Source organism: Streptomyces sp. TAA486 (assembly GCF_000426165.1).
Window position 1 is genome coordinate 1 of record NZ_AUEV01000009.1, and the last position, 115343, is coordinate 115343.

The 115343-nt window shown below is 69.9% G+C and carries 92 protein-coding genes, 1 rRNA gene and 1 other RNA gene (1 of these 94 running past the window's edge); 67 read left to right on the plus strand and 27 right to left on the minus strand.

Going from position 1 to position 115343, the window contains the following annotated elements:
- Nucleotides 1-152 precede the first annotated feature (152 nt).
- Nucleotides 153-269 (plus strand): 5S ribosomal RNA (gene rrf, locus I004_RS0114555).
- Nucleotides 270-373: 104 nt separating this feature from the next.
- Here the strand turns inward: rrf and I004_RS0114560 are convergent.
- The 5 genes from I004_RS0114560 to I004_RS0114580 are packed head-to-tail and all read right to left on the minus strand — an operon-like array spanning nucleotide 374 to nucleotide 5975.
- Nucleotides 374-1684: a DUF58 domain-containing protein gene (locus I004_RS0114560; RefSeq protein WP_028436103.1), complete on the minus strand. Its 1311-nt coding sequence runs from the start codon at nucleotides 1682-1684 to the stop codon at nucleotides 374-376.
- 32 nt (nucleotides 1685-1716) lie between these two features.
- Complete coding sequence (locus I004_RS0114565; protein WP_028436104.1) at nucleotides 1717-2682, minus strand: AAA family ATPase; 966 nt, start codon at nucleotides 2680-2682, stop codon at nucleotides 1717-1719.
- The gene (locus I004_RS33970) at nucleotides 2682-3968 is read right to left on the minus strand and encodes a DUF4350 domain-containing protein (protein WP_051345040.1); all 1287 of its coding nucleotides are present in this window, start codon (nucleotides 3966-3968) and stop codon (nucleotides 2682-2684) included. Before I004_RS33970 ends, I004_RS0114565 begins: the two co-directional genes overlap by 1 nt.
- Nucleotides 3965-4741 carry a DUF4129 domain-containing protein gene (locus tag I004_RS33975; RefSeq protein WP_078511196.1) on the minus strand — a complete coding sequence of 259 codons (777 nt, stop codon included), beginning with the start codon at nucleotides 4739-4741 and terminating at the stop codon, nucleotides 3965-3967. The genes I004_RS33970 and I004_RS33975 overlap by 4 nt, the downstream gene beginning before the upstream one ends.
- 4 nt (nucleotides 4742-4745) lie before the next feature.
- Nucleotides 4746-5975, minus strand: coding sequence for a DUF7847 domain-containing protein (locus I004_RS0114580; RefSeq protein WP_028436105.1), 1230 nt, complete (start codon nucleotides 5973-5975; stop codon nucleotides 4746-4748).
- Between the two features lie 138 nt (nucleotides 5976-6113).
- Between I004_RS0114580 and mtnA the strand changes: the two genes are divergently transcribed.
- The 7 genes from mtnA to I004_RS0114615 all read left to right on the plus strand — a co-directional run bounded on the left by mtnA (nucleotide 6114) and on the right by I004_RS0114615 (nucleotide 14506).
- Nucleotides 6114-7262 carry an S-methyl-5-thioribose-1-phosphate isomerase gene (gene mtnA, locus I004_RS0114585; RefSeq protein ID WP_028436106.1) on the plus strand — a complete coding sequence of 383 codons (1149 nt, stop codon included), beginning with the start codon at nucleotides 6114-6116 and terminating at the stop codon, nucleotides 7260-7262.
- The gene (gene mtrA / locus I004_RS0114590; protein WP_028436107.1) at nucleotides 7259-7936 is read left to right on the plus strand and encodes a two-component system response regulator MtrA; all 678 of its coding nucleotides are present in this window, start codon (nucleotides 7259-7261) and stop codon (nucleotides 7934-7936) included. The genes mtnA and mtrA overlap by 4 nt, the downstream gene beginning before the upstream one ends.
- A gap of 67 nt (nucleotides 7937-8003) precedes the next feature.
- Complete coding sequence (mtrB, locus tag I004_RS33980) at nucleotides 8004-9977, plus strand: MtrAB system histidine kinase MtrB (RefSeq protein WP_199779395.1); 1974 nt, start codon at nucleotides 8004-8006, stop codon at nucleotides 9975-9977.
- A complete protein-coding gene (locus tag I004_RS0114600) occupies nucleotides 9977-11809 on the plus strand; it encodes an LpqB family beta-propeller domain-containing protein (RefSeq protein WP_028436108.1) in 1833 nt (610 codons plus the stop codon). Before mtrB ends, I004_RS0114600 begins: the two co-directional genes overlap by 1 nt.
- Nucleotides 11810-12259: 450 nt before the next feature.
- Entirely contained in the window at nucleotides 12260-12619 is a 360-nt protein-coding gene (locus I004_RS40310; RefSeq protein WP_486580000.1) for a ComF family protein, read from the plus strand.
- A 294-nt stretch (nucleotides 12620-12913) separates the two neighbouring features.
- Nucleotides 12914-13609 carry a ribosome hibernation-promoting factor, HPF/YfiA family gene (gene hpf / locus I004_RS0114610; protein WP_028436110.1) on the plus strand — a complete coding sequence of 232 codons (696 nt, stop codon included), beginning with the start codon at nucleotides 12914-12916 and terminating at the stop codon, nucleotides 13607-13609.
- 141 nt (nucleotides 13610-13750) lie between these two features.
- Complete coding sequence (locus tag I004_RS0114615; protein ID WP_028436111.1) at nucleotides 13751-14506, plus strand: response regulator transcription factor; 756 nt, start codon at nucleotides 13751-13753, stop codon at nucleotides 14504-14506.
- Nucleotides 14507-14605: 99 nt separating this feature from the next.
- Here I004_RS0114615 and I004_RS0114620 read toward each other — a convergent pair whose 3' ends face one another.
- Nucleotides 14606-15784, minus strand: a complete 1179-nt coding sequence (locus tag I004_RS0114620) for a DNA glycosylase AlkZ-like family protein (RefSeq protein WP_037976299.1) — start codon at nucleotides 15782-15784, stop codon at nucleotides 14606-14608.
- A gap of 124 nt (nucleotides 15785-15908) precedes the next feature.
- Nucleotides 15909-16511, minus strand: a complete 603-nt coding sequence (locus I004_RS0114625) for a GNAT family N-acetyltransferase (RefSeq protein WP_028436113.1) — start codon at nucleotides 16509-16511, stop codon at nucleotides 15909-15911.
- Nucleotides 16512-16710: 199 nt separating this feature from the next.
- On the opposite strand from I004_RS0114625, the gene secA reads away from it, so the two are divergent.
- Nucleotides 16711-19542 (plus strand): preprotein translocase subunit SecA, encoded by a 2832-nt coding sequence (gene secA, locus I004_RS0114630; protein ID WP_028436114.1) that lies wholly within the window; start codon nucleotides 16711-16713, stop codon nucleotides 19540-19542.
- A 118-nt stretch (nucleotides 19543-19660) separates the two neighbouring features.
- On the opposite strand, the gene I004_RS0114635 is transcribed toward secA, so the two are convergent.
- Nucleotides 19661-20182, minus strand: a complete 522-nt coding sequence (locus tag I004_RS0114635; RefSeq protein WP_486580001.1) for an Rv3235 family protein — start codon at nucleotides 20180-20182, stop codon at nucleotides 19661-19663.
- Nucleotides 20183-20514: 332 nt separating this feature from the next.
- Here I004_RS0114635 and I004_RS0114640 point away from each other — a divergent pair, with 332 nt between their 5' ends.
- The 4 genes from I004_RS0114640 to I004_RS33985 all read left to right on the plus strand — a co-directional run bounded on the left by I004_RS0114640 (nucleotide 20515) and on the right by I004_RS33985 (nucleotide 29764).
- Entirely contained in the window at nucleotides 20515-21027 is a 513-nt protein-coding gene (locus I004_RS0114640; RefSeq protein WP_028436116.1) for a DUF6912 family protein, read from the plus strand.
- A gap of 125 nt (nucleotides 21028-21152) precedes the next feature.
- Nucleotides 21153-21830: an HAD family hydrolase gene (locus I004_RS0114645; protein WP_028436117.1), complete on the plus strand. Its 678-nt coding sequence runs from the start codon at nucleotides 21153-21155 to the stop codon at nucleotides 21828-21830.
- Nucleotides 21831-22273: 443 nt separating this feature from the next.
- Nucleotides 22274-27271 (plus strand): NAD-glutamate dehydrogenase, encoded by a 4998-nt coding sequence (locus I004_RS0114650; protein ID WP_028436118.1) that lies wholly within the window; start codon nucleotides 22274-22276, stop codon nucleotides 27269-27271.
- 363 nt (nucleotides 27272-27634) lie between these two features.
- Nucleotides 27635-29764 (plus strand): hypothetical protein, encoded by a 2130-nt coding sequence (locus I004_RS33985; protein ID WP_199779396.1) that lies wholly within the window; start codon nucleotides 27635-27637, stop codon nucleotides 29762-29764.
- On the opposite strand, the gene I004_RS0114665 is transcribed toward I004_RS33985, so the two are convergent.
- Entirely contained in the window at nucleotides 29710-32289 is a 2580-nt protein-coding gene (locus tag I004_RS0114665) for a glycosyltransferase family 4 protein (RefSeq protein WP_028436119.1), read from the minus strand. The two genes, I004_RS33985 and I004_RS0114665, sit on opposite strands and share 55 nt — an antisense overlap.
- Before the next feature lie 346 nt (nucleotides 32290-32635).
- Here I004_RS0114665 and I004_RS0114670 point away from each other — a divergent pair, with 346 nt between their 5' ends.
- Nucleotides 32636-33607: a class I SAM-dependent methyltransferase gene (locus I004_RS0114670; RefSeq protein WP_028436120.1), complete on the plus strand. Its 972-nt coding sequence runs from the start codon at nucleotides 32636-32638 to the stop codon at nucleotides 33605-33607.
- Between the two features lie 77 nt (nucleotides 33608-33684).
- Here the strand turns inward: I004_RS0114670 and I004_RS0114675 are convergent, their stop codons facing one another.
- From I004_RS0114675 to I004_RS33990, 4 genes are all read right to left on the minus strand, one after another.
- Nucleotides 33685-34533, minus strand: coding sequence for a carbohydrate ABC transporter permease (locus I004_RS0114675; RefSeq protein WP_486580017.1), 849 nt, complete (start codon nucleotides 34531-34533; stop codon nucleotides 33685-33687).
- Between the two features lie 104 nt (nucleotides 34534-34637).
- Complete coding sequence (locus tag I004_RS0114680) at nucleotides 34638-35918, minus strand: carbohydrate ABC transporter permease (protein WP_028436122.1); 1281 nt, start codon at nucleotides 35916-35918, stop codon at nucleotides 34638-34640.
- A gap of 280 nt (nucleotides 35919-36198) precedes the next feature.
- The gene (locus I004_RS0114685; RefSeq protein WP_037976303.1) at nucleotides 36199-37626 is read right to left on the minus strand and encodes an extracellular solute-binding protein; all 1428 of its coding nucleotides are present in this window, start codon (nucleotides 37624-37626) and stop codon (nucleotides 36199-36201) included.
- Nucleotides 37627-37770: 144 nt separating this feature from the next.
- Nucleotides 37771-41166: an FHA domain-containing protein gene (locus tag I004_RS33990; RefSeq protein ID WP_078511197.1), complete on the minus strand. Its 3396-nt coding sequence runs from the start codon at nucleotides 41164-41166 to the stop codon at nucleotides 37771-37773.
- A gap of 509 nt (nucleotides 41167-41675) precedes the next feature.
- On the opposite strand from I004_RS33990, the gene I004_RS0114695 reads away from it, so the two are divergent.
- The 4 genes from I004_RS0114695 (at nucleotide 41676) to I004_RS0114710 (ending at nucleotide 47081) form a co-directional block, all read left to right on the plus strand.
- Nucleotides 41676-43409 (plus strand): serine/threonine-protein kinase, encoded by a 1734-nt coding sequence (locus I004_RS0114695; protein WP_028436124.1) that lies wholly within the window; start codon nucleotides 41676-41678, stop codon nucleotides 43407-43409.
- 120 nt (nucleotides 43410-43529) lie between these two features.
- Nucleotides 43530-44900 (plus strand): serine/threonine-protein kinase, encoded by a 1371-nt coding sequence (locus I004_RS0114700; RefSeq protein ID WP_028436125.1) that lies wholly within the window; start codon nucleotides 43530-43532, stop codon nucleotides 44898-44900.
- Between the two features lie 120 nt (nucleotides 44901-45020).
- Nucleotides 45021-46139 carry a peptide chain release factor 2 gene (gene prfB, locus I004_RS0114705; RefSeq protein ID WP_028436126.1) on the plus strand — a complete coding sequence of 373 codons (1119 nt, stop codon included), beginning with the start codon at nucleotides 45021-45023 and terminating at the stop codon, nucleotides 46137-46139.
- A 255-nt stretch (nucleotides 46140-46394) separates the two neighbouring features.
- Complete coding sequence (locus tag I004_RS0114710; RefSeq protein ID WP_028436127.1) at nucleotides 46395-47081, plus strand: LPXTG cell wall anchor domain-containing protein; 687 nt, start codon at nucleotides 46395-46397, stop codon at nucleotides 47079-47081.
- A 149-nt stretch (nucleotides 47082-47230) separates the two neighbouring features.
- Here the strand turns inward: I004_RS0114710 and I004_RS0114715 are convergent, their stop codons facing one another.
- Entirely contained in the window at nucleotides 47231-47425 is a 195-nt protein-coding gene (locus tag I004_RS0114715; protein WP_028436128.1) for a hypothetical protein, read from the minus strand.
- Nucleotides 47426-47850: 425 nt separating this feature from the next.
- Between I004_RS0114715 and ftsE the strand changes: the two genes are divergently transcribed.
- The 12 genes from ftsE to I004_RS0114770 all read left to right on the plus strand — a co-directional run bounded on the left by ftsE (nucleotide 47851) and on the right by I004_RS0114770 (nucleotide 58874).
- Nucleotides 47851-48540 (plus strand): cell division ATP-binding protein FtsE, encoded by a 690-nt coding sequence (gene ftsE, locus I004_RS0114720; RefSeq protein WP_028436129.1) that lies wholly within the window; start codon nucleotides 47851-47853, stop codon nucleotides 48538-48540.
- Nucleotides 48541-48644: 104 nt separating this feature from the next.
- Nucleotides 48645-49556 carry a permease-like cell division protein FtsX gene (gene ftsX, locus I004_RS0114725; protein WP_028436130.1) on the plus strand — a complete coding sequence of 304 codons (912 nt, stop codon included), beginning with the start codon at nucleotides 48645-48647 and terminating at the stop codon, nucleotides 49554-49556.
- 68 nt (nucleotides 49557-49624) lie between these two features.
- Nucleotides 49625-50923 carry a S41 family peptidase gene (locus I004_RS33995; protein ID WP_078511198.1) on the plus strand — a complete coding sequence of 433 codons (1299 nt, stop codon included), beginning with the start codon at nucleotides 49625-49627 and terminating at the stop codon, nucleotides 50921-50923.
- Nucleotides 50924-50941: 18 nt separating this feature from the next.
- Nucleotides 50942-51469 (plus strand): SsrA-binding protein SmpB, encoded by a 528-nt coding sequence (smpB, locus tag I004_RS0114735; protein ID WP_028436131.1) that lies wholly within the window; start codon nucleotides 50942-50944, stop codon nucleotides 51467-51469.
- 213 nt (nucleotides 51470-51682) lie between these two features.
- Nucleotides 51683-52053, plus strand: a transfer-messenger RNA (tmRNA) gene (ssrA, locus tag I004_RS38190).
- Between the two features lie 650 nt (nucleotides 52054-52703).
- The gene (locus tag I004_RS39025) at nucleotides 52704-53381 is read left to right on the plus strand and encodes a GOLPH3/VPS74 family protein (RefSeq protein ID WP_158677037.1); all 678 of its coding nucleotides are present in this window, start codon (nucleotides 52704-52706) and stop codon (nucleotides 53379-53381) included.
- Nucleotides 53382-53405: 24 nt separating this feature from the next.
- Nucleotides 53406-54371 carry an oxygenase MpaB family protein gene (locus I004_RS0114750; RefSeq protein WP_028436133.1) on the plus strand — a complete coding sequence of 322 codons (966 nt, stop codon included), beginning with the start codon at nucleotides 53406-53408 and terminating at the stop codon, nucleotides 54369-54371.
- 112 nt (nucleotides 54372-54483) lie between these two features.
- Nucleotides 54484-54558, plus strand: coding sequence for a putative leader peptide (locus tag I004_RS40315; RefSeq protein ID WP_425508175.1), 75 nt, complete (start codon nucleotides 54484-54486; stop codon nucleotides 54556-54558).
- A 173-nt stretch (nucleotides 54559-54731) separates the two neighbouring features.
- The gene (locus tag I004_RS34000) at nucleotides 54732-55868 is read left to right on the plus strand and encodes an ABC transporter substrate-binding protein (protein ID WP_078511201.1); all 1137 of its coding nucleotides are present in this window, start codon (nucleotides 54732-54734) and stop codon (nucleotides 55866-55868) included.
- Between the two features lie 5 nt (nucleotides 55869-55873).
- On the plus strand, nucleotides 55874-56713 hold the full coding sequence (locus I004_RS34005; RefSeq protein ID WP_037976372.1) for an ABC transporter permease: 840 nt from the start codon (nucleotides 55874-55876) through the stop codon (nucleotides 56711-56713).
- Nucleotides 56689-57498: an ABC transporter ATP-binding protein gene (locus I004_RS34010; RefSeq protein ID WP_051345043.1), complete on the plus strand. Its 810-nt coding sequence runs from the start codon at nucleotides 56689-56691 to the stop codon at nucleotides 57496-57498. The genes I004_RS34005 and I004_RS34010 overlap by 25 nt, the downstream gene beginning before the upstream one ends.
- Nucleotides 57495-58874: an LLM class flavin-dependent oxidoreductase gene (locus I004_RS0114770; RefSeq protein WP_051345044.1), complete on the plus strand. Its 1380-nt coding sequence runs from the start codon at nucleotides 57495-57497 to the stop codon at nucleotides 58872-58874. The genes I004_RS34010 and I004_RS0114770 overlap by 4 nt, the downstream gene beginning before the upstream one ends.
- 90 nt (nucleotides 58875-58964) lie before the next feature.
- Here I004_RS0114770 and putP read toward each other — a convergent pair whose 3' ends face one another.
- Together putP and I004_RS0114780 are read right to left on the minus strand one after the other, a co-directional pair.
- Nucleotides 58965-60539: a sodium/proline symporter PutP gene (gene putP / locus I004_RS34015; protein WP_078511206.1), complete on the minus strand. Its 1575-nt coding sequence runs from the start codon at nucleotides 60537-60539 to the stop codon at nucleotides 58965-58967.
- A 357-nt stretch (nucleotides 60540-60896) separates the two neighbouring features.
- A complete protein-coding gene (locus tag I004_RS0114780; protein WP_028436135.1) occupies nucleotides 60897-61568 on the minus strand; it encodes a maltokinase N-terminal cap-like domain-containing protein in 672 nt (223 codons plus the stop codon).
- Between the two features lie 640 nt (nucleotides 61569-62208).
- Here I004_RS0114780 and I004_RS0114785 point away from each other — a divergent pair.
- The 5 genes from I004_RS0114785 (at nucleotide 62209) to I004_RS34030 (ending at nucleotide 69160) form a co-directional block, all read left to right on the plus strand.
- On the plus strand, nucleotides 62209-62766 hold the full coding sequence (locus tag I004_RS0114785) for a hypothetical protein (protein WP_486580002.1): 558 nt from the start codon (nucleotides 62209-62211) through the stop codon (nucleotides 62764-62766).
- A gap of 38 nt (nucleotides 62767-62804) precedes the next feature.
- Nucleotides 62805-64979: a bifunctional polysaccharide deacetylase/glycosyltransferase family 2 protein gene (locus I004_RS34020; protein ID WP_078511273.1), complete on the plus strand. Its 2175-nt coding sequence runs from the start codon at nucleotides 62805-62807 to the stop codon at nucleotides 64977-64979.
- The gene (locus I004_RS34025) at nucleotides 64976-66241 is read left to right on the plus strand and encodes an acyltransferase family protein (protein WP_078511208.1); all 1266 of its coding nucleotides are present in this window, start codon (nucleotides 64976-64978) and stop codon (nucleotides 66239-66241) included. Before I004_RS34020 ends, I004_RS34025 begins: the two co-directional genes overlap by 4 nt.
- Nucleotides 66242-66381: 140 nt before the next feature.
- A complete protein-coding gene (locus I004_RS0114800) occupies nucleotides 66382-67803 on the plus strand; it encodes an MFS transporter (RefSeq protein ID WP_051345046.1) in 1422 nt (473 codons plus the stop codon).
- A 109-nt stretch (nucleotides 67804-67912) separates the two neighbouring features.
- A complete protein-coding gene (locus I004_RS34030; protein ID WP_078511211.1) occupies nucleotides 67913-69160 on the plus strand; it encodes a uroporphyrinogen-III synthase in 1248 nt (415 codons plus the stop codon).
- A gap of 22 nt (nucleotides 69161-69182) precedes the next feature.
- Here the strand turns inward: I004_RS34030 and I004_RS0114810 are convergent, their stop codons facing one another.
- Nucleotides 69183-69620 (minus strand): DUF4190 domain-containing protein, encoded by a 438-nt coding sequence (locus tag I004_RS0114810; RefSeq protein WP_028436138.1) that lies wholly within the window; start codon nucleotides 69618-69620, stop codon nucleotides 69183-69185.
- Between the two features lie 232 nt (nucleotides 69621-69852).
- Between I004_RS0114810 and I004_RS0114815 the strand changes: the two genes are divergently transcribed.
- Nucleotides 69853-72306, plus strand: a complete 2454-nt coding sequence (locus I004_RS0114815; RefSeq protein WP_028436139.1) for a UvrD-helicase domain-containing protein — start codon at nucleotides 69853-69855, stop codon at nucleotides 72304-72306.
- A 204-nt stretch (nucleotides 72307-72510) separates the two neighbouring features.
- On the opposite strand, the gene I004_RS0114820 is transcribed toward I004_RS0114815, so the two are convergent.
- Complete coding sequence (locus I004_RS0114820) at nucleotides 72511-72717, minus strand: cold-shock protein (RefSeq protein ID WP_028433118.1); 207 nt, start codon at nucleotides 72715-72717, stop codon at nucleotides 72511-72513.
- Between the two features lie 316 nt (nucleotides 72718-73033).
- Between I004_RS0114820 and I004_RS0114825 the strand changes: the two genes are divergently transcribed.
- Both I004_RS0114825 and I004_RS0114830 read left to right on the plus strand, forming a co-directional pair.
- Nucleotides 73034-74509 carry an NAD-dependent malic enzyme gene (locus I004_RS0114825; RefSeq protein WP_028436140.1) on the plus strand — a complete coding sequence of 492 codons (1476 nt, stop codon included), beginning with the start codon at nucleotides 73034-73036 and terminating at the stop codon, nucleotides 74507-74509.
- Nucleotides 74510-74958: 449 nt separating this feature from the next.
- Nucleotides 74959-75240: an HU family DNA-binding protein gene (locus I004_RS0114830; protein WP_028436141.1), complete on the plus strand. Its 282-nt coding sequence runs from the start codon at nucleotides 74959-74961 to the stop codon at nucleotides 75238-75240.
- A gap of 299 nt (nucleotides 75241-75539) precedes the next feature.
- On the opposite strand, the gene murA is transcribed toward I004_RS0114830, so the two are convergent.
- The gene (gene murA, locus I004_RS0114835; protein ID WP_028436142.1) at nucleotides 75540-76859 is read right to left on the minus strand and encodes a UDP-N-acetylglucosamine 1-carboxyvinyltransferase; all 1320 of its coding nucleotides are present in this window, start codon (nucleotides 76857-76859) and stop codon (nucleotides 75540-75542) included.
- Nucleotides 76860-77228: 369 nt separating this feature from the next.
- Between murA and I004_RS0114840 the strand changes: the two genes are divergently transcribed.
- The 19 genes from I004_RS0114840 to I004_RS0114925 all read left to right on the plus strand — a co-directional run bounded on the left by I004_RS0114840 (nucleotide 77229) and on the right by I004_RS0114925 (nucleotide 98745).
- Complete coding sequence (locus I004_RS0114840; protein WP_028436143.1) at nucleotides 77229-77876, plus strand: YqgE/AlgH family protein; 648 nt, start codon at nucleotides 77229-77231, stop codon at nucleotides 77874-77876.
- 11 nt (nucleotides 77877-77887) lie between these two features.
- A complete protein-coding gene (locus I004_RS0114845) occupies nucleotides 77888-78193 on the plus strand; it encodes a DUF3039 domain-containing protein (RefSeq protein ID WP_028436144.1) in 306 nt (101 codons plus the stop codon).
- Between the two features lie 313 nt (nucleotides 78194-78506).
- Nucleotides 78507-79808 carry an extracellular solute-binding protein gene (locus tag I004_RS0114850; protein ID WP_028436145.1) on the plus strand — a complete coding sequence of 434 codons (1302 nt, stop codon included), beginning with the start codon at nucleotides 78507-78509 and terminating at the stop codon, nucleotides 79806-79808.
- Between the two features lie 29 nt (nucleotides 79809-79837).
- The gene (locus I004_RS0114855) at nucleotides 79838-80764 is read left to right on the plus strand and encodes a carbohydrate ABC transporter permease (RefSeq protein WP_028436146.1); all 927 of its coding nucleotides are present in this window, start codon (nucleotides 79838-79840) and stop codon (nucleotides 80762-80764) included.
- Between the two features lie 17 nt (nucleotides 80765-80781).
- Nucleotides 80782-81612 (plus strand): carbohydrate ABC transporter permease, encoded by an 831-nt coding sequence (locus I004_RS0114860; RefSeq protein ID WP_028436147.1) that lies wholly within the window; start codon nucleotides 80782-80784, stop codon nucleotides 81610-81612.
- A 53-nt stretch (nucleotides 81613-81665) separates the two neighbouring features.
- Entirely contained in the window at nucleotides 81666-83417 is a 1752-nt protein-coding gene (locus I004_RS0114865; RefSeq protein ID WP_106965355.1) for a beta-N-acetylhexosaminidase, read from the plus strand.
- A 335-nt stretch (nucleotides 83418-83752) separates the two neighbouring features.
- The gene (locus I004_RS0114870; protein ID WP_051345047.1) at nucleotides 83753-84613 is read left to right on the plus strand and encodes an FAD binding domain-containing protein; all 861 of its coding nucleotides are present in this window, start codon (nucleotides 83753-83755) and stop codon (nucleotides 84611-84613) included.
- On the plus strand, nucleotides 84610-86559 hold the full coding sequence (locus tag I004_RS40320) for a 2Fe-2S iron-sulfur cluster-binding protein (RefSeq protein WP_051345048.1): 1950 nt from the start codon (nucleotides 84610-84612) through the stop codon (nucleotides 86557-86559). The genes I004_RS0114870 and I004_RS40320 overlap by 4 nt, the downstream gene beginning before the upstream one ends.
- A 172-nt stretch (nucleotides 86560-86731) precedes the next feature.
- Nucleotides 86732-89065: a molybdopterin cofactor-binding domain-containing protein gene (locus I004_RS0114880; protein WP_028436150.1), complete on the plus strand. Its 2334-nt coding sequence runs from the start codon at nucleotides 86732-86734 to the stop codon at nucleotides 89063-89065.
- A 420-nt stretch (nucleotides 89066-89485) separates the two neighbouring features.
- Nucleotides 89486-89821, plus strand: coding sequence for a hypothetical protein (locus I004_RS0114885; protein ID WP_028436151.1), 336 nt, complete (start codon nucleotides 89486-89488; stop codon nucleotides 89819-89821).
- A 20-nt stretch (nucleotides 89822-89841) separates the two neighbouring features.
- Entirely contained in the window at nucleotides 89842-91314 is a 1473-nt protein-coding gene (locus I004_RS0114890; RefSeq protein ID WP_158677038.1) for a hypothetical protein, read from the plus strand.
- Nucleotides 91315-91711: 397 nt separating this feature from the next.
- Complete coding sequence (locus I004_RS0114895; protein WP_028436153.1) at nucleotides 91712-92041, plus strand: hypothetical protein; 330 nt, start codon at nucleotides 91712-91714, stop codon at nucleotides 92039-92041.
- 21 nt (nucleotides 92042-92062) lie between these two features.
- The gene (locus tag I004_RS0114900; protein WP_028436154.1) at nucleotides 92063-93454 is read left to right on the plus strand and encodes a hypothetical protein; all 1392 of its coding nucleotides are present in this window, start codon (nucleotides 92063-92065) and stop codon (nucleotides 93452-93454) included.
- Between the two features lie 113 nt (nucleotides 93455-93567).
- On the plus strand, nucleotides 93568-94830 hold the full coding sequence (locus tag I004_RS34040; protein ID WP_486580003.1) for a S8 family serine peptidase: 1263 nt from the start codon (nucleotides 93568-93570) through the stop codon (nucleotides 94828-94830).
- Nucleotides 94831-95024: 194 nt separating this feature from the next.
- Complete coding sequence (locus tag I004_RS0114910; RefSeq protein WP_028436156.1) at nucleotides 95025-95315, plus strand: type VII secretion target; 291 nt, start codon at nucleotides 95025-95027, stop codon at nucleotides 95313-95315.
- A 28-nt stretch (nucleotides 95316-95343) separates the two neighbouring features.
- The gene (locus I004_RS0114915; RefSeq protein WP_486580004.1) at nucleotides 95344-96555 is read left to right on the plus strand and encodes a putative T7SS-secreted protein; all 1212 of its coding nucleotides are present in this window, start codon (nucleotides 95344-95346) and stop codon (nucleotides 96553-96555) included.
- A gap of 41 nt (nucleotides 96556-96596) precedes the next feature.
- Nucleotides 96597-97259 (plus strand): hypothetical protein, encoded by a 663-nt coding sequence (locus I004_RS39485; RefSeq protein ID WP_158677039.1) that lies wholly within the window; start codon nucleotides 96597-96599, stop codon nucleotides 97257-97259.
- Between the two features lie 19 nt (nucleotides 97260-97278).
- On the plus strand, nucleotides 97279-98403 hold the full coding sequence (locus I004_RS34045) for a hypothetical protein (RefSeq protein WP_051345051.1): 1125 nt from the start codon (nucleotides 97279-97281) through the stop codon (nucleotides 98401-98403).
- Between the two features lie 75 nt (nucleotides 98404-98478).
- Entirely contained in the window at nucleotides 98479-98745 is a 267-nt protein-coding gene (locus I004_RS0114925) for a hypothetical protein (protein WP_028436158.1), read from the plus strand.
- A 99-nt stretch (nucleotides 98746-98844) separates the two neighbouring features.
- Here I004_RS0114925 and I004_RS0114930 read toward each other — a convergent pair whose 3' ends face one another.
- The 4 genes from I004_RS0114930 to I004_RS0114945 form a co-directional block, all read right to left on the minus strand.
- Nucleotides 98845-99375, minus strand: coding sequence for a DUF1203 domain-containing protein (locus tag I004_RS0114930; protein WP_028436159.1), 531 nt, complete (start codon nucleotides 99373-99375; stop codon nucleotides 98845-98847).
- A gap of 117 nt (nucleotides 99376-99492) precedes the next feature.
- Complete coding sequence (locus I004_RS0114935) at nucleotides 99493-100068, minus strand: GNAT family N-acetyltransferase (RefSeq protein WP_028436160.1); 576 nt, start codon at nucleotides 100066-100068, stop codon at nucleotides 99493-99495.
- A gap of 122 nt (nucleotides 100069-100190) precedes the next feature.
- On the minus strand, nucleotides 100191-100646 hold the full coding sequence (locus I004_RS34050; RefSeq protein ID WP_051345053.1) for an NUDIX hydrolase: 456 nt from the start codon (nucleotides 100644-100646) through the stop codon (nucleotides 100191-100193).
- Nucleotides 100647-100748: 102 nt separating this feature from the next.
- Nucleotides 100749-101438, minus strand: a complete 690-nt coding sequence (locus tag I004_RS0114945) for an HAD family hydrolase (protein WP_028436161.1) — start codon at nucleotides 101436-101438, stop codon at nucleotides 100749-100751.
- Between the two features lie 220 nt (nucleotides 101439-101658).
- On the opposite strand from I004_RS0114945, the gene I004_RS0114950 reads away from it, so the two are divergent.
- From I004_RS0114950 to I004_RS0114960, 3 genes are all read left to right on the plus strand, one after another.
- Nucleotides 101659-102105 (plus strand): thioesterase family protein, encoded by a 447-nt coding sequence (locus tag I004_RS0114950; RefSeq protein WP_028436162.1) that lies wholly within the window; start codon nucleotides 101659-101661, stop codon nucleotides 102103-102105.
- A gap of 177 nt (nucleotides 102106-102282) precedes the next feature.
- Nucleotides 102283-103011 (plus strand): hypothetical protein, encoded by a 729-nt coding sequence (locus tag I004_RS37545; protein WP_051345054.1) that lies wholly within the window; start codon nucleotides 102283-102285, stop codon nucleotides 103009-103011.
- A gap of 2 nt (nucleotides 103012-103013) precedes the next feature.
- Nucleotides 103014-103256 carry a helix-turn-helix domain-containing protein gene (locus I004_RS0114960; RefSeq protein WP_037976310.1) on the plus strand — a complete coding sequence of 81 codons (243 nt, stop codon included), beginning with the start codon at nucleotides 103014-103016 and terminating at the stop codon, nucleotides 103254-103256.
- A 63-nt stretch (nucleotides 103257-103319) separates the two neighbouring features.
- Here I004_RS0114960 and I004_RS0114965 read toward each other — a convergent pair whose 3' ends face one another.
- On the minus strand, nucleotides 103320-104195 hold the full coding sequence (locus I004_RS0114965) for an alpha/beta fold hydrolase (protein WP_028436163.1): 876 nt from the start codon (nucleotides 104193-104195) through the stop codon (nucleotides 103320-103322).
- Nucleotides 104196-104435: 240 nt separating this feature from the next.
- Between I004_RS0114965 and I004_RS34060 the strand changes: the two genes are divergently transcribed.
- The 5 genes from I004_RS34060 (at nucleotide 104436) to I004_RS0114990 (ending at nucleotide 110904) form a co-directional block, all read left to right on the plus strand.
- On the plus strand, nucleotides 104436-106037 hold the full coding sequence (locus I004_RS34060; protein ID WP_078511220.1) for an MFS transporter: 1602 nt from the start codon (nucleotides 104436-104438) through the stop codon (nucleotides 106035-106037).
- 58 nt (nucleotides 106038-106095) lie between these two features.
- Nucleotides 106096-107001: a LysR family transcriptional regulator gene (locus I004_RS0114975; protein WP_028436164.1), complete on the plus strand. Its 906-nt coding sequence runs from the start codon at nucleotides 106096-106098 to the stop codon at nucleotides 106999-107001.
- Nucleotides 107002-107153: 152 nt separating this feature from the next.
- Complete coding sequence (locus I004_RS0114980; protein ID WP_028436165.1) at nucleotides 107154-107756, plus strand: cysteine dioxygenase; 603 nt, start codon at nucleotides 107154-107156, stop codon at nucleotides 107754-107756.
- Nucleotides 107756-108919: a putative sulfate exporter family transporter gene (locus I004_RS0114985; protein WP_028436166.1), complete on the plus strand. Its 1164-nt coding sequence runs from the start codon at nucleotides 107756-107758 to the stop codon at nucleotides 108917-108919. Before I004_RS0114980 ends, I004_RS0114985 begins: the two co-directional genes overlap by 1 nt.
- A 191-nt stretch (nucleotides 108920-109110) precedes the next feature.
- Nucleotides 109111-110904, plus strand: a complete 1794-nt coding sequence (locus tag I004_RS0114990) for a DEAD/DEAH box helicase (RefSeq protein WP_028436167.1) — start codon at nucleotides 109111-109113, stop codon at nucleotides 110902-110904.
- 51 nt (nucleotides 110905-110955) lie between these two features.
- Here the strand turns inward: I004_RS0114990 and I004_RS0114995 are convergent, their stop codons facing one another.
- Complete coding sequence (locus I004_RS0114995) at nucleotides 110956-112323, minus strand: MBL fold metallo-hydrolase (RefSeq protein WP_028436168.1); 1368 nt, start codon at nucleotides 112321-112323, stop codon at nucleotides 110956-110958.
- A gap of 411 nt (nucleotides 112324-112734) precedes the next feature.
- On the opposite strand from I004_RS0114995, the gene I004_RS0115000 reads away from it, so the two are divergent.
- Both I004_RS0115000 and I004_RS0115005 read left to right on the plus strand, forming a co-directional pair.
- Nucleotides 112735-113379: a helix-turn-helix domain-containing protein gene (locus tag I004_RS0115000; RefSeq protein WP_028436169.1), complete on the plus strand. Its 645-nt coding sequence runs from the start codon at nucleotides 112735-112737 to the stop codon at nucleotides 113377-113379.
- Nucleotides 113380-113481: 102 nt separating this feature from the next.
- Nucleotides 113482-114309, plus strand: a complete 828-nt coding sequence (locus I004_RS0115005) for a S16 family serine protease (RefSeq protein WP_028436170.1) — start codon at nucleotides 113482-113484, stop codon at nucleotides 114307-114309.
- A 25-nt stretch (nucleotides 114310-114334) separates the two neighbouring features.
- Here I004_RS0115005 and I004_RS0115010 read toward each other — a convergent pair whose 3' ends face one another.
- Nucleotides 114335-115342 (minus strand): glycine betaine ABC transporter substrate-binding protein, encoded by a 1008-nt coding sequence (locus I004_RS0115010; protein WP_051345055.1) that lies wholly within the window; start codon nucleotides 115340-115342, stop codon nucleotides 114335-114337.
- A protein-coding gene (locus I004_RS37550; protein WP_028436172.1) for an ABC transporter permease crosses the window boundary here: on the minus strand, nucleotides 115342-115343 show a 2-nt sliver of it. Its footprint extends 979 nt past the window's final position; just 2 of its 981 coding nucleotides fall inside the window; its start codon lies beyond the right edge, outside the window — the gene reads right to left on this strand; the stop codon is cut by the window's right edge — 2 of its three bases fall inside, at nucleotides 115342-115343. The genes I004_RS0115010 and I004_RS37550 overlap by 1 nt, the downstream gene beginning before the upstream one ends.

Consider the following 115343-nt stretch of genomic DNA (forward strand, 5'->3'; position numbering starts at 1 on the left):
TAATAAGCCGAGGGCTTGACCACAGATTCTTTTTGCTCGCGTCCACTGTGCGGTATCTGAAACAACAACCGTTGTGCGGATACAACTGAACAGCGTTCATCGCTGATACACATAAAGATTTCCCCGGACCGGTTCCGGTTTCCGGGGTGTGTTTCGGTGGTCATAGCGTGAGGGAAACGCCCGGTTACTTTCCGAACCCGGAAGCTAAGCCTTACTGCGCCGATGGTACTGCATGCGGGAGCGTGTGGGAGAGTAGGTCACCGCCGAACTCCTTGTAGGAGAAGCCCCGTTGGAGGGGTGGGAACAACAGCCCACACACACCAACGGGGCTTCTTCATGCCCACACACAATCGGCGCGCTTTCGAAGTGAGCCTCAGAGTCGGCCTGTTGATTTGAGACTGAGATAGGCGTCGGCGAGAGCGGGCGCGAGTTCGTCGGGCAGCGCATCGACAACGACTACGCCTTGCCTGCGGAGGCGGTCGGCGGTCTGCTTGCGCTCCAATTGCGTTCGCGCCGCCGCCGCGGCTTCGTAGACCGCGTCGACGTCGCCTCTCGCACCTGCCATCTCCGCGATGCGTGGGTCGGCGATCGAGGCGACAAGGACCGTGTGCCGTTCCGTGAGGAGAGGGAGCACGGGGAGTAGGCCGTTCTCGACCGGGGATGCCTCCAGGCCCGTGAGCAGAACCAGGAGCGACTGGTGCCGGGCCATGCGAAGGGCGGTCGATGCCAGAGCACGTGTGTCGGACTCGACCAGAGCGGGTTCGATCGGTGCCATCGCCGAGACGAAGGCGGGCAGAACCTCATGTGCCGCGCGTCCCTTGACTGTTGCCCGCGGCGAGCGGTCGTAGGCGAGGAGGTCGATCCGGTCGCCGGCGCGCGAGGCCAGGGTCGCAAGGAGAAGAGCCGCGTCCATCGCGGTGTCCAGCCGGGGGGCGTCGCCCACGCGGCCCGCTGACGTCCTGCCCGTGTCGAGCACGACGAGGATGTGGCGGTCGCGTTCGGGGCGCCATGTGCGGACGGCGACCGTCGACTGCCGGGCTGTCGCACGCCAGTCGATGGAGCGGGTGTCGTCTCCGGGGATGTAGTCGCGGAGGCTGTCGAACTCGGTGCCTTCGCCGCGGGTGAGGATGCTTGTGCGGCCGTCGAGTTCGCGGAGTCTGGCGAGCTTGGCGGGAAGGTGCTTGCGGCTGTTGAAGGCGGGGAGCACGCGCACGGTCCAGGGCACGGAGTGACTTCCTTGGCGGGCGGCCAGACCCAGTGGGCCGGACGAGCGGACCGTGATGCGTTCGGAGCGCCGGTCGCCGCGGCGGGAGGGGTGAAGCACCGTTGTCAGAAGGCGCTGTTCACCGGGGGTGATGCTCACCCGGTGGCGGCTTGCGGCCTCCGCTGTTCCTTCCCGCCAGCTGCTCGGGGGCCACGCGTCCCGGACCTGGAGACGGGACTTTCGTCGCGTCGGGTTGACCACGAGGACGTTCACGTAAGCGTGTTCGCCGAGCCGAACTGACGTATCACCGGAACGTGTGAAGCGGAGCTGATTCACTGGCGCCGCGAGGGCGAGGTCGTACAGGATCGCAAGCAGCAACGGGAGTTCGACGGCGAGCACGCCGGTCCAGCTGGGGAGCAGCAGCCCGACGAGGATGGCGCCGAGGGCGGCGCAGAGGGCTGTACGGCCGGTGAGTGCCATGAATCAGGGCTCGCCAATCAGCTCACTGAGATTCAACGGGGGACGGGGACATGGGCAAGGATCGAGTTGATCACGCTGTCCGCTGTGACGCCTTCCATCTCCGCTTCGGGGCGGAGTTGTACGCGGTGGCGAAGGGTGGGCAGGGCGAAGGACTTGACGTCATCGGGGATCACATAGTCGCGGCCCGTGAGCCAGGCCCAGGCGCGGGCGCTGGCGAGTAGAGCGGTGGCGCCACGGGGAGAGACGCCGAGCATGAACGAGGGGGAGTCACGAGTGGCACGGCAGATATCGACGACGTAGCCCATGACCTCGGGCGCGATCGAGGTCTCCGCGACGGCTTTCCGCGCCGCCTCGAGCTCGGCCGGTCCCGCGACGGCGCAGACGCCGGCCGTGTCGAGGTTCCTGGGGTCGAACCCTTCGGCGTGCCTGGTCAGGACGTTGAGCTCGTCCTCTCGTGAGGGCAGCGGCAGGTTCAGCTTGAGCAGGAAGCGGTCCAGCTGGGCTTCCGGAAGGGGGTAGGTGCCCTCGTACTCGATCGGGTTCTGGGTGGCCGCCACAAGGAACGGGTCCGGCAAGGCACGAGGGGTGCCGTCGACGGAGACCTGGCGTTCCTCCATGGCTTCGAGCAGGGACGCCTGGGTCTTGGGGGGCGTCCGGTTGATCTCGTCGGCGAGCAGGAGATTGGTGAAGACCGGGCCGGGCTGGAACGAGAACTCAGCGGTGCGGGCGTCGTAGATGAGTGAGCCGGTGACGTCGCTCGGCATCAGGTCGGGGGTGAACTGCAGGCGCTTGGTCTCGAGTTCGAGGGTCGCGGCGAGCGTCCGCACGAGCAGTGTCTTGGCGACGCCCGGCACGCCTTCGAGCAGCACATGGCCGCGGCAGAGCAGCGCTACGACCAGTCCGGTCACGGCGGCGTCCTGGCCGACGACCGCCTTCGAGATCTCAAGCCGCAGGGCTTCGAGGGCGCTGCGGGCGCTGTCTGACGAGGGGGCGCTCACTAGGTGCGTTCCTTCTCTGTCGGTAGACGGGTGACGGAAGCGGCGTCGCTGAGGCGCCGTTCGAGGTGGTCGAGTTCGTCGGCGAGCTGGACCAGTTCCGTGTCGGTGGCCGGGGCTGCGCCGAACAGAAGGGAGTGAAGGCGTGCGTTCCCACTGAAGTCCGCTCCGGCGGTGGCAGTCGCCTCGGAGTGGGCGCCGGGGTGGGCCTTCGTCGAGAGGACGGGGATCAGAGCATGTGGAGAGTCGGCCTCTGCAGGGCCGACGCCGACCAGCGAGGCGAGGCGCGTGCGGGTGGCGGAGCGCAGGGCATCCGCGGCGCGGTCGCGTGCGTTGGCTTGCCGGTACAGGCGAGCTCTGCCCTCGGTGGTCTCGGAAGCGCGTACGGAGACGGGGAGTTGTTCGGGCACGAGGGGCCCAAGACGGCGGACACGCCACAGGGCGGCGAATACGGCGGCGATCGACAGCTGGAGGGTGGCCCAGGTCCAGCCTTCGGGCGCGAGGTCGAGGAAGCTGCTCTGCCCGCCCTGGGTAGCGGAGGCGTCGGCGGAGGAGGGGAGGTACCAGACGAGATGCGGGCGGGAGCCGAGCAACTGGAGCATCAGGGAGGCGTTGCCGTAATTGTCGAGTCGCTGGTTGTAGAGCGGTTGGGGAGTTCCGAGCAGCACGGTGTCGCCCTGTGTACGGGCGCGCTTGCTGTCCCCGTCCGGCTTGTCCGGGATCCTGAGCAGCGAGGGCAGGCCCTGGTGCAGATAGCAGAGATCGGCCCGCTCGTTGGAGACCGCGTAGCGGAGGCCGCCGATTTCGGCATCGCCCGCCCGTTCGGCGGCGGGGAAGTCGCAGTCCGGCGGCGTGCGCTGAGTGTTCGCCGGCGCCGCTGCCTTCGCTCCGCGGACGAGGGCCTTGGTCGGGGAGGGGCCGGGAGCGATGAGGACGGTCCGGCCGCCTTGCCCCCATGCTCCTCGCAGATCCGCCTTCTGGCGCCGGCTGAGAGCCTCGGGGTCGCTGACGAGGACTGTCGTACCGGGGCCCGCGGCCTTCTCGGCTCCGGCAGCGGTCGTGACGATCTTGATGTCGACGCCCCGCTCCTTGAGGAGCTGTGCGAGGGCCTTGCTTCCGTTGGCGGCCGTGGAACGAGGATCCAGAAGTCCGTACTCGTCGCCGGAGCGCATTGCCGCGATGGCCACGCCGGTCACGGCGAGAATCGCCGCAGCGAGCAGGAGACCCCGGGCACGGGTCCACAGCTGCCGGGCGGTCGGGGAGACAGATGTGCCGGACGGTGCGCTCAACTGCTCCCTCCGTCCGGCGTGGAGGTGCCCGCGCCCCGTGCTCCCTGTGTCACGAGGGGACCCGCGGCCCGTTCTTGGCCGGTGCCCGGGAGAAGGGGTTCGGCACGCTCCAGGGCCGAGTCGAGTTCGCGCACGGCCTCGTACGCGGAGAAGTCCACGTCCCTGTTCGCGTACGTCACCTCGTCGAAGGCCCGGGCGGCGGAGCGCAGTTCGTCCGCATGCTCGGGAAGCGCCTTGCCGGCCTCGATGGCGGCCTCGTCTGCGGTGCGGCCAGGGCGGTGGTCGAGCAGGGCCCGTTCCTCGAGGGACCGGACTATGGCCCGCATCCGTTCCTGGAGCGCCTCGTTCCAGCGTCCGGCAGAGGCGTGTGTCTCTGCCGCTGTGCGGTGTTGGGCCGCACTGCGGGGGCCCTTGTCGAAGAGGGTTCCGCCGTCGGAAGCGGGTCCCGGCCGGAGTGCGCCCAGCCTCAGCCGCAGGGCGACGGCCAGCAGCACCAGCAGCAGGACGATCACGGTGAGGCCCACCCAGCCGCCGGGTGACGCCTGCGCCGCCGAGTTCAGCAGCGAACTGATGTGGTCCCACAGCCAGTCGAGGATGCGGTTGAGCAGACCGGGTTCGTTCCTGTGGTATTCGCCCTTCGACAGCTCTCGCTCGGCGGCTTCGCGTGCAGGGATGCGCGGGGTGGTCACGGGCGGGCCGCCGTCCTCGGTGAGGGCCGCGGGGTGCAGGCCGACTGCCATGGCCGGCGCCGCGGTCGCCACATCCCCCGGCATCAGCTCAGCTCCCGGCTGTCGGGCGGTCGGACTTCGGGTCGCCGTAGCCCGGGACGCCTGCGGCGCGGGCCAGTTCGAGGTCGAGCGCCTCGCGACGGATGCGCTGGTCGAGGTAGAGCAGGGCTGTGACGCCCGCCCGGATCGGGAAGGTGATGGTGGACGCGATGACGGCGCCGATGCCCACGGAGATGAGATACGACCAGCCCGTGGGCGGTGTTCCTTCAGCGAAGGCGGAGAGTCCCTGGCCGCTGGCGAACATCCCGATCAGCGTCGCCGGCATCTGGAGCACCGAGGCGACGATGACGACGAGGATCGTTGCGAGGATCTGTACGCCGAAGACACGCCACCAGCTGCCGCGAACGAGCTTCGCGGAGCGGCGCATCGCCGTGATGACACCTTGCTTCTCGAGCATCAGCGCCGGGGCCGCCAGACTGAACCGGACCCAGATCCACACCGCTGCGACCACGCCTGCCAGCAGGCCCACGATCAGCATGGAGATGCCCAGAGCACGGAAGCCCGCTGCCAGAAGCACGGCTCCCGGAGCGGCGCCGACGAACATGGCCAGGGCGACGAGAAGAGGCAGGAGGATCAACAGGCCGAGCAGGCGCAGCAGTTGGGGCCGCGAGTCCCGCCACGCCTCACCGGCGGAGACGGAACGGCCCAGCACCGCACGGCTGATCACGATCGTCAGCATGGCGGTGGCGAACACTGTGCCGAGGGTTTCGACGAGCGCGCGTACTCCGGTGAGCCGCAGCGACCCGCTGATGGCGCCCATGAACTCGTCGGTGCTCGGCTGCGGGTCCCTGGACAGTGCGCTGAGGTCGGCCGCGTCGGTCAGCCACAGACCGTTGACGACGGTGGCCACGAGCTGGACGACCACGGCGACGGCGAAGGAGATACCGAGGACGGTGCGCCAGTGCGCCCGCATCGTGCTGACGGCGCCGTCCAGTATCTCCCCGACGCCCAGCGGACGCAGAGGGATGATGCCGGGCTTCGCCACGGGCGGTTGATTCCAGTAGCCGCCCCAGTTGTCGCGGCCGGGACGGCCGGGCGGAGGAGCCCCCCAGCCCGGGCCCGTCTGGGCAGGCGGTTGCTGCGCGGACCAGTTCCGGGGCGGATCGTTCCCGGGCGCGGGGTCCGGTGTGCTCCCGGGCACCTGGGCGGGCTTCTCGCCCTCGGGCGAACGATCGGGGGAAGGAGATCCGGGCGAGGTCCAGCCCGGAGAGTCGTTCACTTGTCGTCACCTCGAGGTCTCGGTCGCTCCATCGCCTGGTTGACTGCCATCGTCCCACGCTTCCGAAGGGCGAAGGGCGGGCCCCGGCTTTCTTGGATCACCTTCAGAAGTCCCGGTCGGACGAGGCAGACTGTGCGGATGGCAGATCATGGTGTCCCGGTGGCGCGCTGGGCGGATACCCCTGAAGGGCCGGTACTTGCGCTTCTGGACCAGACGAGATTGCCCGCCGAGGAAACCGAGCTCATATGCGAGGACGCACAAGCCCTGGTGGCGGCGATCCGGGCGCTGTCCGTGAGGGGCGCGCCGCTGCTCGGTGTGGCCGGTGGCTACGGCGTCGCTCTCGCCGCCGCACGCGGCCATGACGTGGCCGACGCGGCCGACCGGCTGGCGTCCGCGCGGCCGACAGCTGTGAACCTCGCAGCCGGGGTGCGGAGGGTGGAGGGCGCCTACCGGGCGGCGTTCGACGACGGAGCGGGCGCCGGGCAGGCGTCCGCGGCCGCCCTCGCCGAGGCCAGAGCACTTCACGAGGAGGACGCCGAGGCAAGCGAGCAGATGGCGCAGCTCGGGTACGAGTTGCTCGGTGACCTGGTCCGCAGGACGCCGATGCGGCTGCTCACGCACTGCAACACCGGGATGCTGGTCTCCGGTGGCCGGGGCACGGCCTTCGCGGTGGTCTCACAGGCGCACGCCGCCGGCCAGCTGCACAAGCTGTGGGTCGACGAGACGCGGCCGCTGCTGCAGGGCGCACGGCTGACCGCGTACGAGGCCACCAGGGAGGGGATGCCCTTCAGCGTCCTCGCGGACGGCGCGGCGGGGTCGCTGTTCGCCGCCGGCGAGGTGGACGCGGTGCTGATCGGTGCGGACCGGATCGCAGCGGACGGCTCCGTGGCCAACAAGGTGGGCAGCTATCCGCTCTCGGTGCTGGCACGGCACCACGGTGTGCCCTTCGTGGTCGTGGCGCCGGTGACCACCGTCGACCTCGCGACGAAGCGGGGCGCGGACATTGTGGTCGAGCAGCGGCCTTCGGAGGAGGTGACGCATGTCTCTTCGCCGTACTCGCCGTACCATCCGGAGGCACGGGGGGAACGCGGCGTTGGCATTCCCGTGGCCCCGGTGGGGGCGAATGCCTACAACCCGGCCTTCGATGTGACCCCACCGGAACTGGTGACGGCCATCGTCACCGAGCGGGGTGTGATCTCGCCCGTCACCAGCGAAACTGTCGCGGGGCTGTGTTCCCCGTCACCAACGACAACGTCACGATGGGGTAATGGGATGATGAAGGCATGAAGGGACGCGTCCTCGTCGTCGACGACGACACCGCACTGGCAGAGATGCTCGGGATCGTGCTGCGCGGCGAAGGCTTTGAACCGTCGTTCGTGTCGGACGGGGACAAGGCACTCGCCGCGTTCCGCGAGACGAAACCGGACCTGGTTCTGCTCGATCTGATGCTCCCGGGCAGGGACGGCATCGAGGTCTGTCGCCTGATCCGGGCCGAATCCGGGGTGCCGGTGGTCATGCTGACCGCCAAGACCGACACGGTGGACGTGGTGGTGGGCCTGGAGTCCGGGGCCGACGACTACATCGTCAAGCCGTTCAAGCCGAAGGAGCTGGTGGCGAGGATCCGCGCGAGGCTGCGGCGGTCCGACGACCCGGCACCCGAGCAGCTGGCGATCGGTGATCTGGTGATCGACGTGGCCGGCCACTCCGTGAAGCGGGACGGAGTCTCCATAGCGCTCACGCCGCTCGAGTTCGATCTTCTGGTGGCGCTTGCCCGTAAACCGTGGCAGGTCTTCACGCGTGAGGTGCTGCTGGAGCAGGTGTGGGGTTACCGGCATGCCGCCGACACTCGCCTGGTCAACGTTCACGTGCAGCGGCTGCGCTCCAAGGTCGAGCGTGATCCGGAACGGCCCGAGATCGTCGTGACGGTGCGCGGAGTGGGTTACAAGGCCGGGCCTGGCTGAGATGACCCGGAACGGCTCCGTCCAGCAGCACGCCGGTGCGGACGAAGCCGTGACACAAGAGTCCGAAATGTCCACTTTCCGGCGGTTGTGGCGAAGCGGAGCACTCTTCTCCGAGGGGCTGCTCCTCGAGGGCACCACCGGGCCGCGTGCGCATCCCGCGGTCCGCTTCTTCATCCGATGGGTCCGCCGTCCGCTGCTGCCCGTACTGCGACTGTGGCGGCGGAACATCCAGCTGCGCGTCGTCGCCGCGACACTCCTGATGTCGCTCGGCGTGGTGCTGCTGCTCGGCATCGTCGTCATCGGACAGGTGCGCAACGGCCTGCTCGACGCCAAGGAGAAGACGGCCCAGAGCCAGGCTGCGGGCGGCTTCGCGGCCGCCCAGGAGATGGCCGACAGCGCCGGCAGCGGCCGCAGCGGCGAGGGGCAGGGCCGACCGGGCAGCGGAGGCCGCGGCACACAGAACACCGGCACCTGGCTGAACAACCTCGTGGAACAGCTCGCCAGCGGTGGCCAGGGTGTCTACTCCGTCGTCGCGCTCGGCTCGCAGAACGACGAGTCCCCGTTCCTTGGCAACGGGCGTTCCACGACCCGCGGCCCGCGCGCCTCCGGCGACATCCGTCCCGAGGAGAGCATCCCCGCCGACCTGCGCAGGGCCCTGGACAAGCAGCCAGGCACCCATCAGCGCTATGCGAAGGTCTACCGCCAGGACGGCAGCAGCACAGCCGGGCTCATCGTCGGCAAGCGGCTCAACGACGCCAGCGGGGCCCCGTACCAGATGTACTACGTCTTCCCCTTCACGCTCGAGGAGGAGTCGCTCAACCTCGTCAAGGGCACTCTGGCCACGGCCGGGGTGTTCGTCGTCGTGCTGCTGGGCGCCATCGCGTGGCTGGTGGTGCGGCAGGTCGTCACGCCTGTACGGATGGCCGCGGGGATCTCCGAACGTCTGGCGGCCGGGCGGCTCCAGGAGCGGATGAAGGTGACGGGCGAGGACGACATCGCCCGGCTGGGCGAGTCCTTCAACAAGATGGCGCAGAACCTCCAGGTGAAGATCCAGCAGCTGGAGGAGCTCTCCCGCATGCAGCGCCGCTTCGTCTCCGATGTCTCTCATGAGTTGCGCACACCGCTCACCACGGTCCGCATGGCCGCGGACGTGATCCATGAGGCGCGGGACGAGTTCGATCCCGCCACATCGCGTTCCGCGGAGCTTCTGCTCGGGCAGCTCGACCGGTTCGAGTCACTGCTCGGCGACCTGCTGGAGATCAGCCGCTTCGACGCGGGAGCGGCCAACCTCGAGGCCGACCCGATCGACCTGCGCGACATCGTCCGCCGCGTCGTCGACGGGTGCGAACCGCTCGCCGACCGCAAGGGCAGCCGCGTCCTGGTGCGCGGCGACGAGAATCCCGTGATCGCGGAGGCGGACGGACGCCGCATCGAACGGGTGCTGCGCAACCTCGTCGACAACGCCATAGAGCACGGCGAGGGCCACGACGTGGTGGTCAGGCTGGCTTCCGGAGGGGGAGCGGTCGCGGTCGCCGTACGGGACTACGGGGTCGGGCTCAGGAGCGGCGAGGCTGAGCGGGTCTTCAACCGCTTCTGGCGGGCGGACCCTGCGCGGGCCCGTACGACTGGTGGCTCCGGCCTCGGCCTGTCCATCGCGCTCGAGGACGCCCGGCTGCACGGCGGCTGGCTTCAGGTGTGGGGCGCTCCGGGAGGCGGCTCGCAGTTCCGTCTCACGCTGCCGTCCGCGGCGGGCGAGACGCTGCGTTCCTCGCCGATCCCGCTCCAGCCGGCGGATGCCCGCCGCAGGCGTGCGGCGGACGGGCAGCGGGCCCGTCAGGGCATGGTTCCGGCCCAGGGGCGGCCAGGGACGGCGTCCCGGGTGGACGCGGCGGACGCACCGGTGCCGGTGCCGGCCCCGAAGTCCGCCCCGGCGAACGGAGCGGCTGCCGGGCAGTCCGCGTCCGCATCCACGCTCGCCGCACCGCGCTCCACCGCTTCCGGTACCGACGACGAGCCGAAGGGCGAGGACGGAGAACGGTGATGGGTGCTGAGCGGCGAAGCCGCGGCTACCGGGCTGCCGCGATCCAGCTGACCGCGGTCGCCCTGCTGCTGTCGGGCTGCGCTTCCATGCCGGACGACGGCACCGTCGATCACGTCGACTCCTCGCACCGCGCCGACTCCGACTCGCAGGTGCGTGTCTTCGGCGTGAGCCCGCAGCAGGGCGAGAAGCCGCAGCAGATCGTCCGCGGCTTTCTCGAGGCGACGACGAGCGACGAGGCGGCCTTCTCGACGGCGAAGGAATATCTCACCGACGGGGCGGCCGGTCACTGGGATCCCTTCGCCAGTACGAGCGTCGTCTCGGGAGGACCCAGCCCCGGCAACGCACGGGAGGACACGAGTGGCGGCAAGGGCTTCACCGTCCAGGTGACCGGCACACGCGTCGCGGAAGTCGATGCCGGTCACGCGTACTCGCCCATCGCCGGTGACTACGCCGAGGGCTTCCACCTGTCCAAGGAGGACGGGGAGTGGCGGATCGACCGGCTCCCGGACGGGCTGGTGCTCGGCGAGTCCGACTTCCAGCGCATCTACCGCCCGATAAACAACTACTACTACGCGGAGCTGGGCAGCGACTCGGAGTCGATCACGGGCGGCAAGGACGTCCTGGTCGCCGATCCGGTGTTCCTGCGAAGGCGGATAGATCCCGTCACGGCGACGGTCGAGGCGCTTCTGGCAGGCCCGACCGGCTGGATCGACCCGGTGGTTCGCTCGTCCTTCCCCCAGGGGTCGCGGCTGGCTCGCGGTCAGCGTCTGTCGCTGGACGACGCCGGAGCCCTGACCGTACGGCTCAACTCGAAGGGCGCCAGGGTGCACGAGCGACGCTGCGTGCGCATGGCGGCCCAGGTGCTGCACTCGGTGCAGGACCAGGCGTCGGCGAAGGTCAGCAAGGTGACGCTCGCCGGTCCCGACGGCAGGACGCGGTGCGAGCGCACGCGCGAGCAGGCGGAGGACAACGAGCCGGGACGGCTCAACGGCCGTGCGTCGGCCCAGTACTTCGTCGACGGCGATCACCGTGTCTCCTCCTTCGACGAAGGCAGTGAGGACCCGAGGCCGGTCGAAGGAGCGCTCGGCAAGGGCGAGACGGAGATGGGCGCCGTGGCGGTCAACCGTGCCGAACAGGAAGGCGCGGCGGTCTCCCGCGCCCGCCGCTCTCTGTATGTCGCACGCCTCACGGAGGGCGCCGAGCTGGGCGAGCCCGTGCTGACGAGCAAGGCCAAGCGCGAGAACGAACGGCTGACAGCGCCCAGTTGGGACGGCCTCGGCGACCTGTGGGTCGCGGACCGCGACCCGGACGACCCGCGGCTGCTGCGTCTGGCCGGGGGCAAGGAGAAGCCCGACGAGGTCGATGTGCCGGGCCTGGGCAAGGGGGAGCGGATCGAGTCGCTCCGGATCGCGTCGGACGGTGTGCGCATCGCGCTGCACATACGGCAGAAGGACGGGTCGCGGACGCTGAAGCTGGGCCGCGTCGAGCGCGGGGGCACGGCTGATGATCCTCAGGTGAGGGTCACTGCCTTGCGGCCTCTCGCCCCGCAGTTCGAGGACGTCTCGGCGATGTCCTGGGCGGGCGGCAGCCGGCTGGTGGTCGTCGGGCGCGAGTCCGGCAGCGTGCAGCAGATGCAGTACATCGAGACCGACGGCTCGGCGTCGGACCAGCCGACGCTTCCCGGCATCAACGACGTGACGGGCGTGGCCGCTTCGGAGGACGAGAGCAAGCCTTTGCTGGCCGACTCGGAGGACGGCATCGTGCGGCTGCCCCCGGACGCCAACTGGAAGACGCTGACGGACAGCGGCACGAGCCCCGCCTACCCCGGCTAGACATCCGTTTCCGCTGGTCCGCGAGTTATCCACAGGGCTGGCGGAAGGGATGCCGCCGCTGGGAAAGTGGTCGTCGTGCGGGAGTTGGTGAAGGGGCTTCGGCAGGAACTCGCAGGGCTGGTGCTTCCGTCCTGCTGCGCCGCGTGCGGACTGCCCGGGGTGCGTGGGGACTTGTGCGCGCGGTGCGGTAGGGCGCTTGCGGGCGCTCGGCCGAGTCGGGTGTGCCCCTGGCCTGTTCCGTCCGGGCTTCCCCGTGTGTACGCGGCGGTGCCGTACGCCGGAGGGGCGCGGGCGGTGCTTCTCGCCCACAAGGAGCGCGGGGCGCTTCGGCTGGTCCGTCCGCTCGGGGGACTGCTGGCAGCGGCTGTGCGTGAAGCGCGCGTACATGTGCGGAGAACAGCCGGGAAGGGGGAGGGGGAAGAACAGAATGGGCCGCTGACACTCGTGCCGGTGCCGTCGGCGAGGCTCGCGGTGGCGGGCCGTGGCCATGACCCGGTGCGGCGCGTCGCCTTGGCGGCCGCCCGTGAGCTGCGAAGGGAAGGACTGCCCACCCGCGTGCTGACTGTGCTCAGGCAGAGACGCACGGTGGCCGACCAGGCGGGGCTGACGGCGCGGCAGCGGGCGGTGAACCTCAGCGGCGCGCTGGAATTGGTGCCGGGCAGCGGAAAGCTGCTGGCCAGAGGGGAGACGCTGCTGGTCGACGACGTGATGACGACAGGTGCGTCGCTGGCTGAAGCGGCTCGCGCCCTCGCAGAGGGACCATGGAAGGTGAACGCGGCGGCCGTTGTCGCGTTCAGGCCGAAAGGCTGAGAGGGCCACCATGGAAAGCTGCGAACAATTACCAGACATCAAGTGCCATCGAGGGTCGTTGTCGCAAATTGATACCTGAACGTAGGTACGTGCCAGTAGGGGGTGCCCAGCATCCACCAGTGGAGGTACGTTCGAGGTGGGGTGACGATCTTCCCCCAGGGGGAGAAGGAGGTGAAAGTCGCAAGCCGAGGTTCCGGAGGCTGGCGGCAATAGGCAGGTCCTGCCTCCGGTGTCAGTGCACAAAGGAGGCACTCCGTATCCCTATGGCGGAGTGCTCCGGGAACGGAGTTCTGCGTGGACATCGTCGTCAAGGGCCGCAAGACAGAGGTGCCTGAGAGGTTCCGCAAGCACGTGGCCGAGAAGCTGGCGAAGATCCAGAAGCTCGACGGAAAGGTGATCAACCTGGATGTCGAGGTGTGCAAGGAACACAATCCCCGGCAGGCGGACCGTTCCGAGAGGGTGGAGATCACGCTCCGCACTCGCGGGCCGGTCATTCGTGCGGAGGCGGCGGCCTCCGATCCCTACGCTGCGCTGGACCTGGCAGCAAGCAAGCTCGAGGCGCGGCTCCGCAAACAGCACGACAAGCGCCGGGTTCACCGTGGAGGGAGCCGCGCGCCGATCAGCGTGGCGGCAGCCACAGCACACCTCGCGGCAGAACTCAACGGACAGCTCGACGCCGCTGCTGCGCCCGCACCGGCACAGACCGAAGAGAAGCCGATGACCACCAGGGTGGGACCGCTGGAAGTCCAAGGCGACGGACCGCTCGTCGTCCGCGAGAAGACCCACCCCGCCGCGCCGATGGCTTTGGACCAGGCTCTTTACGAAATGGAGTTGATCGGCCACGACTTCTATCTCTTCGTCGACTCCGAGACCAAGCAGCCCAGCGTCGTCTACCGTCGGCACGGCTACGACTACGGCGTGATCCACCTGGATCCGGATCCGTTCGCTGTGGATCCGCCTCCTGAAGCCGGCGGCGCGCTTGGTGGCTGACCGCTCGGAACCGTTGAGACCGCGCCCCCGCGCCGGGTCGAGAACTCGGCCGGGGGCGCGAACGTGGAATTATGGCCTCACTCGTCAACCTGTGCCCTGTGCAGCGTGGTTGGCGCGGCATAGCCTGCAGGGGGAGGATTGATGGCGGAAAGCTTCGGGCCTGTGATGCCCATGGCGGAAGCGCACCCGGTACGGGATGCGTTGGAGAACGGTGCCCCGCATGAGCGGCAGGAGCCGGAGCCGATCCGTGTGCTCGTCGTGGACGACCACGAACTCTTCCGGCGCGGACTGGAGATCGTTCTCGCTCAGGAGGAGGACATCCAGGTCGTCGGTGAGGCGGGAGACGGGGCCGAAGCCGTCGAGAAGGCCGCCGACCTGCTGCCCGACATCGTGCTGATGGATGTACGGATGCCCAAGCGCGGCGGCATCGAGGCCTGCACCTCCATCAAGGAGGTGGCGCCCAGCGCGAAGATCATCATGCTGACGATCAGTGACGAGGAAGCCGACCTTTACGACGCCATCAAGGCCGGCGCCACCGGGTATCTCCTCAAGGAGATCTCCACGGACGAGGTGTCGGCGGCGATCCGCGCGGTCGCCGACGGCCAGTCCCAGATCAGCCCGTCGATGGCCGCCAAGCTCCTCACAGAGTTCAAGTCGATGATCCAGCGCACCGACGAGAGCAAGCTGGTGCCGGCGCCGAAGCTGACCGACCGCGAGCTGGAAGTGCTCAAGCTCGTGGCGACCGGCATGAACAACCGCGACATCGCGAAAGAGCTCTTCATCAGCGAGAACACGGTCAAGAACCACGTGCGCAACATCCTGGAGAAGCTCCAGCTCCACTCACGCATGGAGGCCGTGGTCTACGCGATGCGGGAGAAGATCCTGGAGATCCGCTGACCTCGGCCCCCGTGGGCGGACCGGCTCCCGCAAACGGCGGTCTGCGCACGGAGGCGTCAGCGTTTCCCGAGAAACCCGGCACCACCGACCGGGCCCCGTTCACGCCCTTTCGGGGCCGTCCGTCAGGGCATGAGCCAGTGCTTCCGCGAGCTTCGCGTCGTCGCAGCGCTGCACCCGCACCTCTTCGCAGCCCACCCAGGAAGCCGCCTCCCACAGAGCCTTCGCCATCGGCGCGACCGCCTTGCGGCCGGCCATGGAGACCTGGCGGGCCAGCAGGGTGTTGCCCTCCCGCCCCGGGTCGACCCGGCCCAGCAGCTTGCCGCCGGAGAGCAGCGGCATCGCGAAGTAGCCGTGTATCCGCTTCGGTTTGGGCACGTATGCCTCGAGCCTGTGCGTGAAGTCGAATATCCGCTGCGTACGCGGCCTGTCCCAGACCAGGGAGTCGAAGGGTGAGAGCAGCGTCGTACGGTGACGCCCCCGTGGCGCGGCATCGAGCATGGCAGGGTCGGCCCAGGCGGGCTTGCCCCAGCCCTCGACCTGGACGGGCACCAGATCCGTGTCCGGCAGCACCGCGTCCACCTGCTCACCCTTCAGCCGGTGATAGTCCGCGAGGTCGGCGCGCGTCGCCACGCCCATCGCCGTCCCGGCCTGCGCCACGAGGCGCCGCATGCACTCGTGGTCGTCGATGTCGTCGTGCAGCAGCTCGTCCGGGATGGCGCGCTCGGCGAGGTCGTAGACCCGCTTCCAGCCGCGCCGCTCGGTGCAGACCACCTCGCCCGTGTCGAGCAGCCACTCCACGGCGATCTTCGTCTCGGACCAGTCGAACCACTCGCCGCCGTTCTTCCCGCCGCCCAGCTCGGTGGTGGTCAGCGGACCGTCGGCCTTGAGCCTGTCGCGCACGAGGGCGCAGGCCGCCTCCCGGTCCTCCAGGATGTGCCAGCGGTGCCCGCGGGCTCGACGCTCACGGCGCCGGAAGGCGAAGTGCGGCCACTCCTCGACGGGCAGGATGCAGGCGGCGTGCGACCAGTATTCGAAGCTGTGCCCGCCCGTCCAGTACGCCGATTCGACGGCGGACCGGCCGACGGCGCCCAGTCGCGCGTACGGAACGAGTTCGTGCGAGCGGGCCAGAACAGAGATGGTGTCCAACTGGACGGCGCCCAGCCGGCGCAGCAGCCCGCGCACCCCCGCACGCCTGTCCGGCGCGCCCAGCAGCCCCTGCGCCGAGAGGGCGACCCGCCGGGCCTCGTCGGCGGAGAGCGACACATCCACAGTCGTCATGCCGCAGACGATAGACGCCCCCACTGACACCCGGGCCCGGGCGGGCGAAACCGGCACACCGGATGAGAACCACCAATCTCCCCGGCAGGAACAGGCCATACAGAGCGGATCGCCGCCCCGCGGCTCAGTTGTCGGCGACCAGATGCGCGGCGGCGGGCAGATACGGCGTCTCCATCTGCCGCCCCAGATCGGTGGGCAGCAGCGTCGCGACCCACGCGTCCCTCCTCGTGCCGCGTTGGACGACCCGCGCGCGCTGCGTCCCCTCCATCACGAAACCCAGGCGCAGGGCCACGGCCCGCGACGCCACGTTCCCCACCTCTGCCACCCACTCCAGGCGCTCCGCCTTGAGCGCCGAGAACGCCCAGTCGATCACCGCGCGACCGGCCTCCACCGTGTAGCCCCTGCCGCGGTGCTCCTTCACGGTCCAATAGCCGAGTTCCGCCTGGCGTTCAGGAGTGTGCAGCTGGGCCAGGCGCACCAGGCCAATCGAGCCGACAAGGCCACCCGATCTCGTGAAGACGCCGAAGTTGTACATCGTGTCCTCCCGCCAACCCGCCCGGCTGGCTCCGAAGACGAAGTCCTCCGCGTCCTTGCGCGCGTACGGATCCGGCACGGGTATCCAGCGCACGATCTCCGGGTCCTGGCACGCCGCCCGGATCGGTTCCACGTCTCTCTCGTCGAGGGGACGCAGCAACAGGCGTTCGGTGGTGAGGGTGGTGGGCTCCATGGAGTGATTGTGCCTCCGGGCCCCGCGCCCGGCCGGGCGATTCCGACCGGCCGCCCGCGGCGGCACCTTCCAGCGCTCCGGACCGTTAGGGGTACAGGGGCGTACGTCCCTCGCATACGATGGCCGGTGCGGCGGCGACCGTATCGCCGTGTCCGCGCACTGACCGTGCCAGGTTCGACCGGCAAGGAGCCACCCTAAAGTGTCCGTCTTCGGCAAGCTCATGCGCGCAGGTGAAGGGAAGATCCTGCGCAGGCTGGACCGCATCGCGCGGCAGGTGAATTCCATCGAAGAGGACTTCGTGGACCTGTCCGATGCCGAGCTCCGGGCCCTCACGGATGAGTACAAGGAGCGGTACGCGGAGGGCGAAAGCCTCGACGACCTGATGCCGGAGGCCTTCGCGACCGTGCGGGAGGCCGCCAAGCGCGTGCTCGGTGAGCGTCACTACGACGTCCAGATCATGGGCGGCGCGGCGCTGCACCTCGGATACGTCGCGGAGATGAAGACCGGTGAGGGCAAGACCCTGGTCGGCACGTTGCCCGCGTATCTCAACGCCGTCTCGGGCGAGGGCGTCCACATCATCACGGTGAACGACTACCTCGCCCAGCGCGACTCGGAGTGGATGGGCCGCGTCCACCGCTTCCTCGGCCTCTCCGTGGGCTGCATCGTGGCGCACATGACGCCGCAGGAGCGTCGCGAGCAGTACAGCTACGACATCACCTACGGCACCAACAACGAGTTCGGCTTCGACTACCTGCGCGACAACATGGCGTGGTCGAAGGACGAACTGGTCCAGCGCGGCCACAACTTCGCGATCGTCGACGAGGTCGACTCCATCCTCATCGACGAGGCGCGCACGCCGCTGATCATCTCGGGCCCCGCCGACCAGGCCACGAAGTGGTACAGCGACTTCTCCAAGCTCGTGAAGCGCCTGGAGAGGGGCGAGGCCGGCGACCCCCGTACGCAGAAGCCCGAGACCGGTGACTACGAGGTCGAGGAGAAGAAGCGCACGGTCGGCATCCACGAGCAGGGCGTCGTCAAGGTCGAGGACTGGCTCGGGATCGACAACCTCTACGAGTCGGTCAACACGCCGCTCGTCGGCTACTTGAACAACGCCATCAAGGCCAAGGAGCTCTACCACAAGGACAAGGACTACGTCGTCATGGACGGCGAGGTCATGATCGTGGACGAGCACACCGGCCGTATCCTCGCCGGCCGCCGCTACAACGAGGGCATGCACCAGGCGATCGAGGCCAAGGAAGGCGTCGAGATCAAGGACGAGAACCAGACTCTCGCCACGATCACCCTGCAGAACTTCTTCCGTCTCTACGAGAAGCTCTCGGGCATGACCGGTACGGCCATGACGGAGGCCGCCGAGTTCCACCAGATCTACAAGCTGGGTGTCGTCCCGATCCCGACGCACCGCCCGCTCGCCCGCGCGGACCAGGCCGACCTGATCTACCGCACCGAGGTGTCCAAGTTCGACGCGGTCGTCGACGATATCGCGGACAAGTACGAGAAGGGCCAGCCGGTGCTGGTCGGCACGACCTCGGTCGAGAAGTCCGAGTACCTCTCGGAGCAGCTCAACAAGCGCGGCGTACGCCACCAGGTGCTCAACGCGAAGAACCACGAGCGTGAGGCCGCGATCGTCTCCGAGGCCGGCCGCAAGGGCTCGGTCACGGTGGCCACGAACATGGCGGGCCGCGGAACCGACATCAAACTCGGCGGCAACGCCGAGGGCATGGCAGAGAAGGAGCTTCGCGACCGCGGTCTGGACCCGGTCGAGAACGCCGAGGAGTGGGCGGCCTCCCTGCCGGCGGCTCTGGAGAAGTCGGAGCGTTCCGTCAAGGACGCGGTCGACGAGGTCAAGGAGCTCGGCGGGCTGTACGTGCTGGGCACCGAGCGGCACGAGTCGCGCCGCATCGACAACCAGCTCCGCGGCCGCTCGGGCCGTCAGGGCGACCCGGGCGAGTCCCGCTTCTACCTGTCGCTGGGCGACGACCTGATGCGCCTGTTCAAGGCGCAGATGGTCGAGCGGGTGATGGCGATGGCGAACGTGCCGGACGACGTCCCCATCGAGAACAAGATGGTGACCAGGGCCATCGCCTCCGCCCAGTCCCAGGTCGAGCAGCAGAACTTCGAGATCCGCAAGAACGTCCTGAAGTACGACGAGGTGCTCAACCGGCAGCGCGAGGTCATCTACGGCGAGCGCCGCCGGGTCCTGGAGGGTGAGGACCTGCACGAGCAGGTGCGCCACTTCATGGACGACACGATCGAGGCGTATGTACAGGCCGAGACGGTCGAAGGCTTCGCCGAGGAGTGGGACCTGGACCGGCTGTGGGGCGCGTTCAAGCAGCTCTACCCGGTGCGCGTGACCGTGGAGGAGCTGGAAGAAGCAGCCGGCGAACGCGAGGGCATGACCGCCGAGTTCATCGTCGAGTCCATCAAGGACGACGTCCACGAGCAGTACAACGCGCGTGAGGCGGAGCTCGGCAGCGAGATCATGCGTGAGCTGGAGCGGCGCGTGGTCCTCTCGGTGCTCGACCGCAAGTGGCGTGAGCACCTCTACGAGATGGACTATCTCCAGGAGGGCATCGGGCTGCGCGCCATGGCGCAGAAGGACCCGCTGGTCGAGTACCAGCGCGAGGGCTTCGACATGTTCCAGGCCATGATGGACGGGATCAAGGAGGAGTCCGTCGGCTACTTGTTCAACCTGGAGGTCCAGGTGGAGCAGCAGGTCGAGGAGGTCCCCGTCGAGGACAAGCTGCCCGACGAGAAGGCTTCGCTGGAGAAGGAGCCGCAGGACGTGGTCGCCGCGGGCGCGGCGATGGGCGGCGCGCCCGCCATCCGGGCCAAGGGCCTGGACGCCCCGCAGCGTCCGGACAGGCTCCACTACTCCGCGCCGACCGCGGAAGGCGGTGTCGAGGAGGGCGAGTTGGAGACCGGTAACGGCGGCCCCGTCCGCTCCGAGGCCGACGGCCTGACCCGGGCGGAGCGCCGCAAGGCTCAGAAGGGCAAGCGGAAGAAGAAGTGAGCCGCTGCCGCTGACGGCACACACTGCGGTACTACTGCGCCCCGCCGGGAACTCCCTCCTTACGGCGGGGCGCAGCGCTGTCCGGGCCCGGAAACCGGTGGACCGCGACGCGACGGCGTCAGGGCCGGTCCGACGGCGACTGGCCGTCCAGCTCGACCGCCGCACAGCGCCAGCGGCGGTCCGGGCAGAGCTCCAGGCGGAAGGCCATGGCCCGTTGCCGGTTGCCCGTGACGATCCGCGCGAACGCCTCGATCACGCCGTCGCTGGGACGGGTGCCGCGTGCGTCCAGCACGGCCGGGCTCGTACGGTCCGCTCCGCGCGGGCGCAGCGGAGCGTGCGAGGCGAGGCCGGAGAGCTCTTCGTAGGCGGAGCTGCGGATGTGCCCCAGAAGCGAGTGGACGGGCCGCTGACCGCTGAGCACGAGCACCAGGCGGCTGGCGAACCAGAACGGCGGCTGCCGCTCCCGTTCCCTCGCGGCTGCGGCCCTCAGCGCGGAGGCCGACGGGGAGGCGGAGGAGCGGGCCGTGACGGGCCCTGGACGCCGGATCTCGGGACGGCGCGAGTCCCGGCGTCCGGGCGGGGCCTTGCGTGCGGTGGTCCGGCGGCTCCTGGGTGAGGCGGCAGCGGGTGGTGTGGGCATGGCGTCCATGAGTCCCCCGACGAGTGACGAGAAGCGGTTGAGCGGTCATGAGAAGCGGCGGCGAACGGCCATGGGAGGCCGCCGGGCGCCGGTGTCTACCGAGCGGTAGCTTCGCCCCACGTTGTATCTGCGTGACCGTGCCGTCGCAATGCGTGACGAAGTGCGCGGCGGGCCGACCTCACGATTCACCTATCAGGACGTCGGTCGGAACAGGATTGACGTCTGACCGTCCTCACCTGCGACTTTGTGCGGAGTCCGAGCCGCGGGCCGATGACGCGGGGCCCGTATCCTGGCGTGGCACACCCTCCGGCGATACACGAAAGCGGCAGCCCATGCGTGTCTACGTGCCCCTGACCTTCCCCGCGCTGCGCGACGCCCACCGGGCCGGCGAGCTGGCGCCGGAGCGCGGCGGCACGGTCGCGTACGCGGTCACGCCGGGCCTGCGTGAGTGGTATCTCTCCGACGACAGCGAGGAGTTGGAGTACGCGGCGCTCAACCGCGCCGCCCAGGCGTCGCTCAGGATGCTGGCCGGGAAGCCGGAGGTGCCCCGCCGCCGCGTGGTCGTCGCCCTCGACATCGCGGACGGCGCGGTCTCCTTCGACCCCGACCACGGTCTGGACCGTGAGTCGCTCGGGGAGGTGCGCATCGGGGGCTCCGTACCGCTGTCGAAGGCGGCGGCCGTGCACGTGGACTCCGACGAGGCCGAGGCGGACGTGACCGCGGCGGCCGATGCGCTCGGGGCGGCCGACATGGGCGACGACGACGCCCGGTTCACGGTGGACGGAGCCGAGGATCACGAGCTGCTCTGGTATGCCACGCAGGAGATCCCGCACCTGGTCGACTGACGGGGAGGCGCGTGGGCACGAGGTCGGCACCGGCTCGAAGTCCCGCGAGCGGCGGAACGGGGCGACGGGCCAGGACGGCCGAATCCAGTATCGCGTTGTCAGACCACCGACGTACCGTCGTAAGCATGGGTCTTGGCACGAAGCACAGACGGTCCGCTCACATCGTCTGGGACTGGAACGGCACGCTGCTGCACGACATCGACGCCGTCATCGCCGCGACGAACGCGGCCTTCGCGGAGCTCGGGCACCCTTCCATCACCCTGGAGCGCTACCGCGAGCTGTACTGCGTCCCCGTCCCGCGGTTCTACGAGCGGCTGATGGGCCGCCTGCCCAGCGCCGAGGAGTGGGAGGTGATGGACGAGGCCTTTCACCGGCACTACTGGCAGCAGGCGCAGCACGCGGGCCTGGCCGATGGCGCACCCGAACTGCTCGCGGGCCTTGCGGAGGCCGGGCACACGCAGTCGCTGTGCTCGCTGGCCCCGCACGACCGGCTCGTCCCGCTCCTCCGTACGCACGGGATCGACGGGCACTTCGTACGCATCGACGGCGCGAGGGGGCCGTCCGGGGGCGGCAAGGCCGAGCAGATGGCGCGCCATCTGCTGTCCGTGCACGGTGTAAGGGCGGAGCGCACGGTGGTCATCGGGGACGCGGTGGACGATGCGAAGGCCGCGGCGCACGTGGGCGCCCGTGCCGTGCTCTACACGGGCGGTTCGCACAGCCGGACGAGCCTGGAGACGGCCGGCGTGCCCGTGGTGGACACCTTGGCCGAGGCCGTCGAGGCGGCCGAACAAATAACCACATAGGCGAATTCCGGATCGCCGGTGCCAACGGGGGCCGCCGGCAAGGCAGTCCGGGCGGCCGGGGCCGCAACGGACCGGGAGAAAAACAGGAGTCGGGCGGTGAGAGAACGGTGCAGGAAGAGCATCCGTACGGCCATGTCACGCGGGGTGGGCGGCCGACGTTGCTGTCCACTCCGTCCAAGAGCAACCCTTGATTTTGTACACATAAGGTCTATGACGGCCCCCGGCACGGTGGCTGTAGCCTACGGGCGTGATCAGCGCGATATCTCCCGGGGGCTACACGGCCCCCGCCCGGTGCCCGTTGCGCGACAGCGCCAAGGGCCGCCGCTGGTCGTACTCCACGGCACGCGTCGAGCCCCGGGCCACCGCCCGCGTTCCGATGCCGTGTCCGGACAAGCCCCCGCCATTTCACGTCACGCAACGGCGCGCGACAGGAGCCACAGGACATGCAGACCAAGCTGGACGAAGCAAAGGCCGAGCGGCTGGAAGAAGCCGCCCGGGTAGCTGAAGAGAGCCCGGCCGGGGGACAGCACCCGGCGAGGGGTCTCGAGAACGGAGCGCTCAGGGCGTTCCTCCAGCGCTACTACCTGCACACCGCTCCCGAGGACCTCACGGACCGCGACCCGGTCGACGTCCTCGGTGCGGCGTTCTCGCACTACCGTCTTGCTCAGGAGCGGCCGCAGGGCACGGCCAACGTGCGCGTGCACACCCCTTCGGTGGACGAGAACGGCTGGACCTGCACGCACACGGTCATCGAAGTCGTCACCGACGACATGCCCTTCCTCGTGGACTCGGTCACGAACGAGCTGTCACGGCAGAACCGTGGCATCCACGTCGTGATCCACCCGCAGATGATCGTGCGCCGCGACGTCGCCGGGAAGCTGCTCGAGGTGATGGACGCCGGGCGCGACAAGCTCGGTCACGCCCCGGTGCGGGAGTTGCCGCACGACGCCCTCACCGAGTCCTGGATCCACGTCGAGATCGACCGTGAGACCGAGCGTGACGACCTCAAGCAGATCACGGACGATCTGCTGCGCATCCTCTCCGACGTGCGCGAATCCGTCGAGGACTGGGGGAAGATGCGCGGGGCCGCGCTCGGCATCGCCGACGAGTTCGACAGCCGGCCCCTCGCCAAGGACGTGCCCTCGCAGGACGTGGAGGAGGCGCGGGAGCTGCTGCGCTGGCTCGCCGACGACCACTTCACGTTCCTCGGCTTCCGCGAGTACGAGCTGACGCAGGAAGCCCCCGACGGGAACGGGGAGTTGACGCTCACCCCGGTCCCGGGCACGGGCCTCGGCATCCTCCGGTCCGACCCGCAGCAGACGTCTTCCGAAGAGGGTCACCCGGTCTCGCCGTCCTTCAGCCGTCTGCCGGCGGACGCCCGCGCCAAGGCCCGCGAGCACCGTCTGCTGGTGCTGACGAAGGCCAACAGCCGTGCCACCGTGCACCGTTCCTCGTACCTCGACTACGTGGGCGTGAAGAAGTTCGACTCCGAGGGCAATGTCGTGGGGGAGCGGCGCTTCCTCGGACTCTTCTCCTCCGCCGCGTACACGGAATCGGTGCGCCGTGTGCCCGTGATCCGCCGCAAGGTCGCGGAAGTGCTGAGCTCCGCGGGGTTCGCTCCGGACAGCCACGCGGGCCGTGACCTGCTCCAGATCCTGGAGACCTACCCGCGCGACGAGCTGTTCCAGATCCCCGTCGATCAGCTGCGATCGATCGCCACGTCGGTGCTCTATCTGCAGGAGCGCCGCCAGTTGCGGCTGTATCTGCGCAAGGACGAGTACGGGCGGTACTACTCGGCGCTCGTCTACCTGCCGCGCGACCGCTACACGACGGCGGTCAGGCTGCGGCTGACGGAGATCCTGACCGATGAACTGGGCGGCACCAACGTCGACTTCAGCGTCTGGAACACCGAATCGGTGCTGACTCGGCTCCACTTCGTGGTCCGGCTCAAGCCGGGTTCGCGGCTGCCCGAGCTGACCGACGGCGAGGTCGACCGGATCGAGAACCGTCTGGTGGAGGCCGCGCGATCCTGGGCCGACGGATACGCGGAGGCGCTGACGGCCGAGTTCGGCGAGGAACAGGCCGCGGAGCTGGGCCACCTGTACAGCGCGAACTCCTTCCCCGAGGGGTACAAGGCCGACTTCCCGCCGCGTGCCGCCGTCGCGGACCTCCAGCATCTGAACAAGCTCGCCCGCGGCGAGGGCACCGCCGACTTCTCACTCAGCCTGTACGAGCCGGTCGGTGCCGGCCCGGGTGAGCGCAGATTCAAGATCTTCCGCATCGGTGAGCCCGTCTCCCTCTCGGCCGTCCTCCCTGCGGTGCAGGCGATGGGCGTCGAGGTCGTCGACGAGCGTCCGTACGAGCTGCGCTGCAGCGACAAGAGCAGGGCGTGGATCTACGACTTCGGTCTGCGCATGCCCGTCTCCCACGCGCACGGCCTCGGCGAGGACGCCCGCGAGCGCTTCCAGGACGCCTTCACCGCCGTATGGACGGGCCGGGCGGAGAACGACGGGCTCAACTCGCTGGTGCTCTCCGCCGGTCTGACCTGGCGCCAGGCGATGGTGCTGCGTGCGTACGCGAAGTACCTGCGGCAGGCCGGAGCCACCTTCAGCCCGACGTACATGGAGGACACCCTCCGGCACAACGTGCACACGACTCGGCTGCTGGTGAACCTCTTCGAAGCCCGTCTCGACCCCAGCCGCTCGCGCGCCGGTCACGAGCTGACGGACGGACTGATGGAGGAGCTGGACGGCGCGCTCGACCAGGTCGCGAGCCTCGACGAGGACCGGATCCTGCGTTCCTTCCTCACCGTCATCAGGGCCACTCTGCGCACCAACTACTTCCAGAGCACCGGCGCGGGCAGCAGGGCCGGAGGCGCGAAGGACCCGTCGGCGGGGCCGCACGAGTACCTGTCCGTCAAGCTCGACCCGCAGGCCATCCCCGACCTACCGGCGCCGCGCCCCGAGTACGAGATCTGGGTGTACTCGCCGCGCGTCGAGGGCGTGCACCTGCGCTTCGGCAAGGTCGCGCGCGGCGGCCTGCGTTGGTCGGACAGGCGGGAGGACTTCCGCACGGAGATCCTCGGCCTGGTCAAGGCGCAGGAGGTCAAGAACACGGTCATCGTGCCGGTCGGAGCCAAGGGCGGGTTCGTCTGCAAGCAGCTGCCCGACCCGGCGGAGGACCGCGACGCTTGGCTGGCCGAGGGCATCGGCTGCTACAAGACCTTCATCTCGGGTCTGCTCGACATCACGGACAACCTCGTCGCCGGTGATGTCGTCCATCCCGAGGACGTGGTCCGTCACGACGAGGACGACACGTACCTCGTCGTCGCCGCCGACAAGGGCACCGCGACGTTCTCCGACATCGCCAACGAGGTGGCGGAGGCGTACGGATTCTGGCTGGGTGACGCCTTCGCCTCCGGCGGTTCCGCCGGCTACGACCACAAGGGCATGGGCATCACCGCCCGCGGCGCCTGGGAGTCCGTCAAGCGGCACTTCCGCGAGCTGGGCCACGACACCCAGACGCGGGACTTCACGGTGGTGGGCGTCGGCGACATGTCGGGCGACGTGTTCGGGAACGGCATGCTGCTGTCCGAACACATCAGGCTGGTCGCGGCCTTCGACCACCGGCACATCTTCCTCGACCCCGAGCCCGATGCGGCCACCTCGTACGCCGAGCGCCGCCGGCTCTACGACCTGCCGCGCTCCTCCTGGGAGGACTACGACACCTCGCTGATCTCCGCCGGCGGCGGCGTCTATCCGCGTACCGCGAAGTCGGTGCCCGTCACTCCGCAGGTGCGGGCGGCCCTCGGCATCGAGGCGAAGACGGGGAAGGTCACTCCGGCCGAGCTGATGCGTGCCATCCTCGGTGCCCCGGTCGATCTGCTGTGGAACGGCGGCATCGGTACGTACGTCAAGGCGTCGACGGAGTCCAACGCGGACGCCGGCGACAAGGCCAACGACGCCATTCGCATCGACGGCCAGGACCTGCGGGTGAAGGTCGTCGGCGAGGGCGGCAACCTCGGCCTGACCCAGCTGGGCCGCATCGAGTTCGCCCTGAACGGAGGCCGCGTCAACACCGACGCCATCGACAACAGCGCGGGCGTGGACACCTCCGACCACGAGGTGAACATCAAGATCCTGCTCAACGCGGTGGTGGCGAACGGCGACATGACCGTCAAGCAGCGCAACAGCCTGCTGTCGGAGATGACCGACGAGGTGGGCGAGCTCGTCCTGCGCAACAACTATGCGCAGAACACCGCGCTCGCCAACTCGATCGAGGTCGCACCGGGCCTGCTCCAGGCCCACCACCGGCACATGCGCCGCCTGGTCAAGGAGGGCAGGCTCGACAGGGAGCTGGAGTTCCTGCCCGGCGACAAGCAGATCCGTGACCGGCTCGCTGCGGGACAGGGCCTGACGCAGCCGGAGTTGGCGGTGCTGCTCGCGTACACCAAGATCACGGTGTCGGACGACCTGATCAGCACTCAGCTCCCCGACGATCCGTATCTCCAGCAGCTGGGTCACGCCTACTTCCCGCGCCAGCTGCGCGAGCGGTTCCCCGAGGAGATCATCGGCCACGCGCTGCGCCGCGAGATCGTCACGACGCTGCTGGTCAACGACACGGTCAACACCGGCGGTTCGAGCTTCGCGCACCGCATGAAGGAGGAGACGGGCGCGTCGACGGAGGAGGTCGTGCGCGCGCACACCGCCGCCCGCGCCATCTTCCGGCTCGGCGAGATCTGGGACGAGGCGGAGGCGCTCGACAATGTCGTCGCGGCCGACGTCCTCACCAGCATCAGGCTCCAGTCGCGCCGCCTCGTCGAACGCGGCACACGCTGGCTGTTGAACAACCGCCCGCAGCCGCTGCAACTCGCCGAGACGATCGAGCTGTTCAGCGACCGGGTCGCCGAAGTGTGGGACGAGCTGCCCAAGCTCCTCAAGGGCGACGACCGCGTCTGGCACCAGGCGATCCTGGACAGGCTCGACGAGGCCGGTGTTCCGTCCGAACTGGCGATGCGGGTGGCCGGGTTCTCCGCGGCCTTCTCCGGGCTGGACGTGGTGGCCGTCGCCGACCGTACGGGCGTGCAGCTGCTCGATGTCGCCGCCGTCTACTACGACTTGGCGGACCGGCTCGGCATCACGCAGCTCCAGGAGCGGGTCAGCGAACTGCCGCGCGCCGACAGGTGGCAGTCCATGGCCCGTGCGGCCATCCGCGAAGACCTGTACGCGGCACACCAGTTGATCTCCGCGGACGTGCTCTCGGAGGGCGACGGGACGGCGACGCCCGAGCAGCGCTACGAGAAGTGGGAGGCGAAGAACGCGACGATCCTCTCGCGTGCCCGCGCCACCCTCGACGAGATCCAGGCGTCGGAGACCTTCGACCTGGCCAACCTCTCGGTCGCCATGCGGACGATGCGCACGCTGCTGCGCAGCAACCGGTGAACGACCTGAAGAGCTGAAAACGGCCCTGCCGGACGAAGACCCGGCAGGGCCCGGCGGTCCCCGTGCGGTCACCCGTACGGGGACCGCCGTGTGTGTGCCCGCCCCCGGGAGCTGTGGCCCGGGCAAGCCACCGGGGCACGCGTTCGGCCGTACCCAGGGCGCACGGTGCGCGCCGCCGGTCTTCACTGGAGAGGACCGCAGGGGAGGCCCATGCGTACCGAGTCGAACGCCGCTTCCGCTTCAGGGTCCGGATCATTCCCGGCTCCGGATTCACCGGATTCCGGGGCCGCGGCCGCCCCCTCACCGCCGGCCACTCGGGGGCCCGCGCCGGATCGCGCAGGCCGCCGGATCCCGCAGCACCTGGTGGCTGCGGCCGTCGGGCTCGCGCTGCTGGCAGCCGGATATCTGCTTCAGCTGCTGGGCGTGCTGCTGGCGGGCACCGCGCTCGTCGTCTCCGGTGCCGTGCTCGGCATCGTCACGGAGTCGTGGCTGCTCAGCCGCAGGCCTGCCCTGGCCCAGAGCCTCGGCCGGGCCCAGCTGTACCACCCCGTGCGGCAGCTGCTCCGGGACGGGCTCCTCCTCGGCGGGCTGGCACGGCTCGATGTGCTGCGCCCCGTCCACTACGCGGCCTGGCTGCTGATCGCCGTGCTCGGCTGCTGGGCGACGCACTTCATGTGCCAGGGCGTGGCCGCGCGCGTACGACGCTCGCGCAGACTGCCCGTGGTCACCCGCAACATCGACGTCTCCGCGTTGCGCATCGGCCCCACACCGCCGGCGCTCTTCGGACGCGACGGCGCGGCGCGGCTGCTGGCGTGCAGCGCACTCATCACGGCCGGGGCCACGGCCACCGTGGTGACGGGCAGCGCACGCTGGGGCGCCCTGGTGGCGCTGCTGTGCTGGGCGGTGCTGCTGACCGGCGTGGTGCACCTGGGCTGCAGGATGCTGCCGGGACGGCGTCCGGCCGGCGAGGAAGAAGTACTGGCCTGGCTCGACGGATGGCTGACGGCGTACAGGCCCACGGTCGGGATGTACTTCTCCGGCGGCACGTCCTCCGCGTACCAGGCGAACATGTGGCTGCCGATGCTCGCCCGGCTGGAGGGACGTCCGCTGATCGTGCTGCGTGAGCGCTTCATGGTGCGGCGCATCGACGCGACCGACGTCCCCATCCTGTGCATTCCGAAGGTCGCCCATCTGATGCGTCTGGAACAGTCCGGCCTGCCCGTGCTGCTGCACCCGGCTAACTCCGGCAAGACCTCCCACGTGCTGCGCATCCCCACGATCAAGCACGCGTTCATCAACCACGGCGAGAGCGACAAGCTCTCCTCCTGCAATCCCTACGCCAAGGCCTACGACGAGGTCTGGGTCGCCGGACCCGCCGCGCGCGAGCGCTACCGCCTCGCCGGCATCGGCGTACGTGACGAGGACGTGGTGGAGGTGGGCCGCCCGCAGCTGGAGCCCGTCCGCCCGTACGCGGGGCCGCCGGCGCCCGGGGAACCCGTCACCGTGCTGTACGCCCCGACCTGGGAGGGCTGGACCGACGATCCCGGCAACACGTCGCTGCCGCTGGCGGGCGAGCGGATCGTTGCCGCGCTGCTCGCGGACGAGCGGGTCCGGCTGCTCTACAAGCCGCATCCGATGACGGGTTCGGTCGATCCGGCCGTGAGGGACGTGGACCTGCGCATCCGCGAGCTGATCGCCGAGGCCAACGCGTCCCGGCGGGTGCAGGCCGCGAGGAGTCCGGAAAGCGCGGAACGCGCGGAACGAGCGGCGGAGCTGGAGCGGCGTGATGCGGAACTGGCGGCACTCGACGAGCAGGGGTCCCGGCGCGGCTGGGACGAGGCGGAGCGCATGCTGCGGCAGCACCCCGGGGCATGGCCGTCGGCAGCGACGGTGCTCGACGCCGTGGAGGCGTGGGAGGAGTGCTACTGGCGGGCCTGCGACCCGGCGGAGCATCTGGTGCTCACGGGGCCGCGGCCGGGCATCCACTCGTGCTTCAACCAGGCCGACCTGCTCGTCTCGGACGTCTCCAGCGTGGTGTCCGATTATCTGAGCAGCGAGAAGCCGTATGCCGTCGTGAACACCACGGGCCTGACGGAGGAGGAGTTCCGCGCCGGCTTCCCGACCGTGCGCGCGGCCACCATCCTGACGCCGGCGGCGGAGGGGATCCCCGCTCTGCTGGAGTCGGTCCGCGAGCCGACCACCGACGCGCTGCGGCCGGCCCGCACGGAGCTCAAGGCCTACCTTCTGGGGCCGGACGAGCCGCCCTCAGCCGTCCGTTTCGGCAGGGCCGTGGACGCGCTACGGGCCGAGGCGGAGGCTCACCAGGCGCGCGGCACCGAACGAGGGGAGCACGGCGTGCCGATCGAGCCGAGCGAGTCGGCAGAAGCGGCCGGCGCGGCGGGTTCGCCGGACCCGCCGGGTCGGCGTGGGCGTACCGGTCAGCTGCTGGCCGAAGGGCTGGGCGACGCGTTCGGTGACGACGAGGCGCTCTGACCCTTGGTCCCCGGCGCCGCGGGGCCCTTCGCCGCTGGCTCCAGCGGCTTCTCCAGCGGCAGCGGCTGCAGGGCCACCACCAGGTCGTTCACCAGGGAGAAGTAGAACCAGACCCCGGTCTCCGTCTCGCCGAGCCGCACGCGGGGAACCAGGTCGGTCTTCTTGCGGTCGGCGAGGTCGCCGAGCAGCCGCCCGAAGCGCACGCGTGGCGCGTCCTCCGCACCGGTCCGCAGCCACAGGTCCCACACGCCCTTCAGCTCCCCGGAGTCGAGAGCCGCCGGCAGCTCGTACGGAAGCTCGAACGAAGCCGAGGGCACGAGCCCGGGGGTGAACTGGAAGGGAAGCTCGAAGTCCGGCTCCGTCTTCGTGCGGGAGACGGCCACGATGGTGCTGCCGTCCTCGTCCGCCGCCTGGGCGGCGTGCCCGTACAACTCGGCGCGCACGGTGCAGGCGTCCTTCCCGAGTTCCACGGAGGTGACCTCGGCGTGCCCGCGGCGGTGCCAGGCCCGTACGGCGAGATAGCCGTCGAGGGTGGTGTATGGCACGCGGGGCGTGAGCACGCCGTCGCTGTCGACGGGTGCGGGCATCGACAGAAGCCGGGCCGTCTCGACGAGCTCGGACTGGATCCGCTTGCGCTTGCCGTCCACGAGCCGCTCGACGTAGGCGTCCCAGCGGTCCTCCGTCAGCGGGTGCGCGGTGCGTTCGAGCCGCACCTCGACCCAGCCGTCGACGGCTTCGGCGCGCGGCGGGATCGGGATGCGGTGCGGCGTTCCGCTGTCGCGCCGCGAGCGTACGAGCAGTACGGACGGTGTCTTCGGCAGCCGCTTGGCAAACAGGCGGATCACGAGCGAACCGTCGGTGGCGACGCGTGTGCGGGCGATGGGACGGCGCAGCTTGGCGGCCGGACGGTTCGCGTCGCGGCGGCGGCGCCAGGCCCGTACGGCAGGGCGCAGCACGGGTCCGGCGACGCGCAGGGCGAAGCGGCGGAAGGGCCGGGACGGTGGAGGGGTCGGGTTGACCGGGCTCGGGCTCTTCTTTTTCGCCGCCGGTGCCGCCGGTGCCGCCGGTGCCGGCGAGTGAGGGGCGGACGGGGCGGACGCCGCGGGCGCGGACGCGGCCACGGGGGCGGGTGCCGTACCCGGCGGTGGACCTTGCACCGGCGTTTCCGCCGCGACGGGTGCGATCGCGGGCCCGGACCCGGTGGATGCCGGCGTGGGTGCCGCGGCTTCCGCCCCGGCCCCCGCCCCCGCCGCGGCTGCGGCACCCGCAGCGGCTCCGGACCGGTGTGCGTGCTCCGCCCCCGCCCGGATCCGCTCCGGCTGTGCGCCCCTGCTCCTGCGCTGTTCCAGCAGCTTCTCGATCAGCTGCTCGTACTCGCCGGCGATGCGCTCCGGTGAGTAGCGGGCCGCCTTCTCCAGCGCCGCCTGACTCATCCGGTACCGCAGTTCGGGGTTCTCGATCAGTTGCAGCAACGCGTCGGCGAACGCACGGACGCTGTCCTTCTCCGTCGGGCCGAGCGGTGCGAGCAGCCCGTCCTGCCCGTTGCCGATGATCTCTCCGGGGCCGTAGGGGCAGTCGGTGCTGACGACCGGGACCCCGCAGTGCATCGCCTCGACGAGAGTCATCCCGAAGGACTCGGCGTCGGAGGACACGGCGGCGATGGCACCCTTGGCCCACTCGGCCTCGATGGGGGCGTGCGGTCCCATGAGGAAGGCCCGGTCGTAGAGGCCGAGGTTGTCGATCCTGGCGCGCAGCGCTGCCTGTTGCCGCCCCCGCCCGTACAGCCGCAGCCGCCAGTCCGGGTGCTTCTCGGTGACGAGGGCGAACGCCTTGAGAAGGCGGTCGTAGCGCTTCACCTTGATCAGCCGCCCGGCGGCGACGATCAGCTTGCTCTCGCCGTCGGACGGCTCGACGTCCACGGCCGGCACGGCGTTGGGAATGCAGGTGATGAGGGCGTCGCCCTCGGCGGTCTCGGTGCCGGTGCCGGTGATGGCGGCGCGGTAGTTCGCGGCGTCCGCGTAGGAGACGGTGACGAAGGCGTCGAGGAGCGGGATCGCGGCGTCCTGGTGCGAGCGCACATGGTCGCTGTGCATGGCGTGGGTGAGGTGTTCCTGGCCGATGCGCAGGTAGCGGTCGCTTCCGTAGGCCGCGAGATAGTCGTTGATCTTGGGGCGGGTGGCGATGACGACGTCGGCGTCGGTGTTGCGCAGGTATTCCTCGACGCGTACATCGCCCAGGTGCGTGGCGACCCCGCGCTCCAGATGGTCGGCGCCCTCCGTGAAGCGGTGGCTGGGCTCGCGGAAGCGGGGGTCGTCGCCCTCGTAGCCGCGTTCGGTGCGGCGCAGTTCCAGCAGGTGGGTCATGGTGACCCGGGGGTCGAAGGAGAGAGCGGTCTCACGGACCGTACGGCGGAGACTGACGACCTCGACCGAGTGACGATCGGCAAGTGCTCGGGAAAGGTTCACCGTCGAGCGGATCGTTCCCCCGATTCCGTAGGCGTTGTCCAGCAGAAAAGAGATTTTCATCTGGCCCGTTCCTCACAGCCGCCGCTCGAAAACGGCATTCGAAATGCCCCATATCGGCAGTATTGTCCATATGTGATGTGAAAATAGCCAGCACGGTCGAAGTCGACGTGTTCAGGCGGACGATGCCGGCGGACGATGTCCGGCGGGACCGGCCCCCAACACCGGCTGAACCATCGGTGGACGAGGGACGTCGGTCGGCGGAAGCCCTGTTCGCAGGGGCCTCCAGGGCGTGCATGCGGGGGCGGAGGGCTCGTATACAGGGCGGTGGGTGCTGCGGAACCCGCGGATTCTCCGGTCCGGGGCGCCCTCGTTCCGCCGTTCCGCCGCACGAGGAGAAGCGCTCGCCATGACCTCCACCTCCACGCCCCGCGCAGGGGCCACGGACGCACACGACACAGCAGCGGGGGACGGGCAGGAAAAGCTGCCGCAGCCTCGTTCCTTCCGCGAAGTCCGCGGCTGGTTCTACAACACCGACATCGTCCTGTTCGACTGGATGCTCTCGCGGCAGGACAGGCTCGAACAGCGCGGCGATCTCCTGGAGATGGGTGCCTATCTCGGCAAGAGCGCGATCATGCTGCAGTCGTACCTCGCGCCCGGTGAGACGTTCACGGTGTGCGACCTGTTCGGCTCCGAGGCGCCCAGCGCGAGCAACGAACGCGAGATGCGCGGCTCGTACTCGACCCTGACCCGGCGCGGATTCGAGAGCAACTTCCTCTCCTTCCACGACGAACTGCCGCGCGTGCTGCACGCGCCCACGTCCGTCGTTCCCGGTGAAGTCGAGGCGGGCAGCTGCCGGTTCGTCCACGTCGATGCGTCCCACCTCTACGAGCACGTGCGCCCGGACATAGCGGCCGCGCGCACCACGCTCAGGCCAGACGGCTTGGTCGTCCTGGACGACTACCGCTCCTCGCACACCCCCGGGGTGGCGTGTGCGACGTGGCAGGCCGTGCTGGAGGACGGACTGCGCCCCGTGTGTGTCAGCGCCCAGAAGTTCTACGGGACGTGGGGCGACCCCGCCCCCGTACAGGACGAGCTGCACGCGGCCTTGCGTGCGCGTGGCGACTGCTGGCTGCAGTGGCAGGATGTCGCGGGCCACCGGCTGCTGCTGGTGGGTGCGGACAAGGCGGAGATTCCGCAGCTGCCGAGCTCCCGGCATGCGAAATCCCGGGCCGGGGCCCGGGATTCCGAGGGTGACGGTGCGCGGGGCGGCAGGGGCGCTGCGCTGTCCGCGCTGTCCCGCCGCACCGCCCGCGAGGTGCTGCCCCCCGTGATATCCCGGCACCTGTCCCGAGTGCTGCGCGGCGCCCGGGACCGGTGACGGGAGGGGCAGCCCCCGCGTCGTCCGCTGTGCTGTTGTGCTGTCGGCTCCAGTACCGAAGTAAGGCTGTACCGCCCCTACTTCACGGCGCCGGCCATCATTCCCGAGACGAACTGACGCTGGAACGCGAAGAAGACGATCAGCGGGATGACCATCGACACGAAGGCGCCCGGCGCCAGCACGTCGATGTTGTTGCCGAACTGGCGGACCTGCTGCTGAAGAGCCACTGTGATCGGCGGATTGCCGGAGTCGGCGAAGATCAGAGCGACCAGCATGTCGTTCCACACCCACAGGAACTGGAAGATGCCCAGCGAGGCGATTGCGGGGCCGCCCAGAGGCATGACCACGCGGGTGAAGAGCCGGACCTCGCCGGCGCCGTCCAGACGGGCCGCCTCCAGCAGTTCGCGCGGGATCTCACCGAAGAAGTTCCGCAGAAGGAAGATCGCGAACGGCAGACCGAAGGCCGTGTGGAAGACCACCACACCCACCGTGGTCTCGAAGAGCCCCAAGGCGTTGAACAGCTTGGCGATCGGAATCAGAGCCACCTGCACCGGGACCACGAGCAGTCCCACGACCAGCAGGAAGAACCAGTCGCGGCCGGGGAAGTCCAGCCAGGCGAAGGCGTATCCGGCGAGTGCGCCGATGACGACGACGGTCACCGTGGACGGGATCGTGATCATCATCGTGGTGAGGAGCGAGCCCGTGACCACGTCGTTGGCGAGCAGGGCGTCGTAGTTCACCGTCGAGAACTGACCGGCGTCCAGCACCCAGGGGAAGCTGGAGTTGAAGTCGAAGATCTTCCACCAGCCCGAGAGGGAGATGTTCTCCGGGCTGCGCAGCGACGAACTCAGCAGACCCGCGGTGGGCATCAGCCACAGGAGCGCGACGATGACCAGGCCCAGCCGCACTGCCCAGTGGCCGGTCATGGTGACCAGCCGGGAGGCGACGGAGGTCTTCTGCTGCTGTCCCTTGGGCACCGAAGGCTTCGGGGAGTCGACGGTGGGTTCGGGTTGGGCCGCACTGACCGCGGTCATCGGCGTGACTCCCTTCGCAGGCGGCGGATGTTGACGACCATCACCGGTACCACGAGGAGCAGCAGGATGACGGCGATGGCACTGCCCACACCCTGGTTCGACTTCGTGCCGAATGACGAGAGATACAGCTCGAGAGCGAGGACGTTGGCGTCCTTCTGGCTCGCGCTCGGAGCGATGACGTAGACGAGGTCGAAGATCTTCATCACGTTGATCATCAGCGTGACGATGACGACTCCGAGGACCGGAGCCAGTACCGGCACGGTGATCTTGCGGAAGACCTGCCACTCGTTCGCGCCGTCGACCCTCGCGGCCTCCAGCAACTCGCGTGGCACGCCCGCGAGTCCGGCCGCGATCAGGACCATGGCGAAGCCCGCCCACATCCACACGTAGGAACCGATGATGGAGGGAGTCACCAGGGTCGAACCGAGCCAGTCGACGCCGTTGTACGGTGCGGCGAAGTTCGAGGCGGGCAGGCGGAGTTTGGCGCCGTCGGCCGCCGAAGGCAGCGAGAACGTGCCGTCGGCCGCGGTCTCGGTCTTGCCGACGACCTTGCCGCCCTTGACCGCCTCGACCTCGATGCCCTTGAGCGCCTTCTCCTTCCCGTCGATGACGTCCGGCTTGCCGCCGCCACCGGGGGCGAAGTCGAGCCAGACGGTGCCGCTGACCCCGCCGGACTTGGCGGGCGGCGCCGACTTCGCGCCGGCCGCACCGGCCACGTCCTTCGGCGGGACGCCGACGAGCGCGAGGTTGGCCGGATCGGCCGCGGACACGGACGACTTGGTGGTGAAGGCGCCGCCGCCGGACTTGGCCAGACCGGCGTTGGGCCGGGGACGGGCGCCGGGCCAGGCGGAGGACTCGGCGAAGGTGTCGTGCACTCCGACCCAGACGGCGTTGGCGACGCCCTTGTTCGGGTCCTGCTCGTACACGAGCTTGAAGATGATGCCCGAGGCGAGCATGGAGATCGCCATCGGCATGAAGATGATGAGCTTGAACGCCGTGCCCCACCGCACCCGTTCGGTCAGCACGGCGAAGATCAGACCGAGAGCCGTGCAGACGGACGGGACGACGATGATCCAGACGAGGTTGTTCTTGAGGGCCGTCAGGTTGTCTTCGTCGGTGAAGATCGTGGCGTAGTTGCCGAATCCGACGAAGCTCGATCCGGAGGCGTCGAAGGTGCTGCGGAAGACCGAGTACAGGATCGGGTAGACCACGAGTGCACCCAGCAGCACGAGCGCGGGCATCAGGAACGCGAAAGCGATCCCGGGCCGTGCGCGCATCACGGAGACCTTGGCAGGTGTCGGTTTCGGCCCTGAGGGTGCGGCGGCGTCGTTGGCTGTTCCGGCCGGCGATTTCGTGCCGGCAGCGGTGCCGGAGGAGTCACCAGCGCCTGGTGGTTCGTCCGTTGGCGGGGAGGGCGTTGGGGTGGGCATGACGGTGTTGTCCCTTGTCCGGGTCCTGGCGTTCCCAGGCTTGGAGGTGGCTGGAAGCGAGCGGTGCCGCCTGTGCCGGACCAGCCGCGAACGGCTGGTCCGGCACAGGCGGTTGTGTCGCTGCTCGTCAGTCCTTGAAGACCTTGGCCGCGGACGCCTCGAGGGCGCTCTGCGTGCCGGCGACGTCCTTCGGGTTCTTCAGGAAGTCCTGCAGGGCCTTCCACTCGCCCTCGCCCTTGGTGCCACCGAAGGCGGCCGGGGCCTGGTCGGACATGTCGAAGCGGAAGTCGTCGCCCGCCGCGACCAGGGACTTGGCGATCTCCTGCTGCGCGGAGTTCGGGTACGCGGAGTTCGCCAGCTCCTTGTTGGGCGAGAGGAAACCGCCCTCCTGCGCCCAGACGGCGGCGGCCTCGGGTGAGGCGAGGAAGGTCATCAGCGCATTGCTGGCCTTGCCCTCCTTCAGCACCACAGCGGCGTCGCCACCCGTGATGACCGGGGCGTCACCGCCGACCGACGGGAACGGGTAGACCTTGGCGTCCTTGCCGATCTTCGCCTTGGTGTCCTTGGCGATGTTGATGCCGACGAAGTCGCCCTCGAAGACGCTCGCCGCACTCGGGCTGTCGGTGGAGTCGAAAGCCTTCGAGACGGACGTGGGGAAGTCGGTCTGCAGCGCGCCCTTGTTGCCGCCGGCGAGCAGTTCCTTCTTGCCGAACAGCTCGGCGAGGGTGGTGAGCGCCTTCTTGACCGAGGGGTCGGTCCACTTGATCTTGTGCTCGGCGAGCTTGTCGTACTTCTCGGGGCCTGCCTGCGAGAGGTAGATGTTCTCGAACCAGTCCGTGAGCGGCCAGCCGTCGCCGCCGCCGACGGCGACCGGGTCGACACCGGAGTCGGCGATGGTCTGGGCGTTCTTGATGAACTCGTCCCAGGTCTTCGCCTCGCCCACGCCCGCGTTCTTGTACGCGGCGGTGTTGTACCAGATCAGGGACTTGCTGGCGGCCTTGAAGTACAGGCCGTACTGCTTGCCGTCGACGGCGCCGAGGTCCTGCCAGCCCTTGGAGAAGTTCTTCCCCATCTCGGCCTTGGTGCCCTCGTCGAGGGGCTTCAGCCAGCCCTTGTCGGCGAACTGCTTGAGCACGCCCACCTGCGGCAGCAGCGCGACGTTCGGCGGCGCACCGCCCTCGATCTTGGAGCCGAGGAAGGACTCGACGTTGTCGCCGGTGGGGGTGAACTTCACCTCGGCACCGGTCCGCTTCTCGAAGGCCTGAAGAACCTTCTCGAAGTTCTTCTGCTCGTCGCCCGTCCAGACGGCGGCGACTTGAAGCTTCTGACCCTTGAGCTTGGGCAGCTTGACGGTCTCCTTGTCCGCCTGGGAGGCGCCACCGCCCTCCCCCTTGTCGTCGCTGCCGCCGCCACCGCAGGCGGCCGTGAGCGACAGAGCGGCGACGGCGCAGAGCGCTACCGCGCCACGTGCAGCCGACCTGGTGCCGGTCTTGCTGAAGATGCTGGTGTTGCTCCTGGTGCCTGATGCACCCGTCGCACGGACCGTTTTACGCATAGCTCCCGCCGTCCCATCGGAGGCGCGGCCCCGGATCCCGGTCGCCGCGTCGTGGTGGTCACAAGACAGAGGGCCTCTGGTCCCCGCCCTACAGTCCCGTGGGCAAAGTCCTACGCCTGAACGCGGAGAGCCCGCAATACGTTGTCAGCTTTCAAGAACCTCATCTTGACCACTCCGTGATGTGTTCGCAGCGGGTGTGCCCGATTCCTGTCGGTCCACCCCGAGAGACTGCGCCGCCCGGCCGACCGCGCTCGCGAGCAGAGCGAGGTCCGTCGGGCCGTTGCCGAGTTCCCGTACGGGGCGCCGCGTCGGCGGGTCTCCCGCGCGCGTCCAGTCCAGCGGGACGACCGTCGGCCGCTGCGTCGCCGTGCGCGGGATACGGCCCGTGATGCGGCCCGCCTGGAAGGCCGTGGCCGTGCCGCCGGCCTCGATGAGCAAGCCGCGGCCGGGGACCGCGTCCTCGCCGCCCGCGCCTTCGCCGCCGCCCTTCCAGGTCAGCTCGGCGTGCAGCGCCGCCGCCTGGGCGACCGCCGTCGCCGCCGTACGGTCGGGCCGGCCGCTCGCTGCCACGAGGTGCATCCCGAGACGGGCTCCGTCCTTCGCCACGCCCTCCAGGGCGCGCATCACCGAACCTGCGGCCGGGCGCCCCGGGTTACCGAGGGAGGGGTCGACAAGTGTGTCGAAGTCGTCGACAAGGATGACGATTCTGGGGAGAGAAACAGACTGTGCGTCCAAGTGTTGAACGATCGCACCGGCATTGCTGGTCGTGGCGTCGGCCGGCTCTTCCGTGCCGCCGCCCGGCGCGGGGCCGGTCTGCGTGCGGAGGCGGAGCGTGCCCGGTTCGTCACGCGGATCGCTCACGTGGCCCGGGTCGGCCGCGCCGGCCGGTTGGGCCCTGCGACGCTGCTGCGCGGCCAACCTGTGCCCCGAGCGGGCGACTTGGCGCGCGAACCCCTCGTACGTGCCCTCCGGGCCGAACAACTCCGCGCGCCGCTTGAGCTCCCCGCTGATCGACTGGGCGAACTCGCGCATGAGACCCACGTCGTTGGCGGACAGATGGTGCCGGGCGTGGGGCAGCTCCAGGCAAGTGTGCAGACCGTCGGATTCGCCGTCACCGTCGAGGAGGACGAGCCGGAGGCGGTCGGGCGGGCTGCCCACGGCCAGGGACGCGGCGAGCGAGCACAGCAGCTCGGTCTTCCCGGATCCCGGCCGCCCCGTGACGAGGGCGTGCCCATGTGTGAGACCCAGCTCCGCCTCCAGCGAACCGCGCGGCCCCGCGCCGAAGACCAGGGCGGCCCGGCCGCCCGGCGGGACCGTGTTCCCGCCCGCCGCGTTACTCCCGCCCGGTTCGGCCCAGCGCGCGAGCAGCGCCGCGGGCGTGGCGCGGGCGAGGCCCAGTTCGTCGAGGAGCCGGGAGCTGCGGGGGAGCGTCACGACGGACCGTGCCGCCGAGCCCGTGCGGTCACTGGTGCCCTCGGACTCCCGCAGCGGAGCCACGGCCCGGGCGAAGCGTTCCGCCCAGGCGGCCGAGACGGCATCCAGGGTGCAGACGGTGCCGGGGGTGCCCGCTGCCGTCGCGCCCGGGGCCTCCGCGGCGCCCGGTGCCGAGCTGTCCCGGCGTACCACTCGCACCGCTGTCGCGACCGCGCCGCTGAGCAGGGCGAGCGCACCGCACTCACGGAACGCGGCCGACGTGGCGTATGCCGCCCGGACCGTCTCGGAGACGGGGGAGGAGGGCGTCGCGGCGGGTGTCTCCGCGAGGCAGAGCAGATGAATTCCGGCCCGCGGCCCCTCCGCGGCCAGCCGCGCCACCGCGTCACGCAGGGAGGCCGATCCGGGATCGCCGTCGACGATGAGCACGGTGTACGGACCGGAGCCGAACCGGCCTTCTGCGTGCTCGGACTGCTGCCGTGACTCGTCGAGCCGGTGGGTGAGCTCGGCGGCGCGCGCCGCCGCCTGGTCCCGGTCGTAGGCGGTGAGCAGACGGCAGTTCTGCCCGTGTGCCGGACGCAGGTGAGGCAGCCAGCCCAGCCAGGACCACTCCCGGATGCGGTCCTCGGCGTCACGCGAGCGGTCCGCCGAGATCAGCACCATCTCCAGGCTGCTCGGCCCGTGCAGGGCGGCGAGCTGGGCCAGCACCGAACGTGCCAGGCCCATGAGGCGAGGGCGCGGCCCCGCGAGGCCGAGGGCGCCTGCTTCACGCAGGCCGACGGTGACCGGTGCGCCGGGGCGGCCGTCGCCCCGCTGAGCCGTGCCGATCCGTACGGTCAGCGCCTCCGGATGACCGGGCTCGCGCTCCCAGAGCCGGGGGCCGGGGCCGAGTGCGGTGAGCAGGATCGTGGCGGGGTCGGGCCGGCGCTCGTCCTCGGACGGTGCCTGGGCGGAGCCTTCACCGCCGGGTGGGGTCGTCGGACCCAGGCCCGCGGCGGGGCCCTGCGTGCCCACGAACGGCGCCTCGCGCTCCTCGCCCTGCTGACCGCCCGCGAAGCGCCGGGCCCACGCGCCCAGCCCCCGGGGGCGCGGACGCCCGGGCTCCGCACCGGAGGCGCCGGGCGTGAACTGCTGTGCGTAGCGGGCGTGTTGTGCGATGCCCGAGCCGTGCGTGGTGCTGCCGTCGGGCAGGGGACCGCCCGGCGCGTATCCATGGGCGGTTCCCGCCGAACCGTCCGCAGGGCTCTCTGCGGCGTCCTCCCGGGCCCGCACCGCGGCGGCACCGTCCCGGTCGCCGCGCGGACCGGCCGGGCCGGTGCCGGACGCCGTCAGGCGCAGCTGCCCGTTCCCGTCCGGCTGCGTCGGCAGGGAGACGGGCAGGGGCGTCGCGGCCCTGCGGCCGTCGGCCACTGCGAAGTCCGGGGGACCACCGGGCGGTGACGTCTCCACGCGCAGCGCCGACTCCCCGACGCGCAGCGTCGAACCGGGGCGGAAGAGCACCGGCTGTCCGCCGACGGGCGCACCGTCCAGTGTCGTGCCGTTGGTGGAGCCCAGATCGGCGACCGTGACGGCACCGCCGTCGGAGACCGTCACCGCGCAGTGCAGCCGGGAGACGTCCGGGTCGTCCAGCGGAACGTCGGCCTCGGCCGAGCGGCCGAGGCTGACCTTGCCGCCCTGGAGGAGGTGTATGCCGCCTGCGTCCGGGCCCGAGATCACGTGCAGCCGGGCCCTGGCCGAGCCGTAGGCCGCGAGGGCCGGCATGGCCGCGGGGCCGTGCAGAGAGATCACGGCACCGTCGAGGAGCGGGGGCTCGCCCAGGATCTGACGGTGCGGATCGAGCCGCTCCGTGCCCGCGTACACCGCCGCCGCCGAATCCGCCGTCGGCTCCGATCCGCCGCCCTGCCCCGGCACGGCGCCCCCGGACGCCGAGCCGCCGACCGCGGCTGCGGCCGTGGAGACGAGACCGCCCGTCACGGCGGACAGCGGCGTCCCGGCCGGGGCGGTGACGAGGACGTCGCACGCTGCTCCCCCGCTCGGCGCACCCGCCGCGCCAGCCGCACCCGGGGCGCTCGCGCGCGGCCCGAGGGTGACAGTCAGCCGGATCTGCATCGGCCCTCCCGGTCCCAACCACGGTGTGCCGACCGCTTGTGCGGCGAGGCGGTCACCCTCGCCGGCTTCCGCGCCCGGCGCACTTGTCCCACACGGCACAGCACCCCGCGTCCGCGCCGTCCGCGCCGTCCGCGGAGGGGTTCGTTCCACCCCGCGGAGCCACGCGCTTGCGCACAGTGCTGTCGATGCCGCGAGCATCTTCGCACCCGCCACTGACATCGCGTCCCGCTCGCGGCGGTCAATGATCTTGATTTTGCGCCGTCATGCGCAAGAGGGCCTGCCCGGACACTCCGGGGGGATACGATCCGCGCCCCGCGTACGGCGCATTCCGGGGGCCTCGCAGGGGGCCGTCGCCGCCGTGACCCGGCGGCTGCCGGGGCGCGCAACCGTCCTCGCCGCGCGGCGCGTCTTTGCCGGAAGTCGCCCATCCGTTCGCACTCGGCGTCAACCGGTCGCGAGACGGCACTATTGTGGGCGGGATTGCAGTACGACACCAGGGAGCGCATGACGTGCGGCCTGTAGGCAGCAAGTACCTGCTCGAGGAACCGCTGGGCCGCGGCGCCACCGGGACCGTGTGGCGGGCGAGGCAGCGGGAGACAGCGGGCGCGGAAGCGGCCGTCGCCGGTCAGCCGGGCGAAACGGTTGCGATCAAGGTCCTCAAGGAGGAGCTGGCCAACGACCCTGATGTGGTCATGCGCTTCCTGCGGGAGCGCTCTGTCCTTCTCCGGCTCACCCATCACAACATCGTCCGCACGCGCGACCTCGTCGTGGAGGGCGACCTCCTCGCCCTGGTGATGGACCTGATCGACGGGCCCGACCTCTACCGCTACCTGCGCGAGAACGGCCCGTTCGCACCCGTGGCCGCCGCGCTGGTGACGGCTCAGGTCGCCGACGCGCTCGCCGCGAGCCACTCCGACGGTGTCGTGCACCGGGATCTCAAGCCGGCCAACGTGCTGCTGGCCAACGGCCCCGAGGGCATGCGCCCGATGCTCACGGACTTCGGGATCGCGCGGCTCGCCGATTCGCCGGGGCTCACACGCACTCAGGAGTTCGTCGGCACGCCTTCGTACGTGGCGCCGGAGGCGGCCCAGGGCCAGCCCCAGACCTCCGCCGTCGACATCTACGGCGCGGGCATCCTGCTGTACGAGCTGGCGAGCGGTCAGCCGCCCTTCGCCGGAGGCTCGGCGCTCGAGGTGATCCACCGTCACCTGGGCGAGGAGCCGGCGCGTCCGCCGAGCATGCCCGACCCGCTGTGGACGGTGGTCGAGCGGTGCCTGCGCAAGCGCCCGGAGGAGCGGCCGAGCGCCGTGAACCTGGCGAACGCGCTCCGTACGGTCGCGTCCGGCATCGGCGCCGGGGCCACGCCCGAGCAGGCGGCGGCCGCGATGGGTGTCGCCGGGTTGCTCGCACCCGATCCGGCTCCGGCGTCCGTGCCGGAGACAGGCACGGGCCAGGGCGGTGCTGCCGCTGCCGCCGCCGGTGGTGCGGTCGCCGGAGCGGCGGCCGGTGCCGCCGCGGGCGCGGTCGCGGGGAGCGCGGACCCCACGCAGGTGATGCCGAACTCCCCGGCCGCGCAGGCGCAGGCCCAGGGGCCTGGCGGTGGTCAGTACGACCCGAACGCCGCCACCAGCTACATGCCGCAGTCCGCCGGTCAGGGCCCGGGCGGCCAGGGCGGGCAGGGTCCGAACGCGGACCCCACGCAGGTCATGCCGCCCGTGCCCGGAGCACCGCCCCCGCCGGCGCAGTCTCCCGACGTCGGAGGGCCCGACGGTCCGCACCCCTGGGAGAGCCAGATGCGTGCGGCCCGGGACCGCAACGAGCAGACGCAGGTCCAGCCGCTCGACCCGAGCATGGATCCGCTGCGTCGCCGTCCGCACCGCCAGGCGCCGCCGCAGCAGCAGCCGCCCCCCGGCCGCCGTCAGCCCCCGCCGCCGGATTACTACGGCCAGCAGCAACGCCGTCCCGCCCAGCCGCCTCCGCGGCGTTACGAACCGGAGCCTCCTCCGCGACGGGAGCCCCGGCCCCCGCGTGAGCCGCGGCAGCGCAGCGCCCCGATGCGCATTCCCGGACTCGGCTGCCTCAAGGGCTGCCTGTTCATGATCGTGCTGATGGTCGTGGCGGCAGTGCTGGTGTGGAATCTCACTCCGCTTCCCGAGTGGTGGGAACAGGGCAAGAGTTTCTGGGAGTCGGTCGAGAACACCTTCGACAAGATCGGGAATCTGATCGACAGCGCTCCCCAATAGCGCATTCCAGTACGCGAGTTCGGAGATTTGTCGACTTCCTTGCCGGGAATTCCCTCTCGAAAGTGACGGTTGGCGCGGTCCGGTGCCTCAACACCCCTTCCGCCGCGTAGTTTTGTCGCTATGGCACGGAAGATCGGCAGCCGGTACACCGCTCACCAGATCCTGGGCCGCGGCAGCGCCGGCACGGTGTGGCTCGGCGAAGGCCCCGACGGTCCCGTCGCGGTCAAGCTCCTGCGCGAGGATCTCGCCTCGGACGGGGATCTGGTGGAGCGGTTCGTGCAGGAGCGCAGCGCCCTGCTCTGCCTGGACCACCCGAGCGTGGTCGGCGTCCGCGACCTCGTCGTGGACGGCAACGACCTCGCTCTCGTCATGCAGTTGGTCCGAGGCACGGATCTGCGTACGCGCCTCGAGCACGACCACCGCATCGCGCCGCAGCCCGCCGTCGCGATCGCGGCGGACATCGCGGACGGCCTGGCGGCAGCGCACGCGGCGGGCATCGTCCACAGGGACGTCAAGCCGGAGAACGTGCTGCTGGACGCGCTGGCCCCGGCCGGTCCCGGCGGTGCGCCGCCCGCGCTGCTCACGGACTTCGGTGTGGCCAAGCTGATCGACTCACCCCGCACGACGCGGGCCACGTCGATCATCGGCACCCCCGACTACCTGGCGCCGGAGATCGTGGAGGGCCTGCCGCCGCGCGCCTCCGTCGACATATACGCGCTGGCCACCGTCCTCTACGAGCTCCTCGCGGGATTCACGCCGTTCGGCGGCGGACACCCCGGGGCGGTGCTGCGCCGCCACGTCACCGAGTCGGTGGCGCCGCTGCCCGGCATCCCGGATGAACTGTGGCTGCTGATCCACCAGTGCCTGGCCAAGGCCCCCGCTTCCCGGCTGCGCGCCGTCGAGGTGGCGGCGCGGCTGCGCGAGCTGCTGCCCGATCTGGAGGGGCTGCCGACGCTCGACATCGACGAACAGCCCGAGGAGGCCTACGAGTCGTACGAGTACGGGGACCAGGACGGCCCGTACGGCGATCACGGCTCCGGCGAGACCCGCGGCGGCGCCGCATCGACCGGCAGGCACGGGCGTGCGTCCGCAACGGGCGGGCACGGCGGCGGCCCGGGCGCCGCTCACGGCAACGACGGCGGTGCGCACTCGGCCCGATCCGGCCGCGCCGCGGTGCCGCTGGTGCACAGCGGTGCGGGCCCCGACTCCAACCGCGACACCCACACGAGCATGCGCGTGCCCGGCGCCGACGAGCTGGCGGGAGGTGCTCACGGCACGGCACGCACTCCCCGCCCGGCGGGCGAGCCGCGTGCGGGCTCGGCCCGCAACCGTCTCTCGGCGGCAGCGGTGCGGCGGCGGCGCATCAAGCTGAGCGCCGGGGCCGCCGTGATCGCGGCGGTGGCGGGTGTGGGCGGCTGGCTCGCGGCCTCCGGCGACGACGGTGAAACCACGCAGCCGGCGCCCGCGGTCGAACATCCCGAGGAGCCCTGACCGGGGACCGACGGTCGGGCGGGGCCCCGCCCGGGGCGGGGCCGACGCCGGGTGCTCAGACGGGCCGGTTCCGGCCCCCGGCGAGGAACGGCCTCATCGCGCAGCCGTTAGGGTGGAGGTGTGGCGATCCCCGATTTTCCCGAAGAGCTCAAGTCCCTCCGCTCCACCATGGAGTCGATCGAGGTCGTGATGGACCTCGACAAGATGAGGGCCGACATCGCCTCCCTGGAGGAGCAGGCGGCGGCCCCCGACCTGTGGGACGACGTGGAGAACGCGCAGAAGATCACCAGCAAGCTGTCCTATCTCCAGGGCCAGCTGCGGAAGGTCGAGGAACTGCGCTCGCGGATCGACGACGTCGAGGTGCTCTTCGAGCTCGCCGGCGACGAGAACGACGACGATGCTCGCAGTGAGGCGGAGGGCGAACTGAGTTCGCTCCGCAAGTCCGTCGACGAGCTGGAGGTCCGCACGCTGCTCTCCGGCGAGTACGACCCGCGCGAGGCGGTCGTCAGCGTGCGCGCGGAGGCCGGCGGCGTCGACGCCGCGGACTTCGCCGAGCAGCTGATGCGCATGTATCTGCGCTGGAGCGAGCGCCGGGGCTATCCGGCGGAGGTCTACGACACCAGCTACGCGGAGGAGGCCGGCATCAAGTCCGCCACCTTCGCCGTCAAGGCGCCGTACGCGTACGGCACGCTCTCCGTCGAGCAGGGCACGCACCGCATGGTGCGCATCTCGCCGTTCGACAACCAGGGCCGCCGCCAGACGTCCTTCGCGGGTGTCGAGGTTCTGCCCGTCGTCGAACAGGTCGACCACATCGACATCCCGGAGAACGAATTGCGGATCGACGTATTCCGTTCGTCCGGTCCGGGCGGCCAGTCGGTCAACACCACCGACTCCGCGGTCCGTATGACGCACATCCCCACGGGCATCGTCGTCTCCTGCCAGAACGAGAAGTCGCAGATCCAGAACCGTGCCGCAGCCATGCGCGTGATGCAGTCACGTCTGCTCGCCCACCGCCGTCAGGAGGAGCAGGCGAAGATGGATGCGCTCAAGGGGGACGGAGGCAACTCCTGGGGCAGCCAGATGCGTTCGTACGTCCTGCACCCGTATCAAATGGTGAAGGACTTGCGGACAGAACATGAAGTCGGCAATCCCCAAGGCGTTCTCGACGGCGATATCGACGGCTTTCTTGAAGCGGGCATCCGCTGGCGCAAGCAGCAGGAGCAGAAGGACGAAGGCTGAAGAAGTCGCCGAACAGGCCACGCCCGCATAACGATTCGGGCTGTCTCCCCCGAACTCACAGCCCTGCACGGCCAATTCACACCATCCTCGCTTGACTGAGGTGTGAAAACTGGGAAAGCTGTTCGCTCGCATGCCTGTGTCAGGGGCGCGTGCGGGGGTGAGTGATCGGACAGGTTCCGTGTCCCGGCAAGAGGCTCCGCAGCCCGTCACACAGCTGCTCCATTGAAAAATGAAACTACTGGGGGTAGTTGGCCAATGATCAAATCCAAGACGCGGCTGCGTGTGGCGCGCGTTGCTGCCGGCACGGTGTTCGCCGTCGGCGCCTCGCTCACCGCTGCGGGCGCCGCGCAGGCTGCCGAGCCCGAAGGCGCCTCCACGCAGCAGGAGGACGGCCTCGTCGGCGGCCTCCTCGGCGGCGTGATCGGTGGCGGCGACAGCGGTGGTGACACCGGTGGCGACACCGAGGGCACCACCGGCGGTGACACCGGTGGCGACACCGAGGGCACCGTGAGCGGTGGTGTCACGGGTGGCGACACCGAGGGCACCACTGGCGGCGAGACCGACGGCGGCAGCACCACCACCACGGGTGGCGAGACGACCGGCGGCGACACCGGTGGCGACAACGGCGGTGGTGACACCGGCGGTGACACTGGTGGCGACACCGGTGGCGGCGAGGAGCCCGCGACCATCGGCGGCTCCGGCGGCGGCGACGACACCTGCGACCTGAACGACGACAGCGTCGACTGCGAGGGCGGCAACACCCAGCCCGACAGCACCGGCAGCCAGCCCGTCGAGCAGAAGCCGCAGGCGCCGAAGGAGGAGCTGGCCGACACCGGTTCCGCCGAGACGACCTTCCTGCTGGTCGGTGCCGCGACGATGATCGCCGGCGGTGTGGCCTTCCGCATGATGCCGCGCATGATCAACCGCCGTACGGCCGCCTGAAGCACATAGGGCGTACATAGGCAGGCGAGGGGCCCGGGACGCAGCACACATGGCGTCCCGGGCCCCTCGTATGTCCGGAAGTTGTCAGCCGTCCGCAGGTGGCAGGCACCCGGACGGCCGGGCGCGATGCACCCGGCGTGGCCGCACGGTTACGCCGTCGCCATCCGCTGGGCCACGAGCGCGACCGTGAGCAGCGCCAGCAGCAGGGCGAACACCGCCGCGGGGGAGAGGCTCGCAAGGGGCGACTCCCGGTGCAGACGCTCACGCTGTGCACGGCAGACGGCGCAGCGGCCCTCACTGACGGGGCCGGCGCAGTTGGCACACACCAGTCGGTCGCATGTCATGCGAACTCCTCCTCAGTCTGCCAACGACACCGGGGAGTGATCGGTTCCCCAAAGGATGCGGTCCTCCCCTCCACTGTGCCAGTATCCGCGCGCGTGCGCAGAGGCTCGGCCCCGTCCGCCGCTCGGCCGGACCGTCCGTTCCGAAGCTGTGGACGAAAGCACCGCAGATGTCCGCCATGTCCGAAAGGTTGCGTGACCAAGGCCACCAACAACGGACGCCGACTGCGCGCCCTGCGCCGGTTCGCGTAGGGTCACCACACCTCCCCCAGCTCACGCTGGGAGGCGACCCGACCCAGCTGAACCGCTGGGTGGGGGTCCCCTTGGGGCACCTCCCGGCAAAGCCGGGGGGAGCAGCCAGGGGGAGTGCTCCAGGGAGCCGCACCGCGGCTTCCGCTGCCCCTACCCCAGGCCGACGTGGTGTATCCGTGATCCGATTCGACAGCGTCTCCAAGTCCTACCCCAAGCAGAACCGCCCGGCGCTGCACGATGTCTCGCTGGACATCGAGCGCGGTGAGTTCGTCTTCCTGGTGGGATCGTCCGGCTCCGGCAAGTCGACCTTCCTGCGGCTGATCCTCCGCGAGGAGCGCGCCAGCCAGGGTCAGGTGCACGTACTGGGCAAGGACCTCGCGCGGCTGTCCAACTGGAAGGTGCCGCAGATGCGCCGGCAGCTGGGCACCGTGTTCCAGGACTTCCGGCTGCTGGCCAACAAGACGGTCGGTGAGAACGTCGCGTTCGCGCTCGAAGTCATCGGCAAGTCCCGGGTGCAGATCCGCAAGACGGTCCCGGAGGTGCTCGACCTCGTGGGGCTGGGCGGCAAGGACGACCGGATGCCGGGAGAGCTCTCCGGCGGTGAGCAGCAGCGCGTGGCCATCGCCCGGGCGTTCGCCAACCGCCCGATGCTGCTGATCGCGGACGAGCCGACCGGCAACCTCGACCCACAGACCTCCGTCGGAATCATGAAGCTGCTGGACCGGATCAACCGGACCGGCACGACAGTGGTGATGGCGACGCACGACCAGCAGATCGTCGACCAGATGCGCAAGCGGGTCGTCGAGCTGGAGCGCGGCCGGCTCGTGCGTGACCAGACGCGCGGTGTCTACGGCTACCAGCACTGAACCGCCCGGCGGGCGGGCGCCGGCGCTGCGGCAGCCGGCGGGCCCGCGGGCGAACAGTCTGAGCAGTCTGAGCAGTTGAGACGGCAACACACTGAAAGGACGCCATGCGCGCCCAGTTCGTAATGTCGGAGATCAGCGTCGGTCTCCGCCGCAATCTCACGATGACCTTCGCGGTGATCGTGTCGGTAGCCCTGTCTCTGGCTCTCGCGGGCGGCTCGCTGCTCGCGCGCGAACAGGTCAGCACCATGAAGGGCTACTGGTACGACAAGGTCCAGGTGTCGGTCTACCTGTGCAACGAGAACGACGCCGACTCCGACCCGAACTGCGCCAAGGGCGCCGTGACCGCGCAGCAGAAGACGCAGATCCGGACCGAGCTGCAGAAGCTGCGGGTCGTCGACAGGGTCTACCACGAGTCCGCCGACGAGGCGTTCAAGCACTACCAGGAGCAGTTCAAGGACTCTCCGCTCGCGGACAGCCTCACGCCCGACCAGATGCAGGAGTCCTACCGGGTCAAGCTCAAGGACCCGACCAAGTACCGGGTCCTGCAAACGGCGTTCTCCGGCAGACCAGGGGTGCAGGAGGTCCAGGACCAGCGGAACCTGTTGGAGAACCTCTTCAATCTGCTCAACGGCATGAACATCGCTGCCCTGTTCGTGATGGGACTGATGCTGGTCGTTGCGCTGCTCCTGATCGTCAACACGGTCAGGGTCTCCGCGTTCAGCCGCCGTCGTGAGACGGGCATCATGCGGCTCGTCGGCGCGTCCAGTTTCTACATCCAGATGCCGTTCATCCTGGAGGCGGCGATCGCCGGCCTGATCGGCGCGGGCTTCGCATGCGTACTCCTCGTCGGCGGCAAGTTCTTCCTCATCGACAGCTGGCTCGCGGAGAAGATCGCTCTCATCAACTTCATCGGCTGGGACGCGGTGTTGAAGGTTCTGCCACTGCTCATCGCCGTGGGAGTCCTGATGCCTGCGGTGGCAGCGTTCTTCACGCTTCGCAAGTACTTGAAGGTGTGACGCACGACGCGGACGCCGTACGGCCAACGGGCCGTGCGGCGGCCCTCGTCTGGCCTAGACTCCGAATCATGTCGGACTCGTGGTATTCCGCCCCATCCCCCGACAAACACAGGGGAAGCTCCCGGCAACTGCGCCGCGGAGCGGGTCTGGCACTGGTTTTCGCGAGCGTGCTCGCGACGGGAGCGGCAACCGGTGCCTGGGGCGACGGCGTTCGGGCCTTCGCGGGCTCACATGACCTGGCGGCGGGGGAGTCCCCCGCGGAAGCGAACTTCGGTGGCGGCGCCTACGGCGACGCCGCGAGCAGAACAGCCGGTCTGCACGAGGACACAGAGCGCGCTCGCGAGGACGGCGCCCCGTCCGACGGTGAAGAGGCCGAGGAGCTGGTGAGCCGCAGCGGCGACCGGTGGTCCTCCGCCTACACGGCACGCGAGTACGAGGGTCTGCAGCGAAGCCTGGACGGCGAATACGTCGGCGTCGGCATATCCGTGCGCCGCGAACGGGACGCGCAGGGCCCCCCGTCCGTGGCCGTGGCGCGGGTCGCGCCCGGAAGTCCCGCTGCCCGTGCGGGTGTTCAGCGTGGCGACCGACTGCGCGCCGTCGACGGTGAGGACGTCTCCGACCATCCCGTCACCGACGTGGTCGCCCGGCTGCGCGGCTCCGAGACCGGCGGCCGTTCCGCGGACCCGTCCCCGCTCGGCAGCAGTGTCGACCTGGAACTGGACCGCGACGGGCAGCAGTGGAAGGAGACCCTGCGAAGGGTGCGGCTCAACACCGACGCCGTGACCGTCGAGCGCATGGGGCCCACCGTCACCCGCATCAAGGTCTCCTCCTTCACCAAGGGCGCCGCGGAGCAGGTCCGCGAGGCCGTCACCCGGCAGGTTCCGGCCGGCTCCGGCATCCTGCTCGACCTGCGCGGCAACTCCGGCGGGCTGATCAACGAGGCGGTCACCGCCGCGTCCGTCTTCCTCAAAGGCGGCCTCGTCGCCACGTACGAGCAGCACGGCATGCAGCGCGCCCTCTACGCCGACGCCCGTCCCGGTGCGGCGGCGGTGGGCAGGGCGGCGCCGCCGCTGGTCGTGCTCGTGGACGGCGGCACGATGAGCGCCGCGGAGCTGCTGACCGGAGCGCTGCAGGACCGCGGGCGGGCCGTCGTCGTCGGCTCCCGCACCTTCGGCAAGGGATCGGTGCAGATGCCGCGGAAGCTGCCGGACGGTTCGGTCGCGGAGCTGACCGTCGGGCACTACGCCACCCCCTCGGGCCGCTCCCTCGACGGCGAGGGCATCACGCCGGACCTGCCGATAGACGCCTCCGGGGACGCCGCCGATCGTGCCCGCACAGTATTGAGTGGCCTGGAGGCCCGGTCGTAGTGGGAGAATGGCCGGGCTATGGCGAAGAAGGACGACAAGAACAAGGGCAAGGCCAAGAAGGCCAAGGACGCGGGCGGCCGTAAGCTCGTCGCGCAGAACAAGAAGGCGCGGCACGACTACCTCATCCTCGACACCTACGAGTGCGGCATCGCGCTCACCGGCACCGAGGTCAAGTCACTGCGGGCGGGCCGCGCTTCGCTGGTCGACGGCTTCGCCCAGCTGGACGACGGCGAGGTCTGGCTGCACAACGTGCACATCCCCGAATACGCACAGGGCACGTGGACGAACCACTCGGCCCGGCGGAAGCGGAAGCTGCTGCTGCACCGCTGGGAGATCGACAAGCTGATCGGCAAGACCCAGGAGACGGGTCACACGCTGGTGCCGCTCCAGCTGTACTTCCTGAACGGGCGGGCGAAGGTCGAGATCGCGCTGGCCAAGGGCAAGAAGGAGTACGACAAGCGGCACGCGCTGCGCGAGAAGCAGGACCGGCGCGAGTCGGACCGGGCCATCGCCGCAGCGCGCCGGCGGCAGCGGGTGAAGGCCTGAGCGCAGCCCGTGCGGACACGGACTGTAAGGAAACCCAACAGTCTGTGTCGACGGATGCTGATGGGCCATGTTCGCGGTACCGCCGAGGCCCGTGCCCAGGCCGTCCGGCGCCGGGAATACGCGGCGGCGTAAAAGAGTTGGCCCTGGTGTGACGAGGTCACGTACCATGGTCACAGCGCCGTCCGCGAGGACGGTGGGTTGTCAACTCAACATGGGGATGATCGGTTTCGACAGCGGATGTCGAAGCAGGTGAAGCGAGCCGAGGAACGCGGCAATGATCTCGTTAACCATGTGCCGCAAAAAAATAATCGCCAATACTAAGCGCGATTCCTTCGCCCTCGCTGCCTGAGCAGCGAGCGTGAAGTGTCAGCCCGGGTAAGTTCCCGCCCCGGATCCTGGCATCAGCTAGGGGACTCACCGCGTAGGCCCGGTCACGGGGCCTGCCGGGACATCAAACAGTGACTGAGCCCGTCGGAGACTTGTCCACGTGATCTCCGGGGCTGAGAAAATCGAAGTGGACTGCGCTCGGAGAAGCCCTTCTTCCGCTCCGTTGGACGCGGGTTCGATTCCCGCCATCTCCACGAGTGCGAGGGTGACCTGTGTCCGCGGAAAGCGCGGACCGGGTCGCCCTCGCTGTTTTTGCGAGGCTTCGCCTCGCGGGGCGGGGGCTCCGCCACCCGCACCCCCGGCGGGGGCTTTGCCCCCGGCACCCCCCTTGCGGGGGCTTCGCCCCCGGCGCCCCCCTTGCGGGGGCTGCGCCCCCGGCACCCCGGCGTGGCTGGGGTTTGGTGCTTGCATCCCCTGGCCGGGGCGGCGCCCCCGGCGCCCCCCTTGCGGGGGCTGCGCCCCCGGCGCCCCCCTTGCGGGGGCTGCGCCCCCGGCACCCCGGCGTGGCTGGGGTTTGGTGCTTGCATCCCCTGGCCGGGGCTGCGCCCCCCTGCGCCCGGCGTGGCTGGGGGTCGGTGCTCGCATCCCCTGGGTAGGGCCTTCGCCTTCAGCGCCCCGCCGCGGCTGGGGTTCGTCGCCCACTGACCTTGGTGCCGGGCTCTCGGCGCCCCGAACCACCGCTGCCCCGGGCCCTGCCGGGGGAGGCGAGGCACGCGGCGGGGAGGACGTACGTACCGGTGGGGCGCGGCGCAGACCGCGGGCGGCTCTCCGGCGGGGCCGCGTCGGCTCGACAAAGGCGGTGACTGGGGCTTCGGTCGGGCCTGGCTTCCGTGCTGTGATGGTGGGCATGGACCGTAAGGAAAAGAATCCGGGGGACGGGCGCAGCCTCCCCGCCGAGTTGTACCTGCTGGCGTGCGACACGGAGAAGGAGAGGCTCACCAAGCGGGACGTGCTCGGCAGTGTGCTGCGTGCCGCTGTGCTCATCGAGCTGACCGACCGTGGCTGCCTCACCGATGAGGACGGCAGGGCACGCACCGTCGGCGACAGGCGCACCGGCGATCCGCTGCTCGACGACGCGTTGCGCGGCATAGCCGCCGAGAAGCGTCCGCGTAAGTGGAAGACGCTGGTGCAGCGGAACCGCAAGCAGACCTTCGAGGCCGTGGAGCGGCAGCTCGAGAAGGAGCGGCTGATCCGGATCGAGCGTCGTACGTGGTTCCCCCACATCGTCGTGGTGAAGGACGCCGCACTGGCCAAGCGGCTCCACGGGGAGGCCGTCGAGACGCTGACGGGGGGCCGCCCCGTCGAGCAGTTCACGACCCGCCAGGCCGCGCTGACCGCGCTCGCCGCGGTGGGCGGGCTGCCCACCGTCACGTCCGGCAAGGACAGGCGTGAGCACAAGGAGCGCATCAAGGCGCTGACGGAGCGCGCCGGCGAGGCGGGTCCCGCGCTGAAGAAGGCGCTCCAGGAGATGCAGATCGCCACCGCGACGGCCATCGGAGCCGCGGCAAGCGTCGGCACCCAGTGAGGAGGGCAGGGAGGAGGTCGGCGGATGGAGCATGAGCCTCACGCGCGACCCGGCCCCGCCGACCAGGAGCCGCTGGGCCCTGATTCGCTCACCTGGAAGTATTTCGGCGACTGGCGCGGGGTGCTGCTCGCCCCCTGGGCGGGCGTGATGCAGAACATGCACCCCGGGCTGGGTGCCGGAGTCGCCGAGCACTCCCGGTTCTTCGAGGAGCGGTGGCAGCGGCTCTTCCGCTCGCTGTATCCGATCGGCGGCGTCGTGTACGACGGCCCGCGCGCGGCCGAGACCGCACGTCAGGTCCGCGGTTACCACAACATGATCAAGGGCGTGGACGAGCAGGGCCGCCCGTATCACGCTCTCGATCCGGACACCTTCTACTGGGCGCACTCCACCTTCTTCATGCTCACGATGCTCGTCGCGGACCGGTTCGGGCCGGGTCTGAGTGAGGACGAGAAGCGGCAGCTCTTCGACGAACACGTGCGCTGGTGGCGGCTGTACGGGATGAGCATGCGGCCCGTTCCGGAGAGCTGGCCCGACTTCGAGGCGTACTGGGACCGGATGGCCCGCGAGGTGCTGGAGGACAATCAGCCGGCCCGCGACGTGCTCGACATCCGTCTCATCGCCAGGCCGCCGGCGTTCTCGTGGATGCCGCACTTCGTGTGGCGTGCGCTGCGCGGGCCGCAGGCCCGGTTCACGGTGTGGTTCACCGTCGGGCTGTTTCCCGCCCCGGTCCGCGAGCGGCTCGGCCACCGCTGGACCGTGCGGGACGAGCGGAGGCTGCGGCGCATCGGGAGGCTCGTCGACCACGCGTGGCGGTTCGTGCCGTTCAGGTACCGCTACCACCCGCGGGCCCGCGCAGGCTGGGCGCGCGAGGCCGGACTGCGGGCCGCGGACGCTCCCCAAGTGGAGTCGCCCGTACGGAACTCGCCGCTGTCGGAGGAAATGAATTCGCCCAAGCACTATGTGCCGCCGGCCGCGTACGACACCCGTTGACTGTTTCGCCGTGTGACACCGATATGGCCGCTCCGATAAGGCCGTATTGCACTTTCTCCCCTGCGCCTCAGGGCTGTTGACCCCCTAACGGGGCGTCGCTAGCTTCGTCGTCATGCTCAACTCGCCCGGATTCACCCAGCGCCGTGCCGTGGACTTCCGGCGCGTCGCCTCCGCGCTCTGTAGCTGAGCCCGTCCCCGGCGCGGCGGCACGACGCCCGCGTCCACTTCCCCATTCGCCGTTCGCGCCTGCCGCATTCGGCACTGAATTCCGCGCTCTTCGGCCGCCCGCGCACCGTTCGCCGGTGGCCCGGCGGCGTATGCCCGTACAGCACTCGCACCTGAACGAACCGGGACACGAACATGCCCAGGCCCGCTCCTGACCACCACCGATCCCCGACCCGACCACTCGGCCTGCTGCCGCGAGGGCACCGGAGTCTCGCGCTCCTTCTCGCCCTCACCGCCCCCGCGCTGCTTGTGAGTTGCGCACAGCAGGACAGCGCCGGCGGCACGAGTGACGCGAAGCTCGCCAAGACGGAGATTCCCAAGGAGGCATCCCCGAAGACGACGATCACCATCGGTGCGCCCGAGGACCGCGTGCTGCTCGAACTCTCCGGCGCGGCGAAGAAGCTGCCGTTCAAGGTGAAGTGGGCGAACATCAGCGGCGGTCCGCAGTGCTCCGAGGCATTCCGCGCGCATTCGCTGGATCTGTGCTCGTCGGCGGAAGTGCCGTCCATACACGCCCATTGGACGAGTCTGGACACGAAACTCGTCGCGGCGGAGTTCCGCAAGGATCCGAAGAAGAATCCCATCTACCGGCTGGGAATCGCCCCGGGTGCAGACATCGGCTCCTTGAAGGATCTGCGCGGCAAGAAGATCGCGTACAGCCCCGGACAGGCCCAGGGCGCCCTCGTGTTGCGCATCCTGCGCAAGGCCGGTCTGAAGAAGGACGACGTGAAGCTCGTCGAGATGCCCAGCACCGGGGACGTCTACCCGACGGCGCTCGGCGAGCGTCAGGTCGACGCCGCACCGCTCGGCGCGGTCAACCTCAAGCGCTACCCGGAGAAATACGGCAAGGACGGCGGCAAGCTCATCCCACACGGGCTCCGCGACGACGCGTCCCATCTCTGGGCGCCGACCGAGACCGTGGCGGACCCGAAGAAGGCCGCCGCCATCAGGGAGTTCATCACGTTCTGGGCGCGCGCCCAGGTGTGGGCGTACGAGCACCCGAAGGCGTGGGTCGACGGCTACGCCGTCAAGGACCAGGGCCTCAGCCCCAAGGACGGCGAGTACCTCCACAAGCACAACGGTGAGCCGGAGATACCGGCCGACTGGGACGCGGCCATCCAGCGGCAGCAGAAGACGGTCGACCTGATCGCCAAGGAGACGGACCAGAAGAAGTTCGACGCGGAGACGCTCTTCGACCGGCGCTTCGAGCACGTAGCCGCCGACGCCCTCGAAGCGGGCGGCGGCAAGGAGAAGGAGAAGGAGAAGCCGTGAGCGCCGTGACCACCCAGACCCTCGGGCGCCTGACGGGCGCCGTACGGCGGGGGCCGCGCACGAGGACGGGCCCGCGTCTCGCACCGGGCCGCCCGATCCGCTTCGGCAAGGCCCTCGGACCGGTGCTGCTGCTCGCGGTGTGGTCGGCCGGGTCCGCGGCGGGGCTGATCGAGCCCCGTCTGCTGTCGGCTCCGTGGACGGTCGTGAACACCGCGGGCGACCTCATCGCCGACGGCCGGCTTCAGGGCCATCTGGCCAGTTCGGCCCAACGCGTGGCGCTGGGCCTGGTGTTCGGGACCCTGAGCGGGGTGCTCCTGGCCGTCGCCGCAGGACTGAGCCGCATCGGCGAGGGCCTCATCGACGGGCCGGTCCAGGTGAAGCGGGCGCTGCCGTCGCTGGCGCTGGTGCCGCTGCTGGTGCTGTGGTTCGGGATCGGCGAGTCGATGAAGGTCATCACCGTCGCGCTCGCCGTCTTCGTACCCGTCTACATCCACACCCACAACGGGCTGCGCACCATCGACAGCCGCTACGTCGAACTGTCGGAGACGGTGCGGCTGAACCGGCGTCAGTTCATCCGCCATGTCGTGCTGCCCGGAGCGCTGCCCGGCTTCCTGCTCGGCATGCGCTTCGCCGTGACGGCGGCCTGGCTCACCCTCGTCGTCGTCGAACAGGTCAACGCCACCAGCGGACTCGGCTACATGATGGAGCTGGCACGCACGTACGGACAGACCGAGATCATCATCGTCGGACTGGTGGTGTACGGGCTGCTGGGCCTCTTCTCCGACGGGCTGGTGCGATACGCGGAGAGGAAGGTGCTGTCATGGCGACGGACACTCGCGAGCTGAGCGCGGCGGCACGTGCACGTACGGCCGTCCGCATCCACGGGCTGGAGCGCTCCTTCCGGGACCGGAAGGTCCTCGAAGGGCTCGAACTCGACATCCGGGCAGGCGAGTTCGTTGCGCTGCTGGGCCGTAGCGGCTCCGGCAAATCGACGCTGCTGCGTGCTCTCGCGGGCCTGGACCACAACGTGTCCGGAAAGGGCCTGCTGAGCGCGCCGGCGAACGTCTCCGTGGTCTTCCAGGACGCGCGACTGCTGCCGTGGAAACGGGTCCTGGACAACGTGCTGCTCGGGCTGACCGGTTCGGACGCGCGCGGGCGCGGGCGCGCCGCGCTGGACGAAGTGGGCCTGGCCGACAGGGAGTCGGCGTTGCCCGTCGAGCTGTCCGGCGGGGAGCAGCAGCGTGTCTCGCTGGCGCGCTCCCTCGTACGTGAACCCGAACTGCTGCTCGCCGACGAGCCGTTCGGGGCACTCGACGCCCTCACCCGCATCCGCATGCACAAACTGCTGAGGAAGCTGTGCGCGGCGCACCGTCCCGCCGTGTTGCTGGTCACGCACGACGTGGACGAGGCGATCGAACTCGCCGACCGTGTCGCAGTGTTGGAGGACGGCCGCATCACGGCGGACGTCCCCGTCGAGCTGGACGGTCCGCGTACGCACGGCTCGAAGGAGTACGCGGAGCTGCGCGAGTCCCTTCTGGCACGGCTGGGCGTCGACGAGGCGGAGCGCGGCGGGCGCGGTTCCTCGCAGGAGCTTTCCAGGGAACACGAGAAGGAAGAGGTCTCCGCGTGACCACGAATGCGTCCGGGCCCGGCAGGCAGGCCCGGGAGAGAGAGCTCCATCTCAATCTGTTCATCTATCCGGGCGGCCACCACGAGGCCGCCTGGCGGCACAGCTCGTCCGACCCGGACCGGCTGCTGGACATCCGCTTCTACCAGGATCTGGCCCGCAGCGCGGAGGCGGTCGCGTTCGACGGCGTCTTCTTCGCCGACGGACCGGCCCTGGCCGACAACGTCCGCTACGCGAGCCGCTTCCGCCTCGAACCGTTCACGTGGCTGTCGGCCATCGCGGCCGCCACCGAACGCATCGGCCTCATCGGCACGGCGTCCACGACGTACTCCGATCCGTACAACCTGGCGCGGCTCTTCGCCTCCCTGGACCATCTCAGCGGGGGACGGGCCGGCTGGAACATCGTCACCACCGGGGCACCGCAGGCGGCTCAGAACTTCGGCCTCGACGCACACCCCGTGCACGCGGAACGCTACGAGCGCGCCCGCGACTTCCTCGAAGTCGTCACCAAACTCTGGGACAGCTGGGAGGACGAAGCGCTCGTCGCCGACCAGCGCAGCGGCCTCTTCGCCGACACCGACCGCATCCACACCGTGGACCACGAGGGTCCGCTGCTGAAGGTGCGCGGTCCGCTGAACATCCCCCGCCCACCGCAGGGCAGGCCCGTCTACGTACAGGCGGGCTCGTCGGAGGACGGTCGGGCGTTCGCGGCGCGGTACGCGGAAGCGATCTTCACCGCGCATCAGACGCTGCGCAGCGGCCAGGACTTCTACGCCGACATCAAGAAGCGCGCGGCCCGGTTCGGCCGCGAGCCGGGGCAGTTGCTGGTGCTGCCAGGCATCAGCCCGTTCATCGCGTCCACCGAGACGGAGGCGCGGCGGCTGCACGAGGACTTCAACGAGCTGACGCAGCCCGAGTATTCGCTCGAACTGCTCCACCGGCTCCTCGGGATCCGTCTGACGCCCGAGCAGCTGGACGGGCCCGTGCCGCGTGAGCTGATCGAGACCGAGGGCGAGCGCGGGAACGGCAGCCGCTTCCAGCTCGTCCTCGACATCGTCGAACGCGAACAGCCCACTGTGCGGCAGCTGTTGCACCGGCTGGCGGGCGCGCGGGGCCACCGCGTCTTCGCGGGCACTCCCGAGCAGGTCGCCGACCAGATCCAGCAGTGGTACGAGCAGGGAGCGGCCGACGGCTTCAACGTCATGCCGCCGTGGCTGCCCGGCGGCTTCGACCTCTTCGCGGATCACGTGGTGCCGATCCTGTGCGAACGCGGCCTCTTCCGGAGCGCCTACACCGGCCGAACGCTGCGCGAACACTACGGACTGGCACGCCCGTCGAGCCGATACGCACCTCAGGGCTCTGCCGTCTCCGTGGCCTGAGCGGAACGGGAACTCAAGCACACGGAGCAGGCGTGAGCGAGTGGTGACAAAGTCTCCCGCACCTCCGGGGAGACCGGCGCGATCGTCGCGTCACCTGCCGGGGCGGTTCATGGGCGACGTGGCGTACGAGGACGACGGGTCCCGGCTTTCCGGCGCGGCCTGGGGGGCGTCGTCCTCCGTCGTGTTGTTCCAGTTGGTCGTCGGCCGGCGTCCGACGAATTTGCCGAAGACCAGTGCCGCCGTGGTGGCGGTGAGCACGCCGGGCACCATCGAGTAGACGCCCGTTTCCAGCGGCCCGAGGAGTGGGTCGATCTGCTTCCACAGGAGGACCGTGAGGGCGCCGGTGAGCATCCCGGCCTTGGCGCCGGCCGCCGTCATCCGCGGCCAGAACAGCGACAGGAGGATCACCGGACCGAAGGCCGCTCCGAATCCCGCCCAGGCGTAGGCGACGATGTCGAGTACCGCGCCGCCGCTCAGCGCGATCACATAGGCGGCCAGCGCCACGGCGAGCACGCTCAGCCGCCCGATCAGCAGCAGCAACCCGTCGGAGGGCTGTCGCTTGAGGAACGCCCGGTAGAGGTCCTCGGTGAGGGACGTGGCCGAGACCAGCAGCTGGCTGTCCGCCGTGGACTTGATCGCGGCAAGCACGGCTACGAGCAGGATCGCCGCGATCCAGGGTGAGGTCAGACCTGCGGACAGTTTGATGAAGACCGTCTCCGGGTTGTTCAGCGGCTTGTCGAGGGCGGCGATCCCGGCAAGCCCGATGAGGGACGCGCCCACCAGGACGACGGTCACCCAGGCCACGCCCAGCCGGCGGGCGAGCGGTATCTCCCGTGTGCTGCGGATACTCATGAAGCGGGTCAGGATGTGGGGCTGGCCGAAGTAGCCGAGACCCCAGGCGAGCAGCGAGATCATTCCGATGGCCCCGAGCGGCTCGCCCGCCGTCCACGTCCTGTCGGCGAAGGACGCCTTGGCCGCCGGGTCGAGCAGTGCAGGCTCCGCCGCGGTGAGTTGACTCTGCAAAGCGTCGAAACCGCCGAGCTTCCAGATGGCGACAGCGGGGAGGGCGATGGCCGCGAGGAACATCAGTGTGCCCTGAATGGAGTGGCTGACGCTCAGGGCCCGGAATCCGCCGAGGATGGTGTAGATGACGATCACGACGGCGAAGACGGTGAGTCCCAACTCGAAGCCGGCGCCGAAGACATCGTCGGCCAGGAGCCCGCAGGCGACCAGACCGCTGGCGACGTAGACGGTGAAGAACACGATGGTGACGACGGCCGAGAGGAGCCGTATCACCCTGCTCCGGTCTTCGAAACGTTTCTCCAGGTACGAGGGCAGGGTCACGGCACCGACCCGCTCGGTGTAGACACGCAAGCGGGGTGCGACAAGACGCCAGTTGAGATAAGTGCCGATGATCAGGCCGACGGCGATCCACGTGGCACCGATCCCGGCCGCGTACACGGCGCCGGGCAGGCCCAGGAACAGCCAGCCGGACATGTCGGCGGCTCCGGCGGACAAGGCGGCTGCCGGGGCGGAGAGTTGACGGCTGGCGACGGTGAAGTCGTCGAACGTGGCCGTTTCTCCGTGCGTCATCACGCCGACCATGACCATCGCGATCAGAAAGATCCCGAAGGTGAGCATGGCCGGGACGGTCAGGGCGAACATTTCTTACTCCCTGTGCTGGGAAGCGACCGCGAGCGGCGTCGGCACCTGCCGCGCAATGGGCCACACTTTCGGGTTTGCAGAGACGGAGCCTAAGAAGATGCAGCGCGTACGGGCGAGGGAATCCGGGGCCGAACGTCGTGATCGGTTCCGGATTGTGATGCGTGACCAGTGCAATCGTGATGCGTGACCAGTGCATCTGCCTCGGTCGGCCCGCCGGGGTCAGGGCCCCGGACCCCGGCCCCGGCGGGCCGAGCGACCGGCTGCTCCATGCGGTTCCCCCTCAAGGACGACCGGCTCGCGGAGAGGGGGCAGTTCACCGGAGTTCGCCGAGTGAACTGCAGCTCGACGGCGCACGCCCTATGCGCGAGGTCCCTCGTGCAGGACCGCGAACAGGCCCTCGGCGCGGGCGCCGTCCGGCATCTGCCACGGTCCGTAGACATGGCCTGCCGCTCCCTGCGGAAGCCTGAGTGCTCCGTCCGGGGCGGGTCGCAGCACCCTCTCCAGGCGCAGGAACCTGCCGTCCGGGAGGGGCACTTCGGTGCACTCCCGATCGTCGGAGGGTGCCGCCGCGGTGGCCGTGATGTGCGTGCTCGCAGGGCCCTCTCCCGTGAAGAAGCGGGTGACCTCCCGGTCAGGGGTGTCGCTGACGCTCTGGGCCTGCGGCTCGGCCCGGCCCTCGATCAGGGCAAGCAACTGGGCCGTCATCACCGGGTCGTGGCAACCGTCGTAGGCCCAACGCTGCCCGAGAACGCCGTGCTCCATGGTGCCGATGAGTGCGTGATCCGCCCCGTCGAGCGGCGCACCCCGGTAGGTCAGCGGCACCAGGTAGGCGACCGGTTCGCTGCCCGAGGTGTCGGCGGCAACCATGAATTCGATCCCCACCTCACCCCGCGGATCGTCCAGCCGGAAGCCGCCGGCCTTGGCCAACTGCGGTCCGCCCGCGCCGCGGTACCACGGACGGGAGGAGAGCCAGGGCGTGAGAAGTTCGAGCTTCGTCGGCTTTACGGTGCTGTGGTGGATGATGGCCATGCGAACGTCCTCCTCCGTCGAGCGACCACGATCTTCACAACTCCCCCTCATTTGGAGCCGCGAGGGTGGTGCAGCCCGACGAGATCACGAGCGGGGCCGGCTCCTCAAGCCATCCCGCAGTGACGGTCGAACCCTATTTCTGTAACGGGACGGGTGGGACGTCGTTGCGTCGCCGCCCCGCCCGTCGTGCCTGGGGCCGAGCCACGGAGATGGGGGCGACGATAGTCCTGACCAGCGCAAATCCTCGCCTTCAGGGGTGAGTTGGAGGCGGGCGGGTGCGGCTACGTGCCGCCAGGGGAGGGCCGGGGCAGCGGGTTGCGGCGCCCCGGTATCCGCGCGGCACCGTATTGGTTGACAGCAGCATGTCACCGTGTTGTCACAGCAGTGTCCAATAATCAGTAAAAAGAGCGACTCATCACATTTATACCTTCACATTTACGATACATTTTCTCCTTCAACAAGGAGGGGGCGTGCTCACCATCGTGGGAGGCGCGCGTGAAGTGACATGGGTGAAAAGTCAGAGCCGCCCCGGGACAGTGGTGCTGGACCGGTTTTCGTGGACAGCAGCGGAGGGCGGCGCCGTACGTGGCGCCGACTCGGCTTGGCAATGGGGGCAGTCGGCGGCGGATATGCGCTGATCGTGGCAGTGACCGTGATCGGCGGGAGCTCCGATGCGCCGTGGGGGGTGCTGATACCAGGGTCGGACGACAAGGCCGCGAGGGTCGTTCCGGAACAGGGCGAGTCGCAGACGAAGGCCCCCTGGGCAGACGGGTCCCGCTTGGGCGAGCCGAGCGCCTATCCGTCCGCGACGGACAGCGGGCCGGGCGACAACGGTGCACGCACGCCCGGGACTTCGTCGGACACCTCTCCCGCAGCTCGCGCCGCCGCGGGGACGGGTGTCAAGGCGAAGGGTTCAGGCAGCGGCACATTTGCCGACGCCGGAGGCACGAGCAAGGGCAACACCGGGGGGAGTGCGACCGGTTCGGGCAGCGCGGGCGGTAACGGTGGCAGCACCGGCGGACCCGCGCCCGCGGATCCGACCACCGAGCCCCCGGAAGGCGGCGCCACCGGGTCGACCGGCGGCACGGCGACCCCCACACCCGGACCGACGGAGTCCCCCGATCCCCAGTCGGAGGGCGGCCTCCTCGGCGGGATCCTCGGCGGTCCGAGCAGCACTGTGGCGGCGGGTGCCGAGTGACGCAAAGCCCCGCACGCCCCCGGCGGACGCGGCTGCCACTGCGCTACCTCCTGCCGGCCGTTCTGCTCGTCGTCGTCGTGGTGATGATGCTGCTGCGCGGCTACGTGCACAGTGAGTTCCTCGCCGACCACCGGGTACGGCCCCCGGCCGCCACCGACGCCGTACCGGAGAAGGTCCTCTCGGGGGGGCCGGTTCTCGATGCACGCGGGGCCGAACCCGTCAGTTACCGCGTGCCCGACCACAAGATCGTGCTGACCTTCGACGACGGTCCCGACCCGGAGTGGACGCCGAAGATCCTCGACAAGCTCGCCCAATACGACGCGCACGCCGTCTTCTTCGTCACCGGCACCATGACCTCCCGCTATCCGGACCTGGTGCGGCGGATGGTCGACGAGGGGCACGAAGTGGGGCTGCACACCTTCAACCACCCCGACCTGTCCTACCAGTCCTCCTCGCGCATCCACCGTGAACTCGCGCAGAGCCAGCTCGCGTTGGCGGGTGCGGCGGGAGTGCACACGTCGCTGTTCCGGCCGCCGTACTCCTCCACCGCGGACGCGCTCGACAACAAGTCGTGGCCCGTCACCCGCGAGATCGCGAAGCGCGGCTACATCAGCGCATTCATCGACACCGACAGCGAGGACTGGGCACGTCCGGGCGTCGACGAGATCGTGCGCCGCTCCACCCCGGAGCCGGGCAAGGGCGCGATCGTGCTGATGCACGACTCGGGGGGCAACCGTTCGCAGACGGTGGCCGCACTGGACCGGATGCTGCCGCAGTTCGAGGCACAGGGGTACCAATTCCCGCGGCTGACCGAGGCGTTGGGCGCGCCGAGCCCGCACACCGCCGTGCACGGGCTCGACTTGTGGAAGAGCCGTGCCTTCGTCGCGGCGGTGGGCGTCTCCGACAACCTCATCGGCGTGCTCATCGTCGCGCTGATCGTGGCCGGCGTCCTCGTCCTCGGACGGTTCGTGCTGATGATCGTCCTGTCGTCCGTGCACGTCCGGCGCGTCAGGCCCCGCCGACCGCGAGGAGGCGCACCGGAGGCTGTGGCAGGGCGGGGGCCGCCTGTCACGGAGCCCGTCACCGTGCTCGTGCCCGCCTACAACGAGCGCGAGTGCATCGCCAACACCGTGCGCTCCCTCGCGGCGAGCGACCACCCGGTCGAGGTGATCGTCATCGACGACGGCTCCACGGACGGCACCCCCGACATCGTCGAAGCACTCGGCCTGCCCGGTGTCCGCGTGCTGCGCCAGGCCAACGCCGGCAAGTCCGTGGCCCTCAACACCGGCCTGCGGCATGCCACGTTCGAGCTCATCGTGATGATGGACGGTGACACCGTCTTCGAACCCTCGACCGTGCGGGAACTCGTGCAGCCCTTCGCCGATCCGCGCGTCGGCGCCGTCGCCGGCAACGCGAAGGTCGGCAACCGCCGCAAGCTGATCGGGGCGTGGCAGCACATCGAGTACGTGATGGGCTTCAACCTCGACCGCCGCATGTACGACGTGCTGCGCTGCATGCCCACGATCCCGGGCGCCGTCGGTGCGTTCCGGCGGACGGCGCTGCAACGCGTCGGCGGCATGAGCGACGACACGCTGGCCGAGGACACCGACGTCACGATGGCCCTGCACCGCGATGGCTGGCACGTCGGGTACGCCGAGCGTGCGCGGGCCTGGACCGAGGCGCCGGAGACCGTGGCGCAGCTGTGGTCGCAGCGCTACCGCTGGAGCTACGGCACCATGCAGGCGATCTGGAAGCACCGCCGGGCGGTACTGGACCGCGGCCCGTCGGGACGCTTCGGCCGTGTCGGGCTGCCGCTCGTGACGATGTTCACGGTGCTCGCGCCGATGCTGGCGCCGCTGATAGACGTCTTCCTCGTCTACGGGCTGGTCTTCGGGCCCGCGATGCGGACATTGGAGGCCTGGCTGGTCGTGCTGCTCGTGCAGGGAGCGTGTGCGGCGTACGCGTTCCGACTGGACCGCGAACGTCTGACGCCGCTGCTGACCCTGCCCCTCCAGCAGTTGATGTACAGGCAGTTGATGTACCTGGTGCTGATGCAGTCCTTGATCACCGCGCTCACGGGCGGGCGGCTGGGCTGGCAGAAGCTGCGCCGTACGGGTCTGTTGAACTCCGCTCCAGGCGCGCACGCCACGTCCACGGACGATCCGCGGACCGGTGGCACCACGGGGACCAGAGAGAAAAGCACCGTCGGATGACCACCAGCCCGGCCACGGAGCCCTCCCCGGCGGCCACTTGCTCGGGTGACGTGTCGAAGAAGCGCGCGCCCGGGGGTGCGCCGCCCCTGCGGGATCGCTATCTCGACCTGCTGCGGGCGGTCGCCCTGGTGCGCGTCGTCGTCTACCACACCTTCAACTGGGCCTGGCTGACGTTCCTCTTCCCGTCCATGGGCGTGATGTTCGCCCTGGCGGGCTCGCTGATGGCGCGGTCACTGGGACGGCCCGCGGCCACCGTCGTACGAAGCAGGGTCCGCAGACTGCTGCTGCCGCTCTGGCTGTACGGGGCGGTGCTGCTGACGACGCTCTTCGCACAGGGGTGGAGGCCCGGCCACAGCGCGGGAGCGTGGCTGCGCATGCTGTGCTGGATCGTGCCGCTGGGCAGCCCGCCCTACCCGGACGAGATCGGCGGCAACGGCGGTCTGCTGGACGCCACTTGGGCGGCGGAGACAGCCGGGCCCCTGTGGTACCTGCGGGCCTATCTGTGGTTCGTGCTGGCCTCGCCGCTGCTGCTGCGTGCCTTCCGGCGGCTGCCGTGGGTGACGCTGCTGATGCCGCTCGCGCTGACCGCCGTCGTCGGCACGGGTGTGGTGACGGTTCCCGGCGAGACCGGCGAGGCCGTCACCGACTTCGCCGTGTACGCCTCCTGCTGGCTGCTGGGCTTCGCGCACCACGACGGGCTGCTGCGGCGCATCCCCATGTACGCCGTGGCACTCGCGGCTCCCGTTGTGATGGGCGCCGGCCTGTGGTGGGCGAGCGGCCACCTGGGCGAGGAGGGCTGGGACCTCAACGACATCCCGCTCGGCCAGGCTCTCTGGTCGTTCGGCTTCTGTCTGCTGCTGCTCCGCGTCAGTCCGTCCTGGCATAGCCTGCCCGTTCCGCTGAGCCGCCTCGAACGCCCGGTCACGCTGGCCAACTCCCGTGCCGTCACGCTCTATCTGTGGCACCAGCCGGCGCTCGTCGCGACCGTCCCGCTGCTCGACCTGCTGTGGCGCATCCCGGCGATCGGTGATTCGGAGACGTGGTCGGCCGCGCTGGAGAGCTGGTCCGACGTGCTGATGTTCCTGGCCGTGTGGCCGCTGGTGGCGCTGCTGATCGCGGCCTTCGGATGGGCCGAGGACGTGGCCGCCAAGCGACGACCACGGCTGTGGCCGCGTACGAGGCCACCGGAGCCGGAGACGCACGGGTCCACGAAGCCGAGGACGCCTGCCGCACCTCTCACCGGCACCGGCAGCGGCAGGTGAGCGCAAGGTTTCCTGTACGACACCTCCCGGCACGGCACCGAAACGAGCCGTCCCTAACTTCGGGAGCATCCGGCAGTGACACCCGGCAGAGACGCCGGCCGTGAACCGCCGGACCGCAACCCGGAACCTGTGGAGGTGCCATGACCGCTGCGACCGCTGTGCCCGGCAGCACCGACGAGAACTCGCGCAAGAAGGGCCGCTGGATCGAGCACTGGGATCCGGAGGACGAGACGTTCTGGCGGGAGAGCGGCGAGCGCGTCGCGCACCGCAACCTGCTGCTGTCGGTCTTCTCCGAGCACATCGGCTTCTCCGTGTGGACGCTGTGGTCGGTCCTGGTGCTGTTCATGGGACCCGAGTACGGAGTCGACCCGGCCGGGAAGTTCCTGCTGATCTCCATGGCGACGCTCGTCGGCGCGGTGGCGCGGGTGCCCTACACCTTCGCCGTCGCCCGCTTCGGCGGCCGCAACTGGACGGTCATCAGCGCGGCCATGCTGCTGTTGCCGACCGTGGCGGCGCTGGTGGTGATGGAACCGGGCACGTCCTACGGGACGTTCCTGGTGGTCGCGCTGCTCGCAGGCGTGGGAGGAGGCAACTTCGCCTCCTCCATGACCAACATCAACTCCTTCTTCCCGCTGCGCCGCAAGGGCTGGGCCCTCGGCGTCAACGCGGGCGGCGGCAACATCGGCGTCCCCGTCGTGCAGCTCGCCGGTCTCGCGGTGATCGCCACGGCCGGAGCCGGCCATCCACGCGTCCTGCTCGGCCTCTACATCCCGCTGATCCTGCTCGCCACCGCCTGCTCCGCACGCTGGATGGACAACCTCACGCCGGTACGCAACGACACCGGGGCCGCCAAGGGGGCGGTGCGGGACGCCCACACCTGGATCATGTCCTTCCTCTACATCGGGACCTTCGGCTCCTTCATCGGCTACAGCTTCGCCTTCGGGCTCGTGCTCCAGACGCAGTTCGCCCGTACGCCGCTTCAGGCCGCCTCGCTCACCTTCCTCGGGCCGCTGCTGGGTTCGCTCGTGCGTCCGCTGGGCGGGCAGCTCGCCGACCGCTTCGGCGGAGCGCGGATCACGCTGTGGAACTTCGCCGGGATGGGCGTCGCGACGCTCGTGGTCGTGGCGGCCTCGCTGCGCGAATCGCTGCCGGTCTTCCTCGTGGGCTTCACGGCGCTGTTCGTGCTGAGCGGCATCGGGAACGGGTCGACGTACAAGATGATCCCGGCAATCTTCCACGCCAAGGCACTGGCGGACGGCAGGAGCGGCGAGGCCGCGGCGGCGGAGGCCCGCCGGCTGTCGGGCGCCGCCATGGGTCTGATCGGGGCGGTCGGCGCGCTCGGCGGACTGGGAATCAATCTGGCCTTCCGGCAGTCGTTTGAGACGGTGGGGACAGGAACGGCGGCATACCTCACCTTCCTGGGCTTCTACGGTGTGTGCTGCGCGGTCACCTGGGCCGTCTATCTGCGGCGTCCGGCCGCGCCCCGAGGCGGTCGGGACGGCGACCGGGCCGCACCGCCGGCGAGCAGGGAGAGGCAGCCCGCCGCATACGCCGAGGTGTGAGGGGTGTGACCTCCCGACGTAACAGCCGGGAAACCCCGGAGCACCGAGCCCGTCATCCGCCGTTGACAGGCTCGGTGTTCCGTACGAACAGGGGCGGAGCGAGAAGGACATGCGGGAGCAGACAGAAAGCAGTGCGGCGCGGGACGCACCCGGGCAGGACACACCGCCCGGTCACGGCACCCCGCGCGCGCAGCACGAGCCGCAGGGGAAGCCGAAGCCGCTCGCCGGCTTCACCGTCGGCGTCACCGCCGCCCGCCGCGCCGAGGAGCTGGGCGCCCTGCTGGAGCGCCGCGGCGCGGAGGTGCTGCACGCCCCGGCGCTGCGCATCGTCCCGCTCGCCGACGACAGCGAACTCCTCGACGCCACCAAGGCCCTCGTCGAGCGCGCCCCCGACACCGTGATCGCGACGACGGCGATCGGCTTCCGCGGCTGGGTCGAGGCCGCTGAGGGGTGGGGCTTCGGCGCCGAACTGCTCACGTGCCTGGGCGAGGTGGAGGTGCTCGCCCGCGGCCCGAAGGTGCGCGGCGCCATCCGCGCGGCCGGACTGAAGGAAGCCTGGTCGCCGGAGTCGGAGTCCATGGCCGAAGTGCTCGACCGGCTCCTCGCACAAGGCGTGGACGGACGGCGCATCGCGCTGCAGTTGCACGGTGAGCCGCTCCCCGGGTTCGTGGAATCGCTGCGGGAGGCGGGCGCTGAGGTCGTCGGTGTGCCGGTCTACCGCTGGATGCCGCCGGAGGACATCGCTCCCGTGGACCGCCTGATCGACGCGATCCTCGCCCGCGGCGTCGACGCCCTGGCTTTCACCAGCGCGCCCGCCGCCGCCTCGCTGCTGGAGCGTGCCGCGCTCCGCGGCGTACGGGAGGCGTTGCTGGGGGCGATGCGTACGGACGTGCTCGCGGCATGCGTGGGCCCGGTGACGGCGGCGCCGCTGGAGAACCACGACGTGCCGACGGTGCAGCCGGAACGCTTCCGGCTGGGCCCCCTCGTACAGCTGCTCTGCACCGAACTGCCGGGCCGGCTGCGGGCGTTGCCCGTCGCGGGCCACCGGATCGAGATCCGCGGAAGGGCCGTCGTCGTCGACGGCGAGCTGCGGACGGTGCAGCCCGCGGGCATGGCGCTGCTGCGGTCACTGGCCCGCCGCCCCGGCTGGGTCGTCTCCCGGGCCGAGCTGCTGCGTGCCCTGCCCGGCTCCGGGACGGACGAGCACGCGGTGGAGACCGCGATGGCGCGGCTGCGCGTCGCGCTGGGCGCCCCCAAGCTGATCCAGACCGTCGTCAAGCGCGGCTACCGGCTCGCCCTCGACGCCGCCTCGGACAGCGGCAAGTACGACGGCCCGCCGCCCGTCGCGGGGCCCTGAGCCCCGGAAGCCCCACGGGTCACTACTGGCTGAAGCTGTCGATGAAGTCCTGCTGGCACTCCTGCTGCTCGGCCGTCGTGGCCGCCTTCTCCGTGCAGTCCTGGAATTCCTGGTAGTCCCCGGAGCCCACCAAAGACACCGCGAAGACCAGGATGGCCGAGGAGCCGACGAGCGCGAGGGCCCCGATCACCGCGCCGACCATGGCGAGGGTGCCGTTCGTGGCCTCGCCCCGCTTGCCGCGCCGGAAGCCGACTATGCCGAAGATCAGCGCGAGCAGCCCGAGGACGACCCCGCCCAGGATCGTCCAGAACAGCAGCGCCCCGATCAGCCCGAGCGTGAGAGCCGCGGTGCCCATGCCGTTGCGCGGCGGCCGTGCGGGCTCCCACCTCTCCTCCCCGTAGCCGGGGCCTGCGCCACCGTGCCCCTGGTGGGCCTGTCCCCAGCTCTGCGGTGAAGTCATGGTGTGAGTCCTTACGGTGCGCTCGGGATCCGGGTAGCCACGGTTCTGCCCCGGCTCCCGCCCTGTTACTCCTGCCGGGCATCGTGGCAGGTGCGCCGGGATGCCGGTTCGCGTACGGTTGACGGCTGCCCTTGGGCGAGCCCGAGAAGACGCAGCAGGCCGCGGTCAGGCGCGGCATCCGTCCTCGCCCCGGGCCCCGAGGGGCCTGAACCAGCAGAAGGGGGCCGCGTCGTTGGCAGCGCAGCACGACTCCGTCCGGGAGCGGGAGATCCGTGAGGAGCAGGAGCACCTGGACGGTGTCTACCGCCGGCTCGAGGAGAAGATCCACGAAGCCGAGTTCCTGATGGACGACGCCTCGAAGCGTGCCCAGGTCGGCACCCCGGGAGCGCTGGCGGAGCGTGACGCGCAGGTCTTCCGCGCCGGAGTGCACCTCAACAAGCTGAACCGCGAGTTCGAGGACTTCCTCTTTGGACGCATCGACCTGCTCCCCGGCGCCGACGCACAGAGGGGCCCGGACGGCGCGTACACGTCCGTGGAACCCGCCGAGGGCTCCGTGCGCCCGGACGGATCGGCCGAGATCGCCGAGACACTGCACGTCGGACGGATGGGCGTGCTCGACGCCGACTACACCCCCCTCGTCATCGACTGGCGCGCACCGGCCGCCGCGCCCTTCTACCGCGCGACGCCCGTCGCGCCTGGACGTGTCGTGCGGCGCCGGGTCATCCGCAGCAAGGGCCGCAAGGTCCTCGGCGTCGAGGACGACCTTCTGCGCCCCGAGATCACCGCCCGCCTCGACGGCCGGGAGCTGTCCGTCATCGGCGACGGCGCGCTCATGGCCGCGCTCGGGCGGGCCCGCGGCCACGTGATGCGGGACATCGTCTCCTCCATCCAGGCCGAGCAGGATCTCGTCATCCGCGCGCCCGCGGCGTCCGTCACGGAGGTCGAGGGCGGCCCGGGTACCGGCAAGACCGCCGTGGCGCTGCACCGCGCCGCCTACCTCCTCTACCAGGACAGGCGGCGGTACGCGGGCGGCATCCTCGTCGTCAGCCCGACGCCGCTCCTCGTCTCCTACACGGAGGGCGTGCTGCCCTCGCTCGGCGAGGAGGGGCAGGTCGCCATCCGGGCGCTCGGGTCGCTGGTCGAGGGCGCCGAGGCCGCGACGTACGACGAACAGCACGTCGCCCGCGTCAAGGGATCGGCGCGCATGGCGAAGGTCCTCCACAGGGCGGCGCGCAGCGCGCTGGCCACCGGCGAAGCGCCCGACGTGCTGCGCGTGGTGGCCTTTCGCAACCGTGTCGAGCTGGACGCCGCCGAGCTGCGCCACGTACGGCAGCAGGTGCTCGGCGGCACCGCGCCCGTCAACCTCATGCGCCCCCGTGCCCGCAAGTTCCTGCTGGACGCCCTGTGGGAGAAGTCGGGGGCAGGACGCCGGTACACCGATCCGGAGCTGGAGGCCGAGGCGCGCGAGGGGTTCGACGAGGACATCTCCTCCGAGGACGATTTCATCGCCTTCCTCGACGCCTGGTGGCCGGAGCTGACGCCGCGCCGGGTGCTGGCCTCGCTCGCCGACGAGGAGAATCTCGCGCGCATCGCGGGGGCCTCCTCCCGGTCGGCCCGTGGCGGACGGCCCGCCGGGCAGGGCAGGACGAGGACGGCGGGCCGGGGCCGCGGCCGCCGCCTGATGGACGCCGACGAGGCGAAGGCCGTCGCCGCCTCGCTGCGCCGCCTCGACGCGGACGGCCAGGGCCCGCTCTCCGTGCACGACGTGGCGCTCCTGGACGAGCTGCGCGTCCTGCTCGGCACGCCGCCGAAGCCGCGCAGGCGCGGGTCGGACACCTCGTACGGGGACGTCGCGGTCTGGGGCGACCCGATGGAACAGCTCACCGGGCTGGACGAGTTGACGACGGCCGCCGACCGCGACCCCACCTCACGGCGTGAGCGCGCCGAACTGCAGACGGAGGAGCGGACCGACTACGCGCACGTCATCGTCGACGAGGCACAGGATCTGACGCCCATGCAGTGGCGGATGGTCGGCCGCCGCGGCCGGCACGCCACCTGGACAGTCGTCGGCGATCCGGCCCAGAGCTCGTGGCCGGACACCGAGGAGGCGGCCGACGCACGCACGGAGGCACTGGGCGCACGGCCGCGCCGGCGCTTCGAACTGACCGTCAACTACCGCAACCCGGCCGAGATCGCGGAGCTCGCGGACCGGGTGCTGGCGCTGGCGATGCCGGGCATGGCGCCCCCGAAGGCGGTTCGCTCGACGGGCCTGCGCCCCCGGTTCGCCGCGGTACGGGGCGAGTTGGGTGCGGTGGTGCGCGAGGAGGCGGAGCGTGCGCTGGCGGAGGTGGACGGCACCGTGGGCGTCGTAGTTCCGATGGGCCGCAGGGATGAGGCCCGTGAATGGCTGGCAGGGCTGGGCGACCGCGTCGTGGCCCTGGGAAGCCTGGAGGCCAAGGGACTTGAGTACGACGCGACGCTCGTGGTCTCTCCCGCAGAGATCGCCGGCACCACCCGGGACGAGCACGGTGGGGGTGGTGCCGGTACGGCCGGCGGGGGAGGAGCGATGGCCGGGCTGCGCGTGCTCTACGTGGCTCTCACGAGGGCGACGCAGCGGTTGACGGTGCTGTCCGCGGAGCCCGATCTGCCCGACGCGGACGGTGTCCCGGAACTGCTCAGAGACTGACGGGAATCGCCACCGGGGAGGGGAATCGCTCGCTGGGCCTGTTTGTTAGCCTGGATGTGGCACCGGCCCGATCCATGCCCCCGGGCCCAACCATTGTCGCTTCGAGCGACCACTTGCCGCGAGGCGAGCTGGCGGGTCGGTGTCACCAAAGACTTCAGCTTCCACGTCTGTGAAGCTCTCCGTTGGGGTTCGTGTCCTCGGCCTTCAGCCGATGATGCGGACCCCTTCCGCCTGCGGGCCCTTGCGACCCTCCGCGATCTCGAATTCGACCCGCTGGGTGTCCTGCAGACTGCGGTAGCCCTCTCCGTGGATCGAGCTGTAGTGGACGAATACGTCCGGTCCGCCGTCCTCCTGGGCGATGAAGCCGTAGCCCTTCTCGGCGTTGAACCACTTGACAGTGCCCTGAGCCATTCCTGGTCTCCCTGTATGCATATGGGGTTTGCGGGCCGATCCTAGGCTGAGATGGGGCGCTTTGAAGTGATTTGGGGCGTAGACACAGAGTTTCGCGCCGGGGTCGGTAGAAGGGGCCGGAGGAGTACCCATCACGGTCATCTCGTACTGTGGAAGGCTCTTTCCGTGCCCGAAGCCGGGGTGATCCGCGGGTTACCCCGTACCGGGTGGTAGGTGGGACGATCTGTTGACGTGCCCCACCCCTGGGCGCCAATACTTCGGCGCTGCGGTTCGGTGCGGAGCAACGCGTCAAGGGAAAGCAGAGGGAAGTCGGCAAATGAGCGCGCCCAGCGTCTCCTACTCGATGACTGTCCGCCTGGAGGTCCCCGCCGGAGGGACCGCGGTCAGCCAGATCACCACGGTCGTGGAGTCGTCGGGCGGTTCGGTCACCGGCCTCGATGTCACCGCCTCGGGTCACGAGCGGCTGCGTATCGACGTCACGATCGCCGCCTCGTCCACGGCGCACGCCGAAGAGATCGTCGCCGAACTGCGGGGCATCGAGGGCGTCGCCCTCGGCAAGGTCTCCGACCGTACGTTCCTGATGCACCTCGGCGGCAAGATCGAGATGTCGTCGAAGCACCCCATTCGCAATCGCGACGACCTCTCCATGGTCTACACGCCGGGCGTGGCCCGTGTGTGCACGCAGATCGCGGAACACCCCGAGGACGCGCGGCGGTTGACGATCAAGCGCAACAGCGTCGCCGTCGTCACGGACGGCTCGGCGGTGCTGGGCCTGGGCAACATCGGCCCGCAGGCCGCGCTGCCGGTGATGGAGGGCAAGGCCGCCCTCTTCAAGCGCTTCGCCGGGATCGACGCCTGGCCGATCTGCCTCGACACCCAGGACACCGACGCGATCGTGGAGATCGTGCGGGCGCTGGCGCCGGGCTTCGCCGGGATCAACCTCGAGGACATCTCCGCGCCGCGCTGCTTCGAGATCGAGGCGCGGCTGCGCGAGCTCGTCGACATCCCCGTCTTCCACGACGACCAGCACGGCACGGCCATCGTCGTGCTCGCCGCGCTCTACAACGCGCTGCGCGTCGTGGACAAGCGCATCGAGGACATCCGCGTGGTGATGTCCGGCGCGGGAGCCGCCGGTACGGCCATCCTGAAGCTGCTGCTGGAGGCGGGCGTCAAGCACGCGATCGTCGCCGACATCCACGGTGTGGTCCACGACGGGCGCGAGGACCTCGTCGATGAGGCGGAGGGCTCGCCGCTGCGCTGGATCGGGGAGAACACCAACTCCGAAGGCGTCACGGGCACCTTGAAGGACGCCGTGGTCGGCACGGACGTCTTCATCGGCGTCTCCGCGCCCAACGTGCTCGGCGGCGAGGACGTGGCCCGCATGGCGGAGGGCGCGATCGTGTTCGCTCTCGCCAATCCCGACCCCGAGATCGACCCGGCCGTGGCGCGCGAGACGGCCTCCGTCGTCGCGACGGGCCGTTCCGACTTCCCGAACCAGATCAATAATGTGCTGGTCTTCCCCGGCGTCTTCCGCGGCCTGCTGGACGCGCAGTCGCGGTCCGTCAACGACGAGATGATGATCGCGGCGGCGCGGGCGCTGGCCGACGTGGTGCTCGAGGACGAGCTGAACCCGAACTACATCATCCCCAGCGTCTTCAACGAGAAGGTCTCCGGAGCCGTCGCGGGCGCCGTGCGGGACGCGGCGCGCGCCGCCGGTGAGGCGACTGTCACACATGCGCCGGCGGTGACGACGGCGGCAGCCGCCACCGCGGCGGACGGTCCCCTGGACTGAGCACGCCGGCACGGCGCAGGCGTCAGCGGAGCTCCTCACGTGCTACTCGGCGGTTTGCGCGGCCCATCGGGGGTACGCACGGCCTGGTGAGCTCGGACCGTGAGCGGTCAGGGGTGACGGCGCTCACCCCGTGGCGGCACGGCGCGTCGCGAGGTGCAGGGTCACGGCGCCCCCTCTAGGGTTGCGGCAGACACAAGCCTGTGGGGCGTCAGCACAGCGGGGCCTTCGCCGCCGCTCGTGTGACTCCGCAGCTGTCAGAACGTTCCGGATTGGCTTTCCCGCCGCACGTAGGGGCAGGATTCGTTCCCGGGGGACTTCGTCCTGGGGATTCCCCAAAGGGGCGGGAGGGTCTCAAAGCAGACCCTGGTCAGGGGACTGTCCGAGGGCCCTGGCAGCATCGGCTTCGATCTCACGCCTCATCGGCAAGAAGAACACGGGAGTAACGAGTTATGAACCGCAGTGAGCTGGTGGCCGCTCTCTCCGAGCGCGCCGAGGTGACCCGTAAGGACGCCGACGCCGTTCTGGCCGCCCTCGCCGAGACCATCGGCGAGGTCGTCTCCAAGGGCGACGAGAAGGTCACCATCCCGGGTTTCCTCACCTTCGAGCGCACGCACCGTGCGGCCCGGACCGCGCGGAACCCGCAGACCGGCGACCCGATCGAGATTCCGGCCGGGTACAGCGTGAAGGTGTCGGCCGGCTCCAAGCTCAAGGAAGCCGCGAAGGGCAAGTAAGCGGCCCACTCGCCGGGCACGGCTCACGGCCGTCCCGGACCACGCACGACAAGGGCGGTCACCCCAGTGAGGGTGACCGCCCTTCGTGTGCCTCGGGCCGGGCCGGAGCCGCGGCCGTACGGGCCCCGGGCTAGGACCTGTCCGGCGGATCCTCTCGGGCCCGCGACGCCTGGCACGCACGCTCGCTGCGTTGTCGGAGTCATCCGAGTACGCCCAGTACGAGGATGAGCCTCCGCCTTGCGATCGCACGCACCAGGCGCCGCGGGCTGGTCCTCAAAGATCCGCCGGACAGGTCCTAGCTAGGGGCGCTCGGCCTTGGCGCCGAGTTCCGCGAGCTTCTTCATGAAGTTCTCGTAGCCGCGGTTGATCAGGTCGATGCCGTGGACGCGGGAGGTGCCCTGGGCGGCGAGCGCCGCGATCAGGTACGAGAATCCGCCGCGCAGGTCGGGGATGATCAGATCCGACCCCTGCAGTTTCGTCGGCCCGGAAACCACCGCGGAGTGCAGGAAGTTGCGCTGCCCGAAGCGGCAGGCGGAGCCGCCGAGGCACTCGCGGTAGAGCTGGATGTGGGCGCCCATCTGGTTCAGCGCGGAGGTGAAGCCCAGACGGGACTCGTAGACCGTCTCGTGGACGATGGACAGGCCCGTGGCCTGGGTGAGGGCCACGACCAGCGGCTGCTGCCAGTCGGTCTGGAAGCCGGGGTGCACGTCCGTCTCCAGCGCGATGGACTTCAGTGGGCCGCCCGGGTGCCAGAAGCGGATGCCCTCGTCGAGGACCTCGAAGGCTCCGCCGACCTTGCGGAAGGTGTTGAGGAAGGTCATCATCTCGCGCTGGCTGGCGCCCCGCACGAAGACCTGGCCCTCGGTGGCAAGCGCCGCGCTCGCCCACGAGGCGGCCTCGAGGCGGTCGGGAAGAGCGCTGTGGGTGTAGCCGCCCAGCTTGTCCACGCCGGTGATGCGGATCGTTCGGTCCGTGTCCATCGAGATGATCGCGCCCATCTTCTGCAGCACGCAGATGAGGTCCTCGATCTCGGGCTCGACGGCGGCGTTGCTCAGCTCGGTGGAGCCCTCCGCGAGGACCGCAGTGAGCAGCACCTGCTCGGTGGAGCCGACGGACGGGTACGGCAGGCGGATCTTGGTGCCGCGCAGCCGCTGCGGCGCCTCCAGGTACTGGCCGTCGGCTCGCTTCTCGATCGTCGCACCGAACTGGCGCAGCACGTCGAAGTGGAAGTCGACGGGACGGCCGCCGATGTCGCAGCCGCCCAGGCCCGGGATGAAGGCGTGCCCCAGGCGGTGCAGCAGGGGGCCGCAGAAGAGGATCGGGATGCGGGAGGAGCCCGCGTGCGCGTCGATGTCGGCGACGTTCGCGCTCTCGACGTACGAAGGGTCGAGTACCAGCTCGCCGGTCTCCTCACCGGCGGTCACGGTCGTGCCGTGCAGTTGCAGAAGCCCCCGCACGACCCGCACATCGCGGATGTCGGGGACGTTGCGGAGCCTGCTCGGCTCGCTTCCCAGCAGCGCGGCGACCATCGCCTTCGGAACGAGGTTCTTCGCGCCACGGACACGGATCTCGCCATCGAGCGGTGTGCCGCCGTGGACGAGCAGGACGTCGTCGGTCATGGATCTCCGCGTTCCTGAAGACGGTTCGGGGCAGATGATTCGGGGCCTCGTGGGCCCGGCCGGCCCCTGGAGAAGCTCCGGGGCAAGGACGAAGGACAATCGTAATGGTGATGGCTCAGCGGCGCGTACGGGCCGTAGCGGGACCGGCCGCACACGGGGTGAGCGGCATCACGTTGTGTGGAGGAGCAGCGTCCGGGCCGTGACCGCGGTTGCGGATACGGGGTGGATCGTGCGGGGGTGTGCCGGTGCTTGTGCGCGGAATCTGCGGAGATTCGGTGCACGGCTGGTGACCAGGGCAGACGTCCCATCCCGGGTTCCGGATCCGGCCGTTGGCTCCCACGGAAGGCCCACGTGCGGGATCATTGCCGCATGACCGAGGTGTCCTCGCTCACCGGGCGGCTGCTGGTCGCCACCCCGGTGCTCGCCGACCCGAACTTCGACCGTGCCGTGGTGCTGCTGCTCGACCACGACGCGGAGGGTTCGCTCGGGGTGGTGCTCAACCGCCCCACGCCCGTCGACGTCGGCGACATCCTGGAGCCCTGGGCCGCGCTCGCCGGAGAGCCCGGCGTCGTCTTCCAGGGCGGGCCCGTCTCGCTGGACGCCGCGCTGGGCGTGGCGGTGGTCCCCGCGTCGCAGGGCAGCGGGCACGCGGACGGGGAGCGGCCGGAGGCCGAGCAGGACGGTGGCGGACCCTCGGGCGCGGCCGGCGAGGAGGGGCGTGACGGGCCGCTGGGCTGGCGCCGCGTGCACGGTGCGATCGGCCTGGTCGATCTGGAGGCGCCGCCGGAGCTGCTCGCCGCCGAGCTGGGCTCTCTGCGCATCTTCGCCGGGTATGCGGGCTGGGGCCCGGGTCAGCTCGAGAAGGAGTTGTCCGAGGGCGCGTGGTATGTCGTCGAGTCCGAGCCGGGCGACGTCTCCTCGCCGTCGCCGGAGCGTCTGTGGCGGTCCGTCCTGCGGCGGCAGCGCAGTGAACTGGCGATGGTGGCCACATACCCGGACGATGCCTCGCTGAATTAGGCTTGGTCCGCATGAGCACTCTTGAGCCTGAGCGCGGTACGGGCACCGGCACGCTCGTCGAGCCGACCCCGCAGACATCGCACGGAGACGGCGACCACGAACGGTTCGCCCATTACGTCCAGAAGGACAAGATCATGGCGAGCGCCATGGACGGGACTCCCGTGGTGGCGCTCTGCGGCAAGGTCTGGGTCCCGGGTCGTGACCCGAAGAAATACCCGGTCTGTCCCATGTGCAAGGAGATCTACGAGACGATGAGCTCCGGCGGTGACAAGGACGGCAAGGGCGGCGGCAAGGACGGCAAGGGCGGCGGCAAGTAACTGCCCGGCGCCGGCGCGAGAGCGGCGGCGCTGACCCTCCTGTCAGGACCGTTCGGCCCGTCCGGCTCTCCGTGCAAGGCTCACAGTGCGCCCCGTCCGTCCCTCTTTCCGGGACGGACGGGGCGCGCTGGCGTGTGTGGGGGCGGGCGCTGTTGCGTGCGCTTCCGCGCGTGCTTCCGGGCGCACTCGGGAAACGGATTGGTCGAGACCTATTGCCCGGGCGGGTGACGGCTCGTAACCTCCTGTGCGGTTGTGCGACGCGGAACTTGCGTTGCGAATTCTGCAATGCCCTATGAGGGTTGGGGGACTCGCCGTGAAGTCGACCGTACGGACCGCCGCATCGCTGGCGGCACTCGCACTGACGGGGACGCTGCTGGCGGGCTGCGCGCCCTCCACGTCCGGCGGCGGCCCCCGGAACGACGAGAAGAGCGGCACTGTGCGGGTGTGGCTCTTCCGTGAGGTCGGCAACAAGCCGAAGGAAGACGTCGTACGGGGCGTCGTGCGGAAGTTCGAGAAGCGCCACGACGATGTGCGCGTCGACGTGCAGTACATCCCCGTCGACAGCCGCGCGGAGAAGATCAAGGGAGCCTTCAACGACCCGGCGTCGGCGCCCGATGTCATCGAGTACGGCAACACCGACACCGCCGGCTACGTCGAGGACGGCGGACTGGCCGATGTGAGCGCCGAGTTCGCCGACTGGCCGGAGGCCCGCGAGGTCGATCCGACGGCGAGGAAGTCGGTGACCGTCGGCGGCAAGGTCTACGGCGCTCCGTTCTTCGTCGGAGTGCGCGCCCTCTACTACCGCACGGACATCTTCCGCGACCTGGGCATCGAGCCGCCCCGGACGCTGGACGAAGTCGCCGCCGCAGCACGCCGGATACGCGCGGAGCGGCCCGGCATGTACGGCATCGCGGTGGGCGGCGCGTACACCTATGGCGCTCTGCCGTTCATCTGGGCGCACGGCGGCGAACTCGCCACGAAGCAGAAGGACGGCACCTTACGCGCCGCCGTCGACAGCGCACGCGCCCAGCGCGGAATCACCGCCTACACCCGCCTGTTCGGCGACGACAACTGCCCGGCCGCGAAGTGCGCGGAGATGGGCGGCAACGACAACGTCGAGGCCTTCGCGGCCGGCAAGGCCGGAATGGTCGTCGCCGGCGACTTCAACCGCCGCGCGATGGACGACGGAAAAGTCAAGGGCGACTACGACGTGGTGCCGCTGCCCGGCACCGAACGCGGCAGCATCGCCCCCGCCTTCGCCGGCGGCAACAACATCGGCGTACTGAAGAGCAGTTCGCACCGGACCCTCGCCGTGGAGCTGATGCGGGAACTGGCGGGAAAGGCCACGCAGCGACAGCTCTTCGACGCCATGGGATTCCTGCCCACCTTCACCGACACGCGCGAACAGGCGGCCCGGAAGGAGCCGTTCGTCGAACCGTTCGTCGAAACCCTCGACGCCGGGACGGAGTTCGTGCCGGCCACACCCGCGTGGGCGGAGATCGACGCCTCACTCGTACTGCCGACGATGTTCCAGCAGATCGCCGGGAAGACCTCCGGCGTGGACGAGGCGGCCGGCGATGCCGCACGGAAGATGGACGAGGCGTTCGCCGAGTGAGCGCCCTCGCCCCGGCACCGCGGACGAGCGTGGCCGAGGTGACGCCGCGGGCGGGCCGCCGGCCACCGCATCCGCCCGTACGACAGGGGCGCCTCACCCCGTGGCTGTATCTGGCTCCCGCTCTCGTGGTGCTCGCCGCTCTGCTGGCCTATCCCGTCTACCAATTGGGCCTGATCTCGCTCCTGGAGTACACCCAGGCACAGGTCAGCGGTGGCGAGCCCACATCGTTCCGGGGTCTCGGCAACTACGCCGAACTCTTCGCGGACGGCCAGTTCCGGCAGGTCCTGCTGGCGACGGTGCTCTTCGCCGCCGCCTGCGTGCTCGGCACCCTCGCCACGGGCTGCGCCCTCGCGGTGCTGCTCACGCGGGTACGGGCGCTGCCGCGGCTCCTGGTGACGACAGCGGCTCTCGGCGCGTGGGCGACCCCGGCCATCACCGGTTCCACGGTCTGGGTGTTCCTCTTCGACGCCGATTTCGGGCCGGTCAACAGGGTGCTGGGGCTGGGGGACTTCTCCTGGACGTACGGGCGGATGAGCGCCTTCGCGCTGGTCTTCCTCGAGGTGGTGTGGTGCTCGTTCCCGCTGGTGATGGTGACCGTGTACGCGGGCATCAGAGCCGTACCGGCCGAGGTGCTGGAGGCGGCGGCACTCGACGGGGCCTCGCAATGGCGCACTTGGCGGAGCGTGCTGACGCCCATGCTGCGGCCGATTCTGCTCGTGGTGACGATCCAGTCGGTGATCTGGGATTTCAAGATCTTCACGCAGATCTATGTCATGACGGGCGGCGGCGGCATCGCCGGCCAGAACCTCGTGCTCAATGTGTACGCCTATCAGAAGGCCTTCGCCTCCTCGCAGTACAGCCTCGGTTCGGCGATAGGTGTCGTGATGCTGCTCCTGCTTCTCGGCGTCACTCTGGTGTATCTGCGGCTGCTGCGGCGGAGGGGCGAGGAACTGTGACGTCACCGCGCCCGCGAATGCGGGGGACCAGGGCGTGGCGGCTCGCCGCGGAGGCGACGGCGGTGGCCGTCGCACTCGTGGTCGCCTTTCCCCTGTACTGGATGGTGCTTTCGGCCCTGAAGCCCGCCGGAGAAGTGCGCTCGGCCCATCCGGTGCCCTGGACGCTGAATCCCTCCCTGGACGCCTTCCGGCGCGTCTTCGGGCAGCAGGACTTCGGGCGTTACTTCCTCAACAGCCTGCTCGTCGCAGGGACGGTGGTGGTGGCATCGGCCCTGATCGCGTTTCTCGCGGCGACGGCCGTGGCGCGATTCCGATTCCGGTTCCGTACCACCCTGTTGATCCTTTTCCTGGCGGCGCAGATGGTGCCGGTCGAGGCGCTGACCATTCCCATGTTCTTCCTGATGCGCGATTCCGGAGTCCTCAACTCCCTGCTGTCGCTGATACTTCCGCACCTGGCCTTCTCACTGCCGTTCGCCGTCTGGATGCTGCGGGGATTCGTGAAGGCCGTACCGGAAGCGCTGGAGGAGCAGGCCATGATCGACGGCGCGAGCCGCGCGCGGTTCCTGTGGCAGATCCTCTTTCCCCTGGTACTTCCCGGACTTGTGGCCACCAGCGTCTTCTCGTTCATCTCGACGTGGAACGACTTCCTGTTCGCCAAGTCGTTCATCGTCTCCGCCACCGAGAACTCCACGCTGCCCATGGCCCTGTTGGTCTTCTTCGACACCGAAACCCCGGACTGGGGCGGGGTGATGGCCGCGTCGACGGTGATGACCCTGCCCGTGCTGGTCTTCTTCCTCCTCGTGCACCGCCGCCTGGTCTCCGGGCTCGGGGGCGCCGTGAAGGACTGACCGTCACCCGGGCGACCGGCCTGCCGACGACCTGCCGACGAAAGGCGTTGCACGTGCCGTACACGGATCTGATCCCCGCGCCCCGATCCGTCACGCCCCAACAGGACGGCGGCGGGCCGGACTTCGTCCTCGGCCCGCACACCACGCTCGACGCCGGACCCGGCACGGATGACACGGCCCGCTGGCTGCGCGGCACGCTCACGCCCGCCACGGGCGCACCGCTGCCGCCGGGCGGTGCGGGCGCCGCGGGCGGCCGGAGCGAGGCGCGGGACGGCGACGGCGGTGAGCTCGTGCTGCGCACCGACGAGACTGTCGCCGCCCGTTTCGGCCCGGAAGGCTATGTGCTCCGGGCGGGCAACGGCAGTCTTCGCATCACCGGAGGCGCACCCGCCGGGGTCTTCCTCGGAGCGCAGACGCTGCGGCAACTGCTCGGCCCCGCGGCGCACCGGCGTGCCCGCACGGCGCCGGGTGAGGCAAGCTGGCGCGTGCCGCCGGTGATCGTCGAGGACGGTCCTCGCTTCGCATGGCGCGGCTACATGCTCGACGTGGCACGGCACTTCACTCCCAAGGACGGCGTGCTGCGCACCCTGGATCTGCTCGCCGCGCACAAGCTCAACGTCCTGCATCTGCACCTCACCGACGACCAGGGCTGGCGCATCGAGATCCGCAGCCGCCCGCGGCTGACCGAGGTGGGCGGCACCCGCGCCCGCAGTCGCGTGGGGCACGGAGGCCGAGTGCCGGGGACACAGCCGCTCTGGGACGAGCGGGCGCACGGCGGCCGGTACAGCCAGGAGGACCTGCGGGAGATCGTCGCGTACGCCGCCGACCGCCACATCACCGTCGTGCCGGAGATCGACATCCCGGGCCACTCACAGGCTGCGATCGCCGCCCACCCGGAGCTCGGCAACACCGACGTCGTCGACACGTCCGCGCTGGAGGTGTGGACCGACTGGGGCGTGAGTCCCAACGTGCTGGCCCCCGGCGATCATGTGCTGCGCTTCTACGAGGGCGTGCTGGAGGAGGTGCTGGACATCTTCCCCTCCCGCTTCATCCACCTCGGAGGCGACGAGTGCCCCAAGGACCAGTGGCGTGCGTCGGCCGCCGCGCGGGCGCGCATGCGTGAACTGGGGATCACCGACGGTTCGCCCGGGCCGGGGTCCACCGCGGGCGAGGCGGCCGAGGAAGCGCTCCAGTCATGGTTCTTCAAGCACTTCGACCGCTGGCTCACCGGGCGCGGCCGCCGCCTCATCGGCTGGGACGAGATCCTCCAGGGAGGCCTCGCCGAAGGTGCCGCCGTCTCCTCGTGGCGCGGCAGAGCCGGCGGAGTGGCCGCCGCGCGCGCCGGGCACGACGTCGTGATGTGCCCGGAACAGGAGCTGTACCTGGACCACCGGCAGGACGGCGGCGCGAACGAGCCGGTGCCGCTCGGGTACGTGCGCACGCTCCGCGACGTCTACGAGTACGAGCCCGTGCCGCCGGAACTGGCGGGGACGCCGCACGAGCGGCACGTGCTCGGCGCCCAGGCCAACATGTGGACCGAGTGCGCCGAGAACCAGCAGCGCGTGGACTACCAGATCTTCCCGCGCCTCGCCGCGTTCGCGGAGGTCGCCTGGTCGCCGCCGCTTGCCCGAGGTGACTTCGCCGACTTCGAGCGGCGCATGGCGGAGGCCCACTACGCGCGCCTGGAGGCGATGGGCGTGGCCTTCCGGCCGCCCGGTGGCCCGCACCCGTGGCAGCGCCGCCCCGGCATTGCGGGCCGCCCGCGAAAAGGGCCCCGGGCCGGGCGGCCGGACACCTCCGCGTAACCGCACGTCGCGAGTGTGGTCCGTAGCACGAAAGTCCGCACAGGATCGGTGATCCGCACAAGAGTCCCCGAGGGTGGCAATTCATCGCTTGCCCGTGTGAGCTGGGGATTACGGGCCCGAGTTCCGGACAGGGGACGAGGGTGATGTCAGCTGACGGAACAGCCCATACCGGGCCCCCGGTCCGACTGCCCGCCGAGATGTGCCAGAGTTGCCTCGTCCGGCCGGTGAGCACGTACCGTACGGGCACAGCAGCCGGGTCGACCGGGGAAGGGGCGGCTGGATTGAGCACGCAAGCACAGCATGAACAACATGCGCCACAGGCTGTGCCGTCGGTCATGCTGCCCACCACGCTCGACGAGGCCGTGGCCGCGCTCTCCGCGGTGCCCGCCGCGGTGCCCGTGGCCGGCGGCACGGACCTGATGACAGGAGTCAACGCCGGCCATCTCCGCCCCGCCGCCCTCGTCGGACTCGGAAGGATCAGCGAGATCCGCGGCTGGCAGTACCTGGACGGGGAGGCGCTTCTCGGCGCCGGCCTCACACACGCGCGCATGGGACGCCCCGACTTCGCCGCCCTCATCCCCGCGCTGGCGGCCGGTGCGCGCGCCGCGGGGCCGCCCCAGATCCGCAACGCGGGCACGCTCGGCGGCAACGTCGTCAGCGCCCACCCGACCGGCGACACCCTGCCGGTGCTGGCGGCACTGGAGGCCACCCTGGTCGTCGCGGGCCCGGAGGGCTCACGGCGCGAGATCCCGGTGAGCCATCTGCTCGCGAGCGTGGACATGCTGCGGCCCAGCGAGGTCGTCGGGCATGTCCGCGTGCCGCTGCTGCACGCACCGCAGACCTTCCTGAAGGCCACGGGCCGCACCGGCCCGGGCCGTGCGATGGCCTCCGTCGCCGTCGTCCTGGACCCGGTGCAGCGCGGCGTTCGCTGCGCCGTCGGCGCGGTGGCGCCCATGCCGCTGCGTCCGCTGGAGGCGGAGCGCTGGATCGCCTCGCTGATCGACTGGGACGGTCAGCGAGGACTCGCCCCCGAGGCTCTGGCGGCCTTCGGCGACTACGTCGCCATGGCGTGCATCCCCGACCCCGCCCCGTCCGAAGAGGGCGGTGAGGCTCCCGCACTTCCGCCCGCGGCCTTCCACTTGCGGCGTACGGTGGCAACACTGGCCCGCCGAGGACTCGGGAGGGCGCTCGCATGAGCAACGGCAGCCCGCACGATCCCAACGCGCAGGGCGAGGGATACGGGTACGGGCAGGGGTACGGGCAGCAGTACGGAGACGGGTACGGCGGCTACGGTGAGTACACCGACGAGGGCTACGGCGACTACGGCCAACAGCCGCCGCAGGCACAGCAGTCGGACCAGGGGTATCCGTATCCGCAGGACGGTTCGTACCCGCAGGGAGGCTGGGGCGGAGAGTCCGACCAGGACGCCACCGCCTTCGTCCAGCTGCCCGCCGGTCCGCTGCCGCCTCCCGGCGCCGGAGTGGAGGCCTGGGGACCGCTGGCCGCGCCCGGCACGGGCCAGGGCGGCTACACGCCGCCGCCCTTCGACCCCGCCGAGGTCGCCGGACCGCAGCTGGCCGAGCAGCCCGGCGCGGCCGAGGACCCGGCCTACGGCGGGCAGTGGGCCATGCCGTTCGGGCAGGGGACAGGAGCCCCGGGCGCGCACGACGTGCCTCCTTACGGTCAGCAGTACGAGGAGCAGTACCCGCAGCACCAAGGACAACAGCCGGGCGGGCATTCGGCGTTCGGCCACCCGGGCACCGAGCCGGGTGGTCAGTACGGGCAGGACGGCTCCGCCCCGGGAATGGGCCAGGGTGCCGCAGCGGCGCTCGCCGGCTCGCACGAGGCCCGCACGCAGCGGCGCCCCCTCGGCACGGGCGGCGGCATCACCGCCGGCGAAGCGGAACCGATAGGATCTGCCGAGCAGTTCAGCGGTCCCGCGGCACCGCAGCGGGCTCCCGGACAGCGTCAGCACGACGGCGCCGGCGACGCGCACCTGGAAGAGGCGCACGCACGGCGGCAGGTGCCCTTCGACGGTCACGAGGCCGTACCGGGCGCCGGGGCCGGGGCTCCCGCTCCGGAGGACGTGGCGGGCATGCGCACCACGGCGCCGCAGACGAACGAGTCGGCAGCGCCGGCCGGCACCACCGACCACGCCGACGAGGCGGAGGACACCGAATCCCGGCCGCCGATGGGCACCGTGCGTTCCGGACTGCCGTTCACACCTTCGTCCGGCCCCGCCGTCGTCGTGGACGCCCCCGGCACCGACGGCTCGCGCACCGACGGCCCGGCGGCCGACGGGCCGTCGGACGCGGAACAGGGCGCGACCGCGGCAGGCGACAGCTGGGCCGCACCCCCGGCAGCCGCCCCCGCCTCCGAAGTACCCGCGCAGGAGACACCCTCCGGTAACGGCGACCGACGCGGCGGCGATGCGGCGGCCGCGGACCGCCGGGTGGCCGCGGAATCGGCCACCGACACCGAGGTCTCCGAGGAGCCTCCGGTCGAGCTCGCACCCGAGCTCGGCGGCGAACACCCCCACGTCTCCTACGTCCTGCACGTCAACGGCATCGACCGTCCCGTCACCGACGCCTGGATCGGCGAATCCCTCCTCTACGTGCTGCGCGAGCGCCTCGGCCTCGCCGGCGCCAAGGACGGCTGCTCGCAAGGCGAGTGCGGCGCCTGCTCCGTGCAGGTCGACGGCCGGCTCGTCGCCTCCTGCCTCGTCCCGGCGGCGACCGCCGCGGGCAGCGAGATCCGCACGGTGGAGGGCCTGGCCGTCGACGGCGTGCCCTCCGACGTGCAGCGTGCCCTGACCGAGTCCGGGGCGGTGCAGTGCGGCTTCTGCGTGCCCGGCCTCGCCATGACGGTGCACGATCTGCTGGAGGGCAACCACGCGCCGAGCGAGTTGGAGACCCGCAAGGCGATCTGCGGCAACCTGTGCCGCTGCTCCGGCTACCGCGGGGTCCTCGACGCCGTCCGTACCGTCGTCACCGAGCGCGCCGAACAGGCCGCGCGTGAGGAGGCGGAGGCGGAGGCCGAAGCGGAGGCGTACGAACAGGAGTGGGCGGACGGATCCGCGCGCATCCCGCACCAGGCGGGTCCTGGCGCGGGCGGCGCGTACTTCCCGGGAGGCGGCGCATGACAGGCGGGAAGCCCGCGGCCCTCCCCCACGAGCGCCGCGTCAGGGAACAGCGGAACGGGCATCGTCCCCGGAGACGGCCCATGCAGGACCACCGCGTACGGGAACGAGACGTACCGGGGCGAGGCGTAATGGATCACCGCGTGCAGGGACGGCGCGGAAAGGCAGCAGCGGCATGACCAGCACGGCCGACGGCCCCGGCGCCGTCACAGCGACTCCCGCCCAGGGCACACCGCTCTCGCACGATCCCGCCGACGGCGGCCCGGTCACGCACGGAATCGGCGCGTCCCTCCCCTCGGCCGACGCTCCCGCCAAGGCGGAGGGCACCTTCCCCTACGCCGCCGACCTGTGGGCCGAGGGCCTGCTGTGGGCGGCGGTTCTGCGGTCGCCGCACCCGCACGCCCGGATCGTCTCCATCGACACCACGCAGGCAGCCGCGCTTCCCGGCGTGCACGCCGTCGTCACCCACGAGGACGTGCCCGGCGACGCGGGCCACGGCCGCAAGGTCGCCGACCAGCCCGCCTTCGCCCGCGACATCGTCCGCTACTTCGGCGAGCCCGTCGCCGCCGTGGCCGCCGACCACCCGGACACCGCACGCCTGGCGGCCGCGGCGATCGCCGTCGAGTACGAGCCGCTCGAGGCAGTCACCGACCCGGAGAAGTCCTTCGAGGCCGAACCGCTGCACCCCGACGGCAACTTGATCCGTCACATCCCGCTGCGCTTCGGCGACCAGGACGTCACCGGCGACATCGTCGTCGACGGCCTCTACCGCATCGGCCGCCAGGACCCGGCACCCATCGGCGCCGAGGCCGGGCTCGCCGTGCCGCGTCCCGACGGCGGCGTCGAGATCTACACCGCCTCCACCGATCCGCACACCGACCGCGATCTGGCCGCCGCCTGCTTCGGGCTGCCCCCCGAGCAGGTCAAGGTCGTCGTGACCGGTGTCCCCGGCGCCATGGGCGACCGCGAAGACACCGGTCTGCAGGTGCCGTTGGGCCTGCTCGCGATGAAGACCGGCAGCCCCGTGAAGATCGCCGCAACCCGCGAGGAGTCCTTCCTCGGACACGCCCACCGCCACCCCACCCTGCTGCGCTACCGCCATCACGCGGACAGCGAGGGCCGGTTGCTGAAGGTCGAGGCGCAGATCCTCCTCGACGCCGGCGCCTACGCGGACACCACCGCCGACGCGCTCGCCGCCGCCGTCTCCTTCGCGGCCGGCCCGTACGTCGTGCCGCACGCCACCATCGACGGCTGGGCGGTCCGCACGAACAACCCGCCGTCCGGCCATGTGCGGGGCGAGGGTGCGATGCAGGTGTGCGCGGCCTACGAGGGCCAAATGGACAAGCTGGCCGCCCAGTTGCAGATGGACCCGGCGGACCTGCGCATGCGCAACGTACTGGCGACCGGCGACCTGCTGCCCACCGGGCAGACCGTCACCTGCCCGGCGCCCGTGGCCGAACTCCTCACCGCCGTACGGGAGTCGCCGCTGCCGCTGCTGCCCAAGGACAGCCCCGAACGCGACTGGCTGCTGCCGGGCGGGCCCGAGGGCGCGGGCGAACCGGGCGCGGTGCGGCGCGGAGTCGGCTACGCGCTCGGCATGGTCCACATGCTCGGTGCGGAGGGCGCCGACGAGGTCTCGACCGCCACGGTGAAGGTCGACGGGCCCGTGGCCACCGTGATGTGCGCCGCCGTCGAGACGGGGCAGGGCTTCACGACCCTCGCCCGTCAGATCGTGCAGGAGACGCTGGGCATCGACGAAGTGCACGTCGCGCCCGTGGACACCGACCAGCCGCCCGCGGGCGCCGGTTCGCACAGCAGGCACACCTGGGTCTCGGGCGGAGCGGTCGAACGTGCGGCGAAGATGGTGCGCACGCAGCTGCTGCAGCCGCTCGCCGCGAAGTTCGGGATGTCCACGGAGCTGCTGACGATCGCCGACGGAAAGATCACCTCCTACGACGGTGTTCTCTCCACGACGGTCGTCGAGGCGCTGGAGGACAAGGAGTTGTGGGCCACCGCCCAGTGCCGTCCCCACCCCACGGAGGCGCTGGACGAGACCGGTCAGGGCGACGCCTTCGTCGGGCTGGCCTTCGCCGCCGTGCGTGCCGTCGTCGACGTCGACGTCGAACTCGGCTCGATCCGCGTCGTGGAGATGGCCATCGCCCAGGACGTGGGACGCGTACTGAATCCGCGCCAGCTCAACGCCCGCATCGAGGCCGGCATCACCCAGGGGGTCGGCGCGGCCCTCACCGAGCACCTCCGCATCAACCGCGGCGTCGTACGCCAGCCGGACTTCACGGGCTACGCGCTGCCGACCGCCCTGGACGCCCCGGACATCCGCATCGTCCAACTCATCGAGGAACAGGACGTGGTGGCGCCCTTCGGCGCGAAGGCCGCGTCCGCGGTCCCGGTCGTCACGTCCCCGGCGGCGGTCGCGGCGGCGGTCCGCGCGGCCACGGGTATGCCGGTCAACCGGCTGCCGATCCGTCCGCAGACGGCAGTGGGGGGCTGAGGGCGCTTCCCTCGGAGTATCTGGGACGTCCGCTCCCAGCTTGCCTCCGCGCGCCCGGCCCGCACGGCAAACATCCGCGACGTCACGATCAGATATCGCTGTTCCGTCGACGCAAGGGTGAAGTGGGGCTTTTGTGCTCCCTGAGTGCCTCGTCGTGGACTCCGCTTCAGAGGGTGTCGATCAAGTCGCCGCAGTTGTGGGGGAACAACCGCTCACCGGGTCGGATTCCGGCTTGTTCAGGGGGAGTTGCTTCGGAACTGACGGGCTGTCAGTCGGCGTCACTAAGGTGTCCTGCTACAGGTTGGGCGCCGGCGCCCGGCCCGCTCGTCCGCGAACTGATCAGAAGCGTGGGCGCGCGCGGCAACCGTGGCCGGTGGGCGCTGACCGCATGGCTGCGAAGGAACGGGGAGGGCGCCAGGTGTGCGTGGGTTGCGAGTCGACCTCAGTGAACTCGAGGAGACCGTACGCAAGCTCGGTCGTCTGACGACCGCCATGGGTGACTCGGTGACCAAGAGCAGATACAGCACATACCTGCCCGCAGGAGCGCTCGGCAGAGGATTCATCGAGCAGGAAGAACTCCACGTCGCACACAGCGAGATGAAGGCCGAGGTCGAAGAGATCATCGAAGCGCTCGAGGAGCTCATCGAAGACTTCGGAACGAAGACGAAGCAGGTGCACGGCAAGTACCAGGACGCCGATCACGATGCGAAGTACCGCATCGACGGTGAGCGTGACCCGTCCGGGTCAGGGCACTGATGGCCGGAGGCGAGGACCACATGCGTGACGAGGCCGGCCCCGGCAACCACGCCGACACGGGCGACATGGATATCGCCGCCGAGGTGAAGACCCCGTTCGCGGCGAAGGAAGACGTCGACTCGATGAAGGACATGGTCATCGATGCCAGGCCGGAGTTGGTCTTCGACGTCGCCGACACGTGGAAGGCCATTCACGACGATCTGGTGATCGGCGGCGGCAGCGTCAAGAGCGACTTCGACAAGGCCATCGACCACGTCCTGCAGCACTGGGAGGGCGAGGCCGCCGACGAGTTCGCCAAGAAGGCGAAGAAGCTCAGCAAGCAGATCGCCGAGGGCGCGGCGTACGCCGACTACATCTCCGTCGCGATGCGCAACGCGGGCGAGCGGCTGAACGAGATCAAGCCGCAGATCGACGCTATCGGGAAGCCTGACGGGTTCGCCGGCGCCAAGAATCTGCTGGGGATCGGCCCCTCACCCGACGGCGGAGGGTGGCGTGACGGGATCCAGAGCAACCGTGGCGTGCAAGGAGCCCTGAACGGCGAGGGCAAGGGTTTTGCGGGCAAGAAGGAGCAGCTCAAGGCGGCGGCCCTGATGGAGCGCCTGGCCATGACCTACTCGTCGCAGACGATCGCCATGGGGTCGTGGAGGCGGCCGTCCGGGACTCAGGATCAGGCGGACTACCCGGGGCATCCGGGGGGTGTGGCTCCCGTTCCCGTGGACGTGACCCCTGAACAGGGAGGCGCGGGCCCGGTGCCTCCCGGCATCGCTACGAGCGGCAAGTACGCAGGGCAGAGTGCGGCGGCGCCGAAGTCGACAGCGGAGACGAAGTCGCAGGGCGCTGCGAGCACAGCCTCCGCCGCGTCGACGAACGGGGACGGAGTCTCGGGCGGCACTGCCACCGGCCCGCGTCCCGGCGGCGCGAACGGGGGCGCACCCGCGGTCGGCATCTCCGGCTTCGGCGTCTCCACGGGCCCGAATCCCGGTGCTGCGGGGCGTGTTCCAGGAGGTCTGGGCTCTGCCGGCCCGGGGTCGGGGAGTCGTGAGGTGACGGGCAGGGGTGCCGGTGCGCTGGACGCGCGTGGAGATGCCGCGGCGAGCAGGGGTGGCGGAGGGCGCGCTCCCGATGGAGGCATACCCCATGGACACGTTCCCGGTGCGCGCGCTCCCGGCGGGCTCGGTGCTGATCACGGAACCATGGGCGGACTCGGAGGAGCCCGGGACAGGAGCAAAGGTGGCGTCCCCGGGCGCGGGCCGGTGGCGCCTCAGAGCAGTGGCACTTCCGCCAGCCCCTTGCAGGGCAAGAGCCCTTCCCGGCAGAGCGGTCAGGGGCTCCACTCCAGCCGCGGCGGCGGCACTGCGGGCGATCGTGGCCGAAGTGGCAACGGGGTCAGTGGAGTCGGCCTCGGCGGTGAGTACACCGACAACCGGCCCACGAAGTATGAGAGGGGCAACGCCGAGCTTCCGGACTACTTCGTCGACGACAAGGACATCTGAACTCTCGGGGCGGCGAGGCAGGCGGGCTGCGGCACGGAGCGTGTTTCCGTATCACGATCCGGTATCACTGATCCGTCACGGCCGTGCTGTGCGCAGCACGTTCGGGCGCCTTGTCCGCCGAGCGGAGAAGTCCGCTTCCCCGCCCACCAGCAGGTCTGCGCAGTGTGGCGGGACAACCGGCTGCGCGGCCGGATTCCGGACCGGTACTGCCTGGTGGGGCGGGGGCGAAGTGATCGGCTGTCAGTGGCAGTTACTAGGGTGTACGTGATACCTGAGTGAGGCACGATGGGTGTCGACTGTTACCGGCCCCCGTCGATGGGCGGGCCGCAGTCACCGACGCGTGCCCGCGTGGATGCGGCGCAGACGCATGACGGAGAAGGAACGGGGAGGCGCAGCCGTGGGTGAGATGCGAGTCGACCTCAGCGAACTTGAGGAGACGGTACGGAAGCTCAGTCGCGTGACGACCGCCATGAGTGAGTCGGTGACGAAGAGTCAGTACAGCACGGACCTCCCCAAGCATGCGCTGGGTAAGGGCTTCGCCGAGCAAACCGACATCGACAATGCGCACAGCGAGATGAAGACCCACATCCGGGAGATCATCACGGTTCTGCACGAGCTGATCGACGAGTTCGGCACAAACACGAAGAAGGCGCACGGCAAGTACCAGAACGCCGAGCACGACGCAAAGTACGGCATGAACGGCGGACGTTCAGGGTCCGGGAACTAACGGTCAGGGGGCGAGGACGACATGGGTGAACAGACTGGGCTCCCCCAGTTCACCGACAGCAACATGTGCTACATGGGCGAGGTCAAGACCCCGTTCGCGACCGGGGAAGACATCGACTCGATGAAGGCGATGCTCGCCGAGGCCAACCCGGGACTCGTCCTCGATGTGGCCGACGCGTGGCAGCACATCCACGACCGTCTCGTCGGCGGTGGTGGCAGTGTCAAGGGCGACTTCGACAAGGCCGTCGACCACATCCTCCAGCACTGGGAGGGCGAGTCTGCCGACGAGTTCGCCAAGAAGGCGAAGAAGATCAGCAAGTCCATCGGTGACTGCGCCACGTACGCGACCCGCACCTCCACCGTGATGCGCAACGTCGGCAGCAAGCTGAGCGAGATCAAGCCGAAGGTCGATGCGATTGAAAAGCCGGGTGGCTTCGGCAGCGCGATGGACAAGATCGGCGACGGCTTCTCGCGCGACGACAGTAAGTGGAAGGGCGAGATTCAGGGGAACCAGGGTGCGCAACAGGCTCTGGACAACCACGACGGCGACCTCTCGGCCGGCAAGGAAGAGCAGCTGAAGGCCGCCGCGCACATGGAGGCGTTGGCGCTTACTTATACGTCCCAGGCGAAGACCATGGGGACGTGGAACAAGAAGCCGCCGCCCCGCAACGAGCGTGAGGACTACCCGGGGGACCCCGGAGGCGTTGCCCCTGTTCCGGTCCCTGTGGCCCCTGGCGAATCCGGTCCGGGGAGCGCAGCCCCCGGCGCGTCCAGGACTGGAAGCACAGTCGGAAAGAGCACGCCGAAGTCGACCTCGCCAGCTGCAGGAGTACCTGCTGCGGGCACCAAGGTGGACGGGATCTCGGGCGGCACTCCGACTGCCACCGGCGGTCCTGGTGGCCCGGGGGCAGGAGGAACCACCAGCGTGCCGGGAAGCGGCGGGCCTGGTGGTGCAGGTTCCGGCGGTATGGGTGGCGGCGTTCCCGGCGGTCCGGGTTACGTCGGCCAGACGTCCGGGAACCGTGGCGTCGCGGGTACCGGCAGGGGCGTCGGCGGTCGCGTTCCCGGCGGTCTTGGTGCCGGAGGAGCGGGCGGAGCCGGGGGCAAGGCTGGTGGCGCTGCTGCCGGCCGGGGTCCGCTGGCGCGCCAGCGGGGCGGCACGCTTGACACCCCGCAGCAGGGCAAGGGCGCTGCGCGGCAGGGCGGTCAAGGGTTGCATTCCAGCCGTGGCGGTGTGATGGCTGGCGAGCGCGGCCGCGGTGCCACCGGCGTCATGGGCGGCGGTGTCGCAGGCAACAACTCCCGGCGCAAGGAAGGGGAGCGGAGCCAGGGGGAGCGTCCGGACTACCTCGTCGAGGACGAGGAGACCTGGATGCCCGAGCGGCGGGACGTAGCCCCGCCCACGATCGGCTGACCAAGTACGGGCACACTACGGAGTGCCACGCAGGGGGTGCGGCCCAACGGCCGCACCCCCTCCGCTACGAAAAGAGGACTCGACAGATGGGCATCACGCGGACCCTGCGCGTCGTGAGCAGTGCAGTCCTGGCTGGGGTACTGGTATTCGCTTCGTCATCCCAAGCCACAGCAGATGACGTGAGAGACAAGCAATGGGTGCTTGACGCGCTGGATGCCAAGTCCGTCTGGAAGATCACGAAGGGCAAGGGCCAGACCGTCGCAGTCATCGATGACGGTGTCAATGCTGAGCATCCTGACCTCAAGGGAAACGTACTCAAGGGCAGGGACTTCGTCGACGGCGGGCTCGCGAATCCGAAACGGGGAGAGGACCACGGCACGGGGATGGCGGCAATGATCGCTGGCCACGGTCATGGTTCGGGAAATGCCGACGGCATCATGGGCCTTGCACCAGAAGCCAAGATTCTCCCAATCCGGTTGAACGCTGACGGTTTGGGTGACTCGATCAAATATGCAGTTGATCACGGAGCTTCCGTGATCAATATTTCGTTGGGTGACGATACCAAGGACAGCGATGAGGCTGATGCAGTTGCATATGCCTTGAAGAGGAATGTGCCTATTTTCGCCTCAACCGGAAACTCTGGTGGAGCTGTTGAGTACCCGGCTGCGTATCCTGGAGCCATCCCGGTTGGCGGTGTAAAGCAAGACGGAACCATCTGGGAGAAGTCTAATCGGGGCCGGAAGACGCTACTAACAGCCCCTGCAACACGTGTCCTTACAGCCGGAGGCGAGAGGAGCGATCATTACGTCTACGGCACTGGGACATCTGACTCCACCGCTTACGCCTCGGCCGCCGCGGCACTCGTCCGATCCAAGCACCCCGACTTCACCGCTGGCCAGATCGTCAACCGGCTGACGACGACAGCCGCTATGCCCGCCTCGGAACAGGGCGCGAAGCTTCCGGACGAGCGGTACGGCTACGGCGCACTCCGCCCCCTCGCGGCGCTCCAGAAGGACATCCCCAAGGGCTCCAAATATGGTCCCCTTTCCGTTCCGCAGCAGCTGAAGAACGACGAGAAGGTCGCGGAGAAGGAGCGGGAGTCCCAGGAGCTTCAGGAGCAGGCCGACAGGGAATTCGTCATCATCTGGTCCGTCATCGGTGTGGTGGTCCTCCTTCTGGTCGTGGGCGTCGTACTCCTCATTGCGAGGTCCCGCCGCAAGAGGAACCGGAACAATGGCCCCGGCGGCCCCGGAATGCCGGGTGGCGGCTACCCGTACCCGCCCGGTCAGGCCCCCGGCTACGGTCAGCCCCCGCACCAACAGCAGCCGTACGCCCCGCAGCCGACGGCTCCGCCTCAGCAACCGCCGTACAACTGACAGAGCGTCATGTTGTTCCACTCGCGACCCGGAGCCTCGTCTCAACAAACGACCCTCCGGGTCGCGAGTGGCGATCGATGCGGTCGCGCTGAGCACTCCGTAGACCCGGTGGACACCCCATAAGTGGGCGGCCTAGCGTTGCGCCTCCAACATTTTTCCAACACAACGGCAACCAAACGGGGGGAGCCGAAGCCGTGAGTGCAGATTTCCGGATCGACATCGAGCGTGCCGAGCATGTGCTGAACAAGCTGGGCGAGTCCAGTGAGCGCATGCAGCAGGCACGGAATCGTCTGAAGAAGGTCGGACCCAAGACGCTTGGCACGGACGGCCTCGACGATGCCTGTGACACCTTCCAGTCGGAGTGGGAGGACGGGATCAAGCGCATCGAGGACGCGTCCAAGGACATCAAAGACCGGCTCAAGACAACGATAGAGGCGTACAAGGCCGGCGACGAGGCGAACGCCAAGAGCCTCGGCAAGGGGTGAGGGGGACGGCAACATGTCATGGCGCAGCATGTTCATCGAGGACGACGCAAGTTGGCCCGGACTGGGGTTCAATCCGGCCAAGGGTGACACTGAGGCCCTGGGTTTCCTCGCCTCGGACGTCAAGGCTGTCGGCGAGGAACTCGACGAACTGCACGAGCTGATCAAGAAGGCCGGAGAGCAGGGCAGTTGGTGGGAGGGCGAGGCTGCCGAGAGGTTCTCCAAGAAGCTCGGCGAGTTGCCCAAGTATTTGAAGCAGGGCACCGATTCCATGCAGGAGTGCGCAAAGGCCTTGCGTGGATGGCAGTCGAAGCTGGAGACGTTCCAGCAGCGGGCCGAGAAGCTGGAATCGGACGCGGTCGAGGCCCGCAAGCGGGCCGACGAGAAGAACGCGCATCACCGAGCTCTCTACGACAAGTATGAGGGGTCGTTCGGGGTGTCGATGGACGCCGAAAAGGCCGACAGCATCAACGCCCAGCTGGAGAACGCCCGCCGGGAGGCCATGGCGGCCAACGACCGCCTGGACGAACTGATCCGCCAGGGCGAAAGCATCCACGCCAACTGGAAGGATCGTGCAGGTGACGCCGAGCGCGCGATCCTGGAGGCCTCGGAGAACCACCCGCCGGACCTGGGCTTCTGGGACCGCATGGCCGACAGCCTCAAGGGCGCGTGGGACGGCTTCAAGGACTGGCTGGTGGACAACGCGGACCTGCTGTCCAATATCTCTGCCGGTCTCGGCGCTGCAGCCTTGGCCCTGCAGTTCATTCCTGTGGTCGGGAACGTCGCCGGCGGAGTGCTGGCCGTTGCGGCGGGTGTATGTGCAGCGGGAGCAATGGCCGGACATTGGATGGGAAACGCGAGAGGGAACGGCACCCCCGGGTGGAAGGTTGGCCTGGATGCCTTCGGCGTTCTGCCCGGCATCGGTGCAGCCGGGAAATTGATCAAGCCTGCGACCACGGGGGGCGGCAGGTTTGTGCAGTTCGCTAAGGAGGCCGGCCTCCGCACACGTGACTCCCTTTCGCAGAGGCACCTCATTACAGGGCCGACGCAAAAGATACTCGGCCGTTTCGGGAAAGAGATGTCTCAGGGCGCGACCGAGACTTTCAACGGAGTGTCGCAGATAGCCATCAAGAGCGGGTCTGCTGCGTACGGGGTATACGACCGGATGACCGACGGTGGTGAATCTGCAAATGCAGGGAAGTCCCCCGACGGCAATAAATTCCACGGGGCCCTGGCCAGTTGAGAGGTTGATACATGGCAAGGAAATGGCTTGAACCTTCGGTAGTGGAGAAGGTGACCGCCTGGGCAGAGGAGTTCGCTCAGGGAGAGCGTTTGGTCGGGCTGTTCGCTGTCGCTGATGGACCTGACGCTGAAATCCAAGTCTCCAGTTCCCGGCAGCCGAAGATTCTTGTGGGGCATGAACGATCGAGCTCCGCTTTGAGGCGAGCGGTGGCGTGGCCTTTCAACCTTCTTACTGGGAGGTCTTCACAGCCTTATGACACCAAGCGACCCTCCACTCCCGATGAACGGGAGAAGCTCCGGCAGAACTCGACCTCCGCCCGGCCGGGTCATATAACGGATTCCTGGCAATTCGGGTCGTGGGAAAGTATGGGCGGGCAGTTGCTCGTTGCTACGCAAGCGTCGTCGAAAACGCGGTTCATGAGCTTTCTTGCGGTAACGGAAAAGCGCCTCGTGATGTTCTATGTGCAAGACGCCTCAGGCGTTGAAGCCTTTGCTAAGGTCGCGGAGTCAGGGTGGCAGCAAGACCGCCGTAACGTGCAGTGGACTCGGGACACCCGAAGGAAGCTGGATCGGGGTGGCTATCAGTTCGGCTTCACTGATGGTTCCTGGATGACGCTCAATGCCGAATCGGCACTTGGGTTTCCGGAGTTCCAGGAAGTTTTCCCGGGGACTCTCAAGGTCACTGATCCCATTCCACCACCTTGATGCGTGCAGAAGTTTAGTTGTGTTCACGATAGACGGGGGGCTGGAACTAGTGAACCTCTCAAGCGAAGCCCGGCTCGGGTGGATCATGCCAGCATTTATGCAAGATCTGCCACTCGAAGCAGTCGATGAAGATGACCTGGTCGACAAGGTCTGTGACCTCTCGCGTGCAGTCCTGGAAAACCGCACCAGCGACGATCAGGCAGAGTTTGCGGTAATCCTGTTCCAAATCGTGGCGCAGTTGGTGGAGACGGCCAACGCAGTGTATGCGGGCATGGCCTTTCTGGACATCGATGGCCGACCGAGCATGGCGACTGTTCTGGTGAGTCGCGTCGCCCATGAGGCCCAGGATGAGCTGACTGCCTGTGAAGCCGTTGAGGGAACACTCAAGAGAGCCTTTCCTGATGACGACATCCGGACCGTGCAGCTTCCACGCGTGTGGGCTGTAACTCGTATAGCGGCAGCCCCAATTCCCTTGCCCGCTGAGCTGTCGCCTGACGGTGCAACGCATACTGTGCCCAGGAATATCATCCAGGCCTACGTCCCGGTTCCACATGGGACAGATTTCCTCCTATTTGAAATGAGCACAACCTCGCTCGATGACTGGGACTTGTACTCCGAGCTCTTCGCGGAGATCCTTCGAACCATCGATTGGACAACCGATGAGGAGGTCGCTGAGTATCGGCGGATGACGGCGATCTCAGCCGTGCCTCAGAAGCCTTCGGTGAGTGACGACATGGCTGCCGCGCTGCACTGGCAATCCAGTCGCATTATGGACACGTTGCAGGTTCATAGGCCGGCGCTCGACGACGGAGACAGGCTGAGCGCAACCGTATGCGAGGAGTGCTGGAATAAGGGGCTCAGGTCGGCATGCGTTGCCAAACACACCTGGCACATAGGCAGGTTGCCGTCCCGGGACATCGAAACTGCACTCCAGCGAGCAGCGGATCTGATAACTGGACACGTTGATGCGAGCCACGCCTCAGCTGGCCAGGCTCGGGAGGTTTCCTGGTCGGTGCATGATGAAGCCGGTGGTGCATTTGATGTCCAAGTCTCTGCATCGGTAGCGGAGTCGCAGATTGCGGTCACTGTCACTTCCGCCTGTTCGCGCAGCAACGGCGCCAGGTCTCTGTCGGACTTCGGCTGAGGATGGCCGGTCTGCCCCCACTCGGCCGCCTCGTCCGAATCGATCTACTGCACTCGAAGGGAAGGAATTCGCTACATGGACCGCGAGGCGGACCCCTATCGCTTCTTCTACGTGACCGGGCTCGCCGCCGGAGGTCTGTTCGCTCTCGGGTATTGGGCGATTCTGATCGTCGCGCTGCTCACCGGCGGCTTCACTTTCGGCGGTTTGCTCGTGACCTTGCTGGTCTCCGTCGCCGCTGTGCTCGGTTTCCTTGGATGGCGTCGGCAGAAGGTCGCCCTTTCGGGCGGCGGGCTTGCGTTGCTGCTGGCTGCGTTGGCCCTCAGCCGAACTGTGAGCGGTTGATCGGGTTCATCCCGCCCGAACCGCGGCCGGAACACGCTCAGTTGAAATGCCGTACATAGGGCACGCCAGGCCTCCGCATTCGCGGCCTGGGAACAGGCCCTACGCCCGCCGCACCTCGAACTGGAAGCACCCGTACTCCAGGGCCCGTACGTGCACCAGAGCCACCTTCGGTTCGGCGAACGCCTCGTCGAAGGCCTGGTCGAACCCGGCTTCGGCGTCCTGCGGGATCTGGAAGAGGCTGCCCCCGACGATGTGTCCGGCGGCGTTGTAGCGGCGGATGGTGCGCCGAGCACCGGGTCGCGCGAAGGGGTAACCCTCGGCGTCCCGTGGCCCCTCGCACTCCTCCGCGTGGATGAACACCGGCCCGGACTCGTCGTAGGCGCCCGGCTCGGCCCCGTGCAGAGGGGCCCAGCGTCGCAGCGGTGCGTACGAGACGAGCGCGACGCGCTCGCCGGGTTCGATCGCGCGCAGGCAACAGCGCAGTGGGCTCCCCACGCAGCCGACCGGAACGCCGTCCTCGCCCGCGGTGTAGGGCCGCATCGGCCGGCCGGCGTCATCGGTGTCGCGGAGTTCCTTGAGAGTCGCGGGAGGGATGGGCAGGGCTGTGTATGAGGTCTTGTGTGAGGTCACGGAGCCAGCTTGGACGGGTCGCTCCCTGCCTGCTGGCGGCAATCGGACCACGCATTCCAGCGCCGGAGGAGCCCCGCATTTCCGTCCTCCACGGCCCCTCACGAGCCCTCGTCGCCATCAGCCGGTCGCGCCCTCGCGGTCCGCGCGCGCCCTTCGCCACTCGGGCGCCAGCACCGACCAGACCTCCATGTCGTGCCGCTTGCCTCGGTAGAGGTAGACGTCGCGGAGGACGCCTTCCTTCGTCATGCCGAGGCGGCGGGCCACGGCGATGCTGGGTTCGTTCCCCACCGAGGCCACCCACTCCACGCGGTGGATGCCGCGCTCTTCGACGGCCCAGTCGATGATGACGCGCGCAGCCGTGGTGACCAGTCCCTTGCCTGCCGCTGACGGCTCCAGCCAGCAGCCCGCCTCCGCCGTGCCCTGGGCGACGTCCATGACCCGGAAGAGGACTCCGCCGACCAGTGTTCGGTCTTTCCAGATGCCGTAGATGCGACCCGTGTCGTTCGCGGCCTTCTCGGCGTACCCGCGGAGATGTGCGCGGCTCGATTCCAGGTCCGTCACGACGTCCGGCAGACCGATGTACCGCCCGATGAACGCCCGGCCCCGGTCCATGTGGCGCAGGAACTCCTCGGCGTGCGACGGTTCGAGCGGCCGCAGCTCGGCGTCGTCGATGCCCAGCGGTACGGCGTACATGGTTCCTCCACGGGGGATGTCAGCGTGCCAATCAGGGTCGCTTTCTCACGGTTGCCGTTCGGGCGCGTGCCCGGGCGGCTACCGCTTCTTCTCCCGGGACTCCGATCGGCGAGGCCGTTTCGTCAGGGCTTGTACGTGCGGAAAAGGGCCAGGGTTTCAGGGAGTTGGGAGTGGTGGGGTCTGGGCGGGTCGCGCGGGGTGAACCAGCCCAGGGAGTCGAATTTGTGAGGCTCTCCGATGGCCACCCGGGCGGGGTCGACCTGCACGGCGAAGACGACGGCCACCCAGTGCGAGACGGGAGTGCCGCGGAGGATGTTGCGGACGCCGATGGTCTCGATCGCGAGCGGAGGCGCCGTGTACTCCTCGCGGACCTCACGGGTGACGGCCTCCTCGAACGTCTCGCCGTGTTCGAGGGCGCCCGCCCCGGTGTCCCACGTGCCCGGCTCGTCCCGCGCGCCGGCGCTGCGACGGGCGAGCAGTACGCGACCTGCGGCGTCGTGGCAGACGAAGACGCAGGAGACGGCCGGTGCCGTCAGGGCCCGGTCACGTCCTGCCGCGGGCGTTGGTGTCGCGTTCATTGCTCCTGCTCCAGCTCATGTGCGGGGCGGATGCTTCCGGACGGGAGGCGTTCCTCAGCGTCCGACCGTGGTTCGTCTGCAGGATCCGACGTGATTCCTTCGTCAGAAGTGGTTCGTCAACTCGCTGAACGTCCCCAGGTGCAGGACCTGTTCGTCGGTGTGGTCGAGTTCGTCGTGTTCCAGGACCCACGTGTGCTGGTTGGGGATGAAGACCGCGTTCATGCCGGCCCGCCGTGCCGGGAGGATGTCCGACCTGGGTGAGTTGCCGATCATCCAGCTCGTGGCCGGCGTGAGTCCGTGCGCTTCGATGAGGCGGCGGTAGGCCGCGTCGTTCTTCTCCGGGACGATGCCGATCTCCCGGAAGTGATGGGCCAGTCGGGACATGTCGATCTTGCGCTGCTGCTCGTCCGGGTCGCCCTTGGTGAGCAGCAGAAGGTCGTGGCGGTCGCCGAGTGCGGTGAGCGTTTCGGCGACTCCTGGTATCAGCTCGACCTGGTGGTCGATGAGCGCCGCGGCCAGTTCCTTGATCTCCTCGTGCTCCCGGGCCGTCGCCGGCCTGCTGTGCAGCCGCTCCACGCAGTCGGCGAGACTGCGCCGCAGCGACTGGGTGCCGTATCCGTGCGTGACGGTGTTCGCCGCCTCGATGTCGTCGAGCACGGCGCGGAGTTGGAGCCGGCCGAGGGTGGGATGCGCCAGCCAGTCCAGGAAGTCCTCGATGACGCGCTCGAAGAGCACGTTGTTCTCCCAGAGGGTGTCGTCCGCGTCGAAGACGAGTACTTGGCGTTCGCGCATCGACCTTGAGCCTCCCCGAGTCCCGCTCCCTGGCCTGGACGGTAATGGGGCGGCCCGTCGGCCGCCAGGGGTTTTCGTGCCGGCCGGCACCGCCCCGTCCTTCCCGCGTCCGCGGACCCTGCGCATGTCGTCCGCACCGTCCACTGCACGTTAACGTCTCTTAACGTTAACGTACGCTAACGTGCCGCGCCCGGCACGGAACCGAGCGAGGGAGGCGTTCATGACCACCGATGCCGCCGGTCTGGAAGTGATGTACCGCGGGACGGTCTACCCCTGGCACTGCGACCAGATGGGCCACATGAACGTCATGTGGTATGTCGGGAAGTTCGACGAGGCCACCTGGCAGCTCTTCGCCAGCTTCGGCATCACACCTCAGTATCTCCGGACGAGTGGCAGGGGCATGGTCGCGGTCGATCAACGGATCTCCTACCAGCGGGAGTTGCTGGCGGGCGACGTCATCGTGGTGCGCTCGGCGGTGCTCGAGGTGCGGGAGAAGGTGATCCGCTTCTGCCACCGGATGGAGAACGCCGTCTCCGGTGAAGTGGCAGCTGTCACCGTGCTGACAGGCGTCCACTTCGACACGGAGCTGCGGCGCTCGTGCCCGTTCCCGGACGACCAACTGGCAAGGGCGAAGGGCCTCGTGAGCGACTTCGATCCCGGCATCTGACGGCAGCCTCGGACGGGCCGGCGGCAGGCTGACGGAACGCCCGCCACCGGCCGCGTACTTATCGCTTGCCGATAACATCGATAAACGATAAGTTGCGCGCCCGGTACCGCCACTGGCCGGTGCCCACACCCCCCACGTTGCGCGCGCCCACCGCCGCAGCCCTAACCGAGGACCGTCATGGGCATATCCGAACGAACAGGCAAGAGAGAGCCCCGCCGCTTCGCGAGCATCCGCCTGATACGCGGGCTCGCCGGCTTGATGCTCTTCCTGGGACTGGCCGCGGCCGGCGGTGGTGTCGCGTACGCCATCAACGGAGCCACCCAGGCCCAGGCCGACGTGACGGTGAAGGTCAAGGCGCGCACCACGGAGGGGCTGAGGGTCGAGACGAGCCGTGGCGACTCGACGTCGAAGGCTCCGCTCGCAGAGCCGTCCGGTGACGACAACAAGATCACGCTGGACGCCCCGGGGGCCCGGCACGGCACCTCGATCGAGGCGGGCACGGATTCGCTCGAGCTGCGCGCGTGGGGATCCACGGTCTTGGAGCAGCTGTTGAGCCGCGGGGACTCCGCGATCCTCGGCCTCAGCTTCGGGGGTGGTGCCCTGCTGCTGCGCGGGCTGCTGCTGTCCATCGCCGAAGGTGTGCCGTTCCGGCGGGGGAATGCCGCCCGGATCGCGGGCATCGCCGCGCTGACCGCGGCTGGTTCCTACGGAGCGGCACTGACCCCGGGCCTTGCCGCCGGACTCGTACTCGAACGGGTCGGGCTGGACGGCCCCGGCAGCTCCATCACTCCCTCGGCCTTCTTGGCACCTCTGCCGGCGCTGCTGGCCGCCGTGCTGCTCCTCGCAGTGGCCGAGGCGTTCCGCAGGGGGACCGAACTCGCGCAGGACGTCGACGGGTTGGTCTGAACGTGGCGGTTCCCGCAGATCAGCACCGCGTCGCCTGCAACCTCGACCGGTTGCTCGCCGAACGTGGCATGACGCTCACCGAACTGGCGGACCGGGTCGGAGTGACCCTGGTCAATCTGTCGGTGCTGAAGAACGGCCGTGCCAAGGCTGTCAGGTTCTCGACCCTGACAGCGATCTGCGACGTTCTGGACTGCACGCCGGGTGATGTGCTCACCGTCCTGCCGCCCGACGGCACGTCCGGATGAGACCGGCCCGCAAACGGAACGACCCGCGCCGAACGGCCCGGCGGCGACTGACGGTTGTGGCGGTCATGACCTCTCGGCGAGGAAGTCCCTCAGTAGGCGTGTGAGGGAACCCGGGGCGTCGATCCACGGGAAGTGACCCACGCCCTTGAGGGTGTGCAGGCGCGAGTTCGGGAAGGACTCGGCCACCGCTTCACCCGCGCGCATGCCCGTCACCGCGTCGAGGTCGCCGGTGACGACGAGGACGGGGGTCTCGACCTTGGTCAGCGCCTCCAGGACGGTCAGCCGCGACGGTTCGTCGATGCCCTGCCAGAAGCCCGCGCGCGGCACGGGGTTGAGCTGGTCGCTCTCGGATGCGGCGTGCTCGCGCTGTGGAGCGTCCCAGCGCCCGTACGCCATGGGTGCGGCACGCAGCAGCAGGTTGCGGACATGGGTGAGGTCCGTGGCGTTCTCCAGGAGCCGCACGGCCTCGCGCGCCTCCTCCCACCAGGGACCTTCCTCAGCCCGCGACTGGAAGATCTCCCGCGCGTCGTCGGGGAGTTCGCCCTGCAGCCGCGAGCCGGGATTGAGCAGCACGAGATGGCTGAGACGGCCGGGGTGCGCGGCCGCGTACGTCTGGGCGGTGGCCGCCGCCGCGTCGTGCGCGAGGAGGGCGAAGCGGTCGAATCCCAGCTTCCGGCGCAGGGCTTCGACGTCTTCGGCCAGGCGCGGGAAGGCGTACTCGTCCGGGTCGGCGGCGGCCGGTGAGTCGCCGGTGCCGCGTGAGTCGGGGACGATCAGGCGCCGGTAAGCGCTCAGTCCGCCGAGGTCGCCGAGGTAGGCCGCATCGCGGGCCGGACCTCCCGCGAGGCAGACCAGGGGAGGCCGGTCCCAGCTGGTGGGGGCGTCGCCGAGGACGCGGTAGCTGAGTCGGGCCCCGTCGTACGAGGTGAAGTACGGCATACCCCTCAGCGTGCCCCAAGCAGGGGCGAACAGCCGTGACCGTCCGCCTCGGCTGATGTTGTGGCTGGTCACGGCTGTCCGGCAGCGCGCGGCGGTTTCGCCTCTCCGTCGGCCCGCGTGTGCGTCTTCGGGCCGGGGCCGGCCGGGGCAGGAACCGTCACCGGTCCTAGGGCGAACGGACGATGCCACCAGCGACCACTGACAGGTGCCAATCTCAGTGGTGGCCCTTACCGTTCCCGTATGACTGCATCTGGGGACGGCATCGGGGAGCCCGGAGGCGTGAAGGACCCCGCGCCTGTGAGGACCACCGCGCCGTCGTCGGACCTCCCCGTCCCCGTGCCGGCGCCGGCACGCGCAGCCGGGTCCGCGGGGGTGCCGCGGTCGGAGAGCGTCCTCGGGCGCGGCTATCTGGCACTGACGCTCGGCATCGTCTCCGTCGTCTTTCTCATCGCCTTCGAAGCGACCGCCGTCGGAACGGCGATGCCAGTGGCGGCCGACGAGCTCGACGGTGTCTCCGTCTACGCCTTCGCCTTCTCCGCCCTGTTCACCACCTCCCTGCTCGGCATGGTCGTCTCCGGCCAGTGGAGCGACCGGAGCGGGCCGATGCCGCCACTGGCGTGGGGGATCGGATCGTTCGCGGCGGGGCTCGTGCTGTCGGGGACGGCCGCGACGATGGGGATATTCGTCGCGGGCCGCGCCGTGCAGGGCATCGGCGGGGGGCTCGTCATCGTGGCGCTGTACGTCACCGTCAGCCGCGCCTATCCGGAGCAGCTGCGGCCCACGGTCCTGGCGTGCTTCGCCGCTGCATGGGTGGTGCCTGCCGTCGTCGGGCCGCTCATTGCCGGGTCGGTGACGCAGCACCTGGGCTGGCGCTGGGTGTTCCTCGGCCTGCCGCTCCTCGTGGCGGTGCCGCTCGCCGTGATGCTGCCGGCGGTGAGGCGGGCCGCATCGGGGCCGCCACCGGGCGATTCCACCGCGAAATCCGCGGACCGCCCCGGTCAGGGTCCGGAGGGCCGCACCCGGCTGAAGTTCGCCGTGGTGCTGGCAGCCGGCGCGGGGCTGCTCCAGTACGCGGGACAGGAGCTGACCCTGCTCGCGGTGCTCCCGGCGGTCGCGGGTGCCGCGCTGCTCGTACCGGCGGCGCTGCGGCTGCTTCCGCGCGGCACGTACCGGGCGGCGCGCGGCCTGCCCGCGGTGGTGCTGCTGCGCGGCATCGCGGCGGGCGGATTCGTGGTGGCGGAGAGTTTCGTGCCGCTCATGCTCGTCAGCCAGCGCGGTCTGTCCGTGACGATGGCGGGCCTGGCGCTGGCGGCGGGCGGAGCGACGTGGGCGCTGGGCTCCTTCACACAGTCCCGGCAGCGCCTCGGGCCGTACCGGGAGAGGCTGGCACGGGGCGGGATGGTGCTGGTGACCGGCGGCGTTGCGTACACGCCGGCGGCGCTGGCGGAGAGCGTGCCGGTGTGGACGCTGGCCCTCGCGATGGCCGTGGGCTGCTACGGCATGGGCCTGGTCATCTCGTCCACGAGCGTGCTGCTGCTGCAGCTGTCCGCGCCCGAGGAGGCGGGGAAGAACTCGGCCGCGCTGCAGATGTCCGACAGCCTCTCCAACGTGGTGCTGCTCGCGGTGACGGGTGCGGCGTTCGCGCTGTGCGGGGGCGGTTCGGTCAGCGTGGGCGTCGCGGGGAGCGGGAGCGGGAGCGGAAGCGGGAGTGCCGGGGCCGCGGCGGCGGAAGGCCGTCCGCTGGCGTTCGTCGCTGTCTACGCGATCGCCGCCCTGGTATGCGCGCTGGGCGTCGCCGTCGCGGGGCGCCTCGGGGAGCGCACGCGAGCCGCGGGGGCTTGATCCCTTAGGAAGAGATGGGGGATGTTGCCCGGATCCAAATTCCGCTTATGGTTCTGGCATGTTCGACTCGCGGCACATACGGACGTTCCACGAAGTGGTGCGGGCCGGTTCGTACTCGGCGGCCGCGCGGACGCTCGGCTACACGCAGCCCGCGATCACGCAGCAGATGAAGGCTCTCGAACGGTCCGTCGGCACGCCGCTGTTCGTTCGCGTGGGGCGGCAGATGCGTCTGACCGAGGCGGGGGAGGCGCTGGAGCGCCACGCGGGCGTCATCCTCGACCGGATCGCGGCCGCGCAGCAGCAGATGTCGGCGATCACAGGACTACGGGCCGGGCGAGTGCGGATGTGCGCGTTCCCCAGTGCCGGCGCGACGCTCGTACCGGAGGCGCTGGCGCGCCTGGCGTCCGAACACCCGGGCATACGGGTCGAGTTGCAGGAGGCGGAGCCTCCCGACTCGATGCGGCGCGTGGCGGACGGCGAGTGCGACATCACCCTCGCCTTCACCTATCCCGGCCTCCACGAGCAGGTGCCGGACGAGCTGGTCGAGATCCCGCTCATGGAGGACCAACTGACCGTGCTGCTTCCGACGGGGCACCGGATGGCGCGGCGCCGCGCGGTGAAGCTCTCCGAGCTGTCGGACGAGCGGTGGATCGCGGGCTGCCTGCGCTGCCGCGCCAACTTCCTCCACGAGTGCGCCGAGTTGGGCTTCGCGCCCGATGTCGCCTTCACCACCGACGACATCCTGGTGGTGCAGAGCCTCGTCGCCGAAGGGCTCGGCATCGCGATGATGCCCGGGCTGGTGCTCTCCTTCCTCGTGCACCGCAAGGTCACCGGACGGGCCCTGGACCCGGCCTCGCGGCGGCACGTGTCCGCGTACGTACTGCGCGAGCACCTCGACATCCCGACGACCGCCCTCGTACTGGACGAGCTGAGAACGGCGGCCACGAACCGCGTCGGCTGCTAGGGCGTGTCCGACGAGCCGCGGGAGTCCACCTCCGCGCGAGCGGGCTTGAGTTGTGACTCGCCTGAGCGAATTCCTCCTCCATAAGCGTTGGTTGGGGGCAGGCGAAGAAACCGTCGTTGGACGTGATGAGTCCGCGGCCTCACGCTGCGAATATGGCCACTTCGACGCAGCACCACCCCGCGGCGACCGCCGTCCGCACCGCGCCCCGCACCACGGCGCGACTCGACTCCCTCGTCGGAGAAGTGCGCGAAGTGGTCGGCCGCGGAATGGCGCCGGACGTCACCGCATATCTCGTCGGCGAGAAGCTCGCACCGCACCTCGGCACCGGCGCCGCGGACGGCCTTCTCACGCCGGAGCAGCAGCAGGGCGACCCCGACCACTACCGCCAGCACCTGCTGCACGCCGAGCACGACGGCAGCTTCTCGATCGTCGCGCTGGTGTGGCTGCCCGGCCAGTGCACATCCGTGCACGACCACGTCTCCTGGTGCGTCACCGGCGTCCACGAGGGCGAGGAGCACGAGCGGCGCTACCGGCTGCTGCCCGCGGAGGAACCGGGCGGGAGCGCGCGGCTCGTGGCGACGGAGGACGTGGTCAACCCGGTCGGCGCGGTCTGCGGATTCGCGCCGCCCGGCGACATACACAAGGTGTGGAACGGCTGCGGTGAGAAGGCCATTTCGCTGCACATCTACGGTGCCGACATCTCACGCCTGGGCAGCAGCGTGCGCCGCGTGTACGAGCTGCCGGCGGACCGCTGATGGCGCTGCTGGGGGACCGGCCCCAGGTGTCCCCGGCCCCTTCGCCCACACGTTCCGTGGCGGGGAGTGTCCGTCCGCCCCGCAAGGACACCGGCCGCACCGCCTCACCCGCGAGACCGCGCCCCGCCGGCAAGCTGCCCGGCCTGGCGGTTGCCGCGCTGGGCGTCGTGGCCGCCGGGTCCGTGCATCTGCTTGTGCCGGCCGTGCCGATGCTGTCGGCGGCCGTGGTCCTCGGCATCCTCGCCGCCCACCTCCCCGGGGTGCGGACGATGGTGAGCGGCCCGGCCCGGCCCGGTCTGTCGTTCGCGGGCAAGCGGCTCATGCGCGTCGGAGTCGTGCTGCTCGGGCTGAAGTTGAGCATCGGCGACATCGTCGGCCTCGGCTGGACGACCGTCGCGATGGTGTTCGTCGTCGTCGCGGCGACCTTTTCCGGGACGCTGTGGCTGGGCCGGAAGCTCGGTCTCCCCGGGGACCAGCCGCTCCTGATCGCCACCGGCTACTCGATCTGCGGCGCGTCCGCGATCTGTGCCGTCAGCGAGGTGCGCGAGAGCGAGGAGCGCGACGTCGCCACGTCGGTGGCCCTCGTCACGCTCTGCGGCACGCTCGCCATAGCCGTACTGCCGCTGCTGCACCACCCGTTGGGCCTGGACGCGGGGCAGTTCGGACGCTGGGTCGGTGCGGGCGTGCACGACGTCGGACAGGTCGTCGCCACGGCCCAGACAGCCGGGCACCACGCCCTCGGCCAGGCGGTGCTGGTGAAACTGATGCGCGTCGCGCTGCTGGCGCCGCTCGTGGCGGCCGTCGTCCTGTCCGTACGGGCACGCAGCGGGCACGCCCGAAAGGGCGGCGCCGCCGGGTCGCCCGCCGACGCCGCTGGGAACGGCACCGGCACGGCAGGTCGGCGTCCGCCTCTCGTGCCGCTCTTCGTCGCCGGTTTCCTCGTCATGGTCGTCCTCCGCACGACGGGATGGCTCCCCGCCGGAGCCCTCGGCGTGGCCGGCACCGCGCAGGAACTGATCCTCGCCGCCGCCCTCTTCGGCCTGGGCAGCGCCGTGCATCTCCCCACGCTCGCCCGCACCGGAAGCAGGGTGGCCGCGCTCGGGCTGTGCTCGTGGATCGTCATCGCCGGGGTTTCTTACGGGGGCGTGCTGCTGACCGCGTGACGCGTCTGACAGCGCCACTCTCGCGGCTCGCGCCGTCCGTTCAACCCCCGTGCATGGCACGGGAATTCGCCCGAATCGGACTCCCCACGGAGGCTGTCACCGGCCGCCGGTAGGCTGAAGCAGTCTCGCCGCGCTGTCCGGCGGCCCTCGCATCGACGCGGACGACCACGCCACCGACCCACCCGGAGACCGTGACTACCAGCACTTCCTCCACCAGCCACCACCTGTCGCCCGCCTTCCCCGGCCGTGCCCCCTGGGGCACGGCCAGCAAGCTGCGCGCCTGGCAGCAGGGGGCGATGGACGCGTATCTCCAGCAGCAGCCACGGGACTTCCTCGCGGTGGCCACCCCGGGCGCCGGCAAGACGACGTTCGCCCTCACCCTCGCCTCGTGGCTCCTGCACCACCACGTCGTGCAGCAGGTGACCGTCGTGGCGCCGACCGAGCACCTGAAGAAACAGTGGGCGGAGGCGGCGGCGCGTATAGGCATCAAGCTCGACCCGGACTACAGCGCGGGCCCGCTGAGCAAGGAGTACCACGGCGTCGCGGTGACGTACGCGGGCGTCGGCGTACGGCCGATGCTGCACCGCAACCGGGTCGAGCAGCGAAAGACCCTCGTCATCCTCGACGAGATCCACCACGCGGGCGACAGCCGCTCATGGGGCGAGGCATGCCAGGAGGCCTTTGAACCGGCCACCCGCCGACTGGCCCTCACCGGCACGCCGTTCCGCTCGGACACGAACCCGATCCCGTTCGTCGACTACGCCGAGGACGCCGACGGCGTGCGCCGCTCCGTCGCCGACTACACCTACGGCTACGGCAACGCGCTGGGCGACGGCGTCGTGCGGCCCGTCATCTTCCTCTCCTACAGCGGCAACATGCGCTGGCGCACCAAGGCAGGCGACGAGATCGAGGCGCGCCTCGGCGAGCCCATGACCAAGGACGCCGTCTCACAGGCGTGGCGCACGGCCCTCGACCCGCACGGCGAGTGGATGCCGTCCGTACTCGGCGCCGCCGACCGGCGGTTGAGCGAAGTGCGCAAGGCCATCCCGGACGCGGGCGGCCTGGTGATCGCCAGCGACCAGGACTCGGCACGCGCGTACGCGAAACTCCTCCGCGAAGTGACCGGCACCGCCGCCACGGTCGTGCTCTCCGACGACAGCGGCGCCTCCCAGCGCATCGAGGACTTCCGCAACTCCGACGACCGCTGGATGGTCGCCGTGCGCATGGTCTCCGAGGGCGTGGACATTCCGCGTCTCGCGGTCGGCGTCTACGCCACGACGATCTCCACGCCGCTCTTCTTCGCGCAGGCCGTCGGCCGCTTCGTACGGTCGCGGCGGCGCGGCGAGACGGCGTCCGTCTTCCTGCCGACCATCCCGATGCTGATGACCTTCGCGCACGAGATGGAGGTCGAGCGCGACCACGTGCTCGACAAGCCGAAGAAGGACGCCGAGGACGACCCGTACGCGGAGGAGGCCGGCCTCCTCGAGGAGGCCGAACGCGAACAGGACGAGGACACCGGTGAGCAGGACGAACTGCCCTTCGAGGCACTGGAGTCGGACGCGGTCTTCGACCGGGTCATGTACGACGGCGCCGAGTTCGGCATGCAGGCCCACCCCGGCAGCGACGAGGAGCAGGACTACCTCGGCATCCCCGGGCTCCTGGAGCCGGACCAGGTGCAGGCTCTCCTGCAGAAGCGGCAGGCGCGGCAGATCGCGCACAGCAAGAAGAGGCCCGACGCCGACGCGGACCTGCTCGAACTGCCCGCGGAGCGGCGTCCCGTCGTCACGCACAAGGAACTGCTGGAGCTGCGCAAGCAGTTGAACGGGCTCGTGGGGGCGTACGTCCACCAGAGCGGCAAGCCCCACGGGGTGATCCACAACGAGCTGCGCCGCGTGTGCGGGGGGCCGCCGAGCGCGGAGGCGACGGCGGGCCAGCTCGAACAGCGCATCGCGAAGGTGCGGGAGTGGGCGACGCGCATGCGGTGACCTCGCGGTCGGCGCCGTTTCCTGCTCGTGCCGCGGTGGGGGGGGCGGGGCTCAACTGCCGGGGACGGCCGTGAGTCGTGCCGCGGCCTCGGAGTCGAACCGGTCGTCGACGAGGACGACCGAGCGCCCCGCGGCGTCCAGCAGGGAAGCCGCGATCGTCGCGCGCATCCCGGTGGCGCAGTGCACCCACACCACGCCGGGCGGCAACTCCGCCATCCGTCCGCGCAGTTCGTGCACGGGGATGTGCAAAGAGCCGTCGATGTATCCGCCGGCGCGTTCGGAGTCGCGGCGTACGTCCAGCACGATCGGCTCCCCGCCCGCGGTACGGGCGGCGCCGAGTTCGTCGAAGTCGGCACGCGGGAACGAGGCGACCTCGTCCGTGCCGCGCACCCAGTCGGTCGCTACGCCGGTGGCGGCTGCTGCCGGCCGGTCGATGCCCACACGGACCAACTCGCGCTGTGCGTCGGCCACGTGCTCGGGGCTCTCACCCAGCAGCGTCACCGGCTTGCCCCAGGGGATCAGCCACGCGAGGTAGGTCGCGAGCCGGCCGTCACCCTCGAAGTTGTACGAGCCGGCGAGATGACCGGCGGCGAAAGCCGTGCGGTCGCGCAGGTCCACGACCCACTCACCGGCCGCCAGGCGGGCGGCGATCTGCTCCGGGCGGGCCTGTCGCGGCGGTGTCAGATCCACCGGGTCGGGACCGGCGGCGTTGACCGGGCCCATGTGCGCGTAATACGCCGGAATGTCTTCGAGTCCGTCGAGCAGCCGGGACACGAAGGTGTCGACGTCGAGCGTGAGCGCGTCGTTCTCCTTGCGCTCGGCGCCGATCGTGGTCGTGTCGCCGTCCGCCTGCGAGCTGGAGCAGAAGCTTCCGAAGCCGTGCGTGGGCAGCACCTGCGCGTCGTCGTCCAGCGTGTCCGCCAGCCGGTGCGCGGAACCGTGCTGGGCCCTGGCGAGCGACTCCGTCAGCCGCGGCTCCACCAGATCCGGACGGCCGACCGTCCCGATCAGCAGCGATCCGCCGGTGAACGCGGCGACTCCGTGGCCGTCCTCTTCGAGAACGTACGAGGTGTGGTGCGGTGTGTGGCCGGGGGTGGACAGGGCGCGCAGCGTCAGCTGCTCGTCGACGGTCAGGGTGTCGCCGTCCGCGACGGGTGTACGGGGGAAGGAGACCGCGGCGGCGGAGGGCACCAGGTGGTCGGCACCCGTGATGCGGGCCAGCTCCAGGGCGCCGGAGACGTAGTCGTTGTGGACGTGGGTCTCCGCCACGTACGCGATGCGGATGCCGCGGCGGGCCGCGGCGGTGATGACCCGGTCGATGTCGCGGGGCGGGTCGACCGCGACGGCGGTGTTCGAGCCGCCGGCGAGATAGCTGCGATTGCCCAGGCCCTGGATCTCCAGGGTGTCGACGAAGAACACGGCGTCTGCTCCTTGTCCCGATCACGCTCCGGGTACCCGGGAGGCGTGGGGCAATCCCGTGCGGGGGCGCCGGTGTGCGCCTCGGGTTCGTTGTGCGTGCCGGGTGCGGGCCGTTCCGGCGGTTGCCCCGGGGCGGCACGCCCCCGCACCACGCGCGAACCGATGGCGAACCCGGCCACCCGGAATGCGGCACGCCCCGGCACCACGCACCCACCCGAGGCGAACCGAGGCAAGCCCCAAGCCACGAACCCGGAGCGCAAAGAAGAAGTGACCGGATTCTGGACGCACTCTTCCGGTGAGCGGAGCGGGTCGCTAGGTTCAACGGCACAGCGCGATCCCGGCCACGGCTACGCCCCCCACTGCTACGCCCCCACCCGGAGCCGCCCCCACTGAACCGAGGAGGAGCGCGTAGTGACTGCGGAGACCTCTCAGACCCTCGACCGGGGACTGCGCGTCCTCAAACTGCTCGCCGACACGGACCACGGCCTGACCGTCACGGAGCTTTCCAACAAGCTCGGCGTCAACCGCACCGTCGTCTACCGGCTGCTCGCCACGCTGGAGCAGCACGCCCTCGTCCGCCGTGACCTGGGCGGACGCGCCCGCGTCGGGCTCGGGGTGCTGCGGCTGGGCCGGCAGGTGCATCCACTCGTACGGGAGGCGGCGCTGCCCGCGCTGCGTTCGCTGGCCGAGGAGATCGGGGCCACCGCGCACCTGACCCTGGTCGACGGCACGGAGGCCCTCGCGGTGGCGGTCGTCGAGCCGAGCTGGACGGATTACCACGTCGCGTACCGCACCGGCTTCCGCCACCCCCTCGACAGGGGCGCCGCGGGCCGGGCGATCCTCGCGGGGCGCGGTCCCGACAGCGAGCTGGGTCCCGGATTCGTCCTCACACACGGTGAGTTGGAGGCCGGAGCCGGAGGCGCCGCGGCTCCGGTGCGCGGCGTGACGGGGATCGAGGGCAGCGTGGGCGTGGTGATGCTGACGGACGCGGTCCCGCCGCAGGTGGGCGAGCGCGTGGTGCGTGCGGCGCAGGAAGTGGCCGACGCTCTGCGCTGACCCTTCGGAACATGGCGGGGCGGTCCCTCCGGCTCCGCCATGGGGAGTGCCCGGTGCGGTTGTTAGGTTGCCGGGGTGAACACACCCGCCCCGCCTTCCTCGCTGCTCTCCCGGCTCGGCTCGCGCCTCCGCCCGCGACGGCTCTCTGCGCGGCAGCGCACCCTCCTCGTATGTGCCGCGCCGCTCACCGCGCTGTTCGCGGTTGTCGCTCTCGCGCCGCTGCCGTTCGCTCTCGCGGAGCCCGGCCTCACCGCGAACGTGATCGGCGACAGCAAGGACAAGCCGGTGATCACGGTCTCCGGGCCGGGGAGCCAGGGAACGAGAGCCGACGACGGCAAGCTGCTGATGACGACGATCGCCGCGACACCGCCCGGCGCGACGGTCCGGCTGCCGGAGGTCGTGGAGAGCTGGTTCCGTGCGGACAGGGCTGCGATGCCGACCGAGGCGGTCTACCCGGTGGGCGACAGCCTCAAGGAGATCGAGAAGCACAACAAGGACGAGATGCGGCAGTCGCAGAACGCGGCGGTCAAGGCGGCTCTGCGGCAGATGCACAAGTCACCGCGGGATGTGCGGGTCTCGCTGCGCCTGGCCGACGTGGGCGGACCGAGCGCGGGGCTGTTCTTCTCGCTCGGCATCATCGACAAGGTCGTCGGCGACGGCCGGGGCGGCGGCCTGACCGGCGGAAAGGTCGTCGCGGGCACCGGCACCATCAAGGCGGACGGCATTGTCGGGCCCGTCGGTGGTGTGCCGCTGAAGACGAAGGCGGCGAAGCGGGACGGGGCGACCGTCTTCCTCGTGCCGCGTGCCGAGTGCGCCGACGCGCAGGCGGAGCGGCCGAAGGGCCTGCGTCTGGTGCCGGTCGACACCCTCGGGGGCGCTCTGAAGGCGCTGAAGGCCCTCAACGGCGATGGCCGGGTGCCCAGTTGCTGATCCAGGGCCCCCGGCTCCCGTCAGTTCAGCCCGTCTTGATGAAGCCCTTCCGCACGAGCCAGTCCTTGGCGACGTCGTGCGGGTCCTGGCCGTCCACGTCCACCTTGGCGTTGAGCTTCTGAGCCGTCTTGTTGTTCAGAGCCTTGGTGATGGGTGCGAGCAGCCCGGCGATCTGCGGGTACTTCTTCATCGTCTGGCTGTTCATCTCGGGCGCGACGTTGTAGTTCGGGAAGAACTTCCTGTCGTCCTCGAGGATCTTCAGCTTCAGGGCGGGGATGCGTCCGTCGGTCGCTGCGATCGCACCGAAGACGCACGGTTTTCCGTTGGCGGTCTGGGTGTAGACGACGCCGCCGGCCATCTTGTGCACCTGGCCCTCGGGGAAGCGCATGCCGTACTTCTTCGCCATGCCCTTCAGGCCGTCCTGGCGGGAGGCGAACTCGTTCTCCACGCAGATACTGGCCGCGTTGGGGTTCTTGCGCGACAGTTCGGCGACGTCGGAGAGCGTCTTGGTGCCGTACCGCTTCTGCAGCTTCTCGCTGATGACGAGCGCGTAGGTGTTGTCGAGGGTGGAGGGCCGCAGCCATTCGACGCCCTTGGCCCGGTCCTCCTTGCGGACGGCCCTCCACTGCTCGACGGGGTCGGGCACGGGCTTGGTGTGGCCGAGGTAGGTGATCCAGGACGTGCCGGTGTACTCGTACATGCCGTCGGCCGTGCCGGATTCGACGGCTGAGCGTGCGCCGATGGAGCCCTGCACGGCGGTGCGGTCGACCACGTCGGCCCCGGCCGCCCGGAAGATCAACCCCATGATCTTGCCGAGGATGATCTGCTCGGTGAACTCCTTGGAGGTGACGGTCAGTTGGGCCCCTTCGAGAGGCCGTCCGGCTCCCACTGTGCCGGGCCGCACCTTGTCGCTGAGCGGGCTGCCGCTGACCAGGCCGCAGCCGCCGAGAGTGCCGGTGAGGGCGAGCGCGGTCAGCCCGGCGGCGAGCGTGCGCAGCGAGAGCGGGGTGCGTGAGGTGCGCCGGGTGCGCATC

What these genes read in the sequence shown, in the direction of transcription:
- I004_RS34060 (WP_078511220.1), top strand. Translation starts at nt 104,436, where the DNA reads ATGACTGCATCTGGGGACGGCATCGGGGAGCCCGGAGGCGTGAAGGAC.
- I004_RS39025 (WP_158677037.1), top strand. Translation starts at nt 52,704, where the DNA reads ATGGACCGTAAGGAAAAGAATCCGGGGGACGGGCGCAGCCTCCCCGCC.
- I004_RS0114635 (WP_486580001.1), bottom strand. Translation starts at nt 20,182, where the DNA reads ATGCCCACACCACCCGCTGCCGCCTCACCCAGGAGCCGCCGGACCACC.
- I004_RS0114880 (WP_028436150.1), top strand. Translation starts at nt 86,732, where the DNA reads ATGACCAGCACGGCCGACGGCCCCGGCGCCGTCACAGCGACTCCCGCC.
- smpB (WP_028436131.1), top strand. Translation starts at nt 50,942, where the DNA reads ATGGCGAAGAAGGACGACAAGAACAAGGGCAAGGCCAAGAAGGCCAAG.
- mtnA (WP_028436106.1), top strand. Translation starts at nt 6,114, where the DNA reads ATGGCAGATCATGGTGTCCCGGTGGCGCGCTGGGCGGATACCCCTGAA.
- I004_RS0114625 (WP_028436113.1), bottom strand. Translation starts at nt 16,511, where the DNA reads ATGGAGCCCACCACCCTCACCACCGAACGCCTGTTGCTGCGTCCCCTC.
- I004_RS0114645 (WP_028436117.1), top strand. Translation starts at nt 21,153, where the DNA reads ATGGGTCTTGGCACGAAGCACAGACGGTCCGCTCACATCGTCTGGGAC.
- I004_RS37545 (WP_051345054.1), top strand. Translation starts at nt 102,283, where the DNA reads ATGGGCATATCCGAACGAACAGGCAAGAGAGAGCCCCGCCGCTTCGCG.
- I004_RS0114715 (WP_028436128.1), bottom strand. Translation starts at nt 47,425, where the DNA reads ATGACATGCGACCGACTGGTGTGTGCCAACTGCGCCGGCCCCGTCAGT.
- I004_RS0114830 (WP_028436141.1), top strand. Translation starts at nt 74,959, where the DNA reads ATGAACCGCAGTGAGCTGGTGGCCGCTCTCTCCGAGCGCGCCGAGGTG.
- I004_RS34000 (WP_078511201.1), top strand. Translation starts at nt 54,732, where the DNA reads ATGCCCAGGCCCGCTCCTGACCACCACCGATCCCCGACCCGACCACTC.
- I004_RS34050 (WP_051345053.1), bottom strand. Translation starts at nt 100,646, where the DNA reads ATGAACGCGACACCAACGCCCGCGGCAGGACGTGACCGGGCCCTGACG.
- I004_RS0114845 (WP_028436144.1), top strand. Translation starts at nt 77,888, where the DNA reads ATGAGCACTCTTGAGCCTGAGCGCGGTACGGGCACCGGCACGCTCGTC.
- murA (WP_028436142.1), bottom strand. Translation starts at nt 76,859, where the DNA reads ATGACCGACGACGTCCTGCTCGTCCACGGCGGCACACCGCTCGATGGC.
- I004_RS33995 (WP_078511198.1), top strand. Translation starts at nt 49,625, where the DNA reads ATGTCGGACTCGTGGTATTCCGCCCCATCCCCCGACAAACACAGGGGA.
- I004_RS0114860 (WP_028436147.1), top strand. Translation starts at nt 80,782, where the DNA reads ATGCGGGGGACCAGGGCGTGGCGGCTCGCCGCGGAGGCGACGGCGGTG.
- I004_RS34010 (WP_051345043.1), top strand. Translation starts at nt 56,689, where the DNA reads ATGGCGACGGACACTCGCGAGCTGAGCGCGGCGGCACGTGCACGTACG.
- I004_RS0114620 (WP_037976299.1), bottom strand. Translation starts at nt 15,784, where the DNA reads ATGACGACTGTGGATGTGTCGCTCTCCGCCGACGAGGCCCGGCGGGTC.
- I004_RS0114750 (WP_028436133.1), top strand. Translation starts at nt 53,406, where the DNA reads ATGGAGCATGAGCCTCACGCGCGACCCGGCCCCGCCGACCAGGAGCCG.
- I004_RS33990 (WP_078511197.1), bottom strand. Translation starts at nt 41,166, where the DNA reads ATGCAGATCCGGCTGACTGTCACCCTCGGGCCGCGCGCGAGCGCCCCG.
- I004_RS0114710 (WP_028436127.1), top strand. Translation starts at nt 46,395, where the DNA reads ATGATCAAATCCAAGACGCGGCTGCGTGTGGCGCGCGTTGCTGCCGGC.
- I004_RS40320 (WP_051345048.1), top strand. Translation starts at nt 84,610, where the DNA reads ATGAGCAACGGCAGCCCGCACGATCCCAACGCGCAGGGCGAGGGATAC.
- I004_RS0114615 (WP_028436111.1), top strand. Translation starts at nt 13,751, where the DNA reads ATGGCGGAAAGCTTCGGGCCTGTGATGCCCATGGCGGAAGCGCACCCG.
- I004_RS0114650 (WP_028436118.1), top strand. Translation starts at nt 22,274, where the DNA reads ATGCAGACCAAGCTGGACGAAGCAAAGGCCGAGCGGCTGGAAGAAGCC.
- I004_RS0114950 (WP_028436162.1), top strand. Translation starts at nt 101,659, where the DNA reads ATGACCACCGATGCCGCCGGTCTGGAAGTGATGTACCGCGGGACGGTC.
- I004_RS34025 (WP_078511208.1), top strand. Translation starts at nt 64,976, where the DNA reads ATGACCACCAGCCCGGCCACGGAGCCCTCCCCGGCGGCCACTTGCTCG.
- mtrA (WP_028436107.1), top strand. Translation starts at nt 7,259, where the DNA reads ATGAAGGGACGCGTCCTCGTCGTCGACGACGACACCGCACTGGCAGAG.
- I004_RS0114965 (WP_028436163.1), bottom strand. Translation starts at nt 104,195, where the DNA reads ATGCCGTACTTCACCTCGTACGACGGGGCCCGACTCAGCTACCGCGTC.
- I004_RS0114665 (WP_028436119.1), bottom strand. Translation starts at nt 32,289, where the DNA reads ATGAAAATCTCTTTTCTGCTGGACAACGCCTACGGAATCGGGGGAACG.
- I004_RS0114640 (WP_028436116.1), top strand. Translation starts at nt 20,515, where the DNA reads ATGCGTGTCTACGTGCCCCTGACCTTCCCCGCGCTGCGCGACGCCCAC.
- mtrB (WP_199779395.1), top strand. Translation starts at nt 8,004, where the DNA reads ATGTCCACTTTCCGGCGGTTGTGGCGAAGCGGAGCACTCTTCTCCGAG.
- I004_RS0114560 (WP_028436103.1), bottom strand. Translation starts at nt 1,684, where the DNA reads ATGGCACTCACCGGCCGTACAGCCCTCTGCGCCGCCCTCGGCGCCATC.
- I004_RS0114675 (WP_486580017.1), bottom strand. Translation starts at nt 34,533, where the DNA reads ATGACCGGCCACTGGGCAGTGCGGCTGGGCCTGGTCATCGTCGCGCTC.
- I004_RS0115010 (WP_051345055.1), bottom strand. Translation starts at nt 115,342, where the DNA reads ATGCGCACCCGGCGCACCTCACGCACCCCGCTCTCGCTGCGCACGCTC.
- I004_RS0114810 (WP_028436138.1), bottom strand. Translation starts at nt 69,620, where the DNA reads ATGACTTCACCGCAGAGCTGGGGACAGGCCCACCAGGGGCACGGTGGC.
- I004_RS0114800 (WP_051345046.1), top strand. Translation starts at nt 66,382, where the DNA reads ATGACCGCTGCGACCGCTGTGCCCGGCAGCACCGACGAGAACTCGCGC.
- I004_RS0114900 (WP_028436154.1), top strand. Translation starts at nt 92,063, where the DNA reads ATGGGTGAACAGACTGGGCTCCCCCAGTTCACCGACAGCAACATGTGC.
- I004_RS0114975 (WP_028436164.1), top strand. Translation starts at nt 106,096, where the DNA reads ATGTTCGACTCGCGGCACATACGGACGTTCCACGAAGTGGTGCGGGCC.
- I004_RS0114890 (WP_158677038.1), top strand. Translation starts at nt 89,842, where the DNA reads ATGCGTGACGAGGCCGGCCCCGGCAACCACGCCGACACGGGCGACATG.
- I004_RS0114840 (WP_028436143.1), top strand. Translation starts at nt 77,229, where the DNA reads ATGACCGAGGTGTCCTCGCTCACCGGGCGGCTGCTGGTCGCCACCCCG.
- I004_RS0114680 (WP_028436122.1), bottom strand. Translation starts at nt 35,918, where the DNA reads ATGCGCGCACGGCCCGGGATCGCTTTCGCGTTCCTGATGCCCGCGCTC.
- putP (WP_078511206.1), bottom strand. Translation starts at nt 60,539, where the DNA reads ATGTTCGCCCTGACCGTCCCGGCCATGCTCACCTTCGGGATCTTTCTG.
- I004_RS0114985 (WP_028436166.1), top strand. Translation starts at nt 107,756, where the DNA reads ATGGCGCTGCTGGGGGACCGGCCCCAGGTGTCCCCGGCCCCTTCGCCC.
- I004_RS0114600 (WP_028436108.1), top strand. Translation starts at nt 9,977, where the DNA reads ATGGGTGCTGAGCGGCGAAGCCGCGGCTACCGGGCTGCCGCGATCCAG.
- I004_RS0114825 (WP_028436140.1), top strand. Translation starts at nt 73,034, where the DNA reads ATGAGCGCGCCCAGCGTCTCCTACTCGATGACTGTCCGCCTGGAGGTC.
- I004_RS0114700 (WP_028436125.1), top strand. Translation starts at nt 43,530, where the DNA reads ATGGCACGGAAGATCGGCAGCCGGTACACCGCTCACCAGATCCTGGGC.
- I004_RS0114685 (WP_037976303.1), bottom strand. Translation starts at nt 37,626, where the DNA reads ATGCGTAAAACGGTCCGTGCGACGGGTGCATCAGGCACCAGGAGCAAC.
- I004_RS0114870 (WP_051345047.1), top strand. Translation starts at nt 83,753, where the DNA reads ATGCTGCCCACCACGCTCGACGAGGCCGTGGCCGCGCTCTCCGCGGTG.
- I004_RS0114980 (WP_028436165.1), top strand. Translation starts at nt 107,154, where the DNA reads ATGGCCACTTCGACGCAGCACCACCCCGCGGCGACCGCCGTCCGCACC.
- I004_RS0114780 (WP_028436135.1), bottom strand. Translation starts at nt 61,568, where the DNA reads ATGGCCATCATCCACCACAGCACCGTAAAGCCGACGAAGCTCGAACTT.
- I004_RS0114915 (WP_486580004.1), top strand. Translation starts at nt 95,344, where the DNA reads ATGTTCATCGAGGACGACGCAAGTTGGCCCGGACTGGGGTTCAATCCG.
- I004_RS33975 (WP_078511196.1), bottom strand. Translation starts at nt 4,741, where the DNA reads ATGCCGGGGGATGTGGCGACCGCGGCGCCGGCCATGGCAGTCGGCCTG.
- I004_RS0114670 (WP_028436120.1), top strand. Translation starts at nt 32,636, where the DNA reads ATGACCTCCACCTCCACGCCCCGCGCAGGGGCCACGGACGCACACGAC.
- ftsX (WP_028436130.1), top strand. Translation starts at nt 48,645, where the DNA reads ATGCGCGCCCAGTTCGTAATGTCGGAGATCAGCGTCGGTCTCCGCCGC.
- I004_RS0114945 (WP_028436161.1), bottom strand. Translation starts at nt 101,438, where the DNA reads ATGCGCGAACGCCAAGTACTCGTCTTCGACGCGGACGACACCCTCTGG.
- I004_RS0114935 (WP_028436160.1), bottom strand. Translation starts at nt 100,068, where the DNA reads ATGTACGCCGTACCGCTGGGCATCGACGACGCCGAGCTGCGGCCGCTC.
- I004_RS0114820 (WP_028433118.1), bottom strand. Translation starts at nt 72,717, where the DNA reads ATGGCTCAGGGCACTGTCAAGTGGTTCAACGCCGAGAAGGGCTACGGC.
- I004_RS0114925 (WP_028436158.1), top strand. Translation starts at nt 98,479, where the DNA reads ATGGACCGCGAGGCGGACCCCTATCGCTTCTTCTACGTGACCGGGCTC.
- I004_RS34030 (WP_078511211.1), top strand. Translation starts at nt 67,913, where the DNA reads ATGCGGGAGCAGACAGAAAGCAGTGCGGCGCGGGACGCACCCGGGCAG.